Raw genomic sequence first — 111,461 nt, 5'->3', positions numbered from 1 at the left:
TTGCTACCGGCGGGTAGCCCCCAGTTGCGGCGTGTCGCGCCGCGGCAGGGGTCTCAACGCGCCGTGCGGACCTGCACGTTGAAGTCGGCGTGGCCGAGGCTCTGCATCAGATTCATCCACAGCGGCAGATACATCTCCAGGGAACGCGCCGCCCGGATACCGCCCAGGTCCAGCACTCTCTCGGCCGGCCAGCCGAACTCGCCGAGCAGGGCCGTCACCTGCTCCTTGGCGTCGGCGTCCTCGCCGCACAGGAACATCTGGTGCTCGCCCGGCACCCGCGCCGGATCCACCATCACCTGGCAGTTGACGGTGTTCAGCGTCTTCACCACGCGCGCGTGCGGGAAGGCCCGCTGGAGCCGCTCGCCCACGCTGTCCGACTCGACCGGGTCCAGCCGCAACTGACCCTCCTCGAACGCCAGCGGGTTGGACACGTCGACGACCACCTTGCCGTCGAGATGCGCCGCGCCCGCCGCCTCCAGAGCCGCCTGCGCCACCCGGCCGCCCACGGCGTTCACGATCACCTCGGCGGCCGCGGCCGCCTGCGCGAACGTCCCGGCACTCGCCCCGGCACCCGCCTCCCGCGCCCACTCCAGAGCGGCCGGATTGTCCTTCGTACGCGAACCCAGGGTCACCTCGTGCCCCAACCGCACCAGCTTGCCACCCAGCGTGCGGCCCACCTCACCCGTGCCCAGCACCGCGTACCTCATCGGCCACCTCCCGTGCCCGGTCCGCCGACCGCCGACGGTCCGCCGATCATTGTGGTGCCGACGCGCCCTGGACGGGTCGATTCCGCCTGGACAGCACGCCTTGTGTCGGATGGGATGGAGGCGTGAGCGCCGACACCGTGACCGACGTCTTCGAGGAGCACCGTCCCGTTCTCATGGGCGTCGCCTACCGCATGCTAGGCCGGGTGGCCGACGCTGAGGACGTCGTCCAGGACGCCTGGCTGCGCTGGTCCGGCGCGGACCGCGGCGACGTGCGCGAACCGCGCGGCTATCTGGTGCGCGTCACCACCCGGCTGGCCATCGACCGGCTCCGCCAGATCCGGGCCCGTAGCGAGGCGTACGTCGGCCCGTGGCTCCCCGAGCCGTACGTCACCGACTTCGGCGACACCGTCCCGGACACGGCGGAGCGCGCCGTGCTGGCCGATTCCGTCTCCCTCGCCGTGCTCGTCGTGCTGGAGTCGCTGTCCCCGCTGGAGCGCGCCGTGTTCGTCCTGCGCGAGGCGTTCGCCTATCCGTACGCCGACATCGCGGCCATGCTCGACCGCGGCGAGGCGGCGGTGCGTCAACTCGCCGGGCGGGCCCGCCGGCACGTCGACGAGCGGCGGCCGCGCTACGAGGTCGACCCGGCCCAGCGCCGGGACCTGACGGAGCGGTTCCTTGCCGCGGCTGCCGAGGGCGACCTCGAGAGCCTGATGTCACTGCTGGCCCCCGACGTCCGCCTGGTCGGCGACAGCGGCGGCAAGGCGAGGGCACCGCTGCGGATCCTGGAGACCGCCGACAAGGTGGGCCGGTTCGTCATCGGCGCCGCGCGCAAGGACGGAGCCGGGCTGTCCTTCCGCCTCCTGGAGGTCAACGGCGGCGTCGCGGCGCTGGCCGTGTCCGGGGACAAGCCCGACAGCGTGCTGCAGATCGACGCCGCCGACGGCGTCGTCCGCGCGGTGTACATCATCCGCAACCCCGACAAGCTGCGGTCCCTGCCCGCCCGCTGACCCGTACCGCCCGAGGCCCCGTCGTGCGACGGGAGCTTTGCCGCGATGTCACGAACACGGCCTCGTGAGAACGCCTCATGAACGCTCCGCGGCGCTGGTCCTGTGCGGTGCGTAAGGGATCGAGGATTGGTCTTGACCAAGGGTGGGGGCCGCCCTATGGTCGCAGATAAGTGCAACAACCTTTAATAAACAAGGGCGCCAAAAACGCCGCCGGACCACGGCGATTGCGGAGGACAGGGTGGGGACCACGCAGCTGGAATCGGTACCGGAACCGAAGTACTGGCACCTCAAGACCGTGCTCAGCGAGGCACTCGACTCCGAGTTCTCGGTCGGCGAGATCCTGCCCAACGAGCGCGACCTCGCCGCCCGCTTCGGCGTCGCCCGCGCCACGCTCCGCCAGGCCCTCGAACAGCTCGAGCTGGAAGGCCGGCTGCAGCGCCGCCGCGGCGTGGGGACGACCGTCGCACCGCCGCGCGTCGGCGTGTCCGTCGGCGCCGAGCAGCACGTCTGGCCGGGCGCCGCCGGTGACGCCTGGCAGCCCGCCGACAGCACGCGGACAGCGCCGCCCGCCACCGTCGCCGCCGCCCTGGGGACCGACCCCGAGGAGCCCGTGCACACCGTGCGCCGCTCCCGCGTCTCCCACGGCCGGCCGGTCGCCGCCGAACTGCTCTACATCCCGGCCTCCTCGGTGCCCGACCTGTCGGCGATCGACGCACCGAACGGCACCGCACGCGCGCGTGCCGTCCTGCGCGAGCTGCAGCGCTTGGAGCTGGAGGGCCAGGACCGCTCCGTGGAACTCGGCTCGGCCCGCGCCGACGACGCCAAGGAACTCGACCGCCTCCCCGGCGCGCCCGTCCTCGTCGTCACCACCCGCTTCTTCGCCGAGGGACGCACCGCGGCGCTCTCCGTCGCCACCTACCGCGCGGACACCTGCCGGCTGACCTTCGGCGACTCCGGCGGTGTGGAGATCCACCACGGACCCGAGCGGCAGGCCTCGTAACCCCGCGGCACCTCCCGCCCCGACACGCACCGACCGCGCCCCGGAACCCACCGGGGCGCGGCGCGTTTCCCAGCCGTCGGTGCGACATCCACGGGCGGACCGGGGCCGACGCCGCTCGGCAGCTGTCGGGCCTGGCGCATCGCTCCTGGAGCCGACGGGGACGCCTCGTCGGTGCTCGGGTCGTGCCGCCGGGCCGGTGTCGCGTGCGGCGCGCCTTCACCGGTGGCAGCCGACTTTCCGCAGCAGCCGTACGCAGTACCCGTCACCCCGGAGTCAGCCGCGCGCGGTCACCGCGGCCGGAGTCAACGTCGCGCGGTCACCGTGCCCTCCACCGCGAACAGCTGCTCCTCCACATGGTCCAGGGCCAGCCGCAGGGCGCCCGTGGCCACGGCCGCCTCGCCCAGCAGGGAGAGCGTCACCTTGGGGGGCCGCAGACAGTAGCGGGCCAGTTCATGGCGCAGCGGCTCCAGCACGCCGTCCAGGCCGGCCGCCCAGCCGCCGACGACGACCAGCTCCGGGTCGAGGGCCAGGACCAGCGCCGCCACGTCGTGGACCAGCCGCTGGATGAAACGGTCGACGGCCGCGCGGGCCCGCTTGTCGCCCTCGCGCGCGAGCGCGAACACCTCCGCCACCGCCTGTTCGTCCAGCGGGTGCAGCGGCTCGTCCGTGGTGGACAGGAGCGTCTCCGGGGTCGCCTCCCGGCCCAGCAGATGCAGCGCGCCGATCTCACCGGCCGCCCCGCCGTACCCGCGGTGCAGCCGCCCGCCGATCAGCGAACCGGCGCCCGGGCTCAGCCCCGCCAGGACGAACACGACGTCGTCCGACTCGGTCGCGGCGCCCTTCCAGTGCTCGGCGACGGCCGCGGCGTTGGCGTCGTTCTCGACCAGGACCGGGCACTTGAAGGAACGGCTGAGCCGCTCGCCGAGCCGCAGGCCCGTCCACTGGGGCAGCGCGGTGCCGAGCCGCACGGTGCCGTCGGCCTCGACGATCCCCGGTGTGCCGACGCCCACCGCACGCAGTGAGCCGCGCGCGACCCCGGCTCGGCGCAGCAGTTCGGCGACGGCCGTCCGCAGCCGCTCCAGACGCTCGTCCGCGTCGGCGGTCTCGTCGACCTCCTTGGCCTGTGCGCCCAGCACCCGGCCGTCGAGGTCGGCCAGGAGCGCGGCGACGCGGTGTGCCCCGATCTCCAGGCCCAGCAGATGCCCGGCCTCGGCCCGGAACCGGAACCGCCGCGCGGGCCGCCCCTGACGCCGGGTGACGCCCTCCTCTGCCGCCTTCTCGACGACGAGACCGCCCTCGATGAGCCCCTCGACGACGCCCTCGACGGTCGGCCGGGACAGTCCGGTGACCCGGGTGATCTCGGTGAGCGTCGCACAGTCCGTGGCCCGCAGCGCGTGCAGCACCACCGCGGAATTGATCCTTCGCAGCAGCGAGGGATCGCCGCCGGTCAGCCGCCCCAACGTCCGTCCTCCCAGCTCGTGCGCGTGTTGGGCGGATCGTACTCGGCACGGCGGAGCCCGGCGAGTCCCGGGCCGCCCCGGACCCGCGGGCGCACCGGATCAGCCGGGAGCCACGAAACCCGACTCGTACGCCGTGATCACCGCCTGGGTGCGGTCCCGGGCGCCGAGCTTCGCCAGTACGGCGCTCACGTGCGACTTGACCGTCTCGGTGCCGACGACCAGCCGATCCGCGATCTCCGCGTTCGACAGCCCCCGGGTCATCAGCCGCAGCACCTCGGCCTCCCGCTCGGTGAGCCGGGCCCGCTCCAGCACGGCGCGCGCCGCCCGGTTTCCACCGCCGTCGCCGTACTGCGCGGCTAGTTGCCGCACCGACGCGGGGAACAGCAGCGACTCGCCCGCGGCGACCAGCCGCACGGCGTGCACGATCTCGGCGGGCCGGGCCCGCTTCAGCAGGAACCCGTCCGCACCCGCGCGCAGCGCCTCGTACACGTACTCGTCGTTCTCGAACGTGGTCACCACGAGGATCTTCGGCGGATCGTCGACGGTGCGCAGCACTGCGCGCGTGGCCTCGATCCCGTCCAGCAGAGGCATCCGTACGTCCATGGCGACCACATCGGGCCGCAGCTGCCGGACCAACGGGATCACCGCCGCCCCGTCGGCCGCCTCACCGGCCACCTCGATGTCGGGCTGCGCCTCCAGCACGGCCCGCAGACCGGCGCGGACCAGGGGTTCGTCGTCGACGAGAAGAACGGTGACCGGCATCCGCCAAGCCTAGATCACCGCAAGGGTAGTTCGGCGTGCACCTGCCAGTCGCCCTCGTGCGGTCCGGTGTGCGCGCGGCCGCCGAGCAGGGCCGCACGCTCGCGTATGCCCCGCAGCCCGCTGCCCCGGCCGGGACCGGGCACCGGGGCTCTGAGCGGATTGCGCACCTCCAGCGCGAGAGTGCCCCCGGCCACCGTGACGCGTACCCGCACGGGCACGGCCCCCGCATGGCGCAGCACATTGGTCAGCGCCTCCTGGAGGATGCGGTAGCCCTCGCGGGAGACCGGTCCCGGCACCGTCTCCACGGGACCGGTCACCTCGGCGTCGACCTTGGCGCCGGAGGCGCGCGCGGAATCCAGGAGCCGGTCGGCGTCGGCCAGGGTGGGCCGGCCGCTCACCGGCCGCTCGGACTCCCGCAGGACACCCAGCACCCGCTCCAGGTCCTCCAGCGCGGCCCGCCCCGTCTCCTCGATGGCGCCCAGGGCACGCTCGGTGAATTCCGGGTCGCCCGCCGTCCGCGCCGCGCCCGCCTGCACCACCGCCACCGTCAGTGCGTGCCCGATGGAGTCGTGCAGCTCACGGGCGATACGGGTGCGCTCCAGGAGTTGCTCGGTCCGCTCCTCCAGGGCGGCGAGCCGCTCGGCGGCGGACGTACCGAGCAGCCGCCGCGCGACGGCGGTGACGAGCTCGCCGAGCCCGACGAGGGCGCCGTAGAGCGTGATCAGGGGGAGCGGGATCAGCAAGGCGTAGGCCCAGTGCGGCTCCGCCCGGTCCAGGACCGGGACATCGGCAACGTGTCCCCACGCCATCCTGCCGAGTTCGTACGCGAGCGCCGGAAGCCACACCGAGGCCATCGAGGTGGCCACGCCCAGGACCAGCCGCACCTCCATCCACAGCACCGTGCGCAGCCGGTCCGGCCAGGTCGCCGACGGCGTCACGGAGATCCCCGGCTCCTCCACGCCGGGCGTGAGCAGCAGCCGCGCCTGCACGCCCTCGCCCATCCGCACGACCGGGAGGAGCCCGAACGGAAGGAGCACGAGCGCGGGCACCCACGGCTTCGACGAGTCGATGAACATCCACACGCTGAAGATCAGCATCGGCAGCCACAGATGCAGCAGTCGTGTGTACGTCGTCCCCCGCGTCAGCGGGCGCAGAAAGCGGGCCATCGGACCATCGTGGCAGGTGGCGCCGACAACAGGCCTCCCCCGGGCGGGGGAGACGATCTCCACCGGCGGGGGAGGAACCAACGCCCGTGAGGCGTCAGGGTTGTTGCCATGACCAGCATCGACGTACGAGACCTCACCAAGGAGTACGGCAGCCGACGGGCCGTGGACCGACTGACCTTCAGCGTCCGCCCCGGCCGCGTCACGGGCTTCCTCGGCCCCAACGGCGCCGGAAAGTCGACCACCATGCGGCTCGTCCTCGGCCTGGACCGGCCGACCTCCGGCACCGCCACGATCGGCGGCCGCGCCTACGGTGAACTCCGCGAACCGCTGCGCAAGGTGGGCGCCCTGCTCGACGCGCGGGCCGCGCACGGCTCCCGCACCGCACGCGACCATCTGCGGGCCCTCGCGGCCGGCAACCGCATCCCCGACCGCAGGATCGACGCCGTGCTGGAACAGACCGGACTGGCCGCCGTGGCCCGGCGCCGGGTGAAGACGTACTCCCTCGGTATGCGCCAGCGACTCGGCATCGCGGCCGCCCTGCTCGGCGACCCGGAGGTGATCCTGCTGGACGAGCCCGCCAACGGCCTCGACCCCGAAGGCATCGTCTGGATCCGCACCCTGCTGCGCGAACTTGCGGCGGACGGCCGCACCGTCCTGGTATCCAGCCACCTGATGCACGAGACCGCCGCCTTCGCCGACCACCTCGTGATCCTCGGCCGCGGCCGCCTCCTCGCCGACACCCCCGTCCAGGACTTCATCCACGCGCGCGTACGGCCCGAGGTCAGGATCCGCACCACCGACGACGCCGCGCTCGGCGACCTGTTCGCCCGCCGCGGCCACGACGCCTCCCAGGGCGAGGACGGGACGTGGACCGTACGGCACGCGCGCGTGGACGACCTCGGCCGCCTCATGTCCGAGGCGGGCGTGCCCGTACTGGAACTGGCCGCCCAGGAGGCCACCTTGGAGCAGGCCTACTTCGATCTGACCGCGGCCGAGGCCGAGTTCACCACCCAGCCCCAGGAGGCCTGACCATGCCCTTCGCAGCCGTTCTGCACGCGGAGTGGATCAAGATCCGGACGCTGCGCTCGCTCGTCGGCAGCCTGGTGGCGATCCTCGTCGCCACCGCCGCGTTCTCCGCGCTGGCCTCCGCCTCCGCGGACGCCGGCACCGACGACGCGGACCCGCTGTTCTCGGTGTTCTTCGGCATCAGTTTCGGGCAGATCGCCGCGATCGCGTTCGGTACGACGGCCCTGTCCTCGGAGTTCCGGGGCGGCGCGCTGCGGCTGACCCTGGCGGCCGTGCCCGACCGGCGGCGCTGGTTCGCCGCGAAGGCCACGGCGATCGCCCTGTCCGTCCTCGCGGTCGGGCTGGTCACCGGGGTGGTGACCCTGCTGATGGGCAAGGCCGTCCTCGGCGCCTCCGGGCCGACCTGGACCGAGGGAGTGCGCGGCGCGCTCGGCTGTGGCCTGCACCTCACGCTGATGGCGCTGTTCGCCGCCGGACTCGCGGCCGTGCTGCGCAGTGGCGTCGCGACCCTGTCCATCCTGATCCCGTTCCTGCTGATCGTGTCCTTCGTCATCGGCGACCTGTCCGCGGGTGTCGCCGACTACCTGCCCGACCGGGCCGGCCAAGTGGCCCTGCACAGCACGTGGGACGGCTTCCTCGGCCCCTGGACCGGGCTCGCGGTGACCGCGCTGTGGGCGGCGGCGGCCCTGTGCGCGGGAGCCTGGAGCATCCAGCGCAGGGACGCCTGACAGCCCGCCAATTGTCAGTGGGGCACGCTTTACTGGATCACATGGACATCGCAAACTGCCTTGCTGTGATCGAGCGGCTGTGCGCCCGGGAGTTCCCCGCCGCGGACGGCAGGACCGATGTGGGCACGGGCGGGCCGGGGTACCTCATAGCCGAGTTACAGACCAGCGGCGATTTCTACGAGGACGACGGCACCGACCGGGAGGAGACGGAGGCGCAGTACGAGGCCGACCGGGACGCGTTGGCGGAGCGGCTCGCCGAGCGCTGGGGACCGGCGGACGTGTTCAGCCTGGACAGCGTGTTCCGGCGCGGCATGGAGGGGGAGGAGCCGGCGGAGCCGTGGGGCACGCTCGCCTCGCACGTCCCCGATGTGCATCTGTGGCGGACGCAGTCGGGCCGCTGGCTCGCGCTGGGCGTGTCCCAGTGGGACACCGAACTGCCCTTCCAGCTGCTGGCGGTGGTCACCGAGACCGCCCCGCCCTGACCCGTCAGCTCCGCGCGGCCTCCCGCAACCACCCGAACTCCTCCGCCATCGTCGCCGCCGTCCAATGGGCGTTCAGCCCGCTGGGATTGGGCAGCACCCACACACGCGTGTCCCCGATCGTCCGCTCCTGCGGCCCCACCCGGGCCCCGCGGTCCCCGAAGGCGGCCCGGTAGGCGGTCACCCCGACCACGGCCAGCCACGTCGGCCGCAGTCGCGTCACCTTCGCCGACAGCAGCCGACCGCCCTCCACGTACTCCCGCGGCGTCAGCTCGTCGGCCCGCGCGGTCGCCCGCGCCACGACATTGGTGATGCCGAGTCCGTACGACGGCAACTCCCACTGCTCCGCGGGCTTCATCAGCCTCGGTGTGAACCCGGACAGATGCAGCACCGGCCAGAACCGGTTCCCGGGACGGGCGAAGTGGTGACCCGTCGCCGCCGTCATCAGCCCGGGATTGATCCCGCAGAACAGTACCTGTAGACCGGCCGCGACCACGTCGGGGACGAGACGGTCGCGGGCGGCCTCCAGTTCCGCCTGGGTAAGGGGGCACCTCCCTGCTCGAGCGGAGCCGAGAGCTTGGGGGAGGGTCAGAGGATCGCTCCCGGGGTGTATCCGGCGGCCTCCGGGTGCTGCTTGACGATCTCCTGGACGCGGCCGACGACGACCCCCACCTGGTCGGCGGCGGCGCCGGTGAAGGACAGCTTGTCGGCCATCAGCCCGGCGAGCTGCGCGCGGTCGAGCGGGAGGCGCTCGTCGGCGGCCAGCTTGTCGAGCAGGTCGTTGCGCTCGGCGCCCTGCTCGCGCATCGCGAGCGCGGTGGCGACCGCGTTCTCCTTGATCGCCTCGTGCGCCACCTCACGGCCGACGCCCGCGCGCACCGCGCCCATCAGCACCTTGGTCGTGGCGAGGAACGGCAGATAGCGGTCCAGCTCACGGGCGACGACCGCCGGGAAGGCACCGAACTCGTCGAGTACGGTCAGGAAGGTCTCCAGCAGACCGTCGAGCGCGAAGAAGGCGTCCGGCAGCGCGACTCGGCGCACCACCGAGCAGGACACGTCGCCCTCGTTCCACTGGTCGCCCGCCAGCTCGCCCGTCATCGAGGCGTAGCCGCGCAGGATGACCATGAGACCGTTGACGCGCTCGCAGGAGCGGGTGTTCATCTTGTGCGGCATCGCGGACGAGCCGACCTGACCGGGCTTGAAGCCCTCGGTCACCAGCTCGTGCCCGGCCATCAGCCGGATCGTCTTGGCCAGCGAGGACGGCGCGGCCGCCAGCTGCACCAGCGCGGTCACGACCTCGTAGTCCAGCGAGCGCGGGTAGACCTGGCCGACGGACGTGAAGGCCCGCGAGAAGCCGAGGTGCGCCGCGATCCGGTCCTCCAGCTCGGCGAGCTTCGACGCGTCGCCGCCCAGCAGGTCCAGCATGTCCTGCGCCGTACCGACCGGGCCCTTGATGCCGCGCAGCGGATAGCGGCCGAGCAGCTCCTCGACCCGGCCGTAGGCCACGAGCAGCTCGTCGGCCGCGGTCGCGAAGCGCTTGCCGAGGGTGGTGGCCTGGGCGGCGACGTTGTGGGACCGGCCGGCCATGACCAGCTCGGCGTACTCGCCGGCCAGCCTGCCCAGCCGTGCCAGGACGGCCACCGTACGGTCGCGCATCAGCTCCAGCGAGAGCCGGATCTGCAGCTGCTCGACGTTCTCCGTCAGGTCGCGGGACGTCATGCCCTTGTGCACGTGCTCGTGCCCGGCGAGTTCGTTGAACTCCTCGATACGGGCCTTCACGTCGTGCCGCGTGACCTTCTCGCGCTCGGCGATCGAGGCCAGGTCGACGGTGTCGAGGACGCGCTCGTAGTCGGCGATCGCCTCGTCCGGCACCTCGATGCCGAGGTCCTTCTGGGCGCGCAGCACGGCGAGCCAGAGCTGCCGCTCCAGCTTCACCTTCTGCTCGGGGGACCAGAGCGTGGCGAGCTCGGCGGAGGCGTAGCGTCCGGCGAGGACGTTCGGGATGCGGGGCTTGGCGGGCGCTGAAGTCACGTAGACGGATTCTACTGGCGATTCATGCAGGCCAGCGCCACGGGGCCGTTCGGCGGAACCTACAAGGGGCCGACGAGGCCCAGGACACGTGGTCTCCCAGGCCCAGGGCACGGCACCCCGAAGCCTAGAAGGGCACGTCGTCCGTGTCGGCCAGTTCCGCCAGCACGTCCGCATGGCACGACTCCGGCGCGCACCAGCAGGCCAGCCTCTTCCCGCGCAGCTCCGGCACCAGGTCGAGCAGCTCGGGCCGCTCCAGCAGGTACGCCCGGTACATCGCGATGACCTCGGCCCGGGTGCCGTGCCGCTTCTTCTTTGGGGTGTCGTAGGCGAACGGGTTGTACAGCGGGTGCCGGGGCAGGTCCCAGCCGCCCAGCGTCCAGCGCCGGCCGACGTGGACCACGTCCTCGGGGGCGTGCTCCAGCCGGGGGCCGAACTCGTGGATCCGGCCCCGGACGTTGATCACCCGCGTGGTCACGGCCGCTACGCCGCCGGACCCTCGTACGGCAGCAGCTCCGGCCGCTTCGCCGGGCGGCCGTCCCCGGACGAGCGGCCGGTCAGCCGGCGGCCGATCCACGGCAGCAGGTGCTGCTTGGCGAACCGCGCGTCCGCGACCCGCCGGGTGACCCAGCCCGGTGGCAGTGTGGCCGCCATCGGGGCGCGCCACTCGGTGTCCTCGGGCACGTAGCCGAGCGTCTGCCAGACCGCCTCCGCGACCCGGCGGTGCCCCTCGGCCGTCAGATGCAGCCGGTCCACGTCCCACATCCGCGGGTCGGCCAGCGAAGGCGCCCCGTAGAGGTCCACCACCACGGCGCCGTGCCGCTGCGCCAGCTCGTCGACGCAGGCGAACAGCTCCTCCATGCGCGGCCGGAACCGCTCCAGGACCGGGCCCTGGCGACCGGGACTGCGCATCAGCACCAGCTGCCCGCAGGCGGGCGCCAGGCGCTCCACGGCCTCCGTCAGCAGACCCTTCACCCGTGCCATGTCGCACTTGGGCCGAAGCGTGTCGTTGAGCCCGCCGACCAGCGTGATCACATCGGGGTTCATCGCCGCCGCCACGTCGACCTGCTCGTCGACGATCTGCCCGATCAGCTTGCCCCGCACCGCCAGGTTGGCGTACCGGAAGCCGGGCGTGCGGGCGGCCATCCGCGCCGCGAGGAGGTCGGCCCAGCCCCGGTAGGAGCCGTCCGGCAGCAGGTCCGACATGCCCTCGGTGAAGGAGTCGCCGACCGCGACCAGGCTGGTGTGGGTGGGGTGCGTGGGATTCGTCTGCATGGCGACAGCGATGGTATCCCGGCTCCATACCCAGCGGTCGGTCGGCCCCGGCCGCCCCTGCGGCGGCCCTCAGGCATGCTGCCCGAAGAGCTCCCGCAGTACGTCCTCCATCGTCACCAGCCCCGCGAGCCGTCCGTCCGCGCCGAGCACCCCCGCCAGATGCGTACGGCTGCCCCGCATCGCGGTGAGCACGTCGTCCAGCGGGGTGTTCTCCCGGACGCGCGCGATCGGCCGCATGTCCCGCAACCGGAACGCCTCGTCCCGGGGCGAGGCGTCCAGCGCGTCCTTGACGTGCAGATAGCCCACGATCCGGCGGCCCTCGTCCACCACGGGGAAACGGGAGAAGCCCGACTCCGCCGACAGCCGCTCCACCTGCTCCGGAGTGACCCCCACGCGCGCGTAGACGACACGCTCCAGCGGGACCACAACGTCCCGCACCGGCCGGCTGCCCAGCTCCAGGGCGTCGTGCAGCCGCTCCCGCGCCCGGTCGTCGATCAGGCCCGCGTCGCCGGCGGCCTTGACGATCTGGGCCAGCTCCGCGTCCGAGAAGGTCGCCGCCACCTCGTCCCTGGTCTCCACCCTGAGCAGTTTGAGCAGTCCGTTCGCGAGGGCGTTGACCGTGAAGATCACCGGACGCAGCGCACGGGCCAGGGCGACCAGGGGCGGGCCGAGCAGCAGCGCGCTGCGCACCGGTTCGGCGAGCGCGATGTTCTTCGGCACCATCTCGCCGAGCAGCATGTGCAGATACGTCGCCAGCGTCAGCGCGATCACGAAGGACACGACGTGACCCGCGTCCTCGGGCACGCCCAGCGCGTGGAACACGGGCTCCAGCAGATGCGCGATCGCCGGTTCCGCGACCACACCCAGCACCAGCGTGCACAGCGTGATGCCGAGCTGGGCGGCCGCCAGCAGCGCCGACACGTGCTCCAGGCCCCACAGCACGGCCTTCGCCCGCCGGTCGCCCTGCTCGGCGTGCGGCTCGATCTGGCTGCGGCGCACCGAGATCAGCGCGAACTCGGCTCCGACGAAGAAGGCGTTGAGGACCAGCGTCGTCAGACCGATCAGCAGCTGTACGGCGGTCACGTCGCGTCCTCCCCCCGCGCACTCTGCTCGTCGTCGAGCGGCGCGTGCAGCAGCACCCGGGCCGCCCGGCGCCCCGACGCGTCCACCACGTCCAGCCGCCAGCCGGCCACCTCGACGCGATCACCGTTGTGCGGTATGCGGCCCAGCGCGGTCGCGATGAGACCGGCCAGCGTCTCGTACGGCCCCTCCGGCACCCGGAGACCGACGCGTGCGAGCTGGTCCGTGCGGGCGGCACCGTCCGCCGAGTACAGCGCCCGGCCCTCCTCGTCGGCCCCGGCGGGGGCGAGGTCGGGGGTCTCGTGCGGGTCGTGCTCGTCCCGGACCTCGCCGACGACCTCCTCGACGATGTCCTCCAGGGTCGCGACGCCCGCCGTACCGCCGTACTCGTCGATGACCACGGCCATCGTGCGCTTGCCGGAGAGCCGATAGAGGAGCCGGTCGACGGTGAGCGACTCGGGGACCAGCAGGGGCTCGCGCATCACCTGGGAGACGGGCCGGTGCGGCCGCTCGTCGGCGGGAAGGGCCAGGACGTCCTTGATGTGGGCGATGCCGACGACCGAGTCGAGGCTGCCGCGGTAGACCGGGAACCGGGACAGTCCGGTCGCCCGGGTCGCGTTCGCCACGTCCTCGCAGGTGGCCTGCACGTCCAGGGCGACGACCTGGACGCGCGGCGTCATCACGTTCTCCGAGCTGAGGTCGGCGAGGTTCAGGGTCCGTACGAACAGTTCGGCGGTGTCCGCCTCCAGGGCGCCCTCCTTGGCGGAGTGCCGGGCCAGTGCCACCAGCTCCTGGGGCCCGCGCGCGGAGGCCAGCTCCTCGGCGGGCTCGACGCCGAAACGGCGCACCACATGGTTGGCCGTGTTGTTGAGGTGGGTGATGAAGGGGCGGAAGGCGGCGCTGAACAGGCGCTGCGGATTGCCCACCCGCTTCGCCACGGCCAGCGGCGAGGAGATCGCCCAGTTCTTGGGCACCAGCTCGCCGACGACCATCAGGAACACGGTCGACAGAGCCGTGCCCAGCACCAGCGCGACCGAACTCGCCGTGCCCGAGGAGAGCCCCAGCGACTCCAGTGGGCCCGCGATCAGTCTGGCGATGGACGGCTCGGAGAGCATGCCGACCACCAGGTTGGTGACGGTGATCCCGAGCTGCGCGCCGGAGAGCTGGAACGTCAGACTCCGTACGGCCTTCAGGGCACCCGCCGCACCGCGCTCGCCGCGCTCGACGGCCCGCTCCAGCTCGCCGCGCTCGACCGTGGTCAGCGAGAACTCGGCGGCGACGAAGGCACCACAGGCGATCGAGAGCAGCACCGCCACGAGCAGGAGGAGCACTTCGGTCATCGGGTCACCTCTGTCCCATCGTCGGACAGGGCAGGGGGGAATGCGCGGTGTCGTCGACAGGGAGGCTCGCCCATGGGCGGACGCTCACACCTTTCGTCGGAGGGCCGAGTGGCCGGAGCCGTTTCCCTCAATGGTAAAGGATGGGCAAAGCGGCTCAGTCGGTCAGCGACTTCACCCAGCGCCGCCAGTGTTCCTCCGGCGCGTACCCGGCCGCCCGCCAGGCGTGCTGAGCGCTCTCGTTGCGGACCAGCACCATGGCGTCCCCGCGCCGACCGCCCAGCCGTACGAACCGCTCCTCGGCGGCGGCCAGCAGCGCCGAGCCGACGCCCTGCCGACGCCGCTCGGGATGCACCGCGAGCCGGTACAGATGACAGCGCCAGCCGTCGAAGCCCGCGATCACCGTGCCGACCAGCTCCCCTTCCCTCCCCCAAGCTCTCGACTCCGCTCGACCAGGGGGGACCCCCATCGCCAGGATCAGCGCCTCGGGGTCGTGGGTGACCAGCCGCTCCACACCGTCCCGGTCGTCGCTGATGCTCGTGCCCTCTGCGGCCGACTTCCAGAAGGCCAGCACGGTGTCGAGGTCGTCGGGTCCGGCGGCCCGTATACGCAGTTCCGTCATGCGGACGATCACACCACGGGCCATGGAACGCGACGCGGAATTCCGGCATGCGGACGGCTACTCGCCGCGCAACTCCGCGATCACGGGCGCGAACTCCTCCATGTACGGCTCCAGCACGGTCAGATACGAGAACCCGTACCGCTCGCGCCGCGCCCGCACCTGCTCGACGAGCCGCTCCAGGGGACCGGCCAGCACGACGGGCAACTCCAGCGCCTGTGCGGCGGTGAGCTGCGGCTGGCGCTCCAGCAGTGGCTTCAGCGCGGATCCGGGGTCGTCGGTGAGGGCCACCGTCTGGAGGAGCAGATTCAGCTCGGCGGGCTCCGTTCGTCCGGCCGCGAACTCCCGGTAGCGGCCCACGCGCTCGTCCAGCTCCCCGGCTGTCATGGGCCTCAGCCGTCCCGCCGTGCTCCCCGGCACCAGCCCGACCCCCGTGAAGCCGGCGATGTCGGCGTGCTCGGCGGTCAGGCGCAGGACGCGGTCGCCGTTGCCGCCGATCAGCAGCGCGACCCGTGACTGAGCCGGGCGGGGCTGGTGGTCCGCGGAGCCGAGCAACCGGTCCAGTTCCTCGACCGTGTGCCGGAGATGGTCCACCCGCTCGCGCGGCGAGCCGTAGGGCAGACCGGCCGTTTCGTGCTCCGCCTGTACGTAGCCGGTGCCGAGGCCGAGTTCCAGGCGGCCACCGGTCAGCGCGTCGGTCGTCGCCACCTCACGGGCCAGCAGCGCCGGGTTCCAGAAGCCCGCGTTGAGCACGAACGTGCCCAGGCGCGGCCGCTCGGTCGCCTCGGCGGCCGCCACCAGTGCCGGGAACGGCGCGGGCATGCCGAGATGGTCGGGGACGAGGATCACGTCGTACCCGAGCTCCTCGGCACGCCGGCACTTGGCGCGCCACTCCGCAGTGGGCGCGGGAGTGAGCAGGTTGACCCCGAAGCGGAACGGACGCGGCATGAACTCTCCTCGACAGCACGTGACTTGAGACTCCGTCGAGATTCCATCACGCGCGGGCGAGGGCCGTCGGCACGTTCATCACTCGTGCGTGACGGTCCGCCGGTGCTTCCACCATGCGTGCGTGACGGCCGCCGGCACGTTGATCACTCGTGCGCGACGGCCGCCGGCACCTTCGTCACTCGTGCGTGACGGTCCGCCGGTGCTTCCACCATGCGTGCGTGACGGCCGCCGGCACGTTGATCACTCGTGCGCGACGGCCGCCGGCACCTTCGTCACTCGTGCGCGATGGCCGCCAGCACATTCATGCGGGAGGCACGCAACGCCGGCAGCAGTGCCGCCACGATGCCCACGACCGCGGAGCCGATGACGACCGCGACGATCGTGCCCCAGGGGATCGCGAGCGCCGTCATGCCCTGCAGCGCCAGCACCTGCTGGGTGCACACGCCCCACACCAGTCCCAGCGCCAGTCCCAGGACCGCGCCGAACACCGCGATCACCACCGACTCCAGCCGGATCATCCGGCGGAGCTGTCGCCGGGCGAGACCGATCGCGCGCAGCAGGCCGATCTCCCGCGTGCGTTCCACCACCGACAGGGCGAGCGTGTTGACGACGCCCAGTACCGCGATGACGATCGCGAGTCCGAGCAGCGCGTACACCAGGTACAGCAGCACCGCGATCTGGTCGTGGACCAGCTTCTTGTAGTCGGCCTGGTCGCGCACCTGCACCTGCGGATACGCGGCGAGCGTCTTCTCGAGGCGCGAGCGCAACTGGTCGGCGGAGGTGCCGGAGGACTTGTTGACGTACAGGGACGCGTCCTGGCCGCCCGGTACGTACTTCTCGGCCGTGCCGATGCCGAAGAACAGCCCGCCCTGCATGCCGAACCCGCCGGAGCCGGCCTGGTCGGTGAGCGCGCCGACCTTCATCTCGGTCGTCCGGCCGCCCGGGAACTCGACCGGGATGACACTTCCGAGGCGCACCTTGTGGTCCTTGGCGAAGTCGGAGTCCATGCCGAGGCTGCCGTCCGCCAGCGCGGCCGCGGTGTTGCCGCTCGCGTAGGTGACGTGGGCGACGTCGTCGACCTGGGAGTCGTATCCGGCGGCGGTCGTCTCGATGCGCTTGCCGTCCGGCAGCCGCACCGCCACGGGCGCGAACCGCTGCCGTACGACCAGGCCCACACCGTCCGTGCCGCGCACCTTGTCGGTGATCTCCTGCGTGAACGGCAGGAAGTTGCTGTTCTGTACGACGAAGTCGGCGCCGAGCGTCTTGTCGATCTGCTGGTCGAAGGACCTGGACATGGAGGCACTCGCCACCGACATCCCGCCGACCAGGGCCAGTCCGACCATCAGGGCGGCCGCGGTGGCGCCCGTACGGCGCGGGTTGCGCAGCGCGTTGCGCTGGCTCATCCGGCCGATGGAACCGAACAACGCGGGAAAGGCCCCGCCGAGGACGCGGATCACCGGCCGGACGAGCAGCGGTCCGGCGATCACGGTCGCGATGAGCGTCAGGACGACACCGAGGCCGAGGAACGAGGCCGCCGAACTCGTCTTCGTCGCGACCGCGCAGCCGGCGAGTGCAGCCGCGCCGGCTGCCCCGACGACGGACCCGACGATCGCCCGCGTCCGCAACGGCCGCCCCACACCGGCGATCTCGGCGTCCGCGAGCGCCGCCATCGGCGACACGGTCGCCGCGCGCCGGGCGGGCAGATACGCCGCGACGAAGGTGACGCCGACACCGACGACGTACGAGGCGACGGGGGTCGGCCAGCCGACGACCATCTCGGTGGCCTTGAGGTTCATGCCGAACGCGCTCATCAGCTTGATCAGTCCGAACGCGAGCCCGATCCCGGCGGCCAGACCCAGCGTGGAGCCGACCACGCCGAGCAGCACCGCCTCGGTCAGTACGGACCGCCGCACCTGGCGCCGGTCGGCGCCCAGGGCACGCAGCAGGCCCAGTTCACGGGTGCGCTGGGCGATCAGCATGGAGAAGGTGTTGACGATCAGGAAGATGCCGACCAGGACCGCGATCCCGGCGAAGCCGAGCATCACGTACTTGATCACGTCGAGGAATCCGCCGAGGTCGGAGGCGTCCGACTTGGCCTGCTCGTCGGCGGTCTTCAGGTCGTAGCCGCCGGTGCCGATCGCCTGGCCGACGCGCTGCTTGAGCACGTCGTCGGTCACGCCCTTCGCCGCGTCCACCGAGATGGCGGTGGACCGGCCCGCGGAGCCGAGCAGTTCGCGGGCGGCGACGGCGGGGTCGAGGAAGACGAGCGCCGCGCCCGGGTTGGTGGTGGTGAAGGTGGCGATGCCGACGACCCGCACCTTGAAGGTGCCCGGCTGCGCCTGCACGGTCAGCGTGTCGCCGATCCGTACGTGCTTCTTGTCGGCGGTGTCCGCGTCGAGCAGCGCCTCACCCGCGCCGCGCGGGGCGTGGCCGGAGGTCAGCTTCACCGGACTGCGGTCGGTGAGGTACCAGTCGGTGGCGATGGTCGGGGCGCCCGTGGTCGGGCCGACGGATTTGTTCTTGCTGTCGACCACCACGATGTTCTGCACGGACACGTCGGCGTGGGTCGCCGCGACCCCGTCGACCTTCGCGACCCGGTCCGCGAGTGCCGCGGGGACGGTCTGCACGGCGCCGGTCGGCACCGACGACTTGAGGTCCTCCTTCGGCCCCACCGTCACATCGGCGGCGGTGGAGGCGAAGAGCCGGTCGAAGGTGCGGCTGACCGTGTCGGAGAAGATCAGGCTGCCCGCGACGAACGCCACGGACAGGACGACGGCCAACGCGGACAGCAGCAGCCGACCTTTGTGGGCGAGGAAGCTTCTGAGAGTTGCCTTCAGCACCGGGTCAGTCCTCCTCGGCGGCGAGGGCGCTGTCGCTGTCGCCGTCGAACGAGCCGCGTGCCACGTCGAACCGCTTCATCCGCTCCAGCACCGCCTCCGCCGTCGGCTGCTCCATCCGGTCCACGATCCGCCCGTCGGCGAGGAAGAGGACCAGGTCGGAGTGGGCGGCCGCGCCCGGGTCGTGGGTCACCATGACGACGGTCTGCCCGAGCTCGTCCACGGCGTCCCGCAGGATCCCCAGCACTTCGAGACCGGCGCGCGAGTCGAGGTTGCCGGTCGGCTCGTCGGCGAAGATCAGCTCGGGCCGGGAGGCCAGCGCCCGCGCACAGGCGACGCGCTGCTGCTGTCCGCCGGACAACTGCGTGGGCCGGTGCCCCAGCCGGTCCCGCAGCCCGAGCGTGTCGATGACCTGGTCCAGCCACTTCTCGTCGGGCTTCTTGCCCGCGATGTCCATGGGCAGGGTGATGTTCTCGGCCGCGTTCAGCGTCGGGATGAGGTTGAACGACTGGAACATGAAGCCGATCCGGTCCCGGCGCAGCCGCGTCAGCTCCCGCTCCTTCAGGCCCGTGATCTCGGTGTCGCCGAGCCACACCTGACCGGCGGAGACGTTGTCGAGCCCGGCCAGACAGTGCATGAGGGTGGACTTCCCGGAGCCCGAGGGCCCCATGACCGCGGTGAAGCGGCCGCGGGCTATGTCCACGTCCACCGAGTCGAGGGCGCGCACCGTGGTCTCGCCCGAGCCGTACGCCTTCGTCAGACCGCGCGCGCGGGCGGCGATCCCGTCGGCCGACTGCCCCGGCGGGTGCTCCGCAGCAGGTGTGGACACGGCCGCCTCCTCGCTCGCCTGGACTTCAGCACTCCCTTGCCGCGGCCGAGCCTAGTGTGACCATGGGCGCAGCCGGTATCCCCCCTGCGGTCGAGGCGGTCTCCGCCCCAGGAAGGGTCCCTGATACCGGTGTAAGGGGCAACCTCCACCCGTGGGCGGACGGCGAGCGTCGTGGGGGCCGAGGGATCGGCTCTCCGTGCCGAGGGATCGGCTTTCAACGGTGCCGGATCAGCTCTCCGCCGCGCCGGATCCGCGGTCCGCGGTTTCCTCGCCGGGTCCGGGGCGCCGGGCCGAACCCAGTACGCAGTACGAGGTGGGCAGCTTCGGCCCCTTCTCCGGCATCAGCACCTGCCGGTACGGGCCGAGTTCGAACCCGGACTCGCGCAGCGCGGCGACCGGTTCCCGGGCCAGGTGGCAGCCGCCGCTCAGCGCGGGCCACAGCGTGCGGTCCAGGGCGCGCTGGGTGAAGGTCATCGCCCGGCCGCCGCCCCTGCCGTGCTCGAAGAACCGCACCTCGCCGCCGGGCCGCAGCACGCGCCGCAGCTCCCCGAGGGCGCGCGGCACGTCACGGACGCTGCACAGGACCAGGGACAGCACGGCCGCGTCGTACGCCTCGCTCTTCACCGGGAGCGCCTCCGCCGCACCCGGCACCACATCCACCGGCACCTCGCAGCGCCGGGCTGCCTGCACGGCCAACTGTCGCAGCAGACGCTCCGGTTCGATCGCGACCACCTCCGACACGGTGCCCGGGTAGTGCGCGAAGTTCAGTCCGTTGCCCGCCCCGATCTCGATCACACGCCCGGACAGTCCGGCCAGCAGTCGGTCGCGCACCCGGGTCATGCCGAGTCTGGTCTCGGCGCGTGTGCTGACGCGGGCGTAGCAGCGGGCGAACAGCGGGTGGTGGACGGGATCCCGCGCCAACTTGCCGGAGCCCGCGGGTCGAATCCCCATGGCAACCTCCCAGACAGGACGGCCAGGTCGGGTCTAGGGGGATTGTCCCCCGTGCGGGCCCGTCACACCCCCCGCCGCGGGCTCACGCGAGCTTACGGAGCCTCTCGCACCCGGAATGCCTCCGCGTCCCAGCTGCCGTCCAGGCGAGGTGACAGCCAGCCCGGAGCCGCGGTGCGGAAGTCGGCGGGTGACAGTGCCCCGGCACCGGCGGGCAGTGCGCCCAGCAGCGGGGCGGTTGCCACCTCCGGCAGGTCCGCGAGGTTGCAGCGCGAGGCGAGGTCGGGTTCCTCGGGCCAGCTGCCGATCACCACGCCGAGCAGCCCGATCTCCCGGGACCGCAGTTCACGCGCCGTCAGCTCGGTGGTGTTCAGGGTGCCGAGCCCGGCGCTGGCGACGATCAGCACGGGTGCGTTCAGCAGCCGCGCCGCGTCCGCCAGCGTCCCGCCCGCCGCGTCGAACCGTACGAGCAGCCCGCCCGCTCCCTCGACCAGCACGAGGTCGTGGTCGGTGGCCAGCTTGGCGGCCGCCTCCGCCACCTCGTACGGGTGCACGGGTGCGAGACCCGCCCGCCGTGCCGCCGTGCCGGGCGCCAACGGGTCCGGGTAGCGCGCCAGTTCGGCCGCAGTCACCGCGCCCGCGAGACGCGCGACCTCGTCGGCGTCCCCCTGCTCGTCCGGTCGTACCCCGGTCTGCGCGGCCTTCAGCACGGCGACCGACCGGCCGGCCGCGAGCGCGGTGGCGGCCACCGCGGCGGTCGTGACCGTCTTGCCGACCTCCGTGCCCGTGCCCGTGATGACCAGTACCGGCATCTCATCCCTCCCGAGCCGCCGCGCGCACCGCGCGCGTGATCCGCGCCAGGTCCGCGTCACCCGTCACATACGGCGGCATCGTGTAGATCAGATCGCGGAACGGCCGCAGCCACACGCCCTCCCGCACGGCGGCCCGGGTGGCCGCCGCCATGTCCACCTCGTGGTCGAGCTGTACGACCCCGATCGCGCCCAGAACTCGGACGTCGTTGACCCCGGGCAGGTCGTCGGCCGCGGCGAGCCCGTCCCGCAGGCCCGTCTCGATCCGCTTGACCTCGGCCTGCCAGTCCTGGCCGAGCAGCAGTCCGATCGAGGCACAGGCCACGGCCGCCGCCAGCGGATTGCCCATGAACGTCGGCCCGTGGGCCAGCACCGGCACCTCGCCCTGCGAGATGCCGTCGGCCACCCGCGATGTGCACAGGGTGGCCGCCATGGTCAGGTAGCCGCCGGTCAGCGCCTTGCCCACGCACATCACGTCCGGCGCCACGGCCGCGTGGTCCGCCGCGAACAGCGCGCCCGTGCGCCCGAACCCCGTCGCGATCTCGTCGAACACCAGCAGCACGTCGTGCGCGTCGCACGCCTCGCGCAGCACCCGCAGATAGGCGGGGGAGTGGAAGCGCATCCCGCCCGCGCCCTGCACCACCGGCTCGACGATGACGGCGGCCAGTTCCCCGGCGTGCCGCTCGATCGCCTCGCGCAACTGCTCGGCGTACGCCTCCTCGTACTCGGCGGGCGGCGCGTCCGTGAACACCTGGCGCGGCAGGATGCCGGACCACAGCTGGTGCATGCCGCCGTCGGGATCGCACACGGCCATCGGCTGCCAGGTGTCCCCGTGGTAGCCGCCCCGCCAGGTCAGCAGGCGCCGCTTCTCCGGACGGCCCAGCGAACGCCAGTACTGCAGGCACATCTTGACCGCGACCTCGACCGACACCGAGCCGGAGTCGGCCAGGAAGACATGCTCGAGGCCATCCGGCGACATGTCGACAAGGAGCTTCGCGAGCCGGACGGCGGGCTCGTGCGTGAGCCCGCCGAACATCACATGGCTCATCCGCCCGAGCTGCCCCCGCGCCGCCTCGTCGAGCACCGGGTGGTTGTAGCCGTGGATCGCCGACCACCAGGACGACATGCCGTCGACGAGCTCACCCGAGCCGTCCGCGAGCCTCAGCCGCACCCCGCTCGCCGACTCCACGACGAGCGGTTCGACGCGACCGGGCATCGGGCCGTACGGATGCCACACGTGCCGCCGGTCGAGCTCCAGCAGCTCGGGCACGCTCAGGTCAGGCATTGGGCGCGAGATCCGTTCCCGCGCCCCGGCGGCGCACGGCGACCAGATCGGTACGCGGCTCGTTCACCTGCGCGCCGGCCTCCGCGGCGCGGCGGCGGCCGACCCGCAGACCCCGCCGCCCTCGTGCGACCCGCACCCGCCTCGGCGTGCGACCCGCACCCCGCCTCGGCGTGCGACCCGCAGCCGCCCGCGGCGCCCGCGCGGTGCTCCGGAAGCGTCACCTGGTCGGAGCCCTCCACCTCGAACCCGGCGTCCGCGATCATCTCCAGGTCCGCCTTGCCCGCCTGGCCCTCGCTGGTGAGGTAGTCACCGAGGAAGATCGAGTTGGCCAGGTTCAGCGCGAGGGGCTGCATGGTGCGCAGATGCACCTCGCGGCCGCCCGCGATCCGCACCTCGACGTCCGGGCACACGAACCGGACCATCGCCAGGATGCGCAGACACCGCTGCGGGGTGAGGTTCCACTCCTTGCCGAGCGGGGTCCCCTCGAACGGGATCAGGAAGTTCACCGGCACCGAGTCCGGGTCGAGCTCGCGCAGCGAGAAGACCACGTCCACCAGGTCCTCGTCGCTCTCGCCCATGCCCGCGATCAGACCGGAGCACGCGGACAGACCGGCCGAGTGCGCCTTCTGCACCGTGTCCACCCGATCGGCGTACGTGTGCGTGGTCGTGATGTCCGCGTATGTTCCCTCGGACGTGTTGAGGTTGTGGTTGTACGCGTCCGCGCCCGCGTCGCGCAGCCGCTCGGCCTGGCCGTCGGAGAGCAGACCGAGACAGGCGCACACCTCGACGCCCTCGTTCTGGTCCTTGATCGCCTTGATGGTGTCCGACACCCGTTCCACGTCCCGGTCCGTCGGGCCGCGTCCGCTGGCCACCAGACAGACCCGCTTGGCACCCCCGGCCAGGCCGGCGGCGGCGGCCTGGGAGGCCTCGTCGGGCTTGAGCCAGGTGTACTTCAGGATGCCCGCGGTGGAGCCCAGCCGCTGCGAGCAGTAGGAGCAGTCCTCCGGGCACAAGCCGGACTTGAGGTTGACCAGGTAGTTGAGTTTCACGCGCCGGCCGAACCAGTGCCGGCGCACCTTGCCGGCCGCGGCCACCACATCGAGCAGGTCGTCGTCGGAGGTGGCGAGCACGGCGAGTGCTTCGTCGCGGGTCGGCAGCTCGCGCCGAAGCCCCTTGTCCACCAGCGTGTTCAGCAGGTCCATGAGGTCCGATCCTGTCCTACGGGACCGCCCCGGGCCAAGGAGAGTTTGCACAACAGAGACGGATCACCGTGTGGGTATTGCCACACCCTGGGCGGCTGGGCGTCCGGCTAGTGTCTGTCCGCTACCTACAAAAGCCCCGGAGGACCCATGGCGTTCGGCTGGATCGACGACCAGGTGGAGCAGCGCCGCCGCGCCGGACTCGTACGGACGCTGCGCCCCCGCCCCGCCGACTCGCCCCTGTTGGATCTGGCCAGCAACGACTATCTGGGACTGGCCCACCACCCCGAGGTCACCGAGGGGGCCGCGGCCGCCGCGCGCACCTGGGGCGGCGGTGCCACCGGGTCCCGGCTGGTCACCGGCACGACCGAACTGCACACCGAGCTGGAGCGCGAGCTGGCCGGGTTCTGCGGCTTCGAGGCGGCCCTGGTCTTCTCCTCCGGTTACGCCGCCAACCTCGCCGCCGTCACGGCGCTGGGCCCGCACGGCTCCCTGATCGTCTCCGACGCGGGCAACCACGCCTCCCTGATCGACGGCTGCCGGCTCGCCCGCGGCGCCACGCAGGTCGTGGGGCACGCCGACCCGGACGCCGTGCGCAAGGCGCTCGGCACGCACGAGGGACCGGCGATCGTCGTCTCCGACACGGTGTTCTCGGTGGACGGGGACGCCGCGCCGCTGGCCGCGCTCGCGCGGGCGAGCCGGGAACACGGTGCCGGGCTGGTCGTCGACGACGCCCACGGGCTGGGCGTCATCGGCGACGGCGGGCGGGGCGCCCCGTACGCGGCCGGACTCGCGGGCGCCGAGGACGTGGTCGTGACCGTCACCCTGTCCAAGTCACTGGGCAGCCAGGGCGGTGCCGTGCTCGGTCCCGCCCGGGTGATCGACCATCTGGTCAACGCGGCCCGGACGTTCATCTTCGACACGGGCCTGGCTCCCGCCGCGGCCGGCGCGACCCTGGCCGCGCTGCGGCTGCTGCGCCGTGAGCCGGAGCGGGCACAGCGGGCCCGCGAGGTGGCCGCCGAACTGCACGCACGCCTGACCGCCATGGGTCTGCAGGCGGTACGCCCGGACGCCGCGGTCGTCTCCGTGCGGGCGCCGTCGCCCGAGGAGGCGGTGCGCTGGGCGGCCGACTGCCGTACGGCAGGCCTGGCCGTGGGCTGTTTCCGTCCTCCTTCCGTGCCCGACGGCATCTCACGGCTCAGGCTGACCGCCCGCGCGGACCTCTCCGAGGCCGAGATCGAACGCGCTGTACGTGTGATCGGCGAGGCGCGACCATGAGTCGGCGTGACACGGCCGTGCGCCGCCTGGACGGAACCGATCAATAGCGATCGGTCGGATCGGGTCGTACGGGGATCAGCGGAACGTGGCCAGGAACCCCGCCCAGCTCTCGGGGGAGAAGAGCAGTGCGGGTCCGGCCGGTGCCTTGGAGTCGCGCACGGCGAGCAGTCCGGTCAGCGGACCGGAGCGCGGCCGTGCCGTCTCCACGCAGTTGTTCGCTCCCGTGCTGTAGCTGCTGCGCAGCCACCGCACGCCGTGCAGATCGGTACAGGAAGGTACGTTCCGAGGCAGTGCAGACATGGTGCCTCCTCCTTACGCGCCGTCAGCTATCCCGGCGATGTAATCCAACGATTCCTCGGTCGAAAGGGCGTGGATCCGAAGGGTGTTGAAGGCCTCGGAGTAGGCCTGGAGGTCTTCTTTCCGTTCGAGATAGAGGCTACTCGTCAAGTGGTCGAGAACAACCACATCCAGATCAGATGTGCTCGGAAATGAGAAGATAACGAAAGGTCCCGTGATGCCGATGTGAGCACCGGCGGCGAACGGCAGGACCTGGAGCCTCACCTGGGGCAGGCGCGCCGCCTCCACCAGCCGTTCCAGCTGCCGCGCCATGACGTCGGGCCCGCCCACCTCCCGCCGCAGCACCGCCTCGTCCAGGACGGCGCTCAGCTTCAGCGGCGGCTGCGACCGCAGCACGTCCTGCCGGACCAGCCGTACCCTGACCAGTGCGTCCAGCCGCTCCTCGGCGTCGTCGAAGCCGCTCACGGCCGCCCGGGTCACCGCACGGGCGTACTCCGGCGTCTGCAGCAGCCCCGGGACAACCGACGTCTCCAGGGTGCGCATCGCGCACGCCTGCGACTCCAGGCTGATGAAGTCCCGGTAGGCGGGCGGCAGCACCCCGCGGTACGCGTGCCACCAGTGGTGGCGGCCGCCGACGTCGTCCGAGCCGGCCAACACCATCAGCAGCTCGCGCAGTTGACCGTCCACCACGCCGTACGCGTCCAGGAGTAACCGTACATCGGCCGGTTTCACCCCACTGGCGCCCGTCTCGATGCGGCTCACCTTCGACTGGTGCCAGCCCACCAGCCGGGCCGCCTCACCGCTCGTGAGGCTCGCCCCGGTGCGCAGTGCGCGCAGTTCTGCTCCCAGTTTCCGGCGGCGCACCGCGGGACCGTTCTGCATGGGCTACTCCCTACTCCCTTCGAGCCGCCCAAATACGGTCTGCCGTCGCAGAGTTCACCGCTTCGAGCGACAGATATATGCATATCTTGGTGGATCGCCCCCGTGACACGTGCCGCAATGGCAGTCTGACGACGAAGCACCAGTCCGGGACCGTACTCGAACCATCCGGCTCCGTGCCGGACTGCGGTCCCGTGGGAAAGGGACGACGTCGTCATGGCAGACCATCTGGAAGCATCCGTCACTCTGCCGAGCGATCCCGCCTCGGTTGCCGCGGCCCGTTCCTATGTGCTGGCCACCCTCGCGGAATGGGGTCTGCCACCGGACACGGAAGTGGCCGACACGGTCCGGCTCATCGTCTCCGAACTCGCCACCAACGCCGTGCAGCACACGTTCGGTCAGTCACCCACCTTCACGGTGGACCTCGTGCTCGATCGTGACGAACACCTGCGCATCGGCGTCACCGACAGCCATCCACGCTTCCCGAAGAGACTGCCCGCCGCCGTCCAGCAGGACAACGGCCGCGGCATGGTGATCATCCGCTGGCTCACCGCCGAATCCGGCGGCAAACTACGGGTCCGGCCCACCCGCGAGGGCGGCAAGACCGTCTCCATCGAACTCCCCTGGACGGTACCCGCCCAGCCGGTCACGGCCGCTGGACAGCAGGAGCCGTGATACTCAGCCCCCCGCCGTCTGCTGCGCACGTCCGAACGCCCCGCGCAGCAGGGCCCGGAAGGCGTCGGCGGCCGGAGCCACCTCGTCGGCCCGGTACGCGACCGAGATCGTACGTCGCAGCTCTCCTGCCCCCAGCGGGCGCACCCCGACCGGAGTGACCGCCGTCCGCGCCACCATCTCCGGTACGACGGCCACGCCGAGCCCGGCACTCACCAGCGCGCACACCACGGCGTAGCCCGGGGTCGGCACCAGTACGGACGGCGTGGCCCCCGCCTGCGCCAACAGCGCCTCCACTCCCTGCCGGGCGGGCAGTTGCGGCGCCATGCTGACCAGCGGCTGACCCGCAAGCTCCGACAGCGGCAGCCGGGAGGAGCCACTGCTCAGGGCATGCCCCGGGGCTGTCACCAGGACCAGCTCGTCGACCAGCACCGGCTCCAGACCCACCGAGGACGGCACCGGAACCGGCTCCGCCGGGTGATACGCGTGCGTCAGCGCCAGGTCCACCTCTCCGGCCGCCACCGCCGCCACGCCGGCCGGGGGATCGTAGTCCGCCACCGACAGCTCCACATCCGGATGCGCCCGGCGGAACGCGCTCAGCACCGGCGGCAGCAGATGGATCCCGGCCGTCGGAAACGTACCGAGCCGGAGTGTGCCGCCCGACAGACCGGCCAGCCGGGCCAGTTCGTGCCGGGCCCGCTCCAACTCGTCCAGCACCCGGCGGGCCCGGGCCACCAGCAGCTCGCCCGCGTCCGTCAGCCGCGCCCCGCGGTGGTGCCGGACCAGCAGCGCCGTCCCCGCCTCCCGCTCCAGCTTGGCCAGCTGCTGGGAGAGCGCGGGAGGTGTGTAGCCGAGCCGCTCGGCGGCACGCGTGATGGACCCCGCCTCCGCCACCGCGACGAGGGCGGCGAGTCGGGTGGGGTCGTACATACCGGTTGCCTGCCCGAAGGAGTGCCCAAAGGAATGCCCAATGGGTGCGAGCCCAAAGGAATGCTTAAGGATAACCCAGGAGATCCTAAATACCTGCTGAAGGTCCGTCCGCGGCAGGCTGGGCGCCATGGACGGACAGCTCCTCGCCTTCACCGGGATCGCCGCCGGCATGGTCGCCATGCCCGGCGCCGACTTCACCGTCGTCGTACGCAACGCACTGGTCTCCCGCCGGGCGGGCATCGCCTGTGCGCTCGGCATCGCGTGCGGGCTGCTCGTCCACACGGCACTGGTGGCTGCGGGGGTCGCCGCGGTCCTGGTCGCCGTGCCCCCGCTGTTCCGCACTCTGCAGCTGCTCGGCGGCGCGTATGTGCTGTATCTGGGCGGACGGACGCTGTGGTCGCTGCGGCAGCCGCAGGGCGGCGACACGGACGGCGGCACGGCCTCTGCCGCACACCCGCTGCGTCAGGGGTTCACGACCAACGCCCTCAACCCCAAGGTCTCGCTGACCTTCCTCAGCCTGCTGCCCCAGTTCGTACCCGCGGGCAGTGCCGCGCTGCCGAGGACCCTGCTGCTCGCGCTGATCGTGATCGGGCTGACCCTGGTGTGGTTCCCGACGGTGGCGCTGCTGGTGGACCGGCTCGGCCGGTGGCTGCGCCGGCCGCGGGCCGCCATGGCCCTGCAGTCGGCGACCGGTGTGGCGCTGACGGTTCTGGGCGCCGCCCTGCTCATCGAACCGCTCCTGGCGTGACACCGGGTCAGGCCGGAGCGGACCCGAGGGGGTGACGGCGCGACATCGCCCGTCACCCCCTCGGGCGGGTCAGCTGACCCGGCCGTACCAGACGCTCCTCGTCCAGATCTTCTGCAGCTTCACCACGTCCCCGGTCTTCGGGGCGTGCCAGATCTTCCCCTTCCCGGCGTAGATCCCCACGTGGTACACGCTGGAGCCCGAGTGGAAGAAGACCAGGTCACCGGCCTTGCGGTTCTTGGCCGAGATGTGGTGGGTCTTGTTGTACTGCTGGGCGGCCGTACGGGGCAGGCTCTTGCCCGCCTTCTTGTACGAGTACAGCGTGAGCCCGGAGCAGTCGAACCTCCGCGGCCCGGTGGCGCCCCACTTGTAGGGGGACCCCTTCTTGGAAGCCGCGACCTGGAGTGCCTTCGTCGCCATCGTCGCGGCCGATGCGTCGGCGGCGACACCCGGAACCACGATCGAGCCGCCCACGGCGGCGATGGTGAGGGCCGAGGCCGTACCGGCCCGGGCCATGAGCGACGGGACACGATTGAGCGCAGTCATGCGCAACCCTTCGTCAGCCGCCTGTGAAGGATGACCTGTCGGATTCGGGCTGGCGAAGTTGCCCGGCCGCGTTGCCGCGGCTTCACCCCAAGGGCTGCTCGGAACGAACAAACAGACGAACGAACATCCGTTCCGGCGACCCGTCTTGCTTGGGTCCTCCACTCCTGCCGATCCACTCCTGTCGACCGGTCATCCGGGCGGCGGCAGGACTCGGCGTCCGCCCGGACCGCCCCGCCGCTGTGGCGGGGGCTTGTCGTCAGACAGGGATCTTCACTCACAGGTGTCCGAAAATCCCAATGGAATCGGGGATTTGTGGTGTTACTCACCACTCACCCGTTCGGGTGGACATCGCTGTGTTCGAGTCATGGCCGAGGGGGGCAGGTACCCCCGGACCAGCGCGGAAGCACCTCACCGTCCCCCTCGGGCAAGCGTGTTGTGCAACCTCCACGGCCTCGGAAACGGACCTGCGACTACTCCAATCAGCGGTACGCCCTTTGGGTCGTTTCAACTCCGGTCCGGACGGCAGTGCGTCAATCGGCGGCGTGGGGTGGGACGGTGACCCTCGCGGTCCGGCGTTCGCCGTCCAGCACCCGCAGTGCGCGTGCCAACGTGGCCGCGTGCAACTCCGTCTCGCCGCGCTGGTGCATGAGGGTCAGCGCGTCGCGCAACTCGGCCGCCGCACGGACCAGTGCCTGGGCGGCCCGCAGCCCGCTGTAGGTGCCCTCGTGCCGGGCCGGATTGATCCGACCGAGCAGGTCGACCACATCGAGGTAACGGTCGATCAACTCACCCTCGGCCCGCGTCAGGGCGGGCAGCGGCGGCAGTTCCGGAGGCATCATCCGCCGGCTCACCCCGCGTCCCGGGTGATGCGGGAGGCGTTGCGGCTGGTGATGATCCCGTCCACCAGCCCGTATTCCAGCGCGCCCGGCGCGTCCAGGATCAGATCCCGCTCCAGGTCCTCGTGGACCTGTTCCGGGCTGCGTCCCGTGTGCCGGACGAGCATTCCTTCGAGCAGGGCCCGGGTCCTGCTCAACTCCTCGGCCTGGATGACGAGGTCACTCGGTTGGCCCTGAACCGGCTCGGCCAGTGAGGGCTGTCGGATCAGCACACGTGCGCCGGGCAGCGCGAACCGCTTGCCCGGTGTCCCGGCGGCGAGCAGCAGCGCGGCGGACGAGCCGGCCTGCCCCAGGCAGACCGTCTCCACGTCGCAGCCGACGTACCGCATCGTGTCGTAGATCGCCGCCATCGCGGTGAACGAGCCGCCGGGCGAGTTCACGTACAGCGAGATGTCCCGGTCCGGGTTGTCGTGCTCGAGATGCATGAACTGCGCCATCACGTCGTTGGCCGACGTGTCGTCGATCGGCGTGCCCAGGAAGACGATCCGCTCCTCCAGCAGCTTCGAGTACGGATCCAGCGTGCGCTGACCCGTGCTGGTGCGCTCGGTGAACTCGGGCAGGACATAGCGGGCGGACGGTCGGGACATGGCGTACCCCTTCTCGCGGCAGAGCCGTCTCCGGTAGAGCTCTCTGTGTAAAATGTACAGGACGTACAGAGTGTGGATGCAAGGGTCCGTCCGCGGCGCAGAACCTGCGGGCCGCCGGAGGGGTCCCCGTAAGCTGGGGGTATGGCCTACGAGATTCCGGTGACGCAAGCCAGGGCTGAGCTCGCCGACCTGATCAACCGGGTGGTGTACGGCGGTGAGCGCGTCGTCGTGACGCGGCACGGAAAGCCTCTCGTCGCCCTCGTCTCCGCCGCCGACCTCGAACGGCTGGAGGAGCTCCAGGAGCCCGCGGAGGACCAGGTGATCACCTCGGTCGCCGGCGTCCACGAGTCCGCGGCCGCGCCCGCGACCCACGACCGCCGGCGATTCGGCATCGCGGCGGAGCACCGGGGGGCCGGCGGCGCGTAGGACCTCCGGCCGGCCTTCGCCGGGAACGGCTGGGCGGGGCTTGGCTGTGCGGTGAGTGAGAAGACCGAAAGGACCGTGCACCCCCGTCCGCTACTGCGGGGGGGCACGGTCGCTTGTGCGGGCGCCGGTCAGCCGATCGGCGCGAGTTCCCGCTCGGGCACCGGTTCGCCGCTGTGGGCACGTGACTTGAGCGCACTGCCGAGTAGTACCGCGCCCAGGCCGAGGGCCGCCCACCAGCCCAGGGTGAGGGCGGGGACGGTCGCCGCCGCGCCGTCGAAGTACGACACCGAGCGCAGCAGGGTCGTCCCCGCGCCCGGCGGCAGCCACTGACCGATCGTCCCGACCGGTTCGGGAAGCATCTGCGGCGCCGAGGAAGCGCCGGCGAACGGGTTGCCGAACAGCATCACCACGCCGGCGACGATCCCGATCCCGGCGGTGCCGACGAGCGCGGCCAGTCCGGCGACGGCACCGCTCACGGCCAGCGTCGACAGTCCGAACGTCGCCGCCTCCACCCACCAGTCGCCCGTGATCACCCCGAGCCAGCTGTCCGCGATCCCGGCGGCGGCCACGCCCACCAGGGCGGCGGCCCCCACCAGCGCGGTCACCGCGCGGACGCCGCGCAGCCCGAGCAGGGTCACCACCGAGCCCGCCGCCATGCCGGCCAGTGCGAGCGGCAGCACGCTCGCGGTCAGGGCCGCGCCGCGCGGGTCCTTCGGGGAGGCGGCGACGACGTCGACGGTCTTCATCGGCGCACCGGTGGCCGAGGCCTGTCCGGCAACCGCCTGCTGGAGGAACTGGGCGACGACCGGGCTCGCGGCGGAGGCGGTGAGGAGTTCGGGGCCCCGGTCGGTCACGACCACCGCGCCGTATACGGTCCGGTCCTCGATCGCGCCACGGGCGGCCGCCTCGTTCGCGTAGCGGTGGATATCGAACGCGCCCTCGTGCGCCACCAGTTGCTGCTCGATCTGGGCCGTCGCGACCGCCGGGCCCGCCACGCCGAGCGGCAGGTCGCGGGGTGCGGTCCGGGCGGCGGGCCAGGCGAAGGCCCACAGGGCGAGGGCGGCCAGGACGGGGACGAGGACGATCACCGCGAGCAGGCGTCGGGCGGGTGCCCTGGTGGGGGTCGCGGAGGCGGTGGACATGGCTTCTCCTCGGATCGGGGGAAGGGGCGGGGCGCTTGCCGGGGCGGAACCTGCCGTCCTCGGGCTAAAAAGAATGACTGTTCGTTTTACGGCGCCCTCACCATCCTCCGGGTGGTGTGCCTTGTCAAGAAGGAACGTTCGTTTTAAGTTGAGGGCCATGGCCCGCGTATCCCAGGCGCATCTGGACGCCCGCCGCCGTCAGATCCTCGACGGCGCCGCCCGCTGCTTCGCCCGCAACGGTTTCCACGCCACGTCCATGCAGGACGTACTGAAGGAGACCGACCTCTCCGCCGGCGCCGTCTACCGCTATTTCAGCGGTAAGGACGAGCTGATCGGCGCGATCGTCGGCGAGGTCCTCGACGTGCTGCGCGAGACCTACGAGGGGGCGGCCGTGGAGACCCCGCCGCCGCTGCCCGATGTGCTGATCCCCCGGGCCCTGCGGCAACTGCGGGAGGTCAGGCCGGGGTTGCTGGAGAGCGGGGAGTGGCTCTTCCCCCGGCTGATGATCCAGGCGTGGACCGAGATCCTGCGCAACGCGGAGCTCGCGCGGATCGTGCGGGCCGGCTACGACCGGGTCCGCGCCGCCTGGGTGAGGGTCGTGGAGAGCTACAAGTCCGCCGGCCTGATCTCGGCGGACGCCGACGCCGACGCCATGGCCCGGGTGATGATCGCGCTCGCGCAGGGCTACGCCGCACAGCTCGCCGTCATCGGCGACCTGCCGTCCGGGACCCTGGCGGACGGATTGCGGGCGTTGATGAGCATGCGGGACCCACGCTCGACCGTGTGACGATCACAGTCTGCTTAACGTGCCCGAAATCCGGTCCAACTAGCCTGCCCCTCCACGCCATCAGGCACTTTGCCCCGTGGCCGCGGCAACCGGGCCCCGCACGGTCCGGAGCGAGGACTGTGAGGTGGGACGTGCAACTGACCCCGCACGAGCAAGAGAGGCTGCTGATCCATGTGGCGGCCGACGTCGCCGAGAAGCGCCGCGCCCGTGGGCTGAGGCTCAACCACCCCGAGACGGTCGCGCTCATCACGTCGCACATCCTCGAAGGCGCGCGTGACGGCCGTACCGTCGCCGAACTGATGGCCTCCGGACGCAAGCTGCTCACCAGGGACGACGTCATGGAGGGCGTGCCCGAGATGATCCACGACGTCCAGGTCGAGGCGACCTTCCCGGACGGCACCAAACTCGTCACCGTCCACGACCCGATCGTCTGACGGGGGAGGCCGCCGTGATTCCCGGAGCGATTCCCGGAGAGATCCTCTTCGCCGAGGACCCGATCGTCTGCAACGAAGGCCGCGAGGTCACCCGCCTCACCGTCCTCAACGCCGCCGACCGGCCCGTCCAGGTCGGCTCCCACTACCACTTCGCCGAGGCCAACCCGGGCCTGGAGTTCGACCGGGCCGCCGCGCGCGGCAAGCGGCTGAACGTCGCCGCCGGCACCGCCGTGCGCTTCGAGCCCGGGATCCCGGTGGAGGTGGAACTCGTTCCACTCGCCGGCGCCCGGGTCGTGCCCGGACTGCGCGGGGAGACCGGAGGCGCCCTCGATGCCTGAGATCTCCCGCGCCGCCTATGCGGACCTGTTCGGCCCGACCACCGGTGACCGGATCCGGCTCGCCGACACCGACCTGCTGATCGAGATCGAGGAGGACCGCTCGGGCGGGCCCGGACTCGCCGGTGACGAGGCGGTCTTCGGCGGCGGCAAGGTCATCCGTGAGTCCATGGGCCAGTCGCGTGCCACCCGCGCGGAGGGCACCCCCGACACCGTCGTCACCGGTGCCGTCATCGTCGACCACTGGGGGATCGTCAAGGCCGACATCGGCATCCGCGACGGCCGGATCACCGGGATCGGCAAGGCCGGCAACCCGGACACGATGGACGGGGTGCACCGCGATCTGGTCATCGGCCCGGAGACCGAGGTGATCGCGGGCAACGGCCGGATCCTGACGGCGGGCGCGATCGACGCGCACGTCCACTTCATCTGTCCGCAGATCGCCGACGAGGCGCTCTCCGCGGGAATCACCACCCTGGTCGGCGGCGGCACCGGTCCGGCCGAGGGTTCGAAGGCGACGACGGTGACCCCCGGGCCCTGGCACCTGGCCCGGATGCTGGAGTCGATGGAGGCCCACCCGCTCAACATCGGTCTGCTCGGCAAGGGCAACACCGTCTCGCACGACGCGATGCTGTCGCAGATCCGTGGGGGAGCGCTCGGACTCAAGCTGCACGAGGACTGGGGGTCGACGCCCGCCGTCATCGACGCGTCCCTCACCGTCGCAGAACGGACCGGGATCCAGGTCGCCATCCACACGGACACGCTGAACGAGGCCGGGTTCGTGGGCGACACGCTCGCCGCGATCGGCGGGCGCGGCATCCACGCCTACCACACCGAGGGCGCGGGCGGCGGGCATGCGCCGGACATCATGACCGTGGTGTCCGAGCCGCACGTGCTGCCGAGTTCGACCAACCCGACGCGGCCGTTCACCGTCAACACCGCCGAGGAACACCTCGACATGCTGATGGTGTGCCACCACCTGAACCCGGCGGTGCCGGAGGACCTGGCGTTCGCCGAGTCCCGGATCCGGCCGTCGACGATCGGGGCGGAGGACATACTCCACGACCTCGGCGCCATCTCGATCATTTCGTCGGACTCGCAGGCGATGGGGCGGGTCGGCGAGGTCATCATCCGGACCTGGCAGACGGCCCATGTGATGAAGCGGCGGCGGGGTGTGCTGCCCGGTGACGGGCGGGCGGACAACCGGCGGGTACGGCGGTACGTCGCCAAGTACACGATCAACCCGGCACTCGCGCAGGGTCTCGCCCGGGAGGTCGGCTCCGTGGAGACGGGCAAGCTCGCCGACCTCGTGCTGTGGGAGCCCGCGTTCTTCGGGGTGAAGCCGCATCTCGTCATCAAGGGCGGGCAGATCGCGTACGCGCAGATGGGTGACGCGAACGCCTCGATCCCGACACCGCAGCCGGTCCTTCCGCGTCCGATGTACGGGGCGATCGGGCGGGCGCCGGCCACCAACTCGGTCAACTTCGTGGCGCCGCTCGCCGTCGAGGACGGGCTGCCGGAGCGGTTGCAGCTGGGGAAGCGGTTCGTCGCCATCGACTCGACGCGTGGGGTGACCAAGGCGGACATGCGGGAGAACGACGCACGGCCCCGGGTGCGGGTCGATCCCGACAGCTTCGCCGTGCACATCGACGGCGAGCTGGTCGAGGCGACTGCGGCCGCCGACCTGCCCATGGCCCAGCGCTACTTCCTGTTCTGATGTCCAGGGCAGCGCTGCTCGTACTGGCCGACGGCCGGTTTCCCGCCGGAGGGCATGCGCACTCCGGCGGGGCCGAGGCGGCCGTCAAGGCCGGGCGGATCACCGGGGCCGCGAGCCTGGAGGAGTTCTGCCGGGGGCGGTTGCACACGGTGGGGCTGGTGGCCGGTGCGCTGGCTGCCGCAGCCGTGCTCGGTGTGGATCCCAGGGAGTTGGACGCGGCGGCCGATGCGCGGACGCCGTCGGCCGCGCTGCGGGGCGCTGCGCGGCGGCTCGGGCGGCAGTTGATGCGGGCGGGGCGGGCGGCGTGGCCCTCCGGGGAGCTCGACGCCCTCGCGAGGGAGTTTCCCAAGGGGGCGCATCAGCCGGTGGTGCTCGGTGTCGTGGCGCGGGCGGCCGGGCTCGGGGCCGACGACGCGGCGTACTGCGCGGGGTACGAGAGTGTGAGCGGGGCGGCTACGGCTGCCGTGCGGTTGCTGAGTCTGGATCCGTTCGATGCCACCGGGGTGTTGGCTCGGCTGGCGCCGGAGGTGGACCGGGTGGTGGACATGGCTGTTGCGGCTGGGTGGGGCGTGGTCGAGGGCGGGGTTGACGCGTTGCCTGCGGGGGCTGCGCCGTTGTTGGAGATCGGGGCGGAGGCGCATGCCGCTTGGGCTGTGCGGTTGTTCGGGTCGTGAGCTGTCTTTGCCCACGCGCCCACCCGACTCGGTGGGCCGAGAAGCGCCCGTCCCCGGGGCTCCGCCCCGAACCCCGTCCTGCCCACCCGCCCGACTCGGTTGGCTGGAAAGCACCCCTCACCCTGGGGCTCCGCCCCAGACCCCGGCGGGGACTTCGTCCCCTGCACCCCTGGCGGGGCTCCGTCCCTGCCCCCCGGTGGGGACTTCGTCCGTGCACCCCTGGCAGGGCTCAGGGCTCCGCCCGTGCACCCCTGGCAGGACGCCTGGCCGTCAGCCCCTCCTCTCGCGGGGCTCCGCCCCTGCACCCCGTCAGGAGCCCTGCACCTACCCCGGCAGGCCCCGCCCTGCCCTCCCCCATCAGTCACCCCGCCCCCCGGCCCGAAGGGCCCGTCCTCGAATGTCAGGTCCGGTGAATGACCGTTCAGAACCAGCTGGATTGGAGCCGCTGCTATGCACCTTGATCACACCCACCACCATGCGTCCGCCTCCGTAAGTGCCGATGCCCGGCGGGCGGACGGGCGGCGGCGGGCGGTGCGGATTGGGGTTGGTGGGCCCGTTGGGTCCGGTAAGACCGCTACCGTTGCCGCGTTGTGTCGGGTGTTGCGGGACGAGTTGTCGCTGGCTGTCGTCACCAATGACATCTACACGCGCGAGGACGCCGAATTCCTGCTTCGTGAGGCCGTGTTGCCGCCCGAGCGGATTGCGGCCGTGGAGACGGGAGCCTGTCCGCACACGGCGATCCGGGATGACATCTCCGCCAATCTCGAGGCAGTGGAGGATCTGGAGGATCAGGTCGGGCCGTTGGACCTCATTCTTGTCGAGTCCGGTGGGGACAATCTCACCGCCACCTTCTCCCGGGGGCTTGTGGACGCGCAGATCTTTGTGATCGATGTGGCCGGTGGGGACGATATTCCTCGTAAGGGCGGGCCCGGTGTCACCACCGCCGATCTGCTCGTCGTGAACAAGACCGACCTCGCGCCCCATGTCGGCTCCGATCTCGGCCGGATGGCCGCCGATGCGAAGGCCCAGCGGAGTGAACTGCCCGTTGTGTTCCAGTCGTTGAGGAGTGCCGTGGGGGTTGCGGATGTCGCTGCCTGGGTGCGTGAGCGGGTTGTTGCGTGGAACGGGTGAGGGGGAGTGGGGTGCGGGCGGGCGTGCGGATCGTCGCCCGGGAGGACGGGCGGGGTGGTACGTCGCTGCCCGTGCTGGAGGGCGGAGGGGCGCTTGCCGTGCGCCGTACTCGGGCGAGGGGGACCGAGGCGCGGGTCATGCTCGTGGGGGCGATGAGCGGGCCGCTCGGTGGTGATCGGTTCAGCGTGGAGGCCGAAGTGGCGGAAGGGGCGCGGCTGGATGTGCGCTCGGCCGCCGCCACCATCGCGCTTCCCGGGCAGGCAAAGGGCCGAGCGACGTACGACGTGCGGCTGCGCGTCGCCGACCGGGGTGAACTACGCTGGCTGCCCGAGCCGTTGATCTGCGCGGGCGGGAGCGATGTGGCCGTGAGCACGAGGGTCGAGATGGGAGGCGAGGGCCGGCTGTTGTTGAGGGAGGAGCAGGTGCTCGGGCGGGTCGGTGAGGAACCCGGGCGGCTTGCCGGCCGTCTGACCGTGCGGGTCGCGGGGCGGACCGTGCTCGACCAGGAGTTGGTGTGCGGGCCCGGTGCGCCTGGCGCCTGGGACGGGCCTGCCGTGCTAGCGGGACACCGTGCCGTGGGGCAACTCGTCGTCGTACGGCCCGAGTTCCGTCGGGAGCAGCCCGCGGCCCGGGTGCTGGGGGAGTGCGCGGCGCTGACTCCGCTCGCCGGTCCCGCCGTACTGGTGACCGCCGTGGCGGCCGATGGGCTGCGGCTGCGGCGGGTGCTGGACGAAGCGCTGAGCCTTCTTGAACAGCCCTCCGCTCAGCGGGACTTGATCGTCCGGTTATCGGATTGGTAAAGAAGGTCCACGACCCCTGTTCCCAGGCTTCTCACAGCCGCGAGGATCCTCCGTGACCATTCGCAGATATGCACGGGGAGGGGCCCACTTGAGGGACATCAGACCGAAGAGCCGCGCGCTGGCGCTCGGTTCGGCCGGAGCACTCGTCACGGCGACCCTGATAACCGGCGCCCTCGCGGCGCCCGCGGCCGGTGCCGAGTACCGTCACGGCCAGGACCGGGAGGCCCGCGGCGCCACGATCGCCGCGGAGCGCGCCGCGACGGCGGGCATCAACTGGCAGGACTGCCCGGCCGACTGGGGGCTGGCGAAGCCGGTCCAGTGCGGCTGGGTCAGCGTGCCGCTCAACTACGCCAAGCCGTACGGCAAGCAGATCAAGCTCGCCGTCGACCGCATCGGCAACACGGGGACGAAGAAGGACCGCCAGGGCGCCCTCGTCTACAACCCCGGCGGTCCGGGCGGCTCCGGCATGCGCTTCCCGCTCCGGGTCACCACCAAGAACCCGCTGTGGGCCAACACCGCCAAGGCCTACGACTTCGTGGGCTTCGACCCGCGCGGCGTCGGCCACTCCGCGCCCATCTCCTGCATCGACCCGCAGGAGTTCGTCAAGGCGCCCAAGGCCGACCCGGTGCCGGACACCGAGGCCGACAAGACCGCGCAGCGGAAGCTGGCCCGCGAGTACGCCGACGGCTGCTACGAGCGCAGCGGCGCGATGCTGCCGTACATGACCACGCCGAACACCGCTCGCGACCTCGACGTCATCCGGGCCGCCCTCGGCGAGAAGAAGCTCAACTACCTCGGCGTCTCCTACGGCACCTACCTCGGCGCCGTCTACGGCACGCTGTTCCCGGGCCACGTCCGCCGGATGATCGTCGACAGCGTCGTCAACCCGTCGCGCAAGAACATCTGGTACCAGGCCAACCTGGAGCAGGACATCGCCTTCGAGGGTCGCTGGAAGGACTGGGAGGACTGGGTCGCCGCCAACGACGCCACCTTCCACCTGGGCACGACCCGCGACGCCGTCCAGGCCAAGTGGCTCCAGCTGCGCGCCACCGCCAAGAAGAGCCCGCTCGGCGGCATCGTCGGCCCGGCAGAGCTGATCTCCTTCTTCCAGAGCGCCCCTTACTACGACTCCTCCTGGGTGCCGGTCGCCACGGTCTTCAGCAAGTACGTCGCCGGTGACACCCAGGCCCTCGTGGACGCGGCCGCCCCGGACCTGTCCGACACCGCGGGCAACATCTCCGCGGAGAACGGCAACGCCGTCTACACGGCCGTCGAGTGCACCGACGCCAAGTGGCCCACCAGCTGGCAGAAGTGGAACCGGGACAACACCCGGCTGAACAAGGACTACCCGTTCATGACCTGGGCCAACGCATGGATGAACCTGCCGTGCGCCACCTGGCCGGTCAAGCAGCAGACCCCGGTGAACGTCAAGACCCACAAGGGTCTGCCTCCGGTGATGATCGTGCAGTCCACGCGTGACGCCGCCACCCCGTACCCGGGCGCGGTCGAACTGCACCAGCGCTTCAAGGGCTCTCGTCTGATCACCGAGAAGGACGCGGGCTCGCACGGTGTGACCGGCCTGGTCAACCCGTGCATCAACCAGCGCGTGGACGACTACCTGCTCACCGGCAAGCTGGACGCCGCGGACGTGACCTGCGCGCCGCACGCGACGCCCAAGCCGTAACCAGCCAGCGGGAATTCGGTACGAGGGCGGGGCGGCCGGAGCGAATCCGGCCGCCCCTTCCCCTTGCGGCGGTCGGCCCCCGCCGCGCCACCGCCTCGGTCAACCGAGCGGTGCCCGTGGGAACCTGCGCTCCCGCTCGCCCCTCGCCGCGGCCTCGTCCGCCTTGACGACGGCCGCGTACTGGTCGACGTACTCCTGCTCGGACAGCGACAGGATCGCGTACATGATCTCGTCGGTCACGGCGCGCAGGATGGCCTTCTCGTTCTCCATGCCGGCGTAGCGGGAGAAGTCGAGGGGCTTGCCGAAGCGGATGACGACCGGGTGGATGTGCGGGATGACCCTGCCCGGCGGCTGCGCCTCGAAGGTGCCGATCATCGCGCACGGAACGACCGGCACACCCGCCCTCATCGCCATCACGGCGACACCGACCTTGCCCTTGTAGAGCCGGCCGTCGTGGGAACGCGTGCCCTCCGGGTAGATGCCGAGCAACTCGCCCTTGCGCAGCACTCCGAGACCCTCGCGGATGGCGGCCTGGCCCGCGTCCTTGCCGGAGCGGTCCACCGGGATCTGGCCCGCGCTGCGGAAGAAGGCCGCGGTCAGCCGGCCCTTGATGCCCGGACCTGTGAAGTACTCGGCCTTGGCGAGGAACGTGATGCGCCGTTTCAGTATCGCGGGCATCAGGAAGTGGTCCGAGAAGGACAGATGATTGCCGGCGATGATGGCCGGGCCCGACGCCGGTACGTGCTCCAGACCCTCTATTCGGGGTCGGAAGACCAGTCTCAGCAAAGGCCCCAACAGTACATATTTCAGCAGGTAGTAGAACAAAGGGGGTCGCTCCTCACTCCGGCGGATCGCCTGGGTCTCCGAGTTCTCGCAGGTCAACCGGCATGTGATGGGGTGCCAGTGTATGTGCAGGCGCAGTGAGCCGGAACAGTCGCGGACGCCCGCCGCCGGTCCACACTGCTGGCTCTGGCGGTGGTGCGGCAACCCGTTGCCCCAGCCTGGCGTGATCATTGCGGGGACTGGCAGACGCGCCGGTCTTGCCGCCGGTGACGTCGTGGGACAGGGTGCCGGGCGATGGCCCCTCGCGGTGCGAAGACGTGGCCGTCTCACGGCGCTCCTCGTCCTGTACGGACCGCTCGGCCATGGCTCTCCCGGGAAGCAAAGTGCAAGCCACTCCAAGGTGTTCCCGTGCGGCGCGCGGGGGAAGGCGTCCGACGGTGCTTATCACCCGATCGTGGTCCTCCGCTTCCCGTCCGGACGCACCCCGCCGAACGCGCTGTCGTGGCTCTGCCTAGGATGGGCCCGATGAACCTAGCCGAGCAGTCCGCTGTGCGATCGCCTCTGGGGCGATGGCGGGCGCTGCTCGTGCTGGGGCTGCTGACCGGTCTCCTCGGTATGCACGCCCTGGCCCCCACTGGTGGCACGGGCCACGCGGAGCGGGCTCACGGCGTGCACATGACGGCCGAGGCCACTGCTGTCGACGACTGCCCAGGCGACGGCCACTGCGGCGGACACCATCTCAAGCACGCCGACGCGACCTGTGCCTCCGGCGCCGTGAGCGGGGGACCGGCGCTGCCCGTGCTCGTTCCCGACCCGGTGGCCGCGCCCGTACGGGCCGACTCCATGCGCTCCCGTGCCGCCGCGGCGCCGGACGGAGCCCGGGCGCCACCGTCCCTGGCGGAACTCCAACTCCTGCGGATCTAGAGGCCGCGAGGACCGCACCGGCGACCGGCCGGGAGCGGTCCACGACGTGCCCGCATCCCTTTTGCACAGCAGGAGTTCACGCATGACCACTCGTACTCTCGCGCGCCGTTTCGCCCTCGTCGCGGCCACCGCCACCGCCGCGTTCGTCCTCGCCGCCTGCGGTGGCGACAGCGGCGACAGTGCCGCCCAGTCCGGTCACGGCGCCTCGGCGTCCCCGGGCGGCCGGGCCGGTGCCGGTGCCCACAACGCCCAGGACGTCTCCTTCGCGCAGGGCATGATCCCGCACCACCAGCAGGCCCTGGAGATGGCCCGGCTCGCCTCTACTCGCGCCTCGTCCGCCCAGGTCAAGGAGCTCGCGGCGGCAATCGAGAAGGCGCAGGACCCGGAGATCAGCACGATGACCGGATGGCTGAAGGCCTGGGGCGAGCAGGTGCCCATGGCCGGGATGGAGATGGACCACTCCGGTCATTCCGGGATGGCCGGAATGATGAGCACCGAGGACATGACCGCGCTGAAGAAGGCCACCGGCAAGGACTTCGACACGAAGTTCCTGACCATGATGGTCGACCACCACAAGGGTGCCGTCGAGATGGCCACCGCCGAGAGCACCAAGGGCGAGTACGGCCCCGCCACCGGCCTGGCCGACGACATCGTCACCGCGCAGAACGCGGAGATCAAGGAGATGAACCGGCTCCTCGGCAAGAGCTGAGCCAAACGGGCGGAGGGGGCCGGCGTCGTGCCGGCACCCTCCGCCCGTGGATTGCCCGTGGATTCAGCGGCCCTGGGTCAGGACCTTCTCCAGCGAGTCCAGCGCGGAGCGCAGTTCCTCGCCGGTGATGGTCAGCGGCGGGGCCAGCCGGATGGTGGAGCCATGGGTGTCCTTGACCAGGACGCCCTCGCGCATGAGGCCCTCGCTCACCTCGCGACCGGTGCCGATGGCCGGGTCGACGTCGACGCCCGCCCACAGCCCGCGCGAGCGGAATCCGAGCACGCCCTTGCCGACCAGCGTCGACAGCCCGTTCCGCAGGATCACACCCAGCTCGGCGGCCCGGCGCTGGTACTCACCCGTCTCCAGCAGCTCGACCACCGCCGTGCCGACCGCGGCCGCGAGCGGGTTGCCGCCGAACGTCGAGCCGTGCTCGCCCGGCCGCAGCACACCCAGCACGTCACGCCGGGCCACCACCGCCGACACCGGCACGATGCCGCCGCCCAGCGCCTTGCCGAGCAGCAGCACGTCCGGTATGACCTGCTCGTGCTCGACGGCGAGGGTACGGCCGGTGCGGCCCAGGCCGGACTGGATCTCGTCGGCGATGAACAGACAGCCCTTGCGGCGGGTCAGCTCGCGCACACCGGTGAGGTAGCCCTCGTCCGGGATGATCACCCCGGCCTCGCCCTGGATCGGCTCGAGCAGCACCGCCGCCGTCGTCTCGTCGACGGCCGCCTCCAGCGCGGCGAGGTCGTTGTAGGGCACGATCCTAAAGCCCGGCGTGAAGGGGCCGAAGCCGGCGCGGGCGGTCTCGTCGGTGGAGAAGCTGACGATCGTCGTCGTACGGCCGTGGAAGTTCTCCGCCGCGACCACGATCGTGGCCTGGTCGGCGGGGACGCCCTTGACCTCGTACGCCCACTTGCGGGCGACCTTGATGCCGCTCTCCACCGCCTCGGCGCCGGTGTTCATCGGCAGCACCATGTCGAGACCGGTCAACTCGGACAGCCGCTCGGCGAATTCGGCGAGCTGGTCGTTGTGGAAGGCACGCGAGGTGAGCGTCAGCCGGTCCAGCTGGCGGTGCGCCGCCTCCACCAGGGCCGGGTGGCGGTGGCCGAAGTTGAGGGCCGAGTAGCCGGCCAGCATGTCGAGGTAGCGGCGGCCCTCGACGTCCTCCACCCAGGTGCCCTCGGCACGGGCGACGACCACCGGCAGCGGGTGGTAGTTGTGCGCGAGAACCGGCTCCTCGGCGGAGATCAGGTCGGCGGAGGTACGGGTGCGGGCGGTCGTCCCGGCAGGGGCGGTCATGAGCGGATCTCCTGGGTGCAGCACTTGATGCCGCCGCCGGCCTTGTGGAACTCCGACAGGTCGACGGGGACGGGAACATAGCCGTGGTCGGCCAGACGCGAGGCCAGATTCTCGGCCCGCGGCGCGATGAAGACGTGGCGTCCGTCGGAGACGGAGTTCAGACCGAACGTCATCGCGTCCTCGCGGGTAGCGAGCACCGCGTCCGGGTACAGGCGCGCCAGCACCTCGCGGCTGCCCGGCGAGAAGGCCTCCGGGTAGTACACAATGTTGCTGGCGGGGCCGTCGTCGAGGACGAACAGCGCCGTGTCCAGGTGGTAGAAGTACGGGTCGACGAGCGTCAGGCTGATCACCGGCACGCCGAAGAACTCCTGCACCTCGCGGTGCGCCTCGCGGGTCGTGCGGAACCCGGTGCCGGCCAGCACGTACCGGCCGGTCGGGACCAGGTCGCCCTCGCCCTCGCACACCGTCTCGGGGCGGTAGACGTCGAAGCCGGCCGCCTTGAACCACGTGTCGTAGTGGGTCGACTCGGGACGGCGTTCGTCCGCGTGGAACAGGGAGCCGAAGACGCGGCCGCCGACGACGACCGCGGAGTTCGCGGCGAAGACCATGTCGGGGAGACCGGCGACCGGCTCCACGGTGTCGACGGAGTGCCCATGGGCACGGTAGGCGCTGATCAGCCCCTGCCACTGCTCCTGGGCCAGGTCCACGTCGACCTGGGAATCGGGCTGCATCCAGGGATTGATCGCGTACTGCACGGCGAAGTGTCTGGGTTCACAGACGAGAAAGCGCCGGGGGCGCGGCACACGGCTTTCGGCCACAGAGGTGTTCCTCCGCTTTCCTGCGGTGTGGATTGGGGGTGACACCACGGTAGGAAGTGACGGGGAAGGACGACAAGAAACGACAGCTGCGTATGTGCGCAAGAATGCTGCGTTGTGTCCAGTCGTGACGCAGGACTGCTGCGTGCCGCGACGGCTACTCCGGAACCGCGTGGGTGGCGCCCGCCTCCGGGCTCTCCGGCAGCAGGTGGGAGAGGACCATCACGCTGATCGTCTTCCGGATGAACGGCTCCACCCGGATCCGCTCCAGCACCTCCTCGAAGTGCTCCACATCCCGCGCCCGCACGTGCAGCAGAGCGTCCGCGCCGCCGGTCACCGTCATCGCGGCCGTGATCTCCGGATAGTTGCGGACCACCTCCGCGAGGCGCCGGGGCGGGGCCGCGCCCTCGCAGTACACCTCGACGTACGCCTCGGTGCGCCAGCCGAGCGCCGCCGGCTTCACCGTCGCCGTGTACCCGGTGATCACACCCGTCTCGCGGAGCCGGTCGACGCGCCGTTTGACGGCGGTCGCCGACAGGCCGACGGCCGCCCCGATCTCGGCGAAGCTCGTCCTGGCGTTCGCCATCAGCGCTGTGGTGATCTTCCGGTCGAGCTCGTCGAACGCGGCGGTCGTGCTGTTCATGTCGGCACTGTATCCAGCGCGAACGTCCATGCCCGGCACATGTCCCGTCGTACGGATTGCTCCTACACTCCACGTTCATGCTGCGCGCCCTCGCCGTCGACGACGAACGCCCCTCGCTGGAGGAACTCCTCTACCTGCTGCGCGCCGACCCGCGCATCAGCAGCGTCGAGGGCGCCGGCGACGCGACCGAGGCGCTGCGCCGCATCACCCGCGCCCTGGAGTCCGGACCGCACGGCCCCGAGGCCATCGACATCGTCTTCCTCGACATCCAGATGCCCGGTCTGGACGGCCTGGAGATGGCCCGGCTGCTCACCGGCTTCGCCCGCCCGCCGCTCGTCGTCTTCGTCACCGCGCACGAGGACTTCGCCGTACGCGCCTTCGACCTCAAGGCCGTCGACTACATCCTCAAACCCGTACGCAAGGAACGCCTCGCGGAGGCCGTACGCCGGGCCGCCGAACTGCGCGGAGCCGCCCCGCGGATCACCGTCCACGAACCCGACCCCGACCACATAGCCGTGGAACTCGGCGGCGTGACCCGCTTCGTCGCCGTCGACGACATCACCCACGTCGAGGCCCAGGGCGACTACGCCCGGCTGCACACCGACCGCGGCAGCCACCTCGTCCGCATCCCGCTGTCCACCCTGGAGGACCGCTGGCGCTCGCGCGGCTTCGTCCGCATCCACCGCCGCCACCTCGTCGCCCTGCGCCACATCGGCGAACTGCGCCTGGACGCGGGCACGGTGAGCGTCCTGATCGGCACCGAGGAACTCCAGGTCAGCCGCCGGCACACGCGCGAACTGAGGGACCTGCTGATGCGCCGGACCACGGGATAGGGAGGCCGCCATGGAGCCCACCGAACGCCGAGTCGTCGTCACCGGACCGCCCCGCCGCATCCGACGGACCTCCGGCCACGACCGGCCGCGCACCGAGATCGACGAGCAGACCACCCTCGGCCACACCTACGTCCGCTCACTGATGCGCACCCAACTGCGCGCCGCCCTCGCGGTGTTCGCGGTCCTCGTGCTGCTCATCGGCCCGCTCCCGCTGGTCTTCGCGGCCGCCCCCGACCGCCGCCGCCTCGAATGGCTGGTGCTCGGCTTCTGCCTGTACGCCCCGCTGATCCTGCTGGCCCGCTGGTACGTGCGCCGCGCCGAACGCAACGAACGGGACCTCGTCCGCCTGGTCGAGGACCGATGAACTCGAGCTACGCGGTACCCGCCGTCGCCCTGGTCGTCGTGGCGACCGTCCTCGTCGGCGCCTTCGGCCTGCGGGTCTCGCGCACCACCTCCGACTTCTACGTCGCCTCGCGCACCGTCGGCCCCCGTCTCAACGCGGCCGCCATCAGCGGCGAATACCTGTCCGCCGCCTCCTTCCTGGGCATCGCGGGACTCGTCCTGGTCCAGGGTCCGGACATGCTCTGGTACCCGGTCGGCTACACCGCCGGCTATCTGGTACTGCTTCTGTTCGTCGCCGCCCCGCTGCGCCGCTCCGGCGCCTACACCCTGCCCGACTTCGCGGAGGCCCGGCTCGCCTCGCAGGCGGTGCGGCGGCTCGCGGGGGCCTTCGTCGTCGGGGTCGGCTGGCTCTATCTGCTGCCCCAGCTCCAGGGCGCCGGGCTCACCCTGACGGTGCTCACCGGCGCGCCCGCCGCACTCGGCGGACTCATCGTGGCCGTGGTCGTCGTGGCGACCGTCGCCGCGGGCGGCATGCGCAGCATCACCTTCGTACAGGCCTTCCAGTACTGGCTCAAGCTCACCGCCCTCCTCGTCCCGGCCCTCTTCCTGGTCCTCGCCTGGCAGAGCGACGGCGCACCCCACCACGCCTTCGACGAACCGGCGGCCTTCCGAGAGCAGCGCACCGTCCGCGTCCAGGACACCCTCGACCTCGAACTCCACCGCCCGCTCACCGCCACGGTGACCGGCACGGTCGACGGCCGGCCGCACGAAGACACCCGGCTCACCCTCCCCGAGGGCACCCACCGCATCGCCGCTGGCACCCGGCTGACCTTCGCCCGGGGCACCCCCGTCCCCCTGGCCGGCCGCGGCACCAACGGCGGCATGTCCACCTCGCTCGCCGAGAGCCGCCAGGAACGCCCGCTGTACGCCACCTACGGACTCATCCTCGCCACCTTCCTCGGCACCATGGGCCTGCCGCACGTCGTCGTCCGCTTCTACACCAGCCCGCACGGCGTCGCCGCCCGCCGCACCACGGTGGCCGTGCTGGCGCTGATCGGCGGCTTCTATCTGCTCCCGCCCGTGTACGGCGCCCTGGGCAGGATCTACGCCCCCGAACTCACGATCACCGGCGACGCCGACGCCGCCGTGCTCCTGCTGCCCGACCGGATGATCGGCGGACTCGGCGGTGACCTGCTCGGTGCGCTGGTGGCCGGCGGTGCCTTCGCCGCGTTCCTGTCCACCGCCTCCGGGCTGACCATGGCGGTCGCCGGAGTGCTCACCCAGGACGTCCTCCCCTCGCGCGGGGTGCGGCACTTCCGGCTCGGCACCGTGCTCGCCATGGCCGTACCGCTGGCCGCGAGCGTGCTCGTCGGCGGTCTGCCGGTCGCGGACGCGGTCGGGCTGGCCTTCGCCGTCTCGGCCTCCTCCTTCTGCCCGCTGCTCGTCCTCGGCATCTGGTGGCGGCGGCTGACCCCGCCCGGCGCCGCCGCGGGCATGCTCGTCGGCGGCGGCTCCGCGTTCCTCGCCGTGGCCGTCACCATGGCGGGCTTCCCCGGCACCGGCCCGCTGCACGCCCTGCTCGCCTGGCCCGCGCTGTGGTCGGTCCCGCTGGGCTTCCTCACCATGATGCTGGTGTCCCTGGCCACCGCGGCACGGGTGCCGGCCGGGACGGCGGCGATCCTGGCGCGGTTCCACCTGCCCGAGGAACTGCGGGCGGAGGCCAAGGCGTGAACGGCTTCCTCGCGGGCCTGTGTGTCGCCGTGCTCCCGCTGCTGGCCGCCGGCTTCTGGCTCGGGCGGCGCACGGCACGGCCGGAGAGCCTCGGTGACCTCGGCACGCCCGTGGAACACGCCACCTTCCAGACCCTGCACACCGCCTCGCTCGCCGCGCCCCCGCTGCGGGCCGGCCTCACGGAGGAGACCGCGCGCAGATCCGCCCGCAGACTGCGCTCACTGCTCGGCACGGACGCGCTGTGCCTCACCGACGGGGCGCAGGTGCTGGTCTGGGACGGAGTGGGCGGCCACCACCGCACCGAGATCATGGAACGGCTGGCCGGACCCCTGGAGAGCGGCCGCGGCGAGGCCTTCCGGCTGAGCTGCGAGACCCCCGACTGCCCGGCCCGCTGGGCCGTGGTCGCCCCGCTCACCGTCGACGACCGGGTGCGCGGCGCGCTCGTCGCCTGCGCGCCGCGCGAGTCCGCCGTGCTGGTACGCGCGGCCGGCGAGGTGGCCCGCTGGGTGAGCGTCCAGCTGGAGCTCGCCGACCTCGACCAGTCCCGGACGAAGCTCATCGAGGCCGAGATCAAGGCGCTGCGGGCCCAGATATCCCCGCACTTCGTGTTCAACTCGCTCGCGGTGATCGCCTCGTTCGTCCGCACCGACCCCGAGCGGGCCCGCGAACTCCTGCTGGAGTTCGCCGACTTCACCCGCTACTCGTTCCGCAGGCACGGCGACTTCACCACCCTCGCCGACGAACTCCACGCCATCGACCACTACCTGGCGCTCGTCCGGGCCCGCTTCGGCGACCGCCTCTCCGTCACCCTGCAGATCGCGCCAGAGGTACTGCCGGTCACCCTGCCGTTCCTGTGTCTGCAGCCCCTCGTCGAGAACGCCGTGAAGCACGGCCGGAAGGCAAGTCCGACGCCTGCCACATCCAGATCACCGCGCAGGACGCCGGCGCCGAGGCACTCGTCGTCATCGAGGACGACGGCGTCGGCATGGACCCCGAGCTGCTGCGCCGCATCCTCGCAGGTGAGATCAGCCCCTCCGGCGGCATCGGCCTGTCCAACGTCGACGACCGGCTCCGCCAGGTGTACGGCGACGACCACGGCCTCGTCATCGAGACCGCGGCCGGAGCGGGCATGAAGATCACCGCCCGGCTGCCGAAGTACCAGCCGGGGGTGCACTCGGCGGCCCGCCTCACCGCCGAGTGAGTCTCACATGCTCCGCGAGCGAGTCCCAGGTGCTTTGCGAGGGGGTCTCAGGTGCTCTGGGTGGCGATCATCGCGAGCGTGAGCAGTCCCAGCACCACCCATCCGAACCACAGCCAGCCATTGCTCCCCAGCGCCACCGTGTACGCCGTCACCACGACGAGTCCGCCGACGGTGAGCACCCCCATCGCCTTCGTGGAACCGTTCGTAGAACCGGGCATCGCAACACCCTCCTCATGGTCCGACTCCCTCCATGGTGCCCCCGTTCCGCCTCCGCGCGGCACGGACGACGAAATGAGTGCCCGTACACCGGACCGGGGGCCCGGGGCGCGTCAGCCCTTGCGTGCGTTCAGCGCGGCCAGATAGGCGTTGTACGCCTCGAGTTCCTTGTCCCCGTCCCGGTCGGCCGCGCGGTCCTTGCGCTTGGCCTGCCGCTGCTCGGAGCCGTACCACTGGAACAGCAGCGCGATCAGGACCAGGACGGACGGGATCTCGCTGAACGCCCAGGCGATGCCGCCGGCCGCGCTCTGGTCGGAGAGGGCATCGATGCCGAGCGAGGCGGGCGGGTTCTTGAACGTCTCGACCATCGGGGCCGACGCCATCATCAACGCGATTCCGAAGAAGGCGTGGAACGGCATGCCCGCGAACAGCTCCAGCATCCGCATCAGATGACCGGGCCGGTGCGGGCCCGGGTCCACGCCGATGATCGGCCAGAAGAACGCCACGCCCACGGCCAGGAAGTGCACCATCATCGCGATGTGCCCCGCCTTCGACCCCATCAGGAAGTCGAAGAGCGGGGTGAAGTACAGCGCGTACAGGCTCGCGATGAACATCGGGATCGTGAACCCCGGGTGCGTGACGACCCGCATGTAGCGGCTGTGCAGCAGCGCCAGCAGCAGCTCGCGCGGGCCCTTGCGGCCCCTGCCCGCGACCGGCAGCGCGCGCAGCGCCAGCGTGACCGGGGCGCCGAGGAGGATCAGGATCGGCGACAGCATGCTGATCACCATGTGCTGCACCATGTGCACGCTGAACATCACCATGCCGTAGTCGTTCAGTCCGGTGCACATCATCAGCATGATGGTCAGCACACCGACGGCGTACGACACGGTCCGCCCGACCGACCACGCGTCACCGCGCCGCCGCAGCCGCACCACACCCCACCCGTACAGCCCGAGCCCGAGCAGGCAGGCGATGAGGAAGAACGGGTCCGCCGACCACTCGAGACCCCGTCCCAGCGTGAACGGCGGCAGATCAGTCATCGTGCCGTGCCCGCTGTGATCCATCCGCCGGCTCCTGATTCGTGGGGGTTGTGCGCTGTCTGTCCACAGCTGTCTGTCCGCACCCAGACTAGAACCGCCCCCGGTCACTGCCGTGACCGGGGGCGGTTTCGCGCACAGGCGGCCTACCGGCCTACAGAACGCACTCGGCCTCTTCGTACCGCTCCTGAGGAACCGTCTTCAGCGTCTCCACGGCCTCCGCCAGCGGCACCATCACGATGTCGGTGCCCCGCAGCGCGGTCATGTGGCCGAACTCCCCCCGGTGCACGGCCTCCACCGCATGCCAGCCGAAGCGCGTCGCCAGCACACGGTCGTACGCCGTCGGCGTCCCGCCGCGCTGCACATGGCCGAGGATGACCGGCCGCGCCTCCTTGCCCAGCCGCTCCTCCAGTTCGACGGAGAGCTGGCGGGCGATCCCGGCGAAGCGCTCGTGGCCGTAGACGTCCTTGCCGCCCTCGTCGAACTCCATGCTGCCGGCCTTCGGCTTGGCCCCCTCCGCGGCGACGACGATGGCGAACCGCTTGCCCGCCTCGAACCGGTCGCCGACCCGCTTCGCCAGTTCCTCGATGTCGAAGGGGCGTTCCGGTACGACGATGGCGTGGGCGCCGGCCGCCATGCCGGAGTGCAGCGCGATCCAGCCGGTGTGGCGGCCCATGACCTCCACGATCAGCACCCGCTGGTGGGACTCGGCGGTGGTCTTCAGCCGGTCCAGGGCCTCGGTGGCGACGCCCACGGCCGTGTCGAAGCCGAAGGTGACGTCCGTGACCGCGATGTCGTTGTCGATGGTCTTCGGCACGCCCACGATGGGCAGGCCGTTGTCCGACAGCAGCCGGGCCGCCTTCAGCGTGCCCTCGCCGCCGATCGGGATGATCGCGTCCAGGCCCAGGTCCTGGAGGTGGCCCTTGGCCCGGGCCACGCCGTCCCGCAGATGCTCGGGACGGACCCGGGAGGAACCGAGGATGGTGCCGCCGCGGGCCAGGATGCCGCCCACGGCGTCCAGGTCCAGCTTGAGGTAGTCGCACTCCAGGAGGCCTTTCCAGCCGTCCCGGAAACCGATGACCTCGTCGCCGTGGTCGGCGACGGCACGGTGCACGACGGACCGGATGACGGCGTTCAGGCCGGGGCAGTCGCCGCCGGACGTGAGGACACCAATGCGCATAGCCCGAAATACCTTCTCAACGTGGGCCGGGGACCGGACCGCGCTGTCCGGTTGGAACCCGGTCACCCTACCGGCGTCTGGGGGTGGCTCCGTAGCGGGCGTCCGCCTGCTGGACGCGCCCGCACATGTGAGCGGACGGCCTGTCAGGCGGGCCCTGTGACGACCATGCCGGAGGGCACTAAAAGGTGCCTTCAGTACCTCTGGAACGCAACGATCACCCAGCGGTCACGCAGGCTGCTGCGCAGCGGTACCTACGCAGGCTGCTGCGCAGCCGCGATGCGCTCGTTGCGGAGCGCCTCGTACCAGCGGTCGTCGGTCGGCGGCAGCGCGTTGACGTCGAGAGCCAGCTTCAGCAGCAGGTCGGCGATCTGCGGATTGCGGGCGAGGACCGGCCCGTGCATGTACGTGCCGAAGACGGTGCCGTTGTACGCGCCCTCCGTGCCGTCCCCGGTGCCGTTGCCCCGGCCCTTGCGGACCTGGGCGAAGGGGCGGGCCATGGGTCCGATGCGGGTGACGCCCTGGTGGTTCTCGAAACCGGTCAGCTGGGGCAGGCCGAGCTGCGGGTCGATGTCCGCGAGGACATCGCCGACGCACCGCTCGCCCTCGCCGCGCACCGACACCACGTCGAGCAGACCGAGGCCCGGCTCGCGCTGCCCGAGGTCGTTGATGAACTCGTGGCCGAGGATCTGGTAGCCGGCGCAGACGGAGAAGACGATCGCGCCGTTCTCCACCGCCCGGTACAGATGGCCGTCGCGCCGCAGCCGCTCGGCCGCGAGCCGCTGGGGCCGGTCCTCGCCGCCGCCGATCAGATAGATGTCACCGGAGGTCGGGATCGGCTGGTCGCTGCGCACGTCGAGCCGTGACACGTCCAGGCCGCGCTGCCGCGCCCGTCGCTCCACGACGAGCGCGTTGCCCTGGTCGCCGTAGGTGCTGAGCAGGTCCGGGTAGATCCACACCAGCCGGAGTTGGTTGTCGCTCATGAAGTGATCGTCCTCCCTGTTCAGTTGCCGACGATCCGGCGCAGGTCCTGGAACGCGGTGTAGTTCGCGATGACCTCGATCCGGCCCGGCGGCGCCTGCTGGACGGCCTGGTCGATGTTCTCGCAGACCTGGAAGTGCTGGTTGGCGACCTCCAGCCGCACCGCGAGGTCCAACTTCCGGTCGCCGATCACGAAGATCGGGTGGCCGGTCAGGCGGGTGTAGTCGACGTCCCACAGCCAGGAGGTGTCGGTGCCGTCGGCGCCGCGCGCGTTCACGGACAGGACGACCGGCGCCGGCGGCGGGTCGATCAGGGAGAACGTCTCGAGCCAGCCCGCGGGGTTCTTCGCCAGCAGCAGGCGCAGATCGCGGCCCTGGTACTGCACGACGTCATAGCGGCCGGCGACCGCCTGCACCTGGTACATGCGCTCCAGGGCCACCTGCGGCGGGACACCGAAGACGGCGGCGACGGCCGCGGAGCTCGCGGCGTTGGCCTTGTTGGCGCGGCCGGGCAGCTGGAGGTGGATCGGCCAGGCCGAGCCGTGCGGGTCGAGGACGTGATCGCCGGACAGCGCCCAGCTCGGCGCCGGACGGCGGAAGCCGCACTCGCCGCAGTACCAGTCGTCGCCGGGGCGCTGCATCACGCCGCCGCAGGACGGGCAGGACCAGGCGTCGTCCTTCCACATCTGGCCGGCCGCGACCCAGATCACATTGGGGGAGGAGGAGGCGGCCCACACCACCAGCGGGTCGTCGCAGTTGGCGACGATCACGGCCTTGGAGCCGGCCAGGCCCTCGCGCCAGTTCTCCGCGAGCATGCGGGTCTCGGCCGCGCGGTCCAGCTGGTCGCGGGAGAGGTTGAGCAGCGCGATGCACTTCGGCGAGGTGTCACGGGCGACGCCCGCGAGGTACTTCTCGTCGACCTCGATCACGCCGAACTTCGCGTCCGAGCCGCCGGCGAGCGCCGAGGTGATACCGGCCGGCATGTTGGCGCCGAGCGCGTTCGAGACGACCGGGCCGGCGGCGCCCAGCGCCTCGGCGATGAGACGGGTGGTCGTGGTCTTGCCGTTGGTCGCCGAGACGAGGACGCAGTCCAGGTTCTGGGCGAGCCGGCCGAGCAGGTCGGGGTCGAGTTTGAGTGCCACCCGGCCGCCGATCACCGATCCGCTGCCGCGCCCCGCGGCGCGGGACGCCGCCGCGACCGCCTTGCCCGCGGTCACGGCGAGCTTGGCCCGCGGCGTGAGCGGGTCCGAGTTGCCTGCCATCAGTCCTCGATCCTCCTTGCGTACGCGCCGCGCCTCAGCCGATCGGCAACGTGGCGTAGGCCTCAGCCTATCGAGATCTATTCGCACACCCGAATCCCGGCCCACGCCTGCGCGGCGGTCGCGGGCCGAGGGAACCGTACCCTTGCCGCCATGCGACACGGCTCGATCCCGGGCGCCCGCGGGCGCGTCCGGCCTCTGACCCTGCTCGGCGACCCGGTGCTGCAGGCACCCTGCGCGGAGGTCACCGACTTCGGTCCCGAACTCTCCCGGCTGGTGGAGGACTTGTTCGCCACGATGTACGCGGCCCAGGGCGTGGGCCTGGCCGCGAATCAGGTGGGGGAGTCCTTGCGGGTGTTCGTGTACGACTGCCCGGACGACGAGGATGTGCGACATCTCGGACATGTGGTGAACCCGCGGCTGGTGGAGGCGGACGGTGTGGTGATCCGGGGGCCGGAGGGCTGTCTGTCCCTGCCGGGACTGGAGGCGGCGACCGAGCGCTACGACCATGCGGTCGTCGAGGGCTTCTCGGTGACCGGGGAGCCGGTCACCGTTCATGGGACGGGGTTCTTCGCCAGGTGTCTGCAGCACGAGTGCGACCACCTCGAGGGCGAGGTGTACGCGGATCGCCTCACCGGCCTGCGCCACCGCCGGCTGATGAGGCAGGTGCGCCGGGCCTCCTGGCACCGGTGAGGGTCAGAACCCCGGGCCGCCCATCTTGTCCCCCGCCGCCGCCAGTCGTCCCCACAGCAGGTCGGCCAGGCTCTTCACCAATTCCGTGCGGGAGCAGGGCCGTTCGCCCAGCCACCAGTCGCCCGCCGCGTGCATCATGCCGACGATCCCGTGCCCCCACACCCGGGCCAGCTGCTGGCTCCCCGGTCCGAGGTCCAGCCGGTCCTCGATGACCTGGGCCAGCTCCTCGCCCATCCTGCGCAGCAGCGGCGCGGAGTGCTTGCCGACGTCGAAGCCCTGGTCGCCGCCCTGGCCGCCCTCCGAGGGGTGCATCAGGAAGCGGTAGACCTGGGGCCGTGCCTCGATTGCCGCGAGGTAGGTGTCCAGCGTGGCCTCGACCCGCTCGCGCCGCTCGGCGGGGGCGTCGAGCGCCGCGCGCAGCGAGTCCAGCAGCGCGTCGGTGTGCCGCTTGGCGAGAGCGGCGTAAAGTCCGCCTTTGTCGCCGAAGTGGCGGTAAAGGATGGGCTTGGTGATACCGGCTTCGGCGGCGATGGCGTTCATCGAGGCCTGTGGGCCGTCGCGCAGCACCACTCGGTCGGCGGCCTCCAGCAGCTCGCGCCGTCGGCGGTCGGCGGACCTCTGCTGATCGGTCCGCTGTGTGGTGTCCATGAGCTCTCCCCACCCGTGCTGTTTCGGTGACGCCTGCGCAAACTAGCACTGACCGCGTTCCTGACATCGAACGGGATGCCGACAGGTCATCGGGAGTTGACTTTTCCTACCCGTCGGTAACAGACTCAAGTTACCGCTAGTAACATGCAAGTACCGCCGCTGGAGGGGACATGGCCGAGTTCACCATGGAGCTCAACGACGAACAGAAGGAGGTCCGGGACTGGCTGCACGGTTTCGCCGCCGATGTCATCCGCCCCGCGGCCGCCGAATGGGACGAGCGTGAGGAGACTCCCTGGCCGGTCATCCAGGAGGCCGCCAAGGTCGGTATCTACTCCCTCGACTTCTACGCCCAGCAGTACTTCGACCCCACCGGGCTCGGCATCCCGATGGCCATGGAGGAGCTGTTCTGGGGCGACGCGGGCATCGCGCTCTCGATCGTCGGCACCGGTCTCGCCGCCGTGGGCGTCCTCGCCAACGGCACCGAGGAGCAGATCGGCACCTGGATCCCCCAGATGTACGGCGACCCCGATGACGTCAAGGTCGCGGCCTTCTGCTCCTCCGAGCCCGACGCCGGCTCCGACGTCGGTTCCATGCGGACGCGTGCCGTGTACGACGAGGCCAAGGACGAGTGGGTGATCAACGGTACGAAGACCTGGGCGACCAACGGCGGCATCGCCAACGTCCACGTCGTCGTCGCCGTGGTCGACCCCCACCTCGGCTCCAAGGGCCACGCGTCCTTCATCATCCCGCCGAACACGCCCGGCCTGTCCCAGGGCCAGAAGTTCAAGAAGCACGGCATCCGCGCCTCGCACACCGCCGAGGTCGTCCTGGAGAACGTCCGCGTCCCCGGCTCCTGCCTGCTCGGCGGCAAGGAGAAGCTGGACGAGCGGCTCGCGCGGGCCCGTGAGCGGGCCAAGGCGGGCGGCGAGCGGGTGAAGAACGCGGCGATGGCCACGTTCGAGGCCTCACGCCCTGCGGTCGGCGCGATGGCCGTCGGCACGGCCCGTGCGGCGTACGAGGTGGCCCTCGACTACGCCATGACCCGTGAGCAGTTCGGGCGGCCGGTCATCGACAACCAGGGTGTCGCCTTCCAGCTCGCGGACATGCGCACGCAGATCGACGCCGCGCGTCTTCTCGTGTGGCGTGCCTCCTGGATGGCGGTCAACGGGAAGCCGTTCACCGCGGCCGAGGGCTCGATGTCCAAGCTGTTCGCCAGCGAGACCGCGAAGAAGGTCACCGCCCAGGCGATTCAGATCCTGGGCGGCAACGGGTACACGCGGGAGTACCCGGTCGAGCGGATGCACCGGGACGCCGCGATCTACACGATCTTCGAAGGGACGAGTGAGATCCAGCGGCTGGTGATCGCCCGTACCCTGTCGGGGATGCCGATCCGGTAGCGGCGGCCGGCGGTTCCGGCAGAGGCGGTCACCGGTGCCTCAGAGGCGTGAGCTGTTCGATGTCGTAGCGCCTGCGCAGGTCCTCGATCGCCTCGTGGTCCGGTGGCCCCCCGCTCCCCAGGATCTCCAGCAGCTCCTCGAAGTAGCGCTCGTGATCCGGGGGCGGGGACGCCTGGAAGAACACCTTCGTGGGGGTGTCGGTCGGGTTGGCGAAGGCATGGGGGCAGCCGGGGGGTACGACGATGAGTGTGCCGGGGGCGGCCCGGACCACGCGGTTGCCCGAACTCGACTCCCACTTCTGCCAGTTGTCGGGGGTACGGATGCGTGGCTCGAAGGCGAGCACATCGAGCTCACCGTCCAGCACGTAGAACAGCTCCTCGCTACGTGTGTGCACATGGGCGCCGACGTCGAAGCCGGGAGGGACCTCCACCTCGAAGGTGGAGGCCGTCCGCGAGTGCGTGCCGGTCACCTTGAATGTCACGCGCTGGGCGGGCGTGTGCACGACGCGGCCGTGCCCCGGAGGCACGAGCAGCCCCTCGGACTGCGCCGTCTGCTCGGGCGTCGCGTCCGCACGGGTCGTGGGTCCTTCGGGTACCGCCAGTCCTTCGGTCGTCGTCATCGCCAATCACCACGTCACGGGAAGGGCCTCGGGCCCACGGATCAACGCGCCCTTCTTGAAGGGCACCTGGTCGGGCGGCACAGCCGGCCGCAGCCCGGGCACCCGGTCCAGCAGCGTGTCGACCAGCAGCTCGGACTCCAGCCGGGCGAGCTGGGCGCCGGGGCAGTAGTGCGGGCCGAAGCCGAACGTCAGATGCGGGTTGGGGCTGCGGGAGAAGGCGATCGTCTCCGGGTCCGGGAAGACCTCCGGGTCGCGGTTGGCGGCCAGATAGGAGACGTACACCGGGTCGCCCGCCCGGATCCGCACGCCCCTGATCTCCACGTCCTGCGTGGCGATCCGGGACAGCCCGACCGCGTTGCGGTGCGGGAGGTACTGCAGCAGCTCGTCGATCGCCCTCGGTCTGATCTCCGGCCGGGTGCGCAGCTGTGCCACGAGATCGGGCCGGATCATCAGCAGGTAGAACAGCTGCCCGCTGTTGTCGGTGACCGCCTCGCCGCCGATCTGCAGCAGCACCGCGAGCCCCGTGGCCTCCTCCGGCGTGACCTCGCCGCGGCCCACGGCGGCGCCGAGCAGTGAAGTGACGTCCTCGGCCGAACTGTTCTCGCGCCGGTGGATGAGGTTGCGGAAGTAGGCGCTCATCTCGTTCCTGGCCCGCTCGCTGACCTGCTTGCCCCGCGAGGAGGACAGGACGAGCCGGGTCCAGGTGTGCATGCTGTGCCGGTCGGCCGCCGGGACGCCCATCAGCTCGCAGATCACCGCGACGGGGAAGGGACCGAGCACCGCACCGGTGAGGTCGGCGGGCGGTCCGTCCTGGAGGAGTTCGTCGACCAGTTCGTCCAGCAGGACCTGGGACTTCTCGCGGAGCCGTGCCACACCCTTCGCGGTGAACGCGGGCGCGACCGCGCGGCGCAGCCGGGTGTGGTCCGGCGGATCCAGGAAGCCGACCGCGCCACGGGTCGGGATGAAGTGCGGGGCGAGCCGGGTGACCGGGTGGTCCACGACCGCCTCGCGGCTGAACCGGGGGTCGTCGGTCACCATGCGCACGTCGTCTTGGCGGGTGAGCAGCCAGGCCCAGCCCTCGCCGTTGGGCAGTTCGATCCGGCCGACCGGGCCTTCGCGCATCAGCTCGGTCAGCACGGGATCGAACGTCACCCCGGCCAGGTCGGCCGCCGGCCAGTGCCGGACCGGCGGCGGGACCTCGGCGAGCGTCTCGTCGATCATCGCGTCTCTTCGCCCGTGCCGACCCAGCGGCCCACGGTCATCTCGGCGGTGATGCCGGGACCGAACCCGGCGAGCAGCCCGCGCGCCCGCTCGGCGGCGCCGCCCTCGTCGAACAGCCGGCGCAGCGCGTCCAGCACGACGGCGCTGGCGATGTTGCCGTACTCGGTGAGCGTGGCCCGGCTGAACCGGAACGCGTGCGGGTCGACCTGCAGGAACTTGCTGAGGTCGTCGAGTATTCGGGGCCCGCCCGCGTGGATGATGTAGAAGTCCAGGTCGGAGGCGTCCCAGCCGTGCTCGCCCGCCAGGTCCTGGAGCGCCGGGGCGAGCGGCTCCATGGTGGCGGGCACCCGCTTGTCCAGCAGGAAGTGGAACCCGGTGGCCCGGACGTCGTACATGATCCAGTCCTCGGTCTTGGGGATCAGGTACGAGCCGTTGCGCTCGAGCCTCACGCCCGTGCCGCCGCTGCCGCGCACCACGGCCGCGGCGATGCCGTCGCCGAACAGACCGTTGGAGAGCAGCGAGCCGACGCCGATGTCGGTGGGCTGGTAGCACAGCGAGCAGAACTCGCAGGCCACGATGAGTGCGTTGGCCTCGGGGTAGGCCGTGCAGAAGTCGTGCGCCCGGTTGATGGCCGCACCGCCGGCCGCGCAGCCCAGCTGGGCTATCGGCAGCTGCCGGGTGGTGCTCGGGAAGTCCATCTCGTTGATCAGCCACGCGGTCAGCGAGGGCATCATGAAGCCCGTGCACGACACGTAGATGATGACATCGATGTCAGAGGTCAGGAGTTCGGCGTCGTCGAGCGCCCGCTGGATCACCGCGGGGACCCGGGCCTTCGCCTCGCTCTCGTACAGCTTGTTGCGCTCCTGGAAGCCGGGATGCTTCAGGGTCTCCTCGATGGGCTGGACGATGTGCCGGGTGCGGACGCCAGTGTTCTCGATCAGCCGGAGGGCCAGCGGGAGCTGGGGGTTGTCCGCATGACGCTCGCGCGCCAGCTCCAGCGTGTCCTCCATCGTGATCACGTGTTCTGGTACGGACACCGAGGGTCTGCACAAAGTAGCCATGAGCCGTCCCTGCTTTCGCCTTCCGGCAGGCCTTCGCCCGCCGGTCAGAAGGTGGTCCACCCAGGTTCACCCGACGGGGCGACGATCTCGCGCCGGATTACTCCGAATCGGGGACAACGGGTAAGGGGCGCCTGAGAACTCCCGGTCACCCGACCGGCCCCTCCCGTCGATCGCCGGCGGCGCGACCGGCCACCGTGAACCCGCACCCACACACCGGACCCAGCCCCTACGGCGCCCCACTGCTGTGCGCGATGCACGCCACGTCGATACGGTCGGCGAGCTTCGCGAGCTCGATGGTCAGCGTGGCGACGGTGTTCTCGTCCAGCCCCTCCTGCCCGGCCTCGACAAGGTGCAGCCACCGTCCGCCCACCGTGCGGAGCAGCTTGCTCACGTCGGCCGCGGCCACCTGCAAGGTACCGCGGTCGTCGACGATCAGAGGCAGAGTCACTTCGCGGTTCACAGACGGGATCGTAGCCGCGGAAACGTCACGCACCCTGCCAAACAGTGGTGATGTTGCAGAACTCGCGGATCCCGTGCCCGGACAGCTCACGCCCGTACCCGGACCGCTTGACGCCGCCGAACGGAAACGCCGGATGGGACGCGGTCATCCCGTTCACATACACGGCACCCGCCTCCAGATCCCGTGCGAACCGCTCCGTCTCGGCCGCGTCATGCGTCCACACATTCGAACTCAGGCCGAACGGCGAGTCGTTGGCGATCAGCACGGCCTCGTCCAGGTCGTCGGCCCGGTACAGCGTGGCGACCGGCCCGAACGCCTCTTCGCGATGGATCCGCATCTCTCGGGTGATCCCGGCGAGGACGGTCGGCAGGTAGTACCAGCCGGGCCAGTTCGGGCGCTGCCCGCCGCACAGCACGGCCGCCCCGCTGCGCTTCGCGTCGTCGACCAGTTCCTCCAGGTCGGCCCGGCCCTGCTCGCTGGCGAGCGGTCCTACCTCGGTGTCCTCCTGCATCGGGTCGCCGACCTTGAGTGCCTTCATGCCCGCGACGAACCGCTCCACGAAGGCGTCGTACACGTCGGTGTGGACGATGAACCGCTTGGCGGCGATGCAGGACTGCCCGTTGTTCTGCACCCGCGCGGTCACCGCGACCTGGGCCGCCCGGTCGATGTCGGCGGACGGCATGACGACGAACGGGTCGCTGCCGCCCAGCTCCAGGACCGTCTTCTTGACCATGTCCCCGGCAGTGGACGCGACGGCCCGCCCCGCCGGTTCGCTGCCGGTGAGGGTCGCCGCCCTGACGCGCTCGTCGCGCAGGATGCCGTCGACCGCGCCGGAGCCGATCAGCAGGGTCTGGAAGCAGCCCTCGGTGAAGCCGGCCCGGTGGAAGAGGTCCTCCAGATACAGGGCGGTCTGCGGGACGTTGGAGGCGTGCTTGAGCAGACCCACGTTGCCGGCCATCAGGGCCGGCGCCGCGAAGCGGATCACCTGCCACAGCGGGAAGTTCCACGGCATCACGGCGAGCACGGGCCCGAGCGGCCGGTAGCGCACCCGCACCCGGGACGCCCCGGAGTCCGCCACATCGGACTCGGCGGGTTCCTCGTCGGCGAGCAGCGCCTCGGCGTGCTCCACGTACCAGCGCATCGCCCTGGCGCACTTGGCGGCCTCGGCCCGGGCCTGTTTGACCGGCTTGCCCATCTCGGTGGTCATGATCCGGCCGATGTCCCGCTGGTCCTCGTCCAGGAGATTGGCGGCCTGGAGAAGAAGGCGCCCACGGTCCACGAAGGGGCTCAACCGGTACGTGCGGAACGTCGCCTCGGCGAGCTGGAGCCGGCGCTCGATTTCCTCCTCGCCCATGGCCTCGTACGTCTTGAGCGTCTCGCCGTTCGCCGGGTTGACCGTCGCGATGGGCATGGCTGACCTCCCTGGGAGCGGGCTTGATTCGACCTTCCCGCGCGTCGGTGACGCCCGCAACGCGTGCATCGCCTACTCGGCCGAGTGCTCCGCCAGCCGGTCCAGGAACGCGGCCTGAGCGGTGACGATCACCCCCCGGGCGCGGTCCAGACCGAACCACTGAACCCGGTCCAGCTCGGGGAACTCCCGGACCCGTCCCGACCTCGGCGGCCACTCCATCGTGAAGGTGCCGGGCTCGACCGACTCCGGGTCCAGATCGGCCTCGACCGCCCACGCCGTGACGATCTTGCCGTTGGTCTGCCTGACCTCGCCCAGCGGTCGGGCCTCCCCGTCGGGCGGCGGCAGGCCGAGTTCCTCCTGGAACTCGCGGCGGGCCGCGTCCCAGGCGGGCTCGTCGGGTTCGTACTCGCCCTTGGGGACGGTCCACGCCCCGGCGTCCTTCTTGGCGAAGTAGGGGCCGCCCATGTGGCCGAGCAACACCTCCAGGCCGTCGCTGGTGTGCCGGTACAGGAGCAGACCGGCGCTCCGCTTCTCTTTCAAGACCTCACCTCCGGGTGCGCGGCCAGCAGCGTTTCGACCGTGTCCGCGTCCTGCGGTCGCTTGTCCTCGCGGTAGCGGACCACCCGGGCGAAGCGGAGGGTGACCCCGGCGGGGTAGCGGGAGGAGCGCTGGAGACCGTCGTACGCGATCTCGACGACGAGTTCGGGGCGTACGGTCACCACCCGGCCGTCGTCCTGGACGGCCAGCCCCTGGAGACGCTCGGTCTGCCAGGTGAGCATGGCGTCCGTCAGGCCCTTGAAGGTCTTGCCGAGCATGGCGAAGGTGCCGTCGGGGTTGCGGGCGCCCAGGTGGAGGTTGGACAGCTTGCCCGTGCGGCGCCCGTGACCCCACTCGGCGGCCAGCACGACCAGGTCGAGGGTGTGCACCGGCTTGACCTTCAGCCAGGAGGCGCCGCGCCGGCCCGCGCTGTAGGGGGCGTCCAGGGCCTTGACCACGACTCCCTCGTGGCCGCGTCCGAGCGTCTCGGCCAGGAACTCCTCCGCCCCGGTCACGTCCTGCGGGCCGGACACCACGGTCCGCCGCACCCGCATCGGCTCGGGCACCAGCCGGGCCAGCTCCGCGTGCCGCTGTGCGAACGGCAGGTCGAGCAGATCGCGGCCGTCGACCGCGAGGACGTCGAAGAAGACGGGGGAGACGGGGACCTCCTCGGCGGCCCTCGCCACGTCCACGCGGGAGCCGACCCGTCCCGCGGTCTCCTGGAAGGAGCGGGGCCGCCCGTCCGCGTCGAAGGAGATCACCTCGCCGTCCAGGACGAACCGGTCGCCCGTCAGCTCCAGGGCCGCGGCGATCGCCTCGGGCAGCCGGTCGGTGATGTCGTCGAGGGTGCGGGTGTGGACCCGTACCGTGTCGCCGTCCCGGTGGACCTGGACACGGATGCCGTCCAGCTTCTCCTCCACCGCGCACGCGCCCAGCTTCCCGACCGCCTCCGCCACCGAGGAGGCGGTCTGCGCCAGCATCGGCAGGACCGGACGGCCGACCGTGAGCCGGAACCGGTCGAGGGCCGCCGGGCCGTCCGCCAGCAGGGCCTGCGCCACGGTCTGCAGCGAACCGGCGAGCATCACCGCCCGGCGTACGTCCGCCGCGTCCGCGCCCGTCGCCGCGGCCAGCCCCTCCACGGCCACGGCGTCCAGGGCGCCCTGGCGCACCTCGCCGGTGATGAGCCCGAACAGGAAGTGCTGCTCGTCCTCGGTGGCCGCACCCATCAACTCGCCGACCAGCCGGGCCCGTTCCGCCTGGGAGCCGGGCCCGGAGACCTTGCCGAGCTCGGTGAGCCGGGCGTCGACCTCGCGCACGGTGAGCGAGGCCTCCGCGGCCGGCGGGACCTTCCGGCTCAGCACCTTCCAGCCGATGCCGAGCCGCCCCTGCGGCAGCCGTCCCGCGAGATACGGGATGACGATCGGCACGTCGTCCGCCTCCGCGTCCCGGAACAGCTCCGCGAGCAGGGCGGTCTTCCGGGACCGTGCCGCGGTGGCGGCGACCTCCCGGGACACGTGGGCGAGCCGGGTCAGCAGCATGCAGCCATGGTGCAACGCGGGGGCCGGGACTACACCCGTGCGGACGCGTCGAGGTCGGTGAAGAGCAGTTCTCCGTTGATCGCCGCTCCGGCGCGGTAGCCCCGGCTGGCCGCGTTGACCACCTGCTCGGCGAATCCGCTGGCGTTGCCCGCCGCCCATAGGCCGGGGACGGTCGTCAGACCGCGTTCGTCGATCACCGGGTACGTGCCGAAGGGTGTCTCGCGCAGCTCGGCGCCCAGCCGGGCCAGGAGGTTCGTTCGCGGTACGGCACGCGGGGCCACGAACAGCACCTCGCGGTCGTACACCGTGCCGTCCGCGAGCCGGACCCCGGTGAGCCGGTCCTCGTCGGCCACCACCTCCGCCACTTCGCCCGGCACCACGGTGACCCCGGCCGCCGCCAGCCGGCGCAGGTCGCCGTCGGCGAGCTCCGACTCGGCGACCCGGTGCAGGAAGAGGGTCACGTCCTTGGACCACTGGGTCACCATCAGCGCCTGGTGCACGCTCATCGGGGTCGTGGCGAGCACCCCGAACGCCCGGTCGCGCACCTCCCAGCCGTGGCAGTACGGGCAGTGCAGAACATCCCGGCCGAATCGCTCGGCCAGGCCCGCGACCGGCGGCAGTTCGTCCTTCAGCCCGGTCGCGACGACCAGCTGCCGGGCCCGGACCTCGCGCCCGCTCGCCAGGGTCACCGTGAAGTCCCCGTCCCGTCGGACCTCCACCGCCCGGTCCCGGACCAGCTCCACGCCGTACCGTGCGATCTCCTCGCGTCCCACGGCGAGGAACTCGGCCGGTGACATGCCGTCCCGCGAGAGATATCCCTGCATGTGCGCGGCGGGCGCGTTGCGCGGCTCACCCGCGTCGACGACCAGCGTGCGGCGCCGGGCGCGGCCCAGGACGAGCGCCGCGGACAGCCCGGCCGCGCCGCCCCCGATGACGACGACTTCGTAGTGATCGGTGTTCTCGGTCATGGATGACCACCTCCGCGGCCGACGGTCGCGCGACCCCGTCGGATTGACAAACTTGTTTGCCGAAACTGCAATACGGACATGACCACCGACGACGTTCTCGCGGGCGTGGGCCCCCGCCTGCGGCGGATCCGCAAGGAGCGGGAGGTGACCCTCGCGGCGCTGTCCGAGGCGACCGGCATCTCCGTCAGCACCCTGTCCCGTCTGGAGTCCGGCCTGCGCAAGCCCAGCCTGGAGCTGCTGCTGCCGATCGCGCAGGCCCATCAGGTACCGCTGGACGAACTGGTCGGTGCCCCGCCGGTCGGGGATCCGCGCGTGCGGGCCAAGCCGATCGTGCGGCACGGGCGCACCCACTGGCCGCTGACCCGGCAGCCGGGCGGGCTCCAGGCGTTCAAGGTGCTGGAGCCGCAGCGGCGGCAGGAGCCCGACCCGCGCACCCACGAGGGCTACGAGTGGCTGTATGTGCTCTCCGGGCGACTGCGGCTGGTGCTCGGTGAGCACGACGTGGTGCTCACGGCGGGGGAGGCCGCCGAGTTCGACACCCGGGTGCCGCACTGGTTCGGGTCGACGGGCGAGGGGCCGGCGGAGTTCCTGAGCCTGTTCGGTCCGCAGGGCGAGCGGATGCACGTACGGGCGCGGCCGTCCGGGTCGTGATACGCGGGACTGTTCCCTGAATGGCAAGCGACCGCTTAGTATGCGATCGACCCCGGCCAGACGAGGCAGTCCCGTGGAGGCACCGCATGCAGGCATGGCAAGTGCACGAGAACGGCGAGCCGAGCGAGGTGATGCGGCTCCAGGAGGTGGAGCGGCCCACACCCGCCGACGGCCAGGTTCTGCTGAAGGTGCGTGCCGCCAACATCAACTTTCCGGACGTGCTGATGTGCCGCGGCCACTACCAGGTGCGGCCGCCGCTCCCGTTCACACCCGGGGTGGAGATCTGCGGTGAGACCGAGGACGGCCGCCGGGTGCTCGCCAACCCGGCGCTGCCGTACGGCGGTTTCGCCGAGTACGCCGTCGCCGACGCCGCCGCGCTGCTGCCGGCGCCCGACTCCCTCGACGACGCGGAGGCCGCCGCGCTGCACATCGGCTACCAGACGGGCTGGTTCGGCCTGCACCGCCGGGCCGGTCTGGAGGCCGGCGAGACCCTGCTCGTGCACGCCGCCGCGGGAGGCGTCGGCAGCGCGGCCGTGCAGCTCGGCAAGGCGGCCGGGGCCAAGGTCATCGGTGTCGTGGGCGGCCCCGACAAGGCCGCCGTCGCCCGCGAGCTGGGCTGCGACGTGGTGATCGACCGGCGCGGCGAGGACGTCGTCGCCGCGGTGAAGGAGGCCACCGGCGGCCGCGGCGCCGATGTGATCTATGACCCGGTCGGCGGCGAGGCCTACACACAGTCGACCAAGGTCGTCGCCTTCGAGGGCAGGATCGTGGTCGTGGGTTTCGCGAGCGGCACCATCCCCAGCCCGGGGCTCAACCACGCCCTGGTGAAGAACTACTCGATCCTCGGCCTGCACTGGGGCCTGTACAACACCAAGAACCCGAAGCTGGTCCAGCACTGTCACGAGCAGCTCACCGAGCTGTCCGCCCGGGGCGCGATCAGGCCACTGGTGAGCGAGCGCGTGCCGCTGGACGGGGCCGCGGCCGCCGTACAGCGGGTCGCGGACGGTGTCACCACCGGCCGGGTCGCCGTCGTACCGTCGCTGGAGAACGGAGCCGCCGCATGACCGACGCAGTCGAACTCGAACGCCGCACGGCGGAGTTGCTGGCCGCGCACCCGCCCGCGACCACCGACCGCCTGGACTTCCTCAGGGCCCGCTTCGACGCGGGGCTCGCCTGGGTGCACTACCCGGAGGGCCTCGGCGGCCTCGGTGCCCCGCGCACCCTCCAGGCCGTCGTGGACGCCACGCTGGAGGCCGCGGGCGCCCCCGACAACGACCCGCGGCGCATCGGCATCGGCCTCGGCATGGCGGCGCCGACGATCCTGCGCTACGGCACCGAGGAGCAGAAGCGGCGGTACCTCAGGCCCCTGTGGACGGGCGAGGAGGTCTGGTGCCAGCTGTTCAGCGAGCCGGGCGCCGGCTCCGACCTGGCCGCGCTCGGCACCCGCGCCGTGCGGGAGGGCGAGGACTGGGTGGTCAACGGGCAGAAGGTGTGGACCTCCAGCGCCCATATCGCCCGCTGGGCCATCCTCATCGCCCGCACCGACCCGGACGTGCCCAAGCATGCCGGCATCACCTACTTCATCTGCGACATGACCGACCCGGGCGTCGAGGTGCGGCCGCTGCGGCAGATCACCGGCGAGGCCGAGTTCAACGAGGTCTTCCTCACGGACGTCCGCATCCCCGACTCCCGCCGCCTCGGCGAGGTCGGCGACGGCTGGCGGGTCGCGCAGACCACCCTGAACAACGAGCGCGTCGCCATCGGCGGCATGCGGCTGCCCCGCGAGGGCGGCATGATCGGCCCGGTCGCCAAGTCCTGGCGCGAGCGCCCCGAGCTGCGCACCCATGACCTGCACCAGCGCCTGCTCAGGCTGTGGGTGGAGGCCGAGGTCGTCCGGCTCACCGGTGAACGCCTGCGCCAGCAGCTCGCCGTCGGCCAGCCCGGCCCCGAGGGCGCCGGCATGAAGCTCGCCTTCGCCCGCCTCAACCAGGAGATCAGCGGCCTGGAGGTGGAACTCGGCGGCGAGGAGGGCCTGCTGTACGACGACTGGACCATGCGCCGCCCCGAACTGGTGGACTTCGTCGGCCGTGACGCCGGCTACCGCTACCTGCGCGCCAAGGGCAACAGCATCGAGGGCGGGACCAGCGAGGTCCTGCTGAACATCGTCGCCGAGCGCGTCCTGGGCCTGCCCGCCGAGCCGCGCACCGACAAGGACGTCGCCTGGAAGGACCTCGCCCGATGAGCACACAGCCGGATCTTCTCTACTCCGAGGAGGAAGAGGCGCTGCGCGCCGCCGTCCGAGACCTGCTCACGGACCACTGCGACGCGGCGGGTGTCATCACCCGCACCGAGTCGGACGCGCCGCACGACCTCGCCCTGTGGAAGGCGCTCGCCGAGGGCATGGGCCTGGCCGGACTCCTGGTTCCGGAGGAACAGGGCGGCCAGGGCGCCTCGCATCGCGAAGCCGCCGTGGTCCTGGAGGAGTTGGGCCGCGCTGTGGCCCCCGTGCCCTACCTCACCAGCGCGGTCGTGGCCACCGAGGCCCTGTCGGCCTGCGGGGACGCGGACCTGCTCGGCAAGCTCGCGTCGGGCCGGACCATCGGCGTCCTCGCCGTCGCCCTGCACACCGCGCCGGGCGCCGCCGTCAAGACCGTACGCGTCCAGGACGGCCGGCTGCACGGCGAGCTCACCGGGATCGCGGACGCGGCCGCGGCCGACGTCCTGCTGGTCCCGGCTGCCGACGGCGGGCTGTACGCGGTCGGCGCGGAGGCCGTCACGGTCACCCCGCAGACCTCCCTGGACCTGACCCGGCCGGTCGCCACAGTCACCCTCGACGGGGCCGCCGGACACCGCCTGGGCGATGCGGAACCCGCCGTACGACGGGCCCTGCGGGCCGGGGCCGGGCTGCTGGCCTCCGAGCAACTCGGCGTCGCGGACTGGGCGCTGACCGAGACGGTCCGGTATCTCAAGGAGCGCAAGCAGTTCAACCGGCAGGTCGGCGGCTTCCAGTCGCTCAAGCACCGGCTGGCCCAGCTGTGGCTGGAGGTGGTCAACCTCCGCGCCGCCGCACGGAACGCCGCCGACGCGCTCGCCTCCGGCGAGGACACGGATGTCTCGGTGGCCGTCGCCCAGGCCTATGCGTCGGCCGTTGCCGTGCACGCCGCCGAGGAGGCGCTCCAGCTCCACGCCGGTATCGGCATGACCTGGGAGCACCCGATCCACCTCTACCTCAAGCGGGCGAAGGCCGACTCGATCGCCTACGGCACCGCGGGCGCCCACCGCGAGGCACTGGCCGAACTGGTCGACCTCCAGGCACCCTGACCGCACCACGAGAGGCCCGCCCATCTGGGGCGGGCCTCTTCGCGCGCAAGTGAACAGAGGGCGGCGGTCCGGCCAACTCCCCGCAAGGGAAAGCCACTTGGGCACGGATCGAACGCATACTCCCTTCGGTCCCATACGGCCCTACAAGGGAGGCAGAGCATGGCCCTCACCACTCGTCGCAGAGCCCTCACCACCCTCGGCGCCGCCCTCGCGGGCACTCTCATGCTGCCCGCCGCGCAGGCCTGGGCGGGCGGCGGCCACCACGGCCCGCGTCCGCTGTGGCGCGCCCACGCCCACAACGACTACGAGCACCCGCGCCCCCTGTTCGACGCCCTCGACCACCGGTTCGACAGCGTCGAGGCCGACATCTTCCTCGTCGGCGAGCAGCTCCTCGTCGCCCACGACGCCACCGAGCTCGACCCGACCCGCACCCTCGAATCCCTCTACCTCGACCCGCTGGCCGCCCGCGTCAAGGTCAACCACGGCTCCGTGTACCGGGGTTGGCGCGGGCCCCTGCAGCTCCTCATCGACATCAAGACCGAGGGCTCGTCGACCTACCTCGAACTCGACCGCCACCTGCGGCGCTACAAGCACCTGTTCACGACGTTCGCGCACGGACGCGTGCACCCCGGCCCGGTCACCGCCGTGATCTCCGGCGACCGCGCCGCCCGCGTCCCGATGGAGGCCCAGACCGTGCGCCGGGCGTTCTACGACGGCCGGCTCACCGACCTCGGCACCTCGGCTCCCGCCTCTTTCGTCCCGATGATCTCCGACAACTGGACCCTCAACTTCACCTGGCTGGGCGACGTCCGTTCCCGGACGCCGAGCGCCAGAAGCTGCGGAGCATCATCCGGGCCGCACACGCATGCGGGCAGTGGGTCCGGTTCTGGGCCACACCCGACGCGGCCGGTCCGGCACGGGACGCGCTGTGGACGGAGCTCCTCGCCGTGGACGTCGACTACTTCAACACGGACGACCTCGCAGGCCTGGAAGCGTTCCTGGACGCCCGTCCCACGGCCTGACATCCACCGCCCAACCCCCCACGGCCGGACGACACCACACGATCGGAGGACACGTCAGCCGCCCGGACGAACCCTCCGCTACGCCACACTTGCGGCCGAACGCCGCGAAATGGGCGTGGCGGAGGAGGTTCGCGATGGCCGTTTCCATCTCTGTGGTGCTGCTGCTCCTGATCCTGGCCGTGATCTTCATGCGCAACGGCTCACTGAAGATCTCCCACGCTCTGGTGTGCATGCTGCTCGGCTTCTACCTGGCGAGCACGAGCATGGCGCCCACCATCAGCAACGGGCTCACCGCGACCGCGGACCTGGTGAGCAGCCTGCGGCCCTGAGTCCATGAGCAGCTTGCTGTGCTGAGTCCGTGAGTGGCTTGCGGCCTTGAGTCACGGCGCCGAGAAGACCCCGATGCCGTTCGGCACGGGGCGCTCGGCGCCGCCGCTGGGGTGGTTGCGTACCGACACGGCGCTCCCGCCGGGTGCGCGGGCGACGAGTGTCGTGGACCCGCCGCCGTCCAGGCTGAAGGCGTCGGTCGATCCCAACTTCCGCATCTGAGCGGCGACTTCGGCGATCGTCAGGCCGCTGCGATAGGCGGGAGCCCCGTCCAGCGCGAACAGCACCAGCCGCCGTCCGCCGGACGCGAAGCCCACGGCGGTGCGCACGGCCGCGGTGGTGTTGTCGAGACCGGCCAGCGGCTGCCCGTCGCGCAGGACCGGATAGCCGCCGAGGGCGAAGCGGTAGGCGATCCTGGATGCGGACGGCAACAGCCCGGTCCGGATGCTCACCTGCTCGCCCAGGGACAGCTTGCGCAGTTGCCGGGCGCCCGCCTCCCGGCCCACCAGGACCGTGGTGCCCGCCCCGATGGGGCCCCTGCCCGGGGTGCCGGAGGCCGACACGACCCGGCCGCCGCGGACCGTCACCTCGTAGGTGTCCTTGCTGCACGCGGCGGCCCGGTCGGTGTCGGTGCCGCAGGTGGCGCGCTTCCGGGAGACGCTGCCCCACCGTGCGGTGTACGCGCCGACGGAACCCACCGGCAGCGCGTACTGGTTGAGCCCGCGGAGCGGCAGCGGCCCCTCGGTCGTGCGGACGGTCCCGAGCAGCGTGAGCCGGTCCAGGCGGGCCCGCCGGTCGACGCCCACGCCGAAGACCTCCCTGGTGTTCGTACCGGGCGGCAGCGAGGGCCCGAACCGCTGTCCGGTCGGCACCGCCGCCTTGAGCACGCGCCGGTTCGCGATCGCCGGTCCCACGCTCGCACCCGTCGCCTCGACGCCCGGGTGCTGGGTCTCGGTGATGTTGAAGAAGTCGCCGTTGACGCCCGCGACCGCGCCCGCGGAGTCCGCGAGGTTCGAGACGGGGGCGCGGGCGGCCACCGCGCCCGGGTACAACAGGTCGAGGTGCACATGCGTGTTGCGCAGGTCGACGAGGAGCACATGGGCGTGGGTCACGCCCTTGGCCGCCGCGATGTCGAACTGCTCGTAGGAGACGCCCTGTGCGATCGGGACGGTCTTCCGAACGGCGTCGGCCGGTGCCGCCCCCGTCAGGGCCGCACCGGCCAGCACACCGAACGTCGTGAGGACCGTCAGTACCGTTCTTCCAGCGGTCAACTGCTTGTGACGACGCGTCACTTCGCCCCCTGAAGTCTCGTCGACGCTTCCAGGATTCAGGGGAAGTGCACCAGAACGCGGTTTCCGCCGGGGTGGCTAGACCTCCACGACACGAGAACGAGTGAGAAAACGTACCCCCTCGGGTGCTTCCAGCGAGAAACCGCTCCCTCGGCCGGGCACCACGTCCACGATGAGCCGCGTGTGGCTCCAGGCCGCGTACTGACTCCGCGACATCCAGAACGTGACCGGCTCGTCGACGCCCTCGACCTCCAGCTCGGCCAGCAGCACGTCGGAGCCGCCGGTGCGGAACTCGCCGTCCGGATAGCACATGGGCGCGCTGCCGTCGCAGCAGCCGCCCGACTGGTGGAACATCAACGGCCCGTGGGAGGCGCGCAGCCTGCGCACCAGGTCGGCGGCCCGCGGGGTGAGTTCGACGCGGGGGATGTCCTGATCCATGGTCACCGTCCTTGGGCGTGGCGTGGCGTGGCGTGGCGTGGGGCCGGTCCGGTCGGGTCGGGTCGGTCCAGTCTCACGGTTCGCCAGGAGCCCGTCCAGCACGGGTCCTCATCGGCTGAGGGCCCTATGGGTACCGCACCGGGTGCTTGCTCATGATCGAGACCCGGTTGAACGCGTTGATCGTGACGGCCACCCAGATCGCCGCGGATATCTGGTCGTCGGTGAGCACCTCCCGCGCGGCTGCGTACGCGGCCTCCTGGGCGACGGCGTCCGACGGTTCGGTGGTCGCCTCGGCCAGGCCGAGCGCGGCGCGCTCCAGCGGGGTGAACACCTCGGTGTCCCGCCAGGCCGCCAGCACTCCGAGCCGGCGCGTCGTCTCACCGGCGCGCAGGGCGGCACGGGTGTGGACGTCCAGGCAGTAGGCGCAGCCGTTGATCTGCGACACGCGGAGGTTGATCAGCTCCACGACGGTGCGGTCCAGGTCCGCCTCGGCCGCGGCGGTGCGTACCGCCTCGGACGTCTGCACCAGGGCGTGGTACGGCTTGGGACTCTGCTTGTCGACGAAGATCCGCCGGACCGCCGACCGGGATGTGGGGCTGCTGCTCAATCTGGGGCTCCCTCGGGCATAATCACCGGGCCTATATTGTTGAATTCGAAACTATCATCATTTGAGAGGTGGTTCCGATGGGCGAGGCCGACGGGGCGATGAGCGACGAGTGGAAGGTCGACATAGTCACCCCGCGTGACGTGCCCCTGGGTGGCCCCAGGGCGATGACCGTGCGCCGCACGCTGCCACAGCGGGCCCGGACCCTGATCGGCGCCTGGTGCTTCGCCGACCACTACGGCCCGGACGACGTCGCCCGAACCGGCGGCATGGAGGTCGCCCCGCATCCGCACACCGGGCTGCAGACGGTGAGCTGGCTGTTCAGCGGCGAGATCGAGCACCGGGACAGCCTCGGCAGCCATGCATACGTACGGCCCGGCGAGCTGAACCTCATGACGGGCGGGTACGGCATCAGCCACTCCGAGGTCTCCACCTCGCGGACCACCGTCCTGCACGGCGTGCAGCTCTGGGTGGCGCTGCCCGGCGAACACCGGTACGCCGAGCGGGACTTCCAGCACTACGTACCCGAGCCGGTGCGGATCGACGGCGCCGAGGTCAGGGTCTTCCTGGGTGCCCTCGCCGGAGCCGTCTCGCCGGTACGGACCTTCACGCCCCTCCTCGGAGCCGAGATCACCCTCGAACCGCATGCGGTGATCACGCCGGCGGTGGACCCCGGCTTCGAACACGGCCTTCTCGTCGACCACGGGCACGTCCGCGCGGCCGGCACCACGCTGCGCCCTGCCGAACTGGGCTACGTCCACCCCGGAGTCGAGGCCCTGACCCTCGTCAACGAGTCGGACGAACCCGCTCGCGCGGTCCTGCTCGGCGGAGCCCCGTTCGACGAGCGGATCGTCATGTGGTGGAACTTCATCGGCCGCACTCACGAGGACATCGTCCGGGCCCGAGAGGAATGGGAGAACGCCTCCGACCGTTTCGGGGCCGTCGAGGGATACCCCGGGGACCGGCTGCCCGCCCCGGCCCTGCCGAACGCCACCCTTGCACCGCGTGGCAATCCGCCGCGCGACTGAACGGCGGCCTGCGAACCACATGCGGCGAGCAGCACCCTCAACGAACCGCACCCCATGAACCGCATCCGAAGGGAATCGCGATGAACCAGCCTTCCTCGGCACCGACCGTCGAGCGCGTGGACGCCCGGCACCGTTACGAGATCAAGGTGGACGGCGAGCGCGCCGGTCTCACCGCATACCGCGACCGCGGTGACCAGCGCGTCTTCTTCCACACCGAGATCGACGACGCCCACGCCGGTCAGGGCCTGGCCGGGCAGCTGGTCCAGCAGGCGCTCACCGATGTGCGCGCACTGGGCAAGCGCATCGTGCCGGTCTGCCCCTACGTGGCCAAGTTCCTGCTGAAGCACGAGGAGTTCGCCGACATCACCGACCCCGTGACGCCCGACGTCCTGAAGTGGCTGGAGGCGGAACTGGGCTGATGCCGCGGCCCCCGGTGCCGGGCGCGTTCGGGTTCGGGCCGGCCCGCCCGTGCCCGACGCACGGGTGAGCCGTGTCTCACGCGTTCCGTGGCTCTTGTCTATGCAACGAGTTGCATAGCAAGATCAGGGGTATGGCGCTCGAGCATGCGATCCTCGTCTCCCTGCTGGAGAAGCCGGGCTCCGGCTATGAGCTGGCCCGGCGGTTCGACCGGTCCATCGGTTACTTCTGGACCGCCACGCACCAGCAGATCTACCGCGTGCTCAAGCGCATGGAGAGCGAAGGCCTGCTCGCCGTCCGTGAGGTGCCGCAGCAGGGCCGGCCGGACAAGCGGGAGTACTCCGTCGCCGGCCCCGGCCGCACGGCCCTCAACCAGTGGCTGCACGAGCCGATCGAGCCCGAGAGCATCCGTCACGAACTCGCCGTGAAGATCCGCGGCGCGGCCTTCGACGACCCCGCCGCGCTCATCCGCGAGGTGGAGCGGCACCACCAGGTGCACAGCGACCGGCTCGCGCACTACCTCGCCGGCGAGCTGCGTGACTTCGCCGGGCCCGACGCGCCCGCTCCGCTCGACGCCGGCCAGGAACTGCAGCACGTCGTGCTGCGCGGCGGCATCGCCTACGAGCGGATGACGGTCGCCTGGCTCGACGACGTCCTCACCACCCTCCACCGCCTCGCCGGCACGCCCCCGCCCTCCGCCTGAACCCGTTCGACCGACCCCTGCCCCCGACCCCTCAGAAGGTGGACCTCCCATGGCCGACCCCCTGCTCTTCAACCCGCACACCTACGACCCGGCGCACTTCGACCCCGAGACCCGCAGGCTGCTGCGCGCAACCGTCGACTGGTTCGAGGAGCGCGGCAAGCGGAAGCTGATCGAGGACTACCGCTCCCGCGCCTGGCTGGGCGACTTCCTCGCCTTCGCCGCGAAGGAGGGCCTGTTCGCCACGTTCCTCACCCCGGCCTCCGCCGCGTCCGCCGGTTCCCAGGACCAGCGCTGGGACACCGCCCGGATCGCCGCCCTCAACGAGATATTCGGGTTCTACGGCCTCGACTACTGGTACGCGTGGCAGGTGACGATCCTCGGTCTGGGCCCGGTCTGGCAGAGCGACAACGCGGCGGCGCGCGGCCGTGCCGCGGAACTCCTGTCCCAGGGCGAGGTCTTCGCCTTCGGACTGTCCGAGAAGACCCACGGCGCCGACATCTACTCCACCGACATGCTGCTGGAGCCCGACGGCAACGGCGGCTTCCGGGCCTCCGGCTCCAAGTACTACATCGGCAACGGCAACGCCGCCGGACTCGTCTCCGTCTTCGGCCGCCGCACCGACATCGAGGGCCCCGACGGGTACGTCTTCTTCGCCGCCGACAGCCGCCACCCGGCGTACCACCTGGTGAAGAACGTCGTCGACTCCTCCAAGTACGTCAGCGAGTTCCGCCTGGAGGACTACCCGGTCGCCCCCGAGGACGTCCTGCACACCGGCCGCGCCGCCTTCGACGCGGCCCTCAACACCGTCAACGTCGGCAAGTTCAACCTCTGCACGGCCTCGATCGGCATCTGCGAGCACGCGATGTACGAGGCCGTCACCCACGCGCACAACCGCATCCTCTACGGCCGCCCCGTCACCGCCTTCCCGCATGTGCGCCGGGAGCTGGCCGACGCGTACGTCCGCCTCGTCGGCATGAAGCTGTTCAGCGACCGCGCCGTCGACTACTTCCGCTCGGCCGGCCCCGACGACCGCCGCTACCTGCTCTTCAACCCGATGACGAAGATGAAGGTGACCACGGAGGGCGAGAAGGTCATCGACCTGATGTGGGACGTCATCGCCGCCAAGGGCTTCGAGAAGGACAACTACTTCGCCCAGGCCGCCGTCGAGATCCGGGGGCTGCCCAAGCTCGAGGGCACGGTGCACGTCAACCTCGCGCTGATCCTCAAGTTCATGCGCAACCATCTGCTGCAGCCGGTGGAGTACCCCGCCGTGCCGACCCGGCTCGACGCCGCCGACGACGACTTCCTGTTCCGGCAGGGGCCGGCCCGCGGCCTGGGTTCCGTACGCTTCCACGACTGGCGCACCGCCTACGACGCGTACGCCGAGGTGCCGAACGTCGCCCGCTTCCGCGAGCAGGCCGACGCCCTGTGCGAGTTCGTGGCCACCGTCGCCCCCGATGAGCGGCAGAGCCGCGACCTCGACTTCCTGCTCTCGGTGGGCCAGCTGTTCGCGCTGGTGGTGCACGGCCAGCTGATCCTGGAGCAGGCCCGCCTGACCGACCTGGACGAGTCCGTGCTCGACGAGCTGTTCTCGGTGCTGGTCCGCGACTTCTCCGGGCACGCCGTCGAACTGCACGGCAAGGACTCCGCCACGGAGGCGCAGCAGCGCTGGGCACTCGGCGCGGTCCGGCGTCCCGTCATCGACGAGGCACGCTCGGCCCGGGTCTGGGAGCGCGTCGAGGCACTGTCCGGCACGTACGAGATGGCGCCGTAACAGCGCAGAGCCGCCCGGCCCGGGGGAGATTGCGGGCCGGGCGGCTCGGCCGGTGCGGCTAGAAGAAGCCCAGCTTCTTGGCGGAGTAGCTGACCAGCAGGTTCTTGGTCTGCTGGCGGTACACGGCCCAATCCGCCGCTGACCTGAGGAAATGAGTGAAATCGCCGGAGGAGAAGCGAAGTTGGTCCGCTCCTGGTCCGGATCTTGGTGGCGGGGGCCGCTGGGCGTCGATGCTGGGAGTGTCCCTGGGGCACCACATGGCTCCGCACAGGCAGGTCCGGCTGTCGTTCCTCGGCTGAGCGGCGCGGCACGGGAGGCCCGGACGGCGTGCCCTGTGCTAACGTTGCGCTTTTGCTGTGTCGCTGTGTCGGTGCTCCGTTGGGTGTCTCTGGCCGGCGGCCGCGTCCCTGCCGCGCCTTCCTCGGTACGGTCCCTTCGGAGGAAGGCTCTCTGTGAGCGAATCAACACGTGCCGATGCCCGGCAGCAGGACGATGTGTCCGAGGCGTCGGGCGCCACTTCGGCAGTGCCCACGGCGGCGTCCTTCGCCCAGCTGGGGTTGCCGGCCGAGGTCCGGCGGGCGCTCGATGAGCAGGGTGTGACTGTGCCTTTCCCTATCCAGGCGGCGGCGCTGCCGAACGCGCTCGCGGGACGGGACGTCCTGGGCCGGGGTCGCACAGGATCCGGCAAGACGCTCGCCTTCGGCTTGGGGATGCTCGCCCGGACGGCCGGGCAGCGCGCGCAGCCGAAAGAGCCGCTGGCGCTCGTTCTGGTGCCCACCAGGGAGCTGGCGCAGCAGGTCGGTGAGGCGCTCACCCCGTACGTCGAGGCGCTGCGGCTGCGGCTCGCGACCGTGGTGGGCGGCGTGTCCATCGGACGGCAGGCCGCCGTGCTGCGGGATGGCGCCGAGATCGTCGTCGCCACGCCCGGTCGGCTGCACGACCTCATCGAGCGCAAGGGCTGCCGACTGGGACGGGTGCGCATCACGGTCCTGGACGAGGCCGACCAGATGTGTGACATGGGGTTCCTGCCGCAGGTCACCGGGATCCTGGACCAGGTGCGTCCTGACGGGCAGCGGATGCTGTTCTCCGCCACCCTCGACCGCGACGTCGACCAGTTGGTGCAGCGCTACCTGCGTGACCCCGCCGTCCACTCGGTCGACCCTTCGTCCAGCGCGGTGTCCGCGATCGAGCACCACGTCTTCGTCGTGCACGGCCCGGACCGGTACGCCGTGACCACGGAGATCGCCGCTCGGGACGGCCGCGTCCTGCTGTTCCTGGACACCAAGCACGGCGTCGACCAGCTCACGCGGCATCTGCGGGCCAGCGGCGTGGCCGCCGCCGCCCTGCACAGCGGGAAGTCCCAGCCGCAGCGCACCCGGACCCTGGCCCAGTTCAAGAACGGGCAGGTCACCGCGCTGGTAGCGACGAACGTCGCCGCACGCGGCCTGCACGTCGACGACCTCGACCTCGTGGTCAACGTCGACCCGGCCACCGACCCGAAGGACTATCTGCACCGCGCGGGCCGCACGGCCCGGGCCGGTCGCTCCGGCACCGTCGTGACACTCGTCCTGTCGGGACAGCGCCGCGAGACGAGCCAGGTCATGGCGGACGCCGACGTCGCCCCCAAGGTCACCAAAGTGCGGTCCGGCGAGGCGGAGCTAAGCCGGATCACCGGCGCCAAGGCCCCCTCCGGAAAGCCTCTCGACGGCGGGCCGGCCGTACCGCGCCCCAAGAACCACAACGTCCCGTTCGGTGGCCTGGGCAGCACCAAGGACGCGAAGAGCGGTTCCGGTGGCAGGTCGTCGTCCCGCAAGAGCAGCGAGGCCCGCAAGCTCGCGGAGGCCCGCAAGGCGGCCCGGGTGCGGCGCGGCGGCTGAGACCGGCTTCCCGGACCGCCGGGCGGTGTCTTTGCCTACGCTGCCGGACGGATACGCGGGACCGGGCGGGCCGTGGAGTCCACCCGGCTGACCGCCACCGGGGCGGCCTTCGGCACTCCCGGATACCTCGCGCCCGAGCAGGCGCAAGGCGACGAAGTCGGAGGTGCCGCCGATGTTCGCACTCGGGGCCGTACTCGTCGCGGCGGCCGGAGGCAGCGCGTTCGGCACCGGCACGCCCATGGGGCTGATGTACCGGTCGGTGCACGAGCCCGCGGATCTCTCCGCGCTGCCGGGGGAGTTGCGGTCGCTGGTCGCCGCCTGCCTCTCCAAGGATCCGGCCGGGCGTCCCACGCCCGAGGAGCTCCTGGGCTCGCTCGGGCCGGACCCGAGCCCGGACCCGAACAACACACTCGCTCTCGCCACCCCTGACCGGCCGCGCGTCGCACCGCCGGCCCCGGTCGAGCCTCCCGCCGGTCCCGGCCGCGTCGACGAACCTCTCCGGCGCCCCGGCCGAACCGTCGCGCACGCCCCGCGTGATCATCCTGCTGATCGTGGCCGCGGCCGTGACGAGCGCGGCTGCCTGGCGGACGAGCGGCTGGTCGACCAGGCCAAGACGCTTGCCCGCCATCGACCACGCCTGGCACGGCGGGGAGGCGGTCAGCCCGGGAATCCGACCGGAGAAGATCCATACGGTATGGCGGGCGACATCGGTCTGGATCGTCCACCGAACGACTCGAGCCCGGGTTCTGCAGGCCCAGCTGTCCCACTCCAGGCCGATGTCCCGGGCCCCGGGGACGGTGAGGGCGTGGCTCCAGCCGCCGGGGCCGACGAACAGGTCGAGGACGATCCGCCTCATGAGGCTGGCTCGGAATTTTCCTGTACCGGCTCGGCTTCGCCACGGCGGGCTCAGGGAGAGCAGCCGTCGACCACACCGTTCTCCAGCTCCTCCGCATCGGTTCGGGCGTCCAGTGGCTGCTTGCGGGCGGCCGATTCGGCGGCAGTGACGTGGCCGATCGGGGCCTCGGCGAGCGGTTCCCGGGAGTGGTGCAGGAACGCCTGCCCGAGCAGCCGACCCGCCATACGAAGGCACTCCCCGGTGCGAAATACTCTCCCGATGAGTTCACGCCCTTTTCCGATCAGCCAGCCGATCACGATACGGAGGGCGGTCGCGCGGGATGCCAAACGGCTCACGCGGCTCGTGCGTGGCTCAGGCGCCTACGAGGGTAAGTACGCAGCCGCAGTCGCGGGCTACCGGGTCGGTCCTGATTACATCGAGGCCCACCGCGCCTTTGTGGCCGTCGGCGCCGACGAGCATGGAGGCCGGGTCCTCGGGTTCTACTCGCTCGTCCTCGCTCCGCCGGAGCTCGACCTGCTCTTCGTCGCCGACGAAGTGCAAGGACGGGGTATTGGACGGCTGCTCGTGGCGCACATGCAGTCCGAGGCCCGTGCCGCCGGGCTCGACCGTGTCAAGGTCGTGTCGCATCTTCCCGCCGAGGACTTCTACCACCGCGTTGGTGCGGTGCGGAGCGGGACCGCGTTCGCGAACCCGCCCGCCGTGCTGTGGGACCGTCCCGAATTCGAGTTTCGCATTCCTTCGGAATGACGCGGTGTGCCGGTTGGCGGGGCTCCGGCTTCGCCTGCATGGTGGCCGGCATGCAGGAGCCGCTGGACGCCGCGCGCTCCGTGTGTGCCGTCGCCTCTGCCCTGGCGGAGTGATCGCTTGCGCCAGCGGCCTCCCCCGGCTACTTCCTTGCCTCCCGCACTCCCAGAGCGTTGAGCTCGTCCATCAGCTTCTCCCGCTCAGGTGGCCGAAAACGCGCAACATGCGCATCGCGACCGAGGAAATATTCGGCCCGGTGGTCACGGTCACCGCGTTCTCCTCAGAGAACGAGGCCGTCGAGATCGCCAACGGATCGGACTACGGACTGCTGGCCGGGGTCTACAGCCGCGACAGCGCGACCGCGTTCCGGGTGGCCAGGCGGCTGGAGGTCGGGATGGTGTTCGTCAACAACTACTTCTGCGGCGTCCTCGGCGCCCCCTTCGGAGGCACCAAGCACAGCGGCTACGGGCGCGAGCACGCCCCGGAAACACTGCGCACCTACCCGAAGATGATCCGCTTCCCCACGGGCCTTGCCGCTATCCCGCAGTGGCGCGCCGTCACCGTACGGTCCCTGAGCTTGGAGGTCGGCGCGATGCCGCGTGCACTCTGCGAATTCTCGACGTCGTTGTGACTCGATCGCTGGAGGGCGTGAATCCCTCATGGCGGCCGCAGAAGTGGTGCGGGCGGTAAGCGAGCCTGCGTCTGGAGCGGGTGGGGGCGGATCCCCGCCGCGAGCCGGCTGTCACAGCCGATTCTTTCCTGAGCAGGAGGCACGGGCCGCCGGCCGTGACGCTCGTTTGAGGCTGCCCGCACGCTGCGCGGCGAGCCGAGAAAGTGGTGCTGACCTGGTCTTTTCCATGGCTCGCGCAGGCCGACACCTTCCGATGAGTCATCATGTGGAGTGCGTTGCCACCCCGGCCTGCTGGGGTGGCTGCTGACTCCCGTGCCCGGCCTCGATGCCGGCGGGGCCGCGGCCGGAACCGGGGACTGTGCTGCCGGGCTGTGGTTCAGGCGTCGATGATGACGGGGATGATGAGGGGCTTGCGGCGGTGGGTGCGGAACGCCCAGTTCGCGACGGCGCGGGCGACGAGTTGTTCGAGTTGGCGCGCGTCCCCGACACCTTCCTCGGCCGCGGTGGCCAGGGTCTTCTCGATGACGGGGATGACCGGCTCGAAGGTGGTGTCATCGTGGACGAAGCCCCGGGCCAGGAAGTCGGGGGCCTCGGCGAGGGCGCCTGTGTCCGCGTCGACGATCGCCACCACCGTGACCACGCCTTCGGCGGCGAGGGTGAGGCGGTCCTTGAGGGACGCTTCGGTGGCGCCGCCGACTTCCATGCCGTCTACGTAGACGTTGCCGGCGGGGACCTTGCCGGTGATGGACGCGCGCCCGTCGACCAGGTCGACGACGACGCCGTCCTCGGCGATGACGACGCGGTCGGGGTCGACACCGGTGCGGATGGCGAGGTCGCCGTTGGCCCGCAGATGGCGCCATTCGCCGTGCACGGGCATGACGTTGCGGGGTTTGACGATGTTGTAGCAGTAGACGAGTTCGCCGGCGCTGGCGTGCCCGGAGACGTGCACCTTGGCGTTGCCCTTGTGGACCACGTGGGCGCCCCACCGGGTGAGTCCGTTGATCACCCGGTAGATGGCGTTCTCGTTGCCGGGGATGAGGGAGCTGGCGAGCAGGACGGTGTCGTCCTTGCCGATGCGGATCATGTGGTCGCGGTTGGCCATCCGTGACAACGCGGCCATCGGTTCGCCCTGGGAGCCGGTGCACACCAGAGTGATCTTGTGGTCCGGGAGCTTCTCCAGCTCCTTGGTGCTCACGACCAGACCGGAGGGGACCTTCAGATAGCCCAGGTCACGGGCGATGCCCATGTTGCGGACCATCGACCGGCCGACGAAGGCGACCTTGCGGCCGTGCTGGTGGGCGGCGTCCAGGACCTGCTGGATACGGTGCACGTGGCTGGCGAAGCTGGAGACGATGACCCGGCGCGGCGCGGTGCGCATCACCTGCTCGATCGCCGGGTTCAGCTCACGCTCGGAGGTGGTGAAGCCGGGTACTTCGGCGTTGGTGGAGTCGGTGAGGAACAGGTCCACGCCCTCCTCGCCGAGGCGGGCGAAGGCGCGCAGATCGGTGATGCGGTCGTCGAGAGGGAACTGGTCCATCTTGAAGTCGCCCGTGTGCAGCACCATCCCGGCCCGGGTGCGGATCGCGACCGCGAGGCTGTCGGGGATGGAGTGGTTGACCGCCACGAACTCGCAGTCGAAGGGCCCGAAACCGCGCCGGTCGCTCTCCCGCACCCGCACGGTGCGCGGCCGGATGCCGTGTTCCTTGAGCTTGGCCTCCAGGAACGCCAGCGTCAGCTTGGAGCCGACGACGGGAATGTCGGACCGCTCGCGCAGCAGGTACGGCACGCCGCCGATGTGGTCCTCGTGGCCGTGGGTGAGGACCACGGCCACGATGTCGTCCAGGCGGTCCCGGATCGAGGTGAAGTCCGGCAGGATCACGTCCACGCCGGGCTGGGTCTCCTCGGGGAACAGCACGCCGCAGTCGACGATGAGCAGCTTGCCCGCGTGCTCGAAGACGGTCATGTTGCGGCCGATCTCACCCAGGCCGCCCAGGGCGATGACCCGCAGCCCTCCTTCGGGAAGGGGCGGTGCGGCTCTCAGCTCGGGGTGCGGATGACTCATACCCTGACGGTACCCGGAGAGCGGGACGGGGTGATCCATTGCCTGTGCGATCTCCTTTTCCCGACGGAGCGGGATACCCGCAGCGGGTGCCTCGGCACGATCGGATCACGCCGGCGGCCGGAACAGGCAGGGGTGAAAGCGGTACCACCTTCCGTGGCCGAACCGTTCGCCCGGTGCTGGAGAAGATCTCGTGCACCCTGTCGTGTTTTCCGGCGTTCGCCACCTCCCGGTGGGCCTCGGCACTGGTCCACTCGAAGTGGTCGAGAACACGTCACCCGCTGAGAGCCAATGCGACGGTCGGTGCGCGAGTGATGGGACGCACGCCCGGCATTCGATCTGATGCGGTGCCAGGAGGCGTTCTCATGGACTCGCGGCGCTCATGAGCGGGCGGCTCGTGGGGTGATGTCATTCGGCGCCGCTTGGTCCACGACTGGTCCGGGAGAGACTCCCTTGGGTGTCGGACAGTAGCCCAAAGACTCCAGTTAATCACAGAGTGTAGCCGCTATTTCGGGTTGCCTGGAGCGCAACGATGCCTCCAGGCAACCGACTTCAGGCTCTAGAAGAAGCCAAGCTTCTGAGGGCTGTAGGAACAAAGAATGTTCTTCGTCTGCTGGTAGTGCTCCAGCATCATCTTGTGTGTCTCCCGGCCGATCCCGGACTGCTTGTAGCCGCCGAACGCCGCGTGTGCGGGGTATGCGTGGTAGCAGTTCGTCCAGACGCGGCCCGCCTGGATCGCGCGGCCCGCGCGGTACGCGGTGTTGATGTCGCGGGTCCATACACCGGCGCCGAGGCCGTACAGCGTGTCGTTGGCGATCTTGATGGCGTCGTCGAAGTCGTCGAAGGACGCCACCGAGACGACCGGGCCGAAGATCTCCTCCTGGAAGATCCGCATCCGGTTGTCGCCCTGGAAGATGGTCGGCTGGACGTAGTACCCGCCCTTCAACTCGCCGTCGTACTCGATGCGCTCGCCGCCCGTGAGGACCTTCGCGCCCTCCTGGCGGCCGATGTCCAGGTAGGAGAGGATCTTCTCCAGCTGGTCGTTGGAGGCCTGGGCGCCGATCATGGTGTCCGTGTCCAGGGGGTGCCCCGGCTTGATCAGCCTGGTGCGGGCGACCGCCGCTTCGAGGAACTCGGCGTAGTGGCCGCTCTGGACCAGTGCCCGGGACGGGCAGGTGCAGACCTCGCCCTGGTTGAGTGCGAACATCGTGAAACCCTCGAGGGCCTTGTCCCGGAAGTCGTCGTCACGCGCCCAGACGTCGTCGAAGAAGATGTTCGGGGACTTGCCGCCCAGCTCCAGTGTGACCGGCTTGATGTTCTCCGAGGCGTACTGCATGATCAGCCGCCCGGTCGTCGTCTCCCCGGTGAACGCGACCTTGGCCACCCGCGGGCTGGACGCGAGCGGCTTGCCCGCCTCCACGCCGAAGCCGTTGACGATGTTCACCACGCCCGGCGGCAGCAGGTCCGCGATCAGGCTCATCCAGTAGTGGATCGAGGCCGGCGTCTGCTCGGCCGGCTTGATGACGACCGCGTTGCCCGCGGCGAGGGCCGGCGCCAGCTTCCAGGTCGCCATCAGGATCGGGAAGTTCCACGGAATGATCTGTGCCACCACACCGAGCGGCTCGTGGAAGTGGTACGCCACCGTGTCGTCGTCGACCTGGCTCAGCGAGCCCTCCTGCGCCCGGATCACGCCCGCGAAGTACCGGAAGTGGTCGATGGCGAGCGGGATGTCGGCCGCCAGCGTCTCGCGCACCGGCTTGCCGTTCTCCCAGCTCTCGGCCACCGCCAGCGGCTCGAGGTAGGCCTCCATACGGTCGGCGATCTTGAGAAGGATGTCGGAACGCTCCGTCACCGACGTACGGCCCCAGGCGGGAGCCGCCGCGTGCGCCGCGTCCAGCGCCCGCTCCACGTCCTCCACGGTGCCGCGCGCGATCTCGGTGAACGCCTGCCCGTTCACCGGGGACGGGTTCTCGAAGTACTGCCCGCGAGTCGGCGGCACGTACTCGCCGCCGATGAAGTGGTCGTAGCGCGTCTGGTAGGAGACGATCGCGCCCTCGGTACCGGGCGCCGTGTAGCGGGTCATGCTGGTCTGCCTCCTTCAGAAGCGCTGCCCGCCGTTGGGCAGCTCCCGCCGGGAGGGTAGGAACCCGGACGTTGCAACCACGTTGCGTGCCGGGTCAGCGCGGTGTCCGTCGGGCCGGCAGCGCCAGCTCGGCCTCCAGCGTCGCCAGATGCGCCCGCACCGTCGCCGTCGGCCGTACCGCCGCGAGCGCCCGCCACATCGTGAGGTCGTCCTCGCCCCAGGGCGCGTGCGCCCAGTCCGCCAGCAGGTCCGGATCGCGCCGTGCGATCAGCGCCGTGCGCAGCCCGTCGGCGAGACGCCGCCTGAGCCGCACCACCGCCGGCGCCTGCGAGCCGGGCAGCAGCGGACCGGAGTACGCCGCCGCGGCAGCGGTGACGGCCCCCGCTTCCAGACGCCGCTCCACCACGGCGACGTCCGACTCGACCGGAGCCGTCAGCCGGTACGGCCTCGACGCGAGCAGCCCCGGGCCGAGCAGCCTGCGCAGCCGGGCCAGTTCGGCGCGCAGTGTCACCGGCGTCACCGACTCGTCCTCGTACAGCGCGCACAGCAGCTCGTCCCCGGTCAGCCCCTCCGGATGCCGGGCCAGCAGCATCAGGAGCTCGCTGTGCCGGCGGCTGAGCCTGATCCGGCGGCCGTCCAGCACAAGTTCGGCCTCGTCGCGGCCCAGCGCCGTCAGACCGGGCGTCCGGTCCGCGGGCCGCGGCGGGTCGAGCAGCGCGAGCTGTGACTCGGCGGCGCGCGCCACGGCCTGGACGAACCCCAGGCTGTGCGGATGGGCAAGGGCGTCGCCGCCCGTGAGGTCCACGGCGCCGAGCACCCGTCCGGTCCGCGGATCGTGCACCGGTGCGGCCGCACAGGTCCACGGCTGTACCCGGCGGATGAAGTGCTCCGCCGCGAAGACCTGCACCGGCCGGCCGACGGCGACCGCCGTACCCGGTGCGTTCGTCCCGACCGCGGTCTCCGCCCAGCGCGCACCCGGGACGAAGTTCATCCTGTCGGCACGACGCCGGGTGCTCGGATGGCCCTCGACCCACAACAGTCTGCCGTGCGCGTCGCACACCGCGAGCAGATGCTCACCGTCGGCCGCGAACGTGCCCATCAACTCGCGGAACAGCGGCATCACCCGGGCCAGTGGATGCTCCGCCCGATAGATACCGAGTTCCCCGTCCATGAGCTCCACGCTCGCGCTGCCGTCCGGCCCCACACCCGCCCGTGCGGAACGCCGCCACGAGTCCGCCACCACCGCCCGCACCGGCAGCGGCACGGTGCCGGCCGTGGTGAACGTCTCGTGCGCCCGGCGCAGCGCCCGTACGCGCTCGGCAGGGTCGGCCCCCGGCTCCAGGGCCACCCACGGATCGGACAACTCGGCCTCCCCGGACGGCGATGCTGGGGACATCGTCACTCGGGGTGTTCACGCGGGCAACAGGTTCGACTCCGGCCTACGTGAAATTGACCAGTCCGATGTACCGGTCCCAGTCCCAGTTCGGTCCCGGATCGGTGTGGTCGGTGCCCGGCACCTGGTAGTGCCCGATGATGTGGTCTCGGTCCTTGGGGATGTCGTACGTGGCGCAGATCGCCGCGGTCAGCTTCGCCGACTCCACGTACAGGGCGTCGGTGAAACAGGCAGGCTGATCCACCCAGCCCTCGTGCTCGATGCCGATGCTGCGGGTGTTGTAGTCCCAGTTCCCCGCGTGCCAGGCGACATCGGCCTCGCGCACGCACTGCGCGACGTGCCCGTCGACCGACCGCACCACATAGTGCGCGGACACCTCCTTCTTCGGATTCCGGAAGATCGACAGTGTGTCGGTGTACGACTCCTGCGTGACGTGGATGACCACACGGTCGACGCGATAGCTGCCCGGCCGCTCGGACGCCGTGTAGTTGGAGGCGCTGGCCGCCTGCCACTCGGCGAGCGGATAGTCGACGGCGCGGGACTGCGCACCGGCCCGCGCGTCGGGGAGCAGCGCGTACGGTACGGCGGCGAGGGCAGCGCCCTTGAGGAACCGTCTCCTGCTGGGGATCGGTCTTGCCCGGTCCATGGTCGGTTGCCTTTCAACATCGTCGGGGGTTCGGGGGCATACGGCACGCAGTCACAGGCGGAGACCTCCCGTGGTCCCACACGGCCGGGTGGGCAGCCCGCGGCAAGTCTCGCGCTTCGGCAGCCAGTCCCTGCGGAGCCTGGCCACGCACGTGTCATTGGTGTCGCACACATTCGACAACGGCGATTCCAGCGCCTGGGTTGCGCATTGATGGTGAAGTGGATTCGTCGAGGTGGGTGCGGGCGTCCGCCTGGCGACGCCCGCCGCCGTGACGCACATCGCGGTTGCGCCTCACGTGAATCACGGTACGGCGCCTGCGGGTTGGACAGGAGACCGTCGCGGGGTTCGGTGGACGACGTCGGGACTGTGGACAACTCGCCCACTCGATCGGGCGGCCTTGTGACGGTCCTGTGACCGGAGGGATGGCCTCCGCCACAGCCTGCCGTGATCGCGTTCTGATCGACTCGGCGGATGCGTGCCATCTCCCGGAACCTGTCCGCCGCCTTCGCCGGACTCCTGCTCCTGACGGCCTGCGGCCAGGAGCAGGAGCCCGGCCCGGCCCACCGGTCCGGCGGCTCGGCGTGCCGCACCGGGTTCTCCTCGAAACCCGCCGCGTCCCGCGCGCCCTCCGCCGAGGAAACGGACGGCGTCAGCGTCACCGATGTCAGTGGCGGACCCCACCAGTGCGCCGCCTACCAGGTGACCAACCGTGGGACGGAGCCCTTCACCTACGACGTCACCTTCAAGCTCGTCGCCGACTCCGGAGCATCGCCGGAGTCCAGGTCCGCGACCGTGCCGTCGGTCGGCCCCGGCCGGACCGTGACGGGCAGCGTCTCACTGACCACGGACATGTCGGACGCGCCGGAATGGTCGCGCGTCGAGGTCGTGAAGGTCAGGAGTGTCCCCGTCGACGAGGCACCGGTCGAGGGCGGGCGCTGCCCGTCGTCCGGGGTGCGTCTGTACGCCGACGACGGTGATGCCGCGATGGGCCTGCGCGTGGTGACACTCCATCTGGAGAACTGCGGGACCGGCACGTTCCGCGTCGACGGCTACCCCCGGGTGAGTCCTCTGGGCGAGGATCACCGGCCGGTGAACGCTGTGCGCGTGCTGCACGACGGTTCGTCCGTAGCCGGGAGCACCGGAGCCGACGGCCCGCCCCGGCCGCTGGCGCTGAAGCCGGGGGAGCGCGCGTACGCGGGTCTGGTGTGGCGCAACACGGTCCTCTCCGGCACGCCCGTGAACGCCCCCTACGTCAGGGTGTGGGCCAAGCCGGGTGTCGCGCCGGTGATGGTGACACCGGAACTGGACCTGGGGACGACCGGCAGGATGGCCGTCGGCCCTTGGAAGAAGGGCGAGTAGGCCCGGGTCACAGGAGCATCCCCTCCCGCAGATAGGCGACCGTTCCGGACAGCGCGGCCGCGTGCACTGCCGTGAGTGTGGTCAGCCGCGCGGTGAGCGGGATGGCGGCCAACTCGTCGGGAGCGAACAGCCCGTGCCGGTCGTGCTCGGTGCTGAGCCGGATGCCCTTGTCGTCGGCGAGGCGTCCGCCGTGGAAGAAGCAGTCGAGGACCGGCCCGGTGCCGAGGACGTTCCCCCGGTGGTCGACGCCGATCAGGTGGGGAGCGGGCCCGAGCTCGACACCGGTCTCCTCGCGCATCTCCCGCCGTGCGGCCGTCCACGGGTCCTCCCCGTGGTCGAGCATCCCGCCCGGCAGCCACCAGGTCCCGGCTACCGGCCCTTCGGGCCCGTAGCGCAGGAGCAGGATGCGGTCACGCGCGTCCAGCATCAGCACGCACGAGGCGAGCAGGGCCTGGGGCTGGGTCTTGATCCAGATCTCACGAGGTACCCACTCCGCCACGCCTGCCTCCCCAGTCGGATGACGGATCCCTGCCCGGATCCCGGCGGCCCGGAACCCGGTTGCCCCGCACGAACGCCGCTGCCAGGGTCGTCCCCATGCCCTACGTCACCGCGTACGACGGAACCGAGCTGGCCTACCACGTCTTCGGGGACGGCCCACCGCTGATCTGCCTGCCCGGTGGGCCGATGCAGGCCTCCGCCTACCTCGGCGACCTCGGGGGTCTTCACGGTCACCGCCAGTTGATCATGCTCGATCTGCGGGGAACGGGCCAGTCGGGCGTGCCCGAGGACCCGGCGTCGTACCGCTGCGACCGGCTCGTCGCGGATGTGGAGGCGTTGCGCGGGCATCTGGGACTGGACCGGGTGGATCTGCTCGGGCATTCGGGCGGCGCGAATCTGGCCGTGCGGTACGTGGAGCACCATCCGGACCGCGTCGGCAAGCTGGCGCTGATCACACCCGGCCCGATGGCCGTGGGCCTCACGATCAGCGGGGATCTGCGGCGCGAGACGGCCATGCTCCGACGGGACGAGACATGGTTCCCGGAGGCTTTCGCGGCGCTGGAAACGATCGTCGCGGGCCGGGCCACCCCCGACTCCTGGCAGGCCATCGCGCCCTTCTACTACGGCCGTTGGAACGCGGCGGCACGCGCTCACCGGGCCGCGGAGGACGCACAGCGCAACCAGGAGGCCGCGGCCGTCTACGGAGCGGAGGGCGCCTACGCCCCCGACACCACCCGCGCCGCACTCGCGGCCTTCGGGCAGCCGGTACTGCTGCTCGCCGGCGAGTTCGACCTGAACTCGCCGCCATCCGCGATGGCCGAGTTCGCCGGGCTGTTTCCCGACGCCCGGTTCGTCGTCCAGCCCGGCGCCGGCCACTTCCCGTGGCTGGACGACCCCGAGCGTTTCCGCACCACGAGCGCGGCGTTCCTGGGCTGAGGTGCCGTCAGGCGCGGAGAGACCGTCACTTCCCGAGGGGCTGTCAGGCGTGCAGCGCGGCGACCGTCGCCGGGTCGTCGAGGACGGCCCGCACCACGGAGTGCGCGGCGCCCAGCAGCGGCCCCTCGGACCCCAGCCGTGACACCGACACCGGACAGGCGGGCCCCGCCGTGCGGTCTGCCAACTCGCGCTTCAGCGACGGCAGCAGCCAGGGCGAGAGCCCTGCCAGCGCGCCGCCCAGGACCACGGACTCGGGGTCGAGCAGGTTGACCGCCCCGGTCAGGGCGATGCCGAGTGCCGACCCCGCGTCCCGCAGGGCGCGTCGTACGTCCTCGTCGCCCTCCTCCGCGCGCCGGGCCAGCAGACCGACGAGATCCTCGCCCGGCTCCAGGCCGGCCGCGCGCAGGACCGCCTCCTCGCCGGCGTACTGCTCCAGGCACCCGCGCCCGCCGCACGGACACGGCGGCCCGTCCGGCTGCACGGGCACATGGCCCAGCTCACCGGCGAAGCCTCGGGTTCCGCGCAGCAGCTGCCCGTCCACGACGACCGCGGCACCGATGCCGATCTCGGCCGACACGTGCAGGAAGTCGCCGGGCGTGCGCTCGCCGAGCCAGAGCTCGGCGAGCGCGCCGAAGTTGGCCTCGTTGTCCACGGTCAGCGGGATGCCGGTGGACAGCAGCGCGCCGAGGTCCGTGTCGTTCCAGTCGAGGTTCGGGGCGCGTACGACCGTACGGGCGTCGCGCGCCACCAGACCGGGTACGGCGACCGCCAGCCCGGCCGGCCACAGCCCCTCCCGTTCCGCCTCGGCGACGACCCGGCGGACCAGGGCGGTGAGTTCCCGGATCACCGGTTGGGGAGCGCGGCCCCGGTTCGCGCCGTGCCGCACGGCCCGCGCGCGGACCGCGCCGCGCAGATCCACCGCGCACACCGCGAGATGGTCGACGCCGACCTCCGCCCCGATACCTGCCGGACCGTGCCCGCTGACGGCGAGCGCCGATCCCGGCCGGCCCACCCTGCCGGGCCGCTCGGGGCCCAGTTCCTCCAGCAGCCCGGTGCGGATCAGCTCGTCCACGAGGGTCGACACCGCCGCGCGCGTCAGACCGATGCGCGAGGCGACCGCGGCACGCGAGAGCGAGCCCTCGGCGCTGACGGCGTGCATCACGCGGGCGAGATTGCGGCGGCGGATGCCCTGCTGGGTGTCGGGCAGAGCACGGCCGGGACGGGCCGGCCGGGCCTCGTGCAGCGGTGTGGTCATGCCTCCGTCAGTCCTCGGTCCGTGTCCCCGACAGGCGTCCTCTGCCGGGGTCCGTCGATGGGCGGTCGGTCAGTGGGCGCGTCCCCCGCTCCAGCAGCGGGGCCGCGTCGGAGAGTACCCCGGAGATCCGGGCCAGTGTCTCCTCGTCCCGCTCCACGGCGTCCAGCACCGGTCCGGCGGCCGTGTTCCAGCGGCGGGCGACGGAGGCCGGGTCCTCGCCGGTCAGCAGTCCGGCCGCCTGTGCCGCGGCACCGAGCGCGACCAGCTCCCTGGCCTCGGGCACCTGTACCGGACGGCCCGACAGCCGTCGCACGGTCTGCTGCCAGGCCGTGCCGCGGGCTCCGCCGCCGATCAGCAGCAGCGGTGCGCCGCGGTCCGCGTCCTCGTCGAGCACCAGGTCCAGGGCGCCGAGCAGCGAGTGGACGGCGCCGTCGTACGCCGCCTGCAGGAGCTGCCCGCCCGTCGTGTCGTGGCGCAGCCCGTGCAGCAGACCGGCGGCGTTCGGCAGGTTCGGGGTGCGTTCGCCGTCCAGATACGGCAGGAGGGTGACCGAGCCGCCTGCCTCCGCGGCCTCGCGGTCCAGGCCCAGCAGCGCCGCGACGCGATCGACGGCGAGGGTGCAGTTCAGGGTGCAGGCCAGCGGCAGCCAGTCGCCGTGCGCGTCGGCGAAGCCCGCGACGGTGCCGGTCGGATCGGTGGGGCGGTGCTTCGACACGGCGTACACGGTGCCCGACGTGCCGAGGCTCAGTACCGGGGTGCCGGGGCGCAGTCCGAGGCCCAGCGCGGCCGCCGCGTTGTCGCCGGTGCCCGGTGCGACCAGGGTGCCCTTGGAGAACGGCAGGTCGTGGCTGTCGCGCACCGTCCCGGCCACCTCGCCCGGCCGTACGACCCGGGGCAGCAGCGCCGGGTCGAGCCCCACGTGCCGCAGGGTCTCCTCGTCGTACGACTCGGTCCCGGACGCCCACCAACCGGTGCCGGAGACATCGCCCCGGTCCGTCGTGCCCTGGCCGGTGAGGCGCTCGGTGAGGTAGTCGTGCGGGAGGCGCACGGCCTTGGTGGCGCGGGCGGCGTCCGGCTCGTTCTCGGCGAGCCAGGCCCACTTCGTGACCGTGAAGGAGGCGCCGGGCACGCTCCCGGTGCGCTCCGCCCAGCCCTTGGGGCCGCCCAGCTCCTCGACGAGACGGCGGGCCTGGGGTGCCGAGCGCACGTCGTTCCAGAGCAGGGCGGGCCGTACCGGCTCGCCCCGGGCGTCCAGGGTGACCAGGCCGTGCTGCTGGCCGCCGATCGACACCGCGGCCGCCTCGTGGGCCGCGTCACCGCACTGGCGCAAGGCCTCGCACAGCGCGTCCCACCACTGGCGCGGGTCGCTCTCCCGGCCGGCGCCGGAGGAGACGGTGTGGGGTGCCTGGCCGCTCGCCACGACCTGGCCGGTGGACGCGTCGACGACCAGCGCCTTGGTGGACTGGGTGGACGTGTCCACGCCGACGACGAGCGGACCCTCGGCTGCTGACATCGGGCTCTCCCTCTTCCCCGGCTCGCGGGATCTGGCCTGGTGTTTTCCGATGTGTCCAGGGAGTGGCGACCGGTACGTCACCCCTTCGAGGACATCTTGTCTCTTCCCAGAGACGCGAGCGCATACTAATTTGTAAACGGCCATGACGAAATAGTCGGAGCAAGCAAGGAGTCGCGGCATGAGCTACCAGCCCACCCTCGAGGACAGGTTCACCTTCGGCCTGTGGACCGTCGGCTGGCAGGGACGGGACCCGTTCGGCGACGCCACCCGCCGCGCCCTCGACCCGGTCGAGACGGTGCGGCGCCTGGCCGAGCTGGGCGCCTACGGCGTGACCTTCCACGACGACGACCTGATCCCCTTCGGGTCCTCGGACGCCGAGCGCGAGTCGCACATCAAGCGCTTTCGCCAGGCCCTGGACGCGACCGGCCTGACCGTGCCGATGGCCACGACCAACCTCTTCACCCACCCGGTCTTCAAGGACGGCGCGTTCACCGCGAACGACCGCGACGTGCGCCGCTACGCGCTGCGCAAGACCGTCCGCAACATCGACCTGGCGGTCGAACTGGGCGCGAAGACGTACGTCGCCTGGGGCGGCCGGGAGGGCGCCGAGTCCGGTGCCGCCAAGGACGTGCGCGTCGCCCTCGACCGCATGAAGGAGGCCTTCGACCTCCTCGGCGAGTACGTCACCTCCCAGGGCTACGACCTGCGCTTCGCCATCGAGCCCAAGCCGAACGAGCCGCGCGGCGACATCCTGCTGCCCACCGTCGGCCACGCGCTCGCGTTCATCGAGCGTCTGGAGCGCCCGGAGCTCTACGGCGTCAACCCCGAGGTCGGCCACGAGCAGATGGCCGGACTGAACTTCCCGCACGGCATCGCGCAGGCCCTGTGGGCGGGCAAGCTCTTCCACATCGACCTCAACGGCCAATCCGGTATCAAGTACGACCAGGACCTGCGCTTCGGCGCCGGTGACCTGCGGTCCGCCTTCTGGCTGGTCGACCTCCTGGAGACCGCCGGCTACGACGGTCCCCGGCACTTCGACTTCAAGCCGCCGCGCACGGAGGACTTCGACGGCGTGTGGGCGTCGGCGGCCGGCTGCATGCGCAACTACCTCATCCTCAAGGAGCGTTCGGCGGCCTTCCGCGCGGACCCGGAGGTCCAGGAGGCGCTGCGCGCCTCGCGGCTCGACCAGCTGGCGCAGCCCACCGCGGCGGACGGCCTCCAGGCACTGCTCGCCGACCGCACGGCGTTCGAGGACTTCGACGCGGAGGCGGCCGCCGCGCGCGGGATGGCCTTCGAGCAGCTCGACCAGCTGGCCATGGATCACCTGCTGGGCGCGCGGGGCTGAACCGCACGCGCGCGGGGCGGCCGTTTCCCGGTTGCCCCACGCGCGCGTTCCGTTGTCGGTGTCTGCCGAGCGACCTCTGGACGGAATGCTTCGAAAACCGTGCGGTCCCCGCACGAGTCCGTATCAACTTCCGCGTGGGGGTCGCGCGTTGCCCGATACGAGGCGACTCTTGACGGTATGGCCATGCCGCCCGTGCCACCCCGGCCGCCCGGACCCCCGAGTGACACCCCGCCTCCGGGCGGCGGCTTCGGACCGCCGCCCGGAGGCTACGACCCGCCGACGACCCCCTTCAGCGCCCTCGAGACCCCGAGCAGGCGCCGGGGCCCGCTGCTCGCCGTGCTGGTGGTCCTCGTGGCCGCGGCAGCCGTCGCGGCCGTGGTCCTGATGGCGTCGGGCGGCGACGGCGCACCGGAGAAGAAGCCGCCCGCGCAGAGTGGTGCGAGCACGGGCGGCTCTCCCAGGCCTTCCTTCAGCATCCCCACCGAACTGCCCAGCAGACTGCCGTCGAAGCTGCCGAGCGGGCTGCCGTCGGGGTTCCCCTCCGAGGTGCCGAGCGACCTCGGATCGATCCTGCCGTCCCTCGCGGGGGAACTTCCCTGACGGGCAGGTCAGATGCCCTCGGGCAGCCGGACGTACGTCACCGTCGTCTCGATGCCGCTGTCGACCAGGCGGCCCTGCGCGTCGAAGGCGCCCGTGCCGTCCGTCATCCCGAAGTCGTTGTCGTTGATGAGGGCGAGCGTGTCGCGGTCCACGCGCGCGATGCCCTCGATCTTCCCGGGCACACCGCTCACCGTGCCCAGGTCCACGACAAGCCGCTTGGCGAGCACCGGGACGCCCGCGGCCGCCGGGTCCTCCAGCTGCTCCAGCGACGGGGACGTCGTGTCGTCGTCCCAGGGGCTGCCGAGGATGTCCGCCTTGTGCCCCAGCCTCACCAGCTGCAGCCGGGCGGTCTTGTCGGTGCGCTCCTCGACCAGCAGCCGGTCACCGCCCACGGCGACCACCGAGGAGATCTTGAGCTCGGACGTGTCGTCCTCGCTCGGGTCGACCACGTTCACCGGGTCGAACCGGTAGGCGTACTCGGCGGTGACCGCCTGCTTCTTCGGCGAGAACCGCATCAGACGCGTCGTGCGCGAGGCGCCACCGGCGTTCGTGTCCGGCAGGGAGAGCGGACTCTGCAGGGCCATCACCAGGTCTCCGCAGGGCAGTTGGGCCAGCCCCTCGAACCCGCGGTTGATCTTCCGGTGCAGCAGCACGGACGGCAGCGCCTCGACCACCGGGTAGTCGGCGCCCGTGAGGTTCAGCCCCTTGGGCACGTAACGCGTGAGCACCTTCCCGCGCGCGGAGACGTGGATCAGCGACGGGCCGTACTCGTCGACGAGCCAGAAGCTCCCGTCCGCGGCCCGCACGATGCCCTCGGTGTCCACCCCGTTCGGGTCGTACGACAGAGGGGTCTTCGCGTCATAGCTGTACGGCGCCTCGTCCCGGCCCTGCTGGTTGGACAGCCCGGTGACGGCCTTGCCCGACCGGGTGGTGAGTGGAATCGCGTCGAGCACCTCCACCTTGTCCCCGGCCACCCGGATCTTCACGATCGCCGGGTCGAAGCCCGGTACCGGGAACGTGCGGCGCTTCTTGCCGTCCACCTTGATCTGGCCGTTGGGGCCGCGGTCGGTGACCGTCCAGTACTCGCCCTTGCGGCCCGCCGGGTAGATGTCGCTGCCGATGCCGCCGAGGTCCACGCCCCGGTCGTTGTCCACGCTGCCGGGAAGCAGGGCGTTGCTGAACGCGCCGAGCGGGATGTCGCCGAGCGTCGCCGTACGGATGACGTGGGCGGCGTCCCCGGACGGTGCCGCCGTGGCCGTACCGGCGGCCACGAGGGCGGCCGCGAGGGCCAGGGGCAGACCCGTCGTGACGGAACGGTTGACGACGCGGCGCCGGCCGGTGGCATGCGGGGACATCGGGCCTCCTGGGAGCAAGTTGATTGACAGCGGCCAGATTTGGGTCCCCGGCGGAACGTCGTGCGTCCGTCGGATGAACGGAGGACGTCTTCCACTCGTCGGTCGTGATGGTCTTGTGCGGGCATGGGGATCGTATGAGTGGCGGATCGTCAGGGACCTGAGGAAGCACCGGCGTTCCTCAGGACTCGTCGGACGGTTCGTCGTCGAGTGCCGACCGGGCCGCCGCAAGTGCCGTCGCCGGATCCCGTTCCGGGCCTCCCGCGGGCATCCAGAGGCCGTGCTCCTCGATGTACGGCCACCAGCGGCAGTCCCGGCCCAGGCGCAGCTGAATCCCGGCCCCCGGGACCGTCCACCGGTTGTCCGGCTTTCGCAGTGACGGCCGATCGTCGTCCTCGCCCCAGGCCGCTTCGAGCGCGGCACGCGCGCGTGCGAGTGCTTCGCCCGTCATCTGCCATTCCTCGTCCAGCACGGACAGCGCTGCCGCACCACCGTGGCGCCAGGCACCCACGGCCGCCGCAAGCCCTTTCCGGCCACGCCCCGATCCCTCCGCGAGCCGGTTCGCGACGGCCCCCTCGGGGGCGCCCACGGCCAGACGTACGGCATCCTGCTCCGGCGTCAACTCGGCGTCGAAGGGTCCAGGTTCCGGTACGGCGCAGAGTGCCTTTGCCAGCAACCGGTGTGCCTCCGCGGCGGTCCGCGCCGCCAGGTACTCCAGGGCCGCCGGGTCGACCCCAGGGACGGGCGATGCCTCGGCATCCAGGGACGCGGGCGCACCTGGCACGTCCGGGAGGTCGGGCAACGCGGGCAGCGGAGGGAGGATGTCTCCGGCCGCCCAGGCCTCCGCGGCATCCACCACCACCGGTTCGGCGGACTGCTCCTCGGGGGTGGCGCCGCGCGACTGCAGCGCGTCGAAGAACGCGCTTTTTCCGATTCCGCGCATCAGCAAAAGGACGAACGGATCCTCGTCCAGCAGCCGCGCCATCTGGTGGCACAGCGCCGCCGTGTGTCCGCAGTGGTCCCAGGCGTCGCAGCCGCACTCGGGCTCCAGGTCGCCGAGGCCCGGCAGCAGTTCGATCCCCACGGCCGCCGCGTCCTCGACCAGGTGCGGGGGCAGCTCCCGGTCGAGCAGCGCCGCCACGTGCCCCGCACGCTCGACGGCCAGGTCCAGGAAACGGGCCCACTGCTCGTCGACCAGCCGCGGCAGCAGGACGTCGGCCCGGTGTGCCGCGCGCCCCGGCTCGCGCACCATCGCCGTCACCCGGCCCGGGCGTACCGACACGGCGCCCACCGCGCCCGCGCGGGCGAGCCTGCGTCCCGCCTTGACCTGCGCCGCGTCCAGCGCGGTGTCCTCCAGTGACCGCAGCCAGGCCCGCCCCCACCATGTCTGCGCGAAGCCCCGTCCGCGCGCGGGCGGCAGCGTGGGGAACGTGCGCACCGTGTCGTCGTCGTACCGGCTCATCGTGCCTCCCCGCGCCATGCCACCAGATCGGCCAGTTCCGCGTCCGTCAGTTCGGTGAGAGCCGCCTCGCCCGATCCGAGCACGGCGTCGGCCAGCTCTCGTTTGCGGCTCAGCAGCTCCGCGATGCGGTCCTCGACCGTGCCCTCGGCGATCAGCCGGTGCACCTGTACCGGCCGGGTCTGGCCGATTCGGTACGCGCGGTCGGTGGCCTGCGCCTCCACGGCGGGGTTCCACCAGCGGTCGTAGTGCACCACGTGCTCGGCCCGGGTGAGGTTCAGGCCCGTGCCGGCGGCCTTCAACGACAGCAGGAAGACGGGCACCTCACCGTCCTGGAACCGTCGCACCATCGCCTCACGACCGGCGACGGGCGTGCCGCCGTGGAGGAGCTGCGAGGCCACCCCACGGGCCGACAGATGCCGCTCCAGGAGGCGCGCCATGCGCACGTACTGGGTGAAGACCAGAACGCCCCCTCCCTCGGAGAGGATCGTGTCGAGCAGTTCGTCCAGAAGCTCCAGCTTCCCCGAGCGTCCCGCGATGGTCGGGCTGTCCTCCTTGAGGAACTGCGCCGGGTGATTGCAGATCTGCTTCAGGCCGGTGAGCAGCTTCACGATCAGGCCCCGCCGCTCCATGCCGTCGGCCGCCCGGATCCGCTCCAGTGTCTCGCGCACCAGGGCCTCGTACAGGCCCGTCTGTTCCTCGGTCAGCGGCACCGGGTGATCGGTCTCGGTCTTGGGCGGCAGTTCGGGCGCGACGCCGGGGTCCGACTTGCGGCGGCGCAGCAGGAACGGCCGCACGAGCCGGGAGAGCCGCTCCGCGGCGATGGGGTCCCGCCCGCTCTCCACGGCCTGCGCGTACCGCGCGCGGAAGGTACCGAGGCGGCCCAGCAGCCCAGGGGTCGTCCAGTCGAGGATGGCCCACAGCTCGGACAGGTTGTTCTCCACCGGGGTTCCGGTGAGCGCCACGCGTGCGCGTGCGCCGATGGAGCGCAGCGCCCTCGCGGTCGCCGAGTAGGGGTTCTTCACGTGCTGGGCCTCGTCGGCGACGGCCATGCCCCAGGGCACCTCGCCGAGACGGGCGGCGTCCAGGCGCATCGTGCCGTACGTCGTGAGGACGAACTCCCCGTCGCCCACGGAGCCGAGATCGCGCCGGGCCCCGTGGAACCGCCGCACCGGTGTGCCGGGCGCGAACCGCTCGATCTCGCGCTGCCAGTTGCCGAGCAGGGACGCCGGGCAGACGACGAGCGTGGGACCGGCGGCCGACGCATCGGTCTGCCGGTGCAGATGCAGGGCGATCAGCGTGATCGTCTTGCCGAGGCCCATGTCGTCCGCCAGGCAACAGCCCAGGCCCCGCGAGGTCATGCGGGCCAGCCAGCCGAGGCCCCGCAGCTGGTAGTCGCGCAGGCTCGCGTCGAGCGCGGCCGGTGGGACGACCTCTTCCCGCGCCTCCGGGTCGGCGAGCCGGTCCCGCAGTTCCGCCAGCCGGCCCGTGGCCCGTACGTCGACACGGGTGCCGTCGAACTCCGCCGAGCCGGTCAGCGCGGCGCCGAGTGCTTCGATCGCGCTGACCTTGCCGTTCTGCCGTGCGCGGGCGCGGCGCGCCTCCTCCGGGTCGATCAGGACCCAGCGGTCGCGCAGCCGCACCAGCGGACGCTTGGCCTCCGCGAGGCGGTCCAGCTCCTCGCGTGTGAGTTCCCGCCCGCCCAGCGCGAACCACCAGCTGAAGGTGAGCAGGGCGTCGGCGGACAGGAACGAGGGCATGTCTGCCGCATCTCCGCCCTGCTCCGCACCTCCGTCCTGCTCCGGATCCCCTTCCCGCTCAGGATCACCTTCCGGTGGACCGACGGCCGCATGGACGGACAGTTCGCGCGACAGCTCCCGCGGCCAGTGCACGTCGACACCCGCCGCAGCGAGGGCGCGGCCGCCCTCCCCGAGGAGCTCGGCGACCTCGTCGTCCGCGAGTTCGACGGCGTCGGGCACGCCCGCCGAGAGCAGGGGCGTCAACGGCGGCCAGGCGCGCGCCGCACGGCGCAGTGCCAGCAGGGCGTCCATCCGCGCGCGTGGGCCGAAGGCAGCGCCTGAAGGGCCGGATCCCACCCACACCTCGACCGCGTCCGCGACGAGCGCGGGTCCGCTCACCCGGTGCACCTGGAGCACGGCACGGAACCGCACGGGCGTGTCGTCGCCCACCCGGTCGTCGACGGCGTCGTGCGCGGCGTCCTCGAGGCCGGGCACTTCGATGCGCAGCGAGAGCCGTACGCCCGCGTCGTGGACCGCGGCGATGTCGTCGGCCCAGGCCCGCTGCGCGGGCAGATGCTGCGGCTCGGGCGCCGCGTAGGCGGGGCCACCCGTCACCAGCCGCGCGGCGGGGGAACGGGGGAGCGCGTCGGCCACCGCGTCGAGGAAGGCACGCAGCAGCCGCTCGGGCTCCGGCATCAGAGGCGCCTCGGCGGAACCGGCCGACGGCACCGCGTGGGCGTCGGGCGGCATGGCGGCGGCGAGCTCGCGGACGAGTTCCGAGTCCCGGGCGGACAGGGGCCCGACCCGCCAGACGTCGTGATCGGCGGGGGACAGGCCGGGCAGCAGCAGACCTCGCGCCAGGAAGTGCAGGGCCAGCACACCCGCCGCGCCCCAGAACGCGGTCGCCCGGTGCGCGTGCGGGAAGACACGCGCGCGTGTGAGGAACGGAAGCGCGGTGCGCACCGGCAGCAGCACCGCGGGCACCCGTACCCGTTCGACGCCGTTCCCGCGGGGCAGCAGGACGGTCAGGTCCGCGGCCGCTCCCGACGCGACGGCCGGGGGAGCCTCGCCGTCGGGTCGCCAGAAGCCGACGGTGCCGGTGCGAGCGGGATCCGCCGGTACGAACACGGCGCAGCATCCGGCCAGTTGGGACAGGTCGGAGGGTGGCGCCGCGGGGGTTCTCTGCACAGCTCTGTCACACTCCTCAAATTTGACTACTGGGCTCCGGGTCGCCGAGGGTACAGCACATGGACGGGCGACCTGGAATGGCTAGGCTGTGACCCGAGCCACTTCACCAGGTGTTCGATTCCTAGTGCCGGTGCGGGCGCTCAGGGACGCGTAGGGGTCGAGTCTCAGGGACGTCTCAGGGTTGCGGTGCGGAACCGTGGGAAGCGCCGGCCCGTTTTCGGAGCAGAGAGCGGCAGTGGCCGCGAAGGAGGCGACGCACATGTCGAATAGCGCGAAGATCGCCGCAGGGGGAGTGGCGGTCGGGCTCATCCTGTTGATCTGGGTGCCCTGGTGGGTGTCGTTCCTGATCGTGGTGGGAGTCCCGGCGGCCGCGTACCTTACGCTGGACCCCTCACAGCGGCGCAGGCTGCGCCGTGTCGCGCGCAAGGAGATCGGCCGCTGAGGCGCGGTCGCCCCGGCGTGTCCCTGCCCATGGCGCCCGGACATCGCCTCGGTGGCCTCCTCGGCACCCCGGACGGACGCTGACGAGACGAGTCCCGGTCGTTGGCCGGGACTCGTCCCGCTTGGGCTCAACTGGGCCGTACGGCCAGCTTGTCGAGTGCCTCCAGGAGGCCGGGGAGCTCCGGGCCACGGCCCACCGGCAGGACCTCGCCCGGCTCGTCGTCCAGCAGCACGAACGCGATGTCGTCGGTACGGGCCACCATCGACCAGCCGGGGCCGTCGGCACGCAGGGTCCGGGCATCGCCGGGCGCGAACGAGGAACGGACCCTGCCGAGGGGCGGTGGCGAGTCCACGTACGCGCGTGCTTCCGCCAGGACCCGGCGGACCCCGCCGTGGCCTTTCGGCGCGTCCTCCGCGCCCTCCGGAGCGTCTTGTCCCGCCTCCTCCGGCGCGTCCCCCGGTGTCGGGAAGTCGGCGTCGTCGATCTGCTCGCGCCACACCGCCCACTGGAGGGCGATCTCGTCCGCGCCCAGGCGCCGCTGGGCCGGGCCCCAGGAACTTGTGTCCGGCGGGGTCAGCGGGTCGCGGTCCGCCATGTCGGGGCCCGGGTCGTGCGGCGCCGGCGACGCCCGGGGCCACGACGGCGAGCGCGAGGGGCCAGCCCGGCAGCGCGGCGACGACCGTGCGCTCGTCGGGCGACAGTTCGTACTCCATGCCGCAGTCCCAGGACGCGATCGCGACCGCGACCAGCGAGACGTCGTCGATGACGACCGTCCAGCGGGCCCCGTCGCCGTCCTGGCCCAGCACCAGCCCGTACCCGTCGGCGCGCGGTGCGAGGCCCAGCGCCGTACAGGCCTCCGGATAGTCGTCACCCAGCACGCTCGGAAACTGCGCCGGCGTCAGCAGCACCGCCGTGAGCACGTACAGCGCATCGTCCGCGGCGGCGACGGCCTCGTCTTCTGTCTCGGCCATCCCAGCCTCCCCAGTGGTTCGTCCAACGGCGCGCACCCTAGTGCGAGCGGAAGGTGGTTGTCACGACTCCCCATCACACCTGGAGCTGCAGTTTTCCACCTGGAGCGGGCGAAACGACCGGATCCGCGGCCGACAGGTCAGGACACCGGCAATCCGAGAAGGTCACGGGCCACCGTTCCGGGCGACTCGTCGCGCTCCCGGGCCAGCGCGATCACGGCCCGGCACGCCAGCTCGCTCACCCCGAACGACAGCGCCTCCGGGGACACCCAGTCCGCCGCCTCGTCGACCCGGTCCTGGTCGTCCTCCGCGCGGGCCGACACATAGGCGGCCGCGGCCTCGAACAAGTTGTGTGCGCGCTTCTCCCGGCCTACGGCCTCCTTCGTGCTTGCCGTGGAAGATCGGAATCCGGTGACGTACCTACGGATCCTGTCGAACATGCGGACCGCCTTCCGGCTGTGTGGCTTCGAATCTGATCGTTGATCTGCTCCTGTTCAACGTAGAGTTGGAGCTTCGGCGACAGAAGAGGGTCGAATCGGTGAAGTGGTTTGAGCCGCCCGAACACGGACGCCTCAGCGGCCGGCCTCGTCGAGTGAGGCGATGGTGTCGCGCAGCCAGGTGAGTTCGGCCCGGCTCGTGGCACGCGCGATGGTGAGGATGCCGCTCCTGAAGGGGTCGTCCAGCTCTTCGGCGCGCAGCGGCCGGTCACCCTCGTAGAAGAAGCTCGCCGGCTCCTCCAGGAAGGCCAGTCTGCGCCGTAGGACCGTCGCCTGGGCGGCGGGGTCGTCGAGGTGTCTGAGGAAGGCGAGCACCGTGAACCAGTGGTTCTCGTCGGTGATGTCGCGCTGCGCCGGTTCGGCGAGCCGGCGGCGCAGCGCGCTCCTGCCCTCCTCGGTGAGCGTGAGCACATGGCGCGGTGCGGCCACGGACCCCGGCTCGGTGGCCCGGGCCAGCAGGCCGGCCTTCTCCAGCCGCTTGATCGCGGGATAGAGCGTGCTCTCGGCCACGGGGCGTACGTGTCCGGTCAGCGCCGCGATGTGCTTGCGCAGGACGTAGCCGTGCAGCGGGGTGTCGTAGAGGAATCCGAGGATCGCGAGCTCCAGCATGCCCGCATTCTCTCGTATCCACGCTGTACATCGAGACTCCGATACATCGGATTCCGAATACCTCGGTCTCGATGCATCTTGGTGGCGTGCCGAACTCGGCACTCGAACCAATGAGGGGGACCCTGTGAAGCAGGCCGATTTCGATGGCAAGGGCAGCTGCATCCGCTGGACCGGGACGCCTGGCGAGGAGCCCGCGCGGGTGTATGTACACGGACTGGGGTCCGCCTCGTCCGTGTACCACGCGCACATCGCGGCCCGTCCGGAACTCGCCGGCCGGCGGAGCCTGTTCGTCGATCTGCCCGGACACGGCATCAGCGACCGGCCCGAACACTTCGGGTACACACTGGAGGACAACGCCGACGCCCTGGCCGCGGCACTGGACGCGGCGGATCTCACCGGCGCCGAGCTGATCGCGCACAGCATGGGCGGGGCGGTCGGCATCGTGCTCGCCCATCGGCGGCCCGATCTCGTCTCCCGGCTGGTCCTCACCGAGGCCAACCTCGATGCCTTCCCACCGGCGACCGCGGGGAGCAGCGGCATCGCCTCTTACGAGGAGGACGAGTTCGTCGACGGGGGGCACGCGCGCGTGCTGCGGAAGGTCGGCCCCCTCTGGGCCGCGACCATGCGGCTCGCCGACCCGCGCGCGCTGCACCGCACGGCCGTCGGGCTGCGGCGCGGATCGGACCCCGTCATGCGCACCATCCTGGAAGGACTGGCGATCGACCGTGTGTACCTTCAGGGTGCGCTCAGCGGTGAACTCCCGGGGAGGGTGGCCCTGGAAGCCACCGGGGTGCGCGTGGTGATCGTGCCCGGCTCCGGGCACAACGTCATGTTCGACAACCCGGACGCCTTCGTGGCGGCGGTCGCGGGGCGGGTGTGAGGCGGGTACGAGGGGCGGGTGTGAGGGGCCGTTCCGGCATATGACCAGGCGGTGCCCCGCGCGCGTGCACCGCTGGGCTTGCGGCAGGAGAGGCCGCGCTCAGCGTTCCCGGACCGCCAGCGCGAGGAAGCGGGTGTCCTCGTCGACGTACGACGTCATACGCCAACCGGAGCCTGCCAGCAGGGGACCGAGGTTGGCCTCCGCGCGCAGGTCCTCCGGGGTGATCTGCCGCCCCTGGCGTGCGGCCAGGGCCGCCCGGCCGATCGGGTGGAACAGCGCAAGCGTGCCGCCGGGCTGGACCACGCGCGCCAACTCCCGCAGATTCTCGGCCGGATGGGGCAGGTGCGCGATGAGGCCCGCCCCGAACACGGCGTCGAGGGACTCCGACCGAAGCGGCAGCGCGGTGACGTCGGCGAGCACCAGCCGGCCGTCGCGGTCCCTCCCGGCCCGTACGGCCGCCTGCAGCATCTCCGGAGTCAGATCGACCCCCACGACCACGCCCGAAGGCCCCACGGCCGCGCGCAGCGGCGGCAGCGCGCGTCCCGTGCCGCAGCCCGCGTCGAGCACCCGGTCCCCCGTGCGCAGCCCCAGGTCGGCCACGGCGGAGGCGTAGGCGGGGCCGTCGTCGGGGAACTTGCTGTCCCAGTCGGCGGCACGGGCCCCGAAGAACTCCTGGATGTGTGTGTGGTCGTCGCTCATGTTCCGCATGATCCCTCACCGGCACGGTTTCGTACGTCCACTGGTGCCTCTACGCCCATGACGCATCCTGCCTTCCACGCGCATGTTTCGAGCGGGACGCGATCGTTCCAGCGCACCTCTGTGTCATATTCCAGCACCTTTCGAAATGCGCCCCCTTTGTGCACCCGTGCACCCCTAGCGTTCCGGGGTCATGGGACACCTCGACCACGCCGCTTTCGGCTGGCTGACCCCTGTGCTGTCGTATGTGATGGCCTGCGTCGGCGCCGCGCTGCCCTGCTGGTCGCCGTGGCCGTCGTCTGCGCCGGCGTCTTCACCGTGGGCCACGGCCGGGACCGCACCCGGGCACTGTTGCTCGGCGGCCTCACCACCGGGCTGGGTGTCGTGAGCATGCACTACACGGCCATGTTCGCGGTGAGCGTGCGCGTCACTCCCTCCGCCTCACTCCTGCCCGGGGCCACGGCGATGCAGTTCATCTTCCCCCTCGCTGTCGGCCTCGGGTCCTATCTGCTCCTCACCTCGACGTTCGCCGCCCTCTCGCCTACAGCAGCTCGCGCCCCGAACCACTACCGAGTGAGGAGGCCATGCGCCCCCGCCTCAACTGCCCGATGAATGGATTCTTCGCGAGGTCATCGAGGGACTGCGGGTGCTGTAGACGAAGGTTCAGAACCGGCGGCGGCATGGCACACGGTTGCGCCCCTTCCGTCAGCAACCGGCTCGATCCGGTCAGATGATGGCGATATCGGTGTAATTCCTCGGAACCGAACGTCCGTTGTCATGATGCTGACTTCGCGCACAGACGTCGAACACAGCCGACACTCCCGAGAGAAGTGATCATGGTCTCCGAGCATTCCGATGCCACGCATGGCGAGACGTCCGCCCTGGCGCTGAAGATACTGGTCGCCGGCGGATTCGGCGTCGGCAAGACCACCCTGGTCGGAGCCGTGAGCGAGATCAGGCCGCTGCGCACCGAGGAACTGCTCAGCGAGGCAGGCCGGTCGGTGGACGACACGGACGGCGTGGACCAGAAGGTCACCACGACCGTCGCCATGGACTTCGGGCGCATCACCATCCGCGACGGCCTCTCCCTGTATCTCTTCGGCACACCCGGCCAGGACCGGTTCTGGTTCCTCTGGGACGAGCTGTCGCAGGGAGCTCTCGGTGCCGTGGTGCTCGCGGACACCCGGCGGCTGGAGGACTGTTTCCCGGCGGTGGACTACTTCGAGCACCGGCGCATCCCGTTCGTCGTGGCCGTCAACTGCTTCGCCGGCGCCCGCACCTACGGCCCCCACGACGTCTCCCACGCCCTCGATCTCGACCGGGGAACGCCGGTGGTCCTCTGTGACGCCCGCGACCGGGACTCGGGCAAGGAAGTACTGATCAGCCTCGTCGAATACGCCGGGCGGATGCACACCGCCCGGCTCCTCGAGTCCGTGAGCTGAGCGGGCGCCTCAGGCCGACAGGTCCTTCACCGCCACGACGTTGTCGACGGCGACACGGACCACGAGCTCGCCCGGAACGCCGTTGCGCGCGCCGAACTCCTCGGCGCGCTCCTCACCCATGTACCGGGCCGCGATCCGCGTCGCCCAGGCCCGTACCTCGTCGAGGTCCTCCGACACCCGGGCGCGACCGTTCAGGACCACGAAGTGGAACGGCGGCCGGTCGTCGTCCACGCACAGGGCGATCCGCCCGTCACGGGCGAGATTTCGCCCTTTCACGGTCTCCTTGCCGGTGTTGAAGACCACTTCGTCCCCGTCCAGCAGGAACCAGACGGGGGCCACATGAGGGCTCCCGTCTGCCCGCACGGTCGCCAGCTTGGCGGTGCGGGTGCCGTGCGAGACGAATGCCCGCCATTCCTCGTCGGTCATCTTCTGTGCCATGCCCCCATCCTCCTTGCCCGTACGGCGGTCGTGGGGAAGGCTGGCGGACAGACCCTCCGGCCAGGGGGAGACATCACACGGGGAGACGGAGCATGGCGCAGAACCAGGGACTCGGCTGGCTGCTCGACGACCTGACGGAGCGCGTGGAACACGTACGCCACGCGCTGGTCCTGTCGAACGATGGCCTGGTGACGGGAGCGAGCACCGGCCTTCGCCGCGAGGACGCCGAGCACCTCGCCGCCGTCGCCTCCGGACTGCACAGCCTGGCCAAGGGTTCGGGACGCCACTTCGGCGCGGGCACGGTACGCCAGACCATGATCGAGTACGACGACGCCGTCCTGTTCGTCACCGCGGCCGGCACCGGCAGCTGTCTGTGCGTGCTCAGCGGCGCGGAGGCCGACATCGGCCAGATCGCCTACGAGATGACCCTGCTCGTCAACCGGGTCGGCGAACACCTCGGCGTGGACGCCCGACGCCCCGAGCGAACCTCTCCAGCAGACCTCTGACCTGCGCGATTTTCATCCCCGCTGGAGTTATCCACAGGCTCGCCACGTGATTCGCCAAACCGGCTACGGTTTTTGCACGGCGAGCGCACACAGCGTGAGCGACCGACTCCACGGGGGAGTACGACCATGTCAGGAAACACCGTCACTCAGCCGCGTTCCCTCACCTGCGCGCTGAGCCGCGCCGCACGCGAACTGGGTCTGAAACGGGGCGAGTTCGACCTCGCCGTGCACCTCGGCCGTATCCGGACCGTGCCGGACGAGGGAGGAGGCGGGGGCCGCCGGGTCGAGCGGGCCGAGATCGACCGGCTGCGCTCTGCGGAGGGGTTCCCCGAAGCGTTCCGCGAGGGCGTCAAGGCCGTGGGCACCACGGAGGGCGCGGAGATCATGAACGTGTCGGTCACCAGGTTCACCCGCCTCGCGCGCCTGGGGCTGGTGATGCCGGTGAACTTCTACTTGAACCGCTACCGAGCCGTGGTCTGGCTCTATCTTGCCGAGGAACTGCTGGAGTTCGCGGCCGACGAGAAGAACGCGGCTCTACTGACCGGCCGTACGCCCGAGGTGCTGCGTTCCCAACTGGGTACCGGCCTGGATCTGCGCCCCCGAAACTGGCGCGGACGTCACCTCGGCTTCCTGCTCCGCCAGGCCCAGGATCCCTGGGAGCGCGCCGGGGTCTTCGCGGCGTTCCTCGACCCCGCCCATATCGCGGACGTGGTCAAGGATCCGTACGAGCGCTCCCATCTGAACGGGTTCCGCCCGGCGCCACCTGCCCACGGGACACCGGGATCACCCTCGGCTCACCTCGCCGAGAAGATCACGACGGCGGACGACCTGGACGAGATCGGCTGGCTGAGGAGCGACCTGGCCCGAAGCCTGGAGGAGGCCCGGGCCTACCGACCCGCTCCGCGCCCCGCACCGCGACACGACCCGAACGCACCCACAGCCACTCCCACTCTCACTCCGACACCCGTGCCCGAAGTGCTGGAGCGGCCGTGCGGGTTGCTGGGCCGGCTGCGCCGCAGAAGCCTCCGGCCCGCGGAACTGTGAGGTCCCGGCCTACAGGGCCCTGAACAGACCCTCCTGGACGACCGAAACGAGCAGGCGCCCCTCCAGGTCGTAGATGCGCCCGCGAGCCAGACCACGGCCGCCCGTCGCGATCGGCGACTCCTGGTCGTACAGGAACCACTCGTCCGCGCGGAACGGCCGGTGGAACCACATCGCGTGGTCCAGCGAGGCCATGTCGAAGTTCCGCGCGCCCCACAGGGGTTCGACGGGTATGCGGACCGCGTCCAGGAGAGTCATGTCGCTGGCGTAGGTGAGCGCGCAGGTGTGCACCAGCGGGTCGTCGCCCAGAGGTCCGACCGCGCGCATCCACACCGCGCTGCGCGGCTCCGCGCCCTTGACCTCGTCGGGATTCCACCGCAGCCGGTCGACGTAACGGATGTCGAAGGGCTGACGGCGCGCCATCCGCTCCAACTGCTCCGGCAGAGCGCCCAGATGCTTGCGGACCTCCTCCGTGACCGTCGGCAGGGACTCCGGGTCCGGCACATCACGGGCCGGCAGCTGGTGCTCGAAAGGTCCTTCCTCAGACAAGTGAAAGGAGGCGGTGAGATTGAAGATCGTGCGGCCCTGCTGCACGGCGGTGACCCGCCGCGTCGTGAACGACCGCCCGTCCCGGACCCGCTCCACCTGGTACACGATCGGCACGCCCGGCCGGCCCGGGCGCAGGAAGTACGCGTGCAGCGAGTGCACGGGGCGCTCGCCGTCCGTCGTGCGACCGGCGGCGACCAGGGCCTGGCCCGCCACCTGGCCGCCGAAGACCCGCTGGAGGGATTCCTGGGGGCTGCGGCCACGGAAGATGTTGACCTCGATCTGCTCCAGGTCGAGCAGGTCGACGAGTCGGTCGGCCGGGTTCGTCATGGGCGGCACTCTCCTGTGTTCACAGCTGGCCGACGTCGGTCACACGGACGACGGCACGGCCCTCCGCGTCGGAGGCCGTGAGGTCGACCTCCGCGCTGATGCCCCAGTCGTGGTCGTCGTTCGGGTCGTCGAAGATCTGACGGACGCGCCACAGCCCGTTCTGCGGCTCCTCCTGGATCACGAGCAGCTTGGGGCCGCGCGCGTCGGGACCGGTGCCCAGGTCCTCGTACTCGTCCCAGTACTTGTCCATCGCCTCGCCCCAGGCCTGCGCGTCCCAGCCGGACTCGGCGTCCATCTCGCCCAGCTCGTCGACCTGGTCGAGTGCGGCGAGCTCCACGCGGCGGAACATCGCATTGCGGACCAGCACGCGGAAGGCGCGCGCGTTGGTGGTCACCGGCTTCACCTCGTCGGCTTTCTCCTGGGCCTCCTCGGCGGTCATCTCCTCCGGGTTGGCCAGCTGCTCCCACTCGTCCAGCAGGCTGGAGTCGACCTGGCGCACCATCTCGCCCAGCCACTCGACCAGATCCTGGAGGTCCTCCGACTTGATGTCGTCGGGGACGGTGTGGTCCAGGGTCTTGTAGGCGCCGGCCAGGTAGCGCAGCACGATGCCCTCGATGCGGGCCAGCTCGTAGAAGGACACCAACTCCGTGAAGGAAAGGGCCCGTTCGTACATGTCACGGATGACGGACTTCGGCGACAGCGGATGGTCGCCGACCCAGGGATGGCTCTTGCGGTAGGTGTTGTACGCGTGGAAGAGGAGCTCTTCCAGCGGCTTCGGCCAGGTGACGTCCTGGAGGCGCTCCATGCGCTCCTCGTACTCGACACCGTCCGCCTTCATCGCGGCCACCGCCTCGCCGCGTGCCTTGTTCTGCTGGGCGACCAGGATCTGCCGCGGGTCGTCCAGCGTGGACTCCACGACGGACACCATGTCCAGCGCGTAGGACGGCGACTCCGGGTCCAGCAGTTCGAACGCGGCGAGCGCAAACGTGGACAGCGGCTGGTTGAGCGCGAAGTCCTGCTGGAGGTCGACCGTGAGGCGGACGATGCGGCCCTCGGCGTCCGGCTCGTCGAGCTTCTCGACGATGCCGCCGTCGAGCAGCGAGCGGTAGATGGCGATGGCCCGCCGGATGTGCCTGAGCTGCTGCTTGCGCGGCTCGTGGTTGTCCTCCAGCAGCTGCCGCATCGCCCCGAAGGCGTTGCCGGGCCGGGCGATCACCGACAGCAGCATGGTGTGCGTCACGCGGAAGCGGGACGTCAGCGGCTCCGGCTCGGAGGCGATCAGCTTCTCGAAGGTGTTCTCCGTCCAGGCGACGAACCCCTCGGGCGCTTTCTTGCGGACGACCTTGCGGCGCTTCTTCGGGTCGTCGCCCGCCTTCGCGAGCGCCTTCTCGTTCTCGATGACGTGCTCGGGCGCCTGCGCGACCACGAGCCCGGCCGTGTCGAACCCGGCCCGGCCGGCCCTGCCCGCGATCTGGTGGAACTCACGGGCGCGCAGTGTGCGCACGCGATTGCCGTCGTACTTGGTCAGGGCCGTGAACAGCACCGTCCGGATGGGGACGTTGACGCCCACGCCGAGAGTGTCGGTGCCACAGATGACCTTCAGCAGACCGGCCTGAGCGAGCTTCTCCACCAGGCGCCGGTACTTGGGCAGCATGCCGGCGTGGTGGACGCCGATGCCATGGCGGACGTAACGGGACAGGTTGCGGCCGAACTTGGTGGTGAAGCGGAAGTTGCCGATCAGCTCGGCGATCTGGTCCTTCTCCTCGCGCGAGCACATGTTGATGCTCATGAGCGCCTGCGCCCGCTCCACGGCCTGCGCCTGGGTGAAGTGGACGATGTAGACCGGCGCCTGCCTGGTCTCCAGCAGTTCCGTGAGCGTCTCCGTGAGCGGGGTGAGCTTGTACTCGTAGGAGAGGGGCACCGGACGGGTGGCCGAGCGCACCACCGAGGTTGGGCGGCCGGTGCGGCGGGTGAGGTCCTTCTCGAAGAAGGAGACGTCGCCGAGCGTGGCCGACATCAGGATGAACTGCGCCTGCGGGAGTTCGAGCAGGGGGATCTGCCAGGCCCAGCCGCGGTCGCCCTCCGCGTAGAAGTGGAACTCGTCCATGACGACCTGGCCGACGTCCGCGTTCCTGCCGTCGCGCAGCGCGATGGACGCGAGCACCTCGGCGGTGCAGCAGATGACGGGCGCGTCGGCGTTGACGGACGCGTCGCCGGTCAGCATGCCGACGTTCTCGGTGCCGAAGAGCTTGCACAGCTCGAAGAACTTCTCCGACACCAACGCCTTGATCGGAGCCGTGTAGAAGGTGACCTCGTCCCGGGCCAGGGCGGCGAAGTGGGCGCCCGCGGCGATCATGCTCTTGCCGGAGCCGGTGGGCGTCGACACGATCACGTTCGCGCCGGAGACCACCTCGATCAGCGCCTCCTCCTGGTGGGGGTAGAGCGTGAGACCCCGCTCCTGTGCCCACGACTCGAAGGCTTCGTAGAGGGCGTCGGGGTCGGCGGTCGGCGGCAGCTGATCGATGAGGGTCACGCACCCATCTTGCCTGGCCTCCCGGCCGATGGGGGAATCGGCTGCGGGTGCGAAGATCACGGCAGCTACGCTGTGGCGCCGACGGAGCGTCAACGCACCCGGTCAACTGGACAGCGGCACACGAGGAATGGGGCGGGGAACGGCCATGATGGGACCAGCACACTCACTGTCGGGAGCCGCCGCCTGGCTCGGCGTCGGAGCGGCGGCCGCCGCGGCCGGGCACCCCATGCCCTGGCCGGTCGTGCTGGTCGGGGCCCTGATCTGCGCCGGCGCGGCCCTCGCCCCGGACCTCGACCACAAGGCGGCCACCATCTCGCGCGCCTTCGGACCGCTGTCGCGCTGGCTCTGCGAGATCGTCGACAAGGTGTCGTACGCCGTCTACAAGGCCACCAGGAAGCAGGGCGACCCGCGCCGCTCCGGTGGACACCGGACACTGACGCACACCTGGCTGTGGGCGGTGCTGATCGGTGCGGGCTGCTCGGCGGCAGCGATCACCGGGGGCCGCTGGGCGGTGCTGGCGATCCTGTTCGCGCACATGGTGCTGGCGATCGAGGGCCTGCTGTGGCGGGCGGCCCGTGGCTCCAGCGCCGACGTGCTGGTCTGGCTGCTGGCGGCGACCAGCGCGTGGATTCTCGCGGGTGTCCTGGACAAGCCGGGCAACGGCTCGGACTGGCTGTTCACCGCGCCGGGCCAGGAGTATCTGTGGCTGGGGCTGCCGGTCGTGCTGGGGGCGCTGGTGCACGACATCGGGGACGCGCTGACCGTCTCCGGCTGCCCGATCCTGTGGCCGATCCCGCTGGGCCGCAAGCGCTGGTACCCGGTGGGGCCGCCGAAGGTCATGCGGTTCCGGGCGGGCAGCTGGGTCGAGCTCAAGGTGCTGATGCCGGCCTTCATGCTGCTCGGGGGAGTGGGCTGCGCGGCCGCCCTCAATGTGATCTGACGGCCGGGCCGGGGCCGGCCGGCCCCTCAGCTCCCGCCGGAGTCCTGCCCGGCCCCGCCGTAGCGCTGCTCGAAGCGTGCGACGCGGCCCTCCGAATCGACCGTACGGGCCTTGCCCGTGTAGAAGGGGTGGCTCTCCGAGGAGATCTCGACGTCGACCACGGGGTACGTCTCGCCGTCGTCCCACTCGATGGTCCGGTCGCTGGTCGCGGTGGACCGGGTCAGGAAGGCGTATCCGGCGGAGCTGTCGCGGAAGACCACGGGACGGTAGTCGGGGTGCTTGTCCTGCTGCATGGATGCTCCTCGCGCGGGGCGGCCCGCGGGCAGTGGACATATGGGTCAGCCGTAGTAGGTGTCCTCGTCCACGATGTGCATCGCGGCCTCCTCGGCGGAGGCGCCGGCGCCGTCGATCCCGACGTCTGTGGCGACCAGGGCGCTCTCCTCGTCCTCGTGCGCGCCTTCGTCGGGTGCCACGAGGCGGCCGGAGCGGAAT

At 71.3% G+C, this 111,461-nt stretch carries 109 protein-coding genes, 7 pseudogenes and 1 riboswitch (1 of these 117 only partly in view); of the genes and pseudogenes, 49 read left to right on the top strand and 67 right to left on the bottom strand.

Going from position 1 to position 111,461, the window contains the following annotated elements:
- Positions 1-53: 53 nt before the first annotated feature.
- Entirely contained in the window at positions 54-707 is a 654-nt protein-coding gene (locus N8I87_RS06150) for an NADPH-dependent F420 reductase (RefSeq protein WP_263206205.1), read from the bottom strand.
- A 122-nt stretch (positions 708-829) separates the two neighbouring features.
- On the opposite strand from N8I87_RS06150, the gene N8I87_RS06145 reads away from it, so the two are divergent.
- Complete coding sequence (locus N8I87_RS06145; protein ID WP_263206203.1) at positions 830-1,714, top strand: RNA polymerase sigma-70 factor; 885 nt, start codon at positions 830-832, stop codon at positions 1,712-1,714.
- A 238-nt stretch (positions 1,715-1,952) separates the two neighbouring features.
- Positions 1,953-2,714 carry a GntR family transcriptional regulator gene (locus N8I87_RS06140; RefSeq protein ID WP_263206201.1) on the top strand — a complete coding sequence of 254 codons (762 nt, stop codon included), beginning with the start codon at positions 1,953-1,955 and terminating at the stop codon, positions 2,712-2,714.
- Between the two features lie 302 nt (positions 2,715-3,016).
- Here the strand turns inward: N8I87_RS06140 and N8I87_RS06135 are convergent, their stop codons facing one another.
- From N8I87_RS06135 to N8I87_RS06125, 3 genes are all read right to left on the bottom strand, one after another.
- Positions 3,017-4,174, bottom strand: a complete 1,158-nt coding sequence (locus N8I87_RS06135) for an ROK family transcriptional regulator (protein ID WP_263206199.1) — start codon at positions 4,172-4,174, stop codon at positions 3,017-3,019.
- Between the two features lie 99 nt (positions 4,175-4,273).
- Entirely contained in the window at positions 4,274-4,936 is a 663-nt protein-coding gene (locus tag N8I87_RS06130) for a response regulator transcription factor (RefSeq protein ID WP_263206198.1), read from the bottom strand.
- A 14-nt stretch (positions 4,937-4,950) separates the two neighbouring features.
- Positions 4,951-6,102: a sensor histidine kinase gene (locus N8I87_RS06125; protein ID WP_263206197.1), complete on the bottom strand. Its 1,152-nt coding sequence runs from the start codon at positions 6,100-6,102 to the stop codon at positions 4,951-4,953.
- 108 nt (positions 6,103-6,210) lie between these two features.
- Here N8I87_RS06125 and N8I87_RS06120 point away from each other — a divergent pair, with 108 nt between their 5' ends.
- The 3 genes from N8I87_RS06120 to N8I87_RS06110 are packed head-to-tail and all read left to right on the top strand — an operon-like array spanning position 6,211 to position 8,338.
- Positions 6,211-7,131, top strand: coding sequence for an ABC transporter ATP-binding protein (locus N8I87_RS06120; RefSeq protein WP_263206195.1), 921 nt, complete (start codon positions 6,211-6,213; stop codon positions 7,129-7,131).
- A gap of 2 nt (positions 7,132-7,133) precedes the next feature.
- Complete coding sequence (locus tag N8I87_RS06115) at positions 7,134-7,856, top strand: ABC transporter permease (RefSeq protein ID WP_263206193.1); 723 nt, start codon at positions 7,134-7,136, stop codon at positions 7,854-7,856.
- 41 nt (positions 7,857-7,897) lie between these two features.
- Positions 7,898-8,338 (top strand): hypothetical protein, encoded by a 441-nt coding sequence (locus tag N8I87_RS06110; RefSeq protein WP_263206192.1) that lies wholly within the window; start codon positions 7,898-7,900, stop codon positions 8,336-8,338.
- Between the two features lie 4 nt (positions 8,339-8,342).
- On the opposite strand, the gene mug is transcribed toward N8I87_RS06110, so the two are convergent.
- From mug to bioB, 14 genes and pseudogenes are all read right to left on the bottom strand, one after another.
- Positions 8,343-8,864 (bottom strand): G/U mismatch-specific DNA glycosylase, encoded by a 522-nt coding sequence (gene mug / locus N8I87_RS06105; protein ID WP_263216323.1) that lies wholly within the window; start codon positions 8,862-8,864, stop codon positions 8,343-8,345.
- 59 nt (positions 8,865-8,923) lie between these two features.
- Positions 8,924-10,366: an adenylosuccinate lyase gene (purB, locus tag N8I87_RS06100; protein WP_263206190.1), complete on the bottom strand. Its 1,443-nt coding sequence runs from the start codon at positions 10,364-10,366 to the stop codon at positions 8,924-8,926.
- A 124-nt stretch (positions 10,367-10,490) separates the two neighbouring features.
- Positions 10,491-10,841 (bottom strand): DUF4326 domain-containing protein, encoded by a 351-nt coding sequence (locus N8I87_RS06095; protein WP_263206188.1) that lies wholly within the window; start codon positions 10,839-10,841, stop codon positions 10,491-10,493.
- Positions 10,842-10,846: 5 nt separating this feature from the next.
- A complete protein-coding gene (locus tag N8I87_RS06090; protein WP_263206187.1) occupies positions 10,847-11,638 on the bottom strand; it encodes an SGNH/GDSL hydrolase family protein in 792 nt (263 codons plus the stop codon).
- A 69-nt stretch (positions 11,639-11,707) separates the two neighbouring features.
- Positions 11,708-12,721 (bottom strand): hemolysin family protein, encoded by a 1,014-nt coding sequence (locus N8I87_RS06085; protein ID WP_263206185.1) that lies wholly within the window; start codon positions 12,719-12,721, stop codon positions 11,708-11,710.
- Complete coding sequence (locus N8I87_RS06080; RefSeq protein ID WP_263206183.1) at positions 12,718-14,058, bottom strand: hemolysin family protein; 1,341 nt, start codon at positions 14,056-14,058, stop codon at positions 12,718-12,720. The genes N8I87_RS06085 and N8I87_RS06080 overlap by 4 nt, the downstream gene beginning before the upstream one ends.
- A gap of 154 nt (positions 14,059-14,212) precedes the next feature.
- Positions 14,213-14,710 (bottom strand): annotated as a pseudogene (locus N8I87_RS06075) (GNAT family N-acetyltransferase); the annotation flags it as partial.
- Between the two features lie 24 nt (positions 14,711-14,734).
- Positions 14,735-15,622, bottom strand: a complete 888-nt coding sequence (locus N8I87_RS06070) for an LLM class F420-dependent oxidoreductase (protein ID WP_263206181.1) — start codon at positions 15,620-15,622, stop codon at positions 14,735-14,737.
- A gap of 272 nt (positions 15,623-15,894) precedes the next feature.
- Entirely contained in the window at positions 15,895-18,462 is a 2,568-nt protein-coding gene (locus tag N8I87_RS06065) for an ABC transporter permease (protein ID WP_263206179.1), read from the bottom strand.
- A gap of 4 nt (positions 18,463-18,466) precedes the next feature.
- Entirely contained in the window at positions 18,467-19,288 is an 822-nt protein-coding gene (locus tag N8I87_RS06060; protein ID WP_263206177.1) for an ABC transporter ATP-binding protein, read from the bottom strand.
- A 228-nt stretch (positions 19,289-19,516) separates the two neighbouring features.
- Positions 19,517-20,239, bottom strand: a complete 723-nt coding sequence (locus N8I87_RS06055; protein WP_263206175.1) for a class I SAM-dependent methyltransferase — start codon at positions 20,237-20,239, stop codon at positions 19,517-19,519.
- 92 nt (positions 20,240-20,331) lie between these two features.
- Positions 20,332-21,048 (bottom strand): dethiobiotin synthase, encoded by a 717-nt coding sequence (gene bioD, locus N8I87_RS06050; protein ID WP_263206174.1) that lies wholly within the window; start codon positions 21,046-21,048, stop codon positions 20,332-20,334.
- 1 nt (position 21,049) lies between these two features.
- Positions 21,050-22,330 carry an adenosylmethionine--8-amino-7-oxononanoate transaminase gene (locus N8I87_RS06045; protein ID WP_263206172.1) on the bottom strand — a complete coding sequence of 427 codons (1,281 nt, stop codon included), beginning with the start codon at positions 22,328-22,330 and terminating at the stop codon, positions 21,050-21,052.
- Positions 22,323-23,532, bottom strand: a pseudogene (gene bioB, locus N8I87_RS06040) (biotin synthase BioB). Before bioB ends, N8I87_RS06045 begins: the two are co-directional and overlap by 8 nt.
- A gap of 147 nt (positions 23,533-23,679) precedes the next feature.
- On the opposite strand from bioB, the gene N8I87_RS06035 reads away from it, so the two are divergent.
- Positions 23,680-24,807 carry an 8-amino-7-oxononanoate synthase gene (locus tag N8I87_RS06035; protein ID WP_263206170.1) on the top strand — a complete coding sequence of 376 codons (1,128 nt, stop codon included), beginning with the start codon at positions 23,680-23,682 and terminating at the stop codon, positions 24,805-24,807.
- Positions 24,808-24,882: 75 nt separating this feature from the next.
- Here the strand turns inward: N8I87_RS06035 and N8I87_RS06030 are convergent, their stop codons facing one another.
- Entirely contained in the window at positions 24,883-25,107 is a 225-nt protein-coding gene (locus N8I87_RS06030; RefSeq protein WP_263206168.1) for a DUF397 domain-containing protein, read from the bottom strand.
- Positions 25,108-25,119: 12 nt separating this feature from the next.
- On the bottom strand, positions 25,120-25,986 hold the full coding sequence (locus N8I87_RS06025) for a helix-turn-helix domain-containing protein (RefSeq protein ID WP_263206166.1): 867 nt from the start codon (positions 25,984-25,986) through the stop codon (positions 25,120-25,122).
- 213 nt (positions 25,987-26,199) lie between these two features.
- Between N8I87_RS06025 and N8I87_RS06020 the strand changes: the two genes are divergently transcribed.
- The gene (locus tag N8I87_RS06020; protein ID WP_263206164.1) at positions 26,200-26,658 is read left to right on the top strand and encodes an ATP-binding protein; all 459 of its coding nucleotides are present in this window, start codon (positions 26,200-26,202) and stop codon (positions 26,656-26,658) included.
- Between the two features lie 3 nt (positions 26,659-26,661).
- On the opposite strand, the gene N8I87_RS06015 is transcribed toward N8I87_RS06020, so the two are convergent.
- Positions 26,662-27,585 carry a LysR family transcriptional regulator gene (locus N8I87_RS06015; RefSeq protein WP_263206163.1) on the bottom strand — a complete coding sequence of 308 codons (924 nt, stop codon included), beginning with the start codon at positions 27,583-27,585 and terminating at the stop codon, positions 26,662-26,664.
- 127 nt (positions 27,586-27,712) lie between these two features.
- Between N8I87_RS06015 and N8I87_RS06010 the strand changes: the two genes are divergently transcribed.
- On the top strand, positions 27,713-28,333 hold the full coding sequence (locus N8I87_RS06010; protein WP_263206162.1) for a LysE family translocator: 621 nt from the start codon (positions 27,713-27,715) through the stop codon (positions 28,331-28,333).
- 69 nt (positions 28,334-28,402) lie between these two features.
- Here the strand turns inward: N8I87_RS06010 and N8I87_RS06005 are convergent, their stop codons facing one another.
- The 3 genes from N8I87_RS06005 to N8I87_RS05995 form a co-directional block, all read right to left on the bottom strand.
- Positions 28,403-28,876 (bottom strand): C40 family peptidase, encoded by a 474-nt coding sequence (locus N8I87_RS06005; RefSeq protein ID WP_263206161.1) that lies wholly within the window; start codon positions 28,874-28,876, stop codon positions 28,403-28,405.
- Positions 28,877-28,879: 3 nt separating this feature from the next.
- Positions 28,880-29,086, bottom strand: a riboswitch (cyclic di-AMP (ydaO/yuaA leader).
- A gap of 320 nt (positions 29,087-29,406) precedes the next feature.
- Complete coding sequence (locus tag N8I87_RS06000; RefSeq protein WP_263206160.1) at positions 29,407-29,715, bottom strand: hypothetical protein; 309 nt, start codon at positions 29,713-29,715, stop codon at positions 29,407-29,409.
- A gap of 8 nt (positions 29,716-29,723) precedes the next feature.
- Entirely contained in the window at positions 29,724-30,359 is a 636-nt protein-coding gene (locus N8I87_RS05995; protein ID WP_263206159.1) for an ATP-dependent Clp protease proteolytic subunit, read from the bottom strand.
- 141 nt (positions 30,360-30,500) lie between these two features.
- On the opposite strand from N8I87_RS05995, the gene N8I87_RS05990 reads away from it, so the two are divergent.
- On the top strand, positions 30,501-30,785 hold the full coding sequence (locus N8I87_RS05990) for a type II toxin-antitoxin system Phd/YefM family antitoxin (RefSeq protein ID WP_263206157.1): 285 nt from the start codon (positions 30,501-30,503) through the stop codon (positions 30,783-30,785).
- A gap of 128 nt (positions 30,786-30,913) precedes the next feature.
- Here the strand turns inward: N8I87_RS05990 and N8I87_RS05985 are convergent, their stop codons facing one another.
- Positions 30,914-31,927 carry an ABC transporter permease gene (locus N8I87_RS05985; protein WP_263206155.1) on the bottom strand — a complete coding sequence of 338 codons (1,014 nt, stop codon included), beginning with the start codon at positions 31,925-31,927 and terminating at the stop codon, positions 30,914-30,916.
- A 157-nt stretch (positions 31,928-32,084) separates the two neighbouring features.
- Here N8I87_RS05985 and N8I87_RS05980 point away from each other — a divergent pair, with 157 nt between their 5' ends.
- The 8 genes from N8I87_RS05980 to N8I87_RS05945 all read left to right on the top strand — a co-directional run bounded on the left by N8I87_RS05980 (position 32,085) and on the right by N8I87_RS05945 (position 39,489).
- Positions 32,085-32,714 (top strand): TetR/AcrR family transcriptional regulator, encoded by a 630-nt coding sequence (locus N8I87_RS05980; protein ID WP_263206153.1) that lies wholly within the window; start codon positions 32,085-32,087, stop codon positions 32,712-32,714.
- 131 nt (positions 32,715-32,845) lie between these two features.
- On the top strand, positions 32,846-33,148 hold the full coding sequence (locus N8I87_RS05975; protein ID WP_263206152.1) for an urease subunit gamma: 303 nt from the start codon (positions 32,846-32,848) through the stop codon (positions 33,146-33,148).
- Positions 33,149-33,165: 17 nt separating this feature from the next.
- Positions 33,166-33,486: an urease subunit beta gene (locus N8I87_RS05970; protein WP_263216322.1), complete on the top strand. Its 321-nt coding sequence runs from the start codon at positions 33,166-33,168 to the stop codon at positions 33,484-33,486.
- On the top strand, positions 33,479-35,200 hold the full coding sequence (locus tag N8I87_RS05965; protein ID WP_263206150.1) for an urease subunit alpha: 1,722 nt from the start codon (positions 33,479-33,481) through the stop codon (positions 35,198-35,200). The genes N8I87_RS05970 and N8I87_RS05965 overlap by 8 nt, the downstream gene beginning before the upstream one ends.
- Complete coding sequence (locus N8I87_RS05960; protein ID WP_263206148.1) at positions 35,200-35,874, top strand: urease accessory protein UreF; 675 nt, start codon at positions 35,200-35,202, stop codon at positions 35,872-35,874. Before N8I87_RS05965 ends, N8I87_RS05960 begins: the two co-directional genes overlap by 1 nt.
- A 450-nt stretch (positions 35,875-36,324) precedes the next feature.
- Positions 36,325-37,005, top strand: coding sequence for an urease accessory protein UreG (ureG, locus tag N8I87_RS05955; RefSeq protein WP_263206146.1), 681 nt, complete (start codon positions 36,325-36,327; stop codon positions 37,003-37,005).
- On the top strand, positions 37,002-37,805 hold the full coding sequence (locus N8I87_RS05950; RefSeq protein ID WP_263216319.1) for an urease accessory protein UreD: 804 nt from the start codon (positions 37,002-37,004) through the stop codon (positions 37,803-37,805). Before ureG ends, N8I87_RS05950 begins: the two co-directional genes overlap by 4 nt.
- An 88-nt stretch (positions 37,806-37,893) precedes the next feature.
- A complete protein-coding gene (locus N8I87_RS05945) occupies positions 37,894-39,489 on the top strand; it encodes an alpha/beta hydrolase (RefSeq protein WP_263206144.1) in 1,596 nt (531 codons plus the stop codon).
- 99 nt (positions 39,490-39,588) lie between these two features.
- Here N8I87_RS05945 and N8I87_RS05940 read toward each other — a convergent pair whose 3' ends face one another.
- Positions 39,589-40,314, bottom strand: coding sequence for a lysophospholipid acyltransferase family protein (locus tag N8I87_RS05940; RefSeq protein WP_263206143.1), 726 nt, complete (start codon positions 40,312-40,314; stop codon positions 39,589-39,591).
- 483 nt (positions 40,315-40,797) lie between these two features.
- On the opposite strand from N8I87_RS05940, the gene N8I87_RS05935 reads away from it, so the two are divergent.
- Together N8I87_RS05935 and N8I87_RS05930 are read left to right on the top strand one after the other, a co-directional pair.
- Complete coding sequence (locus N8I87_RS05935) at positions 40,798-41,196, top strand: DUF6153 family protein (RefSeq protein WP_263206141.1); 399 nt, start codon at positions 40,798-40,800, stop codon at positions 41,194-41,196.
- 82 nt (positions 41,197-41,278) lie between these two features.
- The gene (locus N8I87_RS05930) at positions 41,279-41,905 is read left to right on the top strand and encodes a DUF305 domain-containing protein (protein WP_263206140.1); all 627 of its coding nucleotides are present in this window, start codon (positions 41,279-41,281) and stop codon (positions 41,903-41,905) included.
- Positions 41,906-41,968: 63 nt separating this feature from the next.
- On the opposite strand, the gene rocD is transcribed toward N8I87_RS05930, so the two are convergent.
- The 3 genes from rocD to N8I87_RS05915 all read right to left on the bottom strand — a co-directional run bounded on the left by rocD (position 41,969) and on the right by N8I87_RS05915 (position 44,665).
- Positions 41,969-43,207, bottom strand: coding sequence for an ornithine--oxo-acid transaminase (gene rocD / locus N8I87_RS05925; RefSeq protein WP_263206138.1), 1,239 nt, complete (start codon positions 43,205-43,207; stop codon positions 41,969-41,971).
- Positions 43,204-44,025 (bottom strand): dimethylargininase, encoded by an 822-nt coding sequence (ddaH, locus tag N8I87_RS05920; protein ID WP_263206136.1) that lies wholly within the window; start codon positions 44,023-44,025, stop codon positions 43,204-43,206. Before ddaH ends, rocD begins: the two co-directional genes overlap by 4 nt.
- A 154-nt stretch (positions 44,026-44,179) precedes the next feature.
- A complete protein-coding gene (locus N8I87_RS05915) occupies positions 44,180-44,665 on the bottom strand; it encodes an Lrp/AsnC family transcriptional regulator (RefSeq protein WP_263206134.1) in 486 nt (161 codons plus the stop codon).
- Between the two features lie 77 nt (positions 44,666-44,742).
- On the opposite strand from N8I87_RS05915, the gene N8I87_RS05910 reads away from it, so the two are divergent.
- From N8I87_RS05910 to N8I87_RS05895, 4 genes and pseudogenes are all read left to right on the top strand, one after another.
- Positions 44,743-45,498, top strand: a complete 756-nt coding sequence (locus N8I87_RS05910) for a LytR/AlgR family response regulator transcription factor (RefSeq protein WP_263206132.1) — start codon at positions 44,743-44,745, stop codon at positions 45,496-45,498.
- 10 nt (positions 45,499-45,508) lie between these two features.
- On the top strand, positions 45,509-45,862 hold the full coding sequence (locus tag N8I87_RS05905; RefSeq protein WP_263206131.1) for a hypothetical protein: 354 nt from the start codon (positions 45,509-45,511) through the stop codon (positions 45,860-45,862).
- On the top strand, positions 45,859-47,571 hold the full coding sequence (locus tag N8I87_RS05900) for a sodium/solute symporter (RefSeq protein WP_263206129.1): 1,713 nt from the start codon (positions 45,859-45,861) through the stop codon (positions 47,569-47,571). The genes N8I87_RS05905 and N8I87_RS05900 overlap by 4 nt, the downstream gene beginning before the upstream one ends.
- A pseudogene (locus N8I87_RS05895) lies at positions 47,568-48,772 on the top strand (sensor histidine kinase). The gene N8I87_RS05900 and the pseudogene N8I87_RS05895 overlap by 4 nt, the downstream one beginning before the upstream one ends.
- Positions 48,773-48,819: 47 nt before the next feature.
- Here the strand turns inward: N8I87_RS05895 and N8I87_RS05890 are convergent.
- The 5 genes from N8I87_RS05890 to N8I87_RS05870 form a co-directional block, all read right to left on the bottom strand.
- A complete protein-coding gene (locus N8I87_RS05890) occupies positions 48,820-48,990 on the bottom strand; it encodes a hypothetical protein (RefSeq protein ID WP_263206127.1) in 171 nt (56 codons plus the stop codon).
- A 111-nt stretch (positions 48,991-49,101) separates the two neighbouring features.
- The gene (locus N8I87_RS05885; RefSeq protein ID WP_263206126.1) at positions 49,102-50,052 is read right to left on the bottom strand and encodes a cytochrome c oxidase assembly protein; all 951 of its coding nucleotides are present in this window, start codon (positions 50,050-50,052) and stop codon (positions 49,102-49,104) included.
- A 127-nt stretch (positions 50,053-50,179) separates the two neighbouring features.
- On the bottom strand, positions 50,180-51,205 hold the full coding sequence (locus N8I87_RS05880; protein ID WP_263206125.1) for a 6-phosphofructokinase: 1,026 nt from the start codon (positions 51,203-51,205) through the stop codon (positions 50,180-50,182).
- 251 nt (positions 51,206-51,456) lie between these two features.
- The gene (locus tag N8I87_RS05875) at positions 51,457-52,185 is read right to left on the bottom strand and encodes a type 1 glutamine amidotransferase (RefSeq protein WP_263206123.1); all 729 of its coding nucleotides are present in this window, start codon (positions 52,183-52,185) and stop codon (positions 51,457-51,459) included.
- Positions 52,186-52,205: 20 nt separating this feature from the next.
- On the bottom strand, positions 52,206-53,444 hold the full coding sequence (locus tag N8I87_RS05870) for a MurT ligase domain-containing protein (RefSeq protein ID WP_263206121.1): 1,239 nt from the start codon (positions 53,442-53,444) through the stop codon (positions 52,206-52,208).
- 150 nt (positions 53,445-53,594) lie between these two features.
- Between N8I87_RS05870 and def the strand changes: the two genes are divergently transcribed.
- Positions 53,595-54,134 (top strand): peptide deformylase, encoded by a 540-nt coding sequence (def, locus tag N8I87_RS05865; RefSeq protein ID WP_263206119.1) that lies wholly within the window; start codon positions 53,595-53,597, stop codon positions 54,132-54,134.
- Positions 54,135-54,137: 3 nt separating this feature from the next.
- Here def and N8I87_RS05860 read toward each other — a convergent pair whose 3' ends face one another.
- Positions 54,138-54,782: a TetR/AcrR family transcriptional regulator gene (locus N8I87_RS05860; RefSeq protein ID WP_263206117.1), complete on the bottom strand. Its 645-nt coding sequence runs from the start codon at positions 54,780-54,782 to the stop codon at positions 54,138-54,140.
- A 170-nt stretch (positions 54,783-54,952) separates the two neighbouring features.
- On the opposite strand from N8I87_RS05860, the gene N8I87_RS05855 reads away from it, so the two are divergent.
- Positions 54,953-56,179 (top strand): acyl-CoA dehydrogenase family protein, encoded by a 1,227-nt coding sequence (locus tag N8I87_RS05855; RefSeq protein WP_263206116.1) that lies wholly within the window; start codon positions 54,953-54,955, stop codon positions 56,177-56,179.
- A gap of 28 nt (positions 56,180-56,207) precedes the next feature.
- On the opposite strand, the gene N8I87_RS05850 is transcribed toward N8I87_RS05855, so the two are convergent.
- The 8 genes from N8I87_RS05850 to N8I87_RS05815 all read right to left on the bottom strand — a co-directional run bounded on the left by N8I87_RS05850 (position 56,208) and on the right by N8I87_RS05815 (position 63,994).
- The gene (locus tag N8I87_RS05850) at positions 56,208-56,798 is read right to left on the bottom strand and encodes a cupin domain-containing protein (protein WP_411577198.1); all 591 of its coding nucleotides are present in this window, start codon (positions 56,796-56,798) and stop codon (positions 56,208-56,210) included.
- Positions 56,799-56,804: 6 nt separating this feature from the next.
- The gene (locus N8I87_RS05845) at positions 56,805-58,019 is read right to left on the bottom strand and encodes a cytochrome P450 (protein ID WP_263206114.1); all 1,215 of its coding nucleotides are present in this window, start codon (positions 58,017-58,019) and stop codon (positions 56,805-56,807) included.
- Positions 58,016-59,080, bottom strand: coding sequence for a type III polyketide synthase (locus N8I87_RS05840; protein WP_263206112.1), 1,065 nt, complete (start codon positions 59,078-59,080; stop codon positions 58,016-58,018). Before N8I87_RS05840 ends, N8I87_RS05845 begins: the two co-directional genes overlap by 4 nt.
- 226 nt (positions 59,081-59,306) lie before the next feature.
- Complete coding sequence (locus tag N8I87_RS05835; protein ID WP_263206111.1) at positions 59,307-59,540, bottom strand: DUF6213 family protein; 234 nt, start codon at positions 59,538-59,540, stop codon at positions 59,307-59,309.
- Between the two features lie 25 nt (positions 59,541-59,565).
- Positions 59,566-60,951, bottom strand: coding sequence for an NADP-dependent succinic semialdehyde dehydrogenase (locus tag N8I87_RS05830; protein ID WP_263206109.1), 1,386 nt, complete (start codon positions 60,949-60,951; stop codon positions 59,566-59,568).
- A 72-nt stretch (positions 60,952-61,023) separates the two neighbouring features.
- Positions 61,024-61,491: an NUDIX hydrolase gene (locus N8I87_RS05825; protein WP_263206107.1), complete on the bottom strand. Its 468-nt coding sequence runs from the start codon at positions 61,489-61,491 to the stop codon at positions 61,024-61,026.
- Positions 61,488-63,026: an ATP-dependent DNA ligase gene (locus N8I87_RS05820; protein WP_263206105.1), complete on the bottom strand. Its 1,539-nt coding sequence runs from the start codon at positions 63,024-63,026 to the stop codon at positions 61,488-61,490. Before N8I87_RS05820 ends, N8I87_RS05825 begins: the two co-directional genes overlap by 4 nt.
- 29 nt (positions 63,027-63,055) lie before the next feature.
- On the bottom strand, positions 63,056-63,994 hold the full coding sequence (locus N8I87_RS05815) for an NAD(P)/FAD-dependent oxidoreductase (protein WP_263206104.1): 939 nt from the start codon (positions 63,992-63,994) through the stop codon (positions 63,056-63,058).
- 78 nt (positions 63,995-64,072) lie between these two features.
- Here N8I87_RS05815 and N8I87_RS05810 point away from each other — a divergent pair, with 78 nt between their 5' ends.
- The 6 genes and pseudogenes from N8I87_RS05810 to N8I87_RS05785 all read left to right on the top strand — a co-directional run bounded on the left by N8I87_RS05810 (position 64,073) and on the right by N8I87_RS05785 (position 69,317).
- Complete coding sequence (locus N8I87_RS05810; protein ID WP_263206102.1) at positions 64,073-64,645, top strand: helix-turn-helix domain-containing protein; 573 nt, start codon at positions 64,073-64,075, stop codon at positions 64,643-64,645.
- A gap of 86 nt (positions 64,646-64,731) precedes the next feature.
- A complete protein-coding gene (locus tag N8I87_RS05805) occupies positions 64,732-65,709 on the top strand; it encodes an NADPH:quinone oxidoreductase family protein (protein WP_263206100.1) in 978 nt (325 codons plus the stop codon).
- Positions 65,706-66,887, top strand: a complete 1,182-nt coding sequence (locus tag N8I87_RS05800; RefSeq protein WP_263206098.1) for an acyl-CoA dehydrogenase family protein — start codon at positions 65,706-65,708, stop codon at positions 66,885-66,887. Before N8I87_RS05805 ends, N8I87_RS05800 begins: the two co-directional genes overlap by 4 nt.
- Positions 66,884-67,966: an acyl-CoA dehydrogenase family protein gene (locus tag N8I87_RS05795; RefSeq protein WP_263206096.1), complete on the top strand. Its 1,083-nt coding sequence runs from the start codon at positions 66,884-66,886 to the stop codon at positions 67,964-67,966. Before N8I87_RS05800 ends, N8I87_RS05795 begins: the two co-directional genes overlap by 4 nt.
- Before the next feature lie 159 nt (positions 67,967-68,125).
- Positions 68,126-68,988: pseudogene (locus N8I87_RS05790) on the top strand (phosphatidylinositol-specific phospholipase C/glycerophosphodiester phosphodiesterase family protein).
- A gap of 134 nt (positions 68,989-69,122) precedes the next feature.
- Positions 69,123-69,317: a hypothetical protein gene (locus N8I87_RS05785; protein WP_263206094.1), complete on the top strand. Its 195-nt coding sequence runs from the start codon at positions 69,123-69,125 to the stop codon at positions 69,315-69,317.
- 51 nt (positions 69,318-69,368) lie between these two features.
- Here N8I87_RS05785 and N8I87_RS05780 read toward each other — a convergent pair whose 3' ends face one another.
- The 3 genes from N8I87_RS05780 to N8I87_RS05770 all read right to left on the bottom strand — a co-directional run bounded on the left by N8I87_RS05780 (position 69,369) and on the right by N8I87_RS05770 (position 71,649).
- Positions 69,369-70,607 carry a phosphodiester glycosidase family protein gene (locus N8I87_RS05780; RefSeq protein WP_263206092.1) on the bottom strand — a complete coding sequence of 413 codons (1,239 nt, stop codon included), beginning with the start codon at positions 70,605-70,607 and terminating at the stop codon, positions 69,369-69,371.
- Between the two features lie 75 nt (positions 70,608-70,682).
- The gene (locus N8I87_RS05775; protein WP_263206091.1) at positions 70,683-71,042 is read right to left on the bottom strand and encodes a DUF779 domain-containing protein; all 360 of its coding nucleotides are present in this window, start codon (positions 71,040-71,042) and stop codon (positions 70,683-70,685) included.
- Positions 71,043-71,166: 124 nt separating this feature from the next.
- On the bottom strand, positions 71,167-71,649 hold the full coding sequence (locus N8I87_RS05770) for a carboxymuconolactone decarboxylase family protein (RefSeq protein WP_263206089.1): 483 nt from the start codon (positions 71,647-71,649) through the stop codon (positions 71,167-71,169).
- Between the two features lie 77 nt (positions 71,650-71,726).
- On the opposite strand from N8I87_RS05770, the gene N8I87_RS05765 reads away from it, so the two are divergent.
- The 5 genes from N8I87_RS05765 to N8I87_RS05745 all read left to right on the top strand — a co-directional run bounded on the left by N8I87_RS05765 (position 71,727) and on the right by N8I87_RS05745 (position 77,445).
- Positions 71,727-72,674: a pirin family protein gene (locus tag N8I87_RS05765; RefSeq protein ID WP_263206087.1), complete on the top strand. Its 948-nt coding sequence runs from the start codon at positions 71,727-71,729 to the stop codon at positions 72,672-72,674.
- Positions 72,675-72,754: 80 nt separating this feature from the next.
- A complete protein-coding gene (locus tag N8I87_RS05760) occupies positions 72,755-73,093 on the top strand; it encodes a GNAT family N-acetyltransferase (RefSeq protein ID WP_263206085.1) in 339 nt (112 codons plus the stop codon).
- 131 nt (positions 73,094-73,224) lie between these two features.
- A complete protein-coding gene (locus tag N8I87_RS05755) occupies positions 73,225-73,794 on the top strand; it encodes a PadR family transcriptional regulator (RefSeq protein ID WP_263206083.1) in 570 nt (189 codons plus the stop codon).
- 49 nt (positions 73,795-73,843) lie between these two features.
- Positions 73,844-75,568 (top strand): acyl-CoA dehydrogenase family protein, encoded by a 1,725-nt coding sequence (locus N8I87_RS05750; protein WP_263206082.1) that lies wholly within the window; start codon positions 73,844-73,846, stop codon positions 75,566-75,568.
- 452 nt (positions 75,569-76,020) lie between these two features.
- Positions 76,021-77,445: a DEAD/DEAH box helicase gene (locus tag N8I87_RS05745; protein WP_263206080.1), complete on the top strand. Its 1,425-nt coding sequence runs from the start codon at positions 76,021-76,023 to the stop codon at positions 77,443-77,445.
- A gap of 658 nt (positions 77,446-78,103) precedes the next feature.
- Here the strand turns inward: N8I87_RS05745 and N8I87_RS05735 are convergent.
- A pseudogene (locus tag N8I87_RS05735) lies at positions 78,104-78,301 on the bottom strand (DNA cytosine methyltransferase); the annotation flags it as partial.
- Between the two features lie 50 nt (positions 78,302-78,351).
- On the bottom strand, positions 78,352-78,525 hold the full coding sequence (locus N8I87_RS05730) for a hypothetical protein (protein WP_263206078.1): 174 nt from the start codon (positions 78,523-78,525) through the stop codon (positions 78,352-78,354).
- Positions 78,526-78,559: 34 nt separating this feature from the next.
- On the opposite strand from N8I87_RS05730, the gene N8I87_RS05725 reads away from it, so the two are divergent.
- The gene (locus tag N8I87_RS05725; protein ID WP_263206077.1) at positions 78,560-79,048 is read left to right on the top strand and encodes a GNAT family N-acetyltransferase; all 489 of its coding nucleotides are present in this window, start codon (positions 78,560-78,562) and stop codon (positions 79,046-79,048) included.
- A 220-nt stretch (positions 79,049-79,268) separates the two neighbouring features.
- Positions 79,269-79,676 carry an aldehyde dehydrogenase family protein gene (locus N8I87_RS05720; RefSeq protein ID WP_263206075.1) on the top strand — a complete coding sequence of 136 codons (408 nt, stop codon included), beginning with the start codon at positions 79,269-79,271 and terminating at the stop codon, positions 79,674-79,676.
- Between the two features lie 376 nt (positions 79,677-80,052).
- On the opposite strand, the gene N8I87_RS05715 is transcribed toward N8I87_RS05720, so the two are convergent.
- From N8I87_RS05715 to N8I87_RS05700, 4 genes are all read right to left on the bottom strand, one after another.
- Positions 80,053-81,738 (bottom strand): ribonuclease J, encoded by a 1,686-nt coding sequence (locus tag N8I87_RS05715; RefSeq protein ID WP_263206073.1) that lies wholly within the window; start codon positions 81,736-81,738, stop codon positions 80,053-80,055.
- A gap of 556 nt (positions 81,739-82,294) precedes the next feature.
- A complete protein-coding gene (exaC, locus tag N8I87_RS05710; RefSeq protein WP_263206071.1) occupies positions 82,295-83,818 on the bottom strand; it encodes an acetaldehyde dehydrogenase ExaC in 1,524 nt (507 codons plus the stop codon).
- A 94-nt stretch (positions 83,819-83,912) separates the two neighbouring features.
- Positions 83,913-85,181, bottom strand: coding sequence for a helix-turn-helix domain-containing protein (locus N8I87_RS05705; protein WP_263206069.1), 1,269 nt, complete (start codon positions 85,179-85,181; stop codon positions 83,913-83,915).
- 76 nt (positions 85,182-85,257) lie between these two features.
- The gene (locus tag N8I87_RS05700; RefSeq protein ID WP_263206067.1) at positions 85,258-85,857 is read right to left on the bottom strand and encodes an N-acetylmuramoyl-L-alanine amidase; all 600 of its coding nucleotides are present in this window, start codon (positions 85,855-85,857) and stop codon (positions 85,258-85,260) included.
- A 471-nt stretch (positions 85,858-86,328) separates the two neighbouring features.
- On the opposite strand from N8I87_RS05700, the gene N8I87_RS05690 reads away from it, so the two are divergent.
- Positions 86,329-87,216 carry a DUF4232 domain-containing protein gene (locus N8I87_RS05690; protein ID WP_263206065.1) on the top strand — a complete coding sequence of 296 codons (888 nt, stop codon included), beginning with the start codon at positions 86,329-86,331 and terminating at the stop codon, positions 87,214-87,216.
- Between the two features lie 7 nt (positions 87,217-87,223).
- Here the strand turns inward: N8I87_RS05690 and N8I87_RS05685 are convergent, their stop codons facing one another.
- Positions 87,224-87,715 (bottom strand): NUDIX hydrolase, encoded by a 492-nt coding sequence (locus tag N8I87_RS05685; protein WP_263206064.1) that lies wholly within the window; start codon positions 87,713-87,715, stop codon positions 87,224-87,226.
- A gap of 95 nt (positions 87,716-87,810) precedes the next feature.
- Between N8I87_RS05685 and N8I87_RS05680 the strand changes: the two genes are divergently transcribed.
- Entirely contained in the window at positions 87,811-88,650 is an 840-nt protein-coding gene (locus N8I87_RS05680) for an alpha/beta fold hydrolase (RefSeq protein ID WP_263206062.1), read from the top strand.
- Between the two features lie 43 nt (positions 88,651-88,693).
- On the opposite strand, the gene N8I87_RS05675 is transcribed toward N8I87_RS05680, so the two are convergent.
- Together N8I87_RS05675 and xylB are read right to left on the bottom strand one after the other, a co-directional pair.
- The gene (locus tag N8I87_RS05675) at positions 88,694-89,905 is read right to left on the bottom strand and encodes an ROK family transcriptional regulator (protein ID WP_263206060.1); all 1,212 of its coding nucleotides are present in this window, start codon (positions 89,903-89,905) and stop codon (positions 88,694-88,696) included.
- Positions 89,906-89,912: 7 nt separating this feature from the next.
- On the bottom strand, positions 89,913-91,418 hold the full coding sequence (gene xylB, locus N8I87_RS05670; protein WP_263206058.1) for a xylulokinase: 1,506 nt from the start codon (positions 91,416-91,418) through the stop codon (positions 89,913-89,915).
- A gap of 178 nt (positions 91,419-91,596) precedes the next feature.
- Here xylB and xylA point away from each other — a divergent pair, with 178 nt between their 5' ends.
- Both xylA and N8I87_RS05660 read left to right on the top strand, forming a co-directional pair.
- The gene (xylA, locus tag N8I87_RS05665) at positions 91,597-92,763 is read left to right on the top strand and encodes a xylose isomerase (protein WP_263206056.1); all 1,167 of its coding nucleotides are present in this window, start codon (positions 91,597-91,599) and stop codon (positions 92,761-92,763) included.
- A 177-nt stretch (positions 92,764-92,940) separates the two neighbouring features.
- Positions 92,941-93,363, top strand: a complete 423-nt coding sequence (locus N8I87_RS05660) for a hypothetical protein (RefSeq protein WP_263206054.1) — start codon at positions 92,941-92,943, stop codon at positions 93,361-93,363.
- 8 nt (positions 93,364-93,371) lie between these two features.
- On the opposite strand, the gene N8I87_RS05655 is transcribed toward N8I87_RS05660, so the two are convergent.
- From N8I87_RS05655 to N8I87_RS05645, 3 genes are all read right to left on the bottom strand, one after another.
- Positions 93,372-94,718, bottom strand: coding sequence for an esterase-like activity of phytase family protein (locus tag N8I87_RS05655; RefSeq protein WP_263206053.1), 1,347 nt, complete (start codon positions 94,716-94,718; stop codon positions 93,372-93,374).
- Positions 94,719-94,896: 178 nt separating this feature from the next.
- Entirely contained in the window at positions 94,897-96,177 is a 1,281-nt protein-coding gene (locus N8I87_RS05650) for an SWIM zinc finger family protein (protein WP_263206051.1), read from the bottom strand.
- Positions 96,174-99,101: an SCO1167/SCO6262 family helicase gene (locus N8I87_RS05645; RefSeq protein WP_263206049.1), complete on the bottom strand. Its 2,928-nt coding sequence runs from the start codon at positions 99,099-99,101 to the stop codon at positions 96,174-96,176. The genes N8I87_RS05650 and N8I87_RS05645 overlap by 4 nt, the downstream gene beginning before the upstream one ends.
- Before the next feature lie 259 nt (positions 99,102-99,360).
- On the opposite strand from N8I87_RS05645, the gene N8I87_RS05640 reads away from it, so the two are divergent.
- On the top strand, positions 99,361-99,543 hold the full coding sequence (locus tag N8I87_RS05640; RefSeq protein ID WP_263206047.1) for a tail-anchor membrane protein: 183 nt from the start codon (positions 99,361-99,363) through the stop codon (positions 99,541-99,543).
- A 127-nt stretch (positions 99,544-99,670) separates the two neighbouring features.
- On the opposite strand, the pseudogene N8I87_RS05635 reads toward N8I87_RS05640, so the two are convergent.
- The 3 genes and pseudogenes from N8I87_RS05635 to N8I87_RS05625 form a co-directional block, all read right to left on the bottom strand.
- A pseudogene (locus N8I87_RS05635) lies at positions 99,671-100,514 on the bottom strand (hypothetical protein).
- A gap of 137 nt (positions 100,515-100,651) precedes the next feature.
- Positions 100,652-100,951 carry a hypothetical protein gene (locus tag N8I87_RS05630; RefSeq protein ID WP_263206046.1) on the bottom strand — a complete coding sequence of 100 codons (300 nt, stop codon included), beginning with the start codon at positions 100,949-100,951 and terminating at the stop codon, positions 100,652-100,654.
- Between the two features lie 132 nt (positions 100,952-101,083).
- Positions 101,084-101,617 carry a PadR family transcriptional regulator gene (locus N8I87_RS05625; protein ID WP_263206044.1) on the bottom strand — a complete coding sequence of 178 codons (534 nt, stop codon included), beginning with the start codon at positions 101,615-101,617 and terminating at the stop codon, positions 101,084-101,086.
- A gap of 124 nt (positions 101,618-101,741) precedes the next feature.
- Between N8I87_RS05625 and N8I87_RS05620 the strand changes: the two genes are divergently transcribed.
- Positions 101,742-102,497: an alpha/beta fold hydrolase gene (locus N8I87_RS05620; protein ID WP_263206042.1), complete on the top strand. Its 756-nt coding sequence runs from the start codon at positions 101,742-101,744 to the stop codon at positions 102,495-102,497.
- A 99-nt stretch (positions 102,498-102,596) separates the two neighbouring features.
- Here the strand turns inward: N8I87_RS05620 and N8I87_RS05615 are convergent, their stop codons facing one another.
- Positions 102,597-103,196, bottom strand: a complete 600-nt coding sequence (locus tag N8I87_RS05615; protein WP_263206040.1) for a class I SAM-dependent methyltransferase — start codon at positions 103,194-103,196, stop codon at positions 102,597-102,599.
- A gap of 190 nt (positions 103,197-103,386) precedes the next feature.
- On the opposite strand from N8I87_RS05615, the pseudogene N8I87_RS05610 reads away from it, so the two are divergent.
- Positions 103,387-103,805, top strand: a pseudogene (locus tag N8I87_RS05610) (MHYT domain-containing protein).
- A gap of 224 nt (positions 103,806-104,029) precedes the next feature.
- Entirely contained in the window at positions 104,030-104,635 is a 606-nt protein-coding gene (locus N8I87_RS05605) for a GTP-binding protein (protein WP_263206038.1), read from the top strand.
- 9 nt (positions 104,636-104,644) lie between these two features.
- Here the strand turns inward: N8I87_RS05605 and N8I87_RS05600 are convergent, their stop codons facing one another.
- Positions 104,645-105,073, bottom strand: a complete 429-nt coding sequence (locus tag N8I87_RS05600) for a PPOX class F420-dependent oxidoreductase (RefSeq protein WP_263206036.1) — start codon at positions 105,071-105,073, stop codon at positions 104,645-104,647.
- Positions 105,074-105,165: 92 nt separating this feature from the next.
- On the opposite strand from N8I87_RS05600, the gene N8I87_RS05595 reads away from it, so the two are divergent.
- Together N8I87_RS05595 and N8I87_RS05590 are read left to right on the top strand one after the other, a co-directional pair.
- Positions 105,166-105,579, top strand: a complete 414-nt coding sequence (locus N8I87_RS05595; RefSeq protein ID WP_263206034.1) for a roadblock/LC7 domain-containing protein — start codon at positions 105,166-105,168, stop codon at positions 105,577-105,579.
- A 126-nt stretch (positions 105,580-105,705) separates the two neighbouring features.
- The gene (locus tag N8I87_RS05590) at positions 105,706-106,623 is read left to right on the top strand and encodes a DUF6397 family protein (protein ID WP_263206032.1); all 918 of its coding nucleotides are present in this window, start codon (positions 105,706-105,708) and stop codon (positions 106,621-106,623) included.
- A 9-nt stretch (positions 106,624-106,632) separates the two neighbouring features.
- On the opposite strand, the gene N8I87_RS05585 is transcribed toward N8I87_RS05590, so the two are convergent.
- Both N8I87_RS05585 and N8I87_RS05580 read right to left on the bottom strand, forming a co-directional pair.
- Positions 106,633-107,496: an acyl-CoA thioesterase gene (locus N8I87_RS05585; RefSeq protein WP_263206030.1), complete on the bottom strand. Its 864-nt coding sequence runs from the start codon at positions 107,494-107,496 to the stop codon at positions 106,633-106,635.
- A gap of 19 nt (positions 107,497-107,515) precedes the next feature.
- Complete coding sequence (locus tag N8I87_RS05580) at positions 107,516-110,029, bottom strand: DEAD/DEAH box helicase (protein ID WP_263206028.1); 2,514 nt, start codon at positions 110,027-110,029, stop codon at positions 107,516-107,518.
- A 145-nt stretch (positions 110,030-110,174) separates the two neighbouring features.
- Here N8I87_RS05580 and N8I87_RS05575 point away from each other — a divergent pair, with 145 nt between their 5' ends.
- The gene (locus N8I87_RS05575; protein WP_263206026.1) at positions 110,175-110,969 is read left to right on the top strand and encodes a metal-dependent hydrolase; all 795 of its coding nucleotides are present in this window, start codon (positions 110,175-110,177) and stop codon (positions 110,967-110,969) included.
- Between the two features lie 26 nt (positions 110,970-110,995).
- Here N8I87_RS05575 and N8I87_RS05570 read toward each other — a convergent pair whose 3' ends face one another.
- Complete coding sequence (locus N8I87_RS05570) at positions 110,996-111,262, bottom strand: type B 50S ribosomal protein L31 (protein ID WP_263206023.1); 267 nt, start codon at positions 111,260-111,262, stop codon at positions 110,996-110,998.
- A 45-nt stretch (positions 111,263-111,307) separates the two neighbouring features.
- Positions 111,308-111,461: the end of a DUF5709 domain-containing protein gene (locus tag N8I87_RS05565; RefSeq protein ID WP_263206021.1), read on the bottom strand. Its footprint extends 317 nt past the window's final position; the window shows 154 of its 471 coding nt (coding positions 318-471); its start codon lies beyond the right edge, outside the window; the stop codon is at positions 111,308-111,310.

It is taken from the genome of Streptomyces sp. HUAS 15-9 (assembly GCF_025642155.1).
Taxonomy (GTDB): domain Bacteria; phylum Actinomycetota; class Actinomycetes; order Streptomycetales; family Streptomycetaceae; genus Streptomyces.
Note: the sequence above shows the minus strand (reverse complement) of the source record. Positions and strands in the feature narration are given on the sequence as shown.

Coding starts and splice junctions, on each gene's coding strand:
- N8I87_RS06150 (WP_263206205.1), bottom strand. CDS start 707: ATGAGGTACGCGGTGCTGGGCACGGGTGAGGTGGGCCGCACGCTGGGT.
- N8I87_RS06130 (WP_263206198.1), bottom strand. CDS start 4,936: ATGCCGGTCACCGTTCTTCTCGTCGACGACGAACCCCTGGTCCGCGCC.
- N8I87_RS06125 (WP_263206197.1), bottom strand. CDS start 6,102: ATGGCCCGCTTTCTGCGCCCGCTGACGCGGGGGACGACGTACACACGA.
- N8I87_RS06120 (WP_263206195.1), top strand. CDS start 6,211: ATGACCAGCATCGACGTACGAGACCTCACCAAGGAGTACGGCAGCCGA.
- N8I87_RS06115 (WP_263206193.1), top strand. CDS start 7,134: ATGCCCTTCGCAGCCGTTCTGCACGCGGAGTGGATCAAGATCCGGACG.
- N8I87_RS06110 (WP_263206192.1), top strand. CDS start 7,898: ATGGACATCGCAAACTGCCTTGCTGTGATCGAGCGGCTGTGCGCCCGG.
- N8I87_RS06090 (WP_263206187.1), bottom strand. CDS start 11,638: ATGCAGACGAATCCCACGCACCCCACCCACACCAGCCTGGTCGCGGTC.
- N8I87_RS06080 (WP_263206183.1), bottom strand. CDS start 14,058: ATGACCGAAGTGCTCCTCCTGCTCGTGGCGGTGCTGCTCTCGATCGCC.
- N8I87_RS06070 (WP_263206181.1), bottom strand. CDS start 15,622: ATGCCGCGTCCGTTCCGCTTCGGGGTCAACCTGCTCACTCCCGCGCCC.
- N8I87_RS06055 (WP_263206175.1), bottom strand. CDS start 20,239: ATGGGGATTCGACCCGCGGGCTCCGGCAAGTTGGCGCGGGATCCCGTC.
- bioD (WP_263206174.1), bottom strand. CDS start 21,048: ATGCCGGTACTGGTCATCACGGGCACGGGCACGGAGGTCGGCAAGACG.
- N8I87_RS06045 (WP_263206172.1), bottom strand. CDS start 22,330: ATGCCTGACCTGAGCGTGCCCGAGCTGCTGGAGCTCGACCGGCGGCAC.
- N8I87_RS06035 (WP_263206170.1), top strand. CDS start 23,680: ATGGCGTTCGGCTGGATCGACGACCAGGTGGAGCAGCGCCGCCGCGCC.
- N8I87_RS06030 (WP_263206168.1), bottom strand. CDS start 25,107: ATGTCTGCACTGCCTCGGAACGTACCTTCCTGTACCGATCTGCACGGC.
- N8I87_RS06025 (WP_263206166.1), bottom strand. CDS start 25,986: ATGCAGAACGGTCCCGCGGTGCGCCGCCGGAAACTGGGAGCAGAACTG.
- N8I87_RS06020 (WP_263206164.1), top strand. CDS start 26,200: ATGGCAGACCATCTGGAAGCATCCGTCACTCTGCCGAGCGATCCCGCC.
- N8I87_RS06015 (WP_263206163.1), bottom strand. CDS start 27,585: ATGTACGACCCCACCCGACTCGCCGCCCTCGTCGCGGTGGCGGAGGCG.
- N8I87_RS06010 (WP_263206162.1), top strand. CDS start 27,713: ATGGACGGACAGCTCCTCGCCTTCACCGGGATCGCCGCCGGCATGGTC.
- N8I87_RS06005 (WP_263206161.1), bottom strand. CDS start 28,876: ATGACTGCGCTCAATCGTGTCCCGTCGCTCATGGCCCGGGCCGGTACG.
- N8I87_RS06000 (WP_263206160.1), bottom strand. CDS start 29,715: ATGATGCCTCCGGAACTGCCGCCGCTGCCCGCCCTGACGCGGGCCGAG.
- N8I87_RS05995 (WP_263206159.1), bottom strand. CDS start 30,359: ATGTCCCGACCGTCCGCCCGCTATGTCCTGCCCGAGTTCACCGAGCGC.
- N8I87_RS05990 (WP_263206157.1), top strand. CDS start 30,501: ATGGCCTACGAGATTCCGGTGACGCAAGCCAGGGCTGAGCTCGCCGAC.
- N8I87_RS05985 (WP_263206155.1), bottom strand. CDS start 31,927: ATGTCCACCGCCTCCGCGACCCCCACCAGGGCACCCGCCCGACGCCTG.
- N8I87_RS05980 (WP_263206153.1), top strand. CDS start 32,085: ATGGCCCGCGTATCCCAGGCGCATCTGGACGCCCGCCGCCGTCAGATC.
- N8I87_RS05965 (WP_263206150.1), top strand. CDS start 33,479: ATGCCTGAGATCTCCCGCGCCGCCTATGCGGACCTGTTCGGCCCGACC.
- N8I87_RS05960 (WP_263206148.1), top strand. CDS start 35,200: ATGTCCAGGGCAGCGCTGCTCGTACTGGCCGACGGCCGGTTTCCCGCC.
- ureG (WP_263206146.1), top strand. CDS start 36,325: ATGCACCTTGATCACACCCACCACCATGCGTCCGCCTCCGTAAGTGCC.
- N8I87_RS05935 (WP_263206141.1), top strand. CDS start 40,798: ATGAACCTAGCCGAGCAGTCCGCTGTGCGATCGCCTCTGGGGCGATGG.
- N8I87_RS05930 (WP_263206140.1), top strand. CDS start 41,279: ATGACCACTCGTACTCTCGCGCGCCGTTTCGCCCTCGTCGCGGCCACC.
- rocD (WP_263206138.1), bottom strand. CDS start 43,207: ATGACCGCCCCTGCCGGGACGACCGCCCGCACCCGTACCTCCGCCGAC.
- N8I87_RS05915 (WP_263206134.1), bottom strand. CDS start 44,665: ATGAACAGCACGACCGCCGCGTTCGACGAGCTCGACCGGAAGATCACC.
- N8I87_RS05910 (WP_263206132.1), top strand. CDS start 44,743: ATGCTGCGCGCCCTCGCCGTCGACGACGAACGCCCCTCGCTGGAGGAA.
- N8I87_RS05905 (WP_263206131.1), top strand. CDS start 45,509: ATGGAGCCCACCGAACGCCGAGTCGTCGTCACCGGACCGCCCCGCCGC.
- N8I87_RS05900 (WP_263206129.1), top strand. CDS start 45,859: ATGAACTCGAGCTACGCGGTACCCGCCGTCGCCCTGGTCGTCGTGGCG.
- N8I87_RS05890 (WP_263206127.1), bottom strand. CDS start 48,990: ATGCCCGGTTCTACGAACGGTTCCACGAAGGCGATGGGGGTGCTCACC.
- N8I87_RS05885 (WP_263206126.1), bottom strand. CDS start 50,052: ATGGATCACAGCGGGCACGGCACGATGACTGATCTGCCGCCGTTCACG.
- N8I87_RS05880 (WP_263206125.1), bottom strand. CDS start 51,205: ATGCGCATTGGTGTCCTCACGTCCGGCGGCGACTGCCCCGGCCTGAAC.
- N8I87_RS05875 (WP_263206123.1), bottom strand. CDS start 52,185: ATGAGCGACAACCAACTCCGGCTGGTGTGGATCTACCCGGACCTGCTC.
- N8I87_RS05870 (WP_263206121.1), bottom strand. CDS start 53,444: ATGGCAGGCAACTCGGACCCGCTCACGCCGCGGGCCAAGCTCGCCGTG.
- def (WP_263206119.1), top strand. CDS start 53,595: ATGCGACACGGCTCGATCCCGGGCGCCCGCGGGCGCGTCCGGCCTCTG.
- N8I87_RS05860 (WP_263206117.1), bottom strand. CDS start 54,782: ATGGACACCACACAGCGGACCGATCAGCAGAGGTCCGCCGACCGCCGA.
- N8I87_RS05855 (WP_263206116.1), top strand. CDS start 54,953: ATGGCCGAGTTCACCATGGAGCTCAACGACGAACAGAAGGAGGTCCGG.
- N8I87_RS05850 (WP_411577198.1), bottom strand. CDS start 56,798: ATGACGACGACCGAAGGACTGGCGGTACCCGAAGGACCCACGACCCGT.
- N8I87_RS05845 (WP_263206114.1), bottom strand. CDS start 58,019: ATGATCGACGAGACGCTCGCCGAGGTCCCGCCGCCGGTCCGGCACTGG.
- N8I87_RS05840 (WP_263206112.1), bottom strand. CDS start 59,080: ATGGCTACTTTGTGCAGACCCTCGGTGTCCGTACCAGAACACGTGATC.
- N8I87_RS05830 (WP_263206109.1), bottom strand. CDS start 60,951: ATGCCCATCGCGACGGTCAACCCGGCGAACGGCGAGACGCTCAAGACG.
- N8I87_RS05820 (WP_263206105.1), bottom strand. CDS start 63,026: ATGCTGCTGACCCGGCTCGCCCACGTGTCCCGGGAGGTCGCCGCCACC.
- N8I87_RS05815 (WP_263206104.1), bottom strand. CDS start 63,994: ATGACCGAGAACACCGATCACTACGAAGTCGTCGTCATCGGGGGCGGC.
- N8I87_RS05810 (WP_263206102.1), top strand. CDS start 64,073: ATGACCACCGACGACGTTCTCGCGGGCGTGGGCCCCCGCCTGCGGCGG.
- N8I87_RS05805 (WP_263206100.1), top strand. CDS start 64,732: ATGCAGGCATGGCAAGTGCACGAGAACGGCGAGCCGAGCGAGGTGATG.
- N8I87_RS05800 (WP_263206098.1), top strand. CDS start 65,706: ATGACCGACGCAGTCGAACTCGAACGCCGCACGGCGGAGTTGCTGGCC.
- N8I87_RS05795 (WP_263206096.1), top strand. CDS start 66,884: ATGAGCACACAGCCGGATCTTCTCTACTCCGAGGAGGAAGAGGCGCTG.
- N8I87_RS05785 (WP_263206094.1), top strand. CDS start 69,123: ATGGCCGTTTCCATCTCTGTGGTGCTGCTGCTCCTGATCCTGGCCGTG.
- N8I87_RS05775 (WP_263206091.1), bottom strand. CDS start 71,042: ATGGATCAGGACATCCCCCGCGTCGAACTCACCCCGCGGGCCGCCGAC.
- N8I87_RS05765 (WP_263206087.1), top strand. CDS start 71,727: ATGGGCGAGGCCGACGGGGCGATGAGCGACGAGTGGAAGGTCGACATA.
- N8I87_RS05760 (WP_263206085.1), top strand. CDS start 72,755: ATGAACCAGCCTTCCTCGGCACCGACCGTCGAGCGCGTGGACGCCCGG.
- N8I87_RS05755 (WP_263206083.1), top strand. CDS start 73,225: ATGGCGCTCGAGCATGCGATCCTCGTCTCCCTGCTGGAGAAGCCGGGC.
- N8I87_RS05750 (WP_263206082.1), top strand. CDS start 73,844: ATGGCCGACCCCCTGCTCTTCAACCCGCACACCTACGACCCGGCGCAC.
- N8I87_RS05730 (WP_263206078.1), bottom strand. CDS start 78,525: ATGGCGGGTCGGCTGCTCGGGCAGGCGTTCCTGCACCACTCCCGGGAA.
- N8I87_RS05725 (WP_263206077.1), top strand. CDS start 78,560: ATGAGTTCACGCCCTTTTCCGATCAGCCAGCCGATCACGATACGGAGG.
- N8I87_RS05720 (WP_263206075.1), top strand. CDS start 79,269: ATGCGCATCGCGACCGAGGAAATATTCGGCCCGGTGGTCACGGTCACC.
- N8I87_RS05715 (WP_263206073.1), bottom strand. CDS start 81,738: ATGAGTCATCCGCACCCCGAGCTGAGAGCCGCACCGCCCCTTCCCGAA.
- exaC (WP_263206071.1), bottom strand. CDS start 83,818: ATGACCCGCTACACGGCGCCCGGTACCGAGGGCGCGATCGTCTCCTAC.
- N8I87_RS05700 (WP_263206067.1), bottom strand. CDS start 85,857: ATGGACCGGGCAAGACCGATCCCCAGCAGGAGACGGTTCCTCAAGGGC.
- N8I87_RS05690 (WP_263206065.1), top strand. CDS start 86,329: ATGCGTGCCATCTCCCGGAACCTGTCCGCCGCCTTCGCCGGACTCCTG.
- N8I87_RS05680 (WP_263206062.1), top strand. CDS start 87,811: ATGCCCTACGTCACCGCGTACGACGGAACCGAGCTGGCCTACCACGTC.
- N8I87_RS05675 (WP_263206060.1), bottom strand. CDS start 89,905: ATGACCACACCGCTGCACGAGGCCCGGCCGGCCCGTCCCGGCCGTGCT.
- xylB (WP_263206058.1), bottom strand. CDS start 91,418: ATGTCAGCAGCCGAGGGTCCGCTCGTCGTCGGCGTGGACACGTCCACC.
- xylA (WP_263206056.1), top strand. CDS start 91,597: ATGAGCTACCAGCCCACCCTCGAGGACAGGTTCACCTTCGGCCTGTGG.
- N8I87_RS05660 (WP_263206054.1), top strand. CDS start 92,941: ATGGCCATGCCGCCCGTGCCACCCCGGCCGCCCGGACCCCCGAGTGAC.
- N8I87_RS05655 (WP_263206053.1), bottom strand. CDS start 94,718: ATGTCCCCGCATGCCACCGGCCGGCGCCGCGTCGTCAACCGTTCCGTC.
- N8I87_RS05650 (WP_263206051.1), bottom strand. CDS start 96,177: ATGAGCCGGTACGACGACGACACGGTGCGCACGTTCCCCACGCTGCCG.
- N8I87_RS05640 (WP_263206047.1), top strand. CDS start 99,361: ATGTCGAATAGCGCGAAGATCGCCGCAGGGGGAGTGGCGGTCGGGCTC.
- N8I87_RS05630 (WP_263206046.1), bottom strand. CDS start 100,951: ATGTTCGACAGGATCCGTAGGTACGTCACCGGATTCCGATCTTCCACG.
- N8I87_RS05625 (WP_263206044.1), bottom strand. CDS start 101,617: ATGCTGGAGCTCGCGATCCTCGGATTCCTCTACGACACCCCGCTGCAC.
- N8I87_RS05615 (WP_263206040.1), bottom strand. CDS start 103,196: ATGAGCGACGACCACACACACATCCAGGAGTTCTTCGGGGCCCGTGCC.
- N8I87_RS05605 (WP_263206038.1), top strand. CDS start 104,030: ATGGTCTCCGAGCATTCCGATGCCACGCATGGCGAGACGTCCGCCCTG.
- N8I87_RS05600 (WP_263206036.1), bottom strand. CDS start 105,073: ATGGCACAGAAGATGACCGACGAGGAATGGCGGGCATTCGTCTCGCAC.
- N8I87_RS05595 (WP_263206034.1), top strand. CDS start 105,166: ATGGCGCAGAACCAGGGACTCGGCTGGCTGCTCGACGACCTGACGGAG.
- N8I87_RS05590 (WP_263206032.1), top strand. CDS start 105,706: ATGTCAGGAAACACCGTCACTCAGCCGCGTTCCCTCACCTGCGCGCTG.
- N8I87_RS05585 (WP_263206030.1), bottom strand. CDS start 107,496: ATGACGAACCCGGCCGACCGACTCGTCGACCTGCTCGACCTGGAGCAG.
- N8I87_RS05575 (WP_263206026.1), top strand. CDS start 110,175: ATGATGGGACCAGCACACTCACTGTCGGGAGCCGCCGCCTGGCTCGGC.
- N8I87_RS05570 (WP_263206023.1), bottom strand. CDS start 111,262: ATGCAGCAGGACAAGCACCCCGACTACCGTCCCGTGGTCTTCCGCGAC.